The sequence below is a fragment of the Polaribacter sp. genome (assembly GCF_039939415.1).
Classification (GTDB): domain Bacteria; phylum Bacteroidota; class Bacteroidia; order Flavobacteriales; family Flavobacteriaceae; genus Polaribacter.
Genome location: NZ_JBDVJE010000048.1, coordinates 57,672 through 173,014, shown reverse-complemented (window position 1 = coordinate 173,014; position 115,343 = coordinate 57,672). Strand labels below are relative to the sequence as shown.

Sequence of the window (115,343 nt, the reverse complement as noted above, 5' to 3'; positions counted from 1 at the left end):
TATCTGCAATATCATAAGCAGGATGTCCTCCTCTAGCAATTGTACCTGCAACAGGTTTAGAATTAACTGGTTTTCCGTTAACCCCATCTACTCCATTTACATCATAAGGAACAGACACATACATATCTGGCATATATTGTAACTGAGGTTTTCTTTTATCATTACAAGAAATAATACTTGTAAGAGTTACTAAAGCGATAATTAATTTAAAATTCTTCATTATCTATATATTAGTGCTTGTCTACTACATTAATTTCTACAGCTCCTGTTTTTGCCAATAAAGCAGTAACTTCTGCTTCGTTATTATGTACAGGTATTTCCATTAAAAAATGATCATCTGTAGTTCTTGGGTCTGGATTTTCTGCTTCTTTAAAAGGCCATATTTTACTTCTCATGTAAAAAGTAATAACCATAAGGTGAGCTGCAAAAAACACTGTTAATTCAAACATAATTGGCACGAATGCTGGCATATTAGTAAACCAAGAAAAGTTAGGTTTACCACCAATATCTTGTGGCCAATCTTGAATCATCATATAATTAGTCATCCAAATAGCAAATGACAATCCTGTAATTCCGTAAAAGAATGCAGTAATTGCTAATCTAGTTGGTGATAACCCCATTGCTTTGTCTAATCCATGAACTGGAAAAGGACAAAATACTTCCTCTATGTGATGACCTTCTGCTTTAACAGCTTTAACTGCATCTAGCACAACTTCATCATCATTATAAAACGCGTGAATAACTTTTGATGATTCCATAATTATTCTTTATTAGATTTGTCTGATATACCTTCTGCAACAACAATAGCTGGTTTAGTTGGTATACCTTGTTCTCTTCTCTTCTTGTAAAATTCTCCAGAAGATTTTAAAATTGTTTTTACTTCTGCTTGTGCGATAACTGGAAAAGTTCTTGCATACAATAAGAATAGTACAAAGAAGAATCCTATTGTTCCTACAAAAATACCAACATCTACAAATGTAGGCTCAAAACGCCACCAAGTAGAAGGTAAATGACCTTTACTTAATACAATAGCAATAATATCAAAACGCTCAAACCACATACCAATATTAATTGCAATAGAGATAATGAAAGTCCAAATAAAATTTCTTCTAATTTTCTTAAACCATAATAATTGTGGTGTAAAAATATTGAATATTAATAATGACCAGAATGCCCAAGAATATGGACCTGCTTCAGCACCTAAAGATAAATATGTATAATTTTCATAAGGAGAACCTGTATACCATGCAATAAAGAACTCTGTTGCATAAGCAACAGCTACAATACCACCTGTTAAAATAATTACAATATTCATATATTCAATATGCATACGAGTAATGTAATCTTCTAAGTTAGTAACCTTTCTCATTATCCCTAATAAGGTTTGTACCATTGCAAATCCTGAAAAGATTGCTCCAGCTACGAAATAAGGAGGGAAAATTGTAGAGTGCCAACCTGGATTAATTGATGTAGCAAAATCCATAGATACAATTGTGTGTACAGAAAGTACTAATGGTGTTGCTAAACCTGCAAGTACTAAAGATACTTCTTCAAAACGTTGCCAATCTTTTGCTCTACCAGACCAACCAAATGATAATAATGCATAAATCTTCTTTTGAAAAGGTTTTACGGCTCTATCTCTAATCATTGCAAAATCTGGTAATAAACCTGTCCACCAGAAAACTAATGATACAGATAAATATGTAGAAATTGCAAACACATCCCATAATAATGGTGAGTTAAAATTTACCCACAAAGATCCAAATTGGTTTGGCATTGGCAATACCCAATATCCATTCCATGGACGTCCCATGTGAATAATTGGAAATAATCCTGCTTGAAAAACGGCAAAAATTGTCATTGCTTCTGCAGAACGATTAATTGCCATTCTCCATTTTTGACGGAATAATAAAAGTACTGCAGAAATAAGTGTTCCTGCATGACCAATACCAACCCACCATACAAAGTTAGTGATATCCCAAGCCCAACCTATGTTCTTGCTTAATCCCCAAACTCCAATACCAGTTCCTACTGTGTAAAAAATACATCCAAATCCCCAAAGCATTGCTGCTAAAGAAATATAAAATGCTATGTACCAATTCTTATTTGCTTTTCCTTCTATAGGTTTAGCAATATCTTCGGTAATGTCGTGATAACTTTTATCACCTAATACTAAAGGTTCCCTTATGGGTGCTTCGTAATGAGACATATTTTTATTACTTAGTTTTTATTCTTTATTGATTTAAAGTATAATGCAAAACATTAAAACTTTACTATTTGTTACGCTTCGTTTGTATTTTTAACTTTAACTTGATAGATTACATTTGGTTTTGTTTGCAAATAATCTAACACGCCATAAGCTCTTTTATCTTTTACTAATGATGCTACTTTATCTTTTTCGTTATTAATGTCTCCAAAAACCATAGCGCCAGTTGTACATGCTGATGAACAAGCTGTTTCAAACTCATCTGTATTAATAGCTCTACCTTCTTTCTTGGCTTTTAAAATTGTTGCTTGTGTCATTTGAATACACATAGAACATTTTTCCATAACTCCTCTAGAACGAACTACAACATCTGGATTTAAAACCATTTTACCATACTCATTGTTCATATTAAAGTCAAACTCGTTATTATTTGCATAATTAAACCAGTTAAAACGACGAACTCTATATGGACAGTTGTTTGCACAATATCTTGTACCAACACATCTGTTATAAGCCATTTGGTTTTGACCTTGACGACCATGAGATGTAGCTGCAACAGGACAAACAGTCTCACAAGGAGCATGATTACAGTGCTGGCACATCATTGGTTGGAAAGTAACTTCTGGATTTTCTGCTTCAGTTTCTAAAACTTCATATAAGTCTCCTCCACTTAAGCCCATTGCTTTTGCTTCTTCTCTAGTTTCTACTTCAGAAGAATAATATCTATCAATACGCAACCAATGCATATCTCTACCAACTCTAACTTCTTTTTTACCTACAACTGGCACATTATTTTCTGCATGACATGCAACAACACAGGCTCCACAACCTGTACATGATGTTAAGTCTATAGATAAATTAAAATGATGACCAATTTCTCTATTGTGCTCATCCCATAAATCTATAGTATTAGCTTCAACCTCGTTATGATCATAAGAAACAAAAGAAGGCTTATTCCAAGTGTGTTTTGGATCTGCACTACTATTGTACTCTTTTAAAGAAGCTACTTTTAAAATATCATGACGACCTGCAATCGTTTTTTGTACTTGCGTACATGCAAACTTATGAGTTCCAGAAACTTTTTCTATTGTAACTCCGTATTGAATATTATTACCATTTGTATATAATGGATAAGCATTAACACCAACTTGCATTTCTTCTTTTAATCCGAAAGTTTTACCAAAACCAACAGCTAAACCAACAGAACCTTTTGCTTGCCCTGGTTGTATCATTACTGGAACAGTTACAGAAACTCCGTTTACAGTAATTTTTGCATAATCACCATCTATTGCTCCATTATCTTTTACTGGATTTTCGAAACCTAATTCTTTTGCATCAGCAATAGACATTGTTAAGTAGTTATCCCAAGAAGCTCTTGTAATTGGATCAGGAAATTCTTGTAACCAAGGATTGTTAGCCTGTTTACCATCTCCTAAACCTGTTTTAGCATATAAGTTTAATTCAAAACCAGATGCTTTTTTTGCTGAACTTGCTAATTTAGAAGCAACATCAGATATTACAACTGACGTTTCTATAGTTTCTACAACTTCAATAACTTCTTTATTAAAGAAACCGTTATGTAAAGCAGTATTCCAAGAACCACCAACTAAATCATTAGAAGTAGCATAAGATTTTAAATAATCGTAATATTTAGTAGTATCTCCAGACCAATTTAATAAAGTGTCTTGAACTTGACGTGTATTAAATAAAGGTTGAATTGTTGGTTGCATTAAACCATAAGTTACCTCATCAAATTGAGTATCTCCCCAAGACTCTAAGAAATGTGGAGTTGGTAATGCAAAACTAGATGCGTTTACAGTTTCATTATTCTCTGTAGATAATGCAATTGATAACTCTAATTTCTTTAATCCATCAACAAAATCTGATGAATTAGGCAATGAATATATTGGGTCTACATTGTAAGAAATTAATCCTGATATCTTACCAGCTTTCATCTCAGAAACTAATTGAGCAACTTCTGCATCATTTCCTTGACGGATATTTAATGTATTTACAGTGTCAATTATTTCACTATTTAATGCTTTATTAATTTCTAAAGAGACTAATTGAGCATTAACATCATTTAAACCTGTTAAAACAACACCTTTAGAACCAGCTTTCTTTAATTCTTTAGCCATTTTCTTAACCTCTGCGTCTGCAGCAGTTGCTTTAGAAGGAACATTTGCTCCTGTAACAGCATTGTATAAATTTAACAATGCAAATACTTGATCAGAAGGTTTTACAACCACTCTTTTATCAGAATTTGCACCAGTTAAAGACATATTACTTTCAAACTGCACATGGTAAGACATGTGTCCTGTTTCTGGTTTTCTACCGGCAATAAATTGCTTTTCAAAACCTCCATGAAAATCTCCAAGGAAATCTGCACCAAAAGAAACTATCGTTTTTGCTTTATCTAAATGATAATTTGGTAAAGCACGTTTACCATACATTGCTAACATTGCATCTGCAGCTCCAGATTCTGAAATTGCGTCATACACAACATGCTTTGTATTTGGATTTACAGCAATAAATTCTGTTATAATTTTCTCTGTTGATGGACTTGCAATAGATCCTGTTAATAAAACAACAGGCTTATTTGCTTCTTTTAATACACTTAATTTGGCTTTAATTTCCTTATCTGCAACTGCCCAAGAAATAACCTCACCTCCTTTAGTAGGCTCTTTTAAACGTAATTTTTCATCATATAAAGACAAAACAGCAGCTTGTACTCTTGCGCTAGTTGTTCCGTTTGCTTCTTTATTAGGCATAATTTGAATTGGACGCCCTTCTCGTGTTTTAACTAACACATTTGCAAAATCGTATCCATCTGCTATAGATGTTGCATACCAATCTGCAACACCAAGAGTGATATCATCTGGTTTTACAACATAAGGAATAGACTTTCTAACTGGACCTTCACAAGCAGCTAAAGATGCTGCAGCAGTAGTAAATCCAACATATTTTAAAAAGTCTCTACGTGAAGTAGAAGAGTTTTCTAATGTTTCTTTATCACCTAAAAACTGATCTGTTGGAATTTCTTCTACAAATTCGTTTTTACTTAACGTTTCAACAATAGAACTATCTTTTAGTTCCTCAACACTTTGCCAGTATTTTTTGTCTGAAGCCATTTATACTTTTTATTTAATGATTGAAAGATTTAAAAATTTATTAACTCTTAAATCTTTTAATTTTTAATACTCAATTAATAGTGACACTTACCACATTCTTTACCACCTAATTGCGAAATGGTAACCTGATCTACATTGTATTTCTTTGCCAAGTCTTCATGAATTTTCTTGTAGTACTCGTTACCTTTTAAATCCACTTTAGTTTCTTTATGACAATCTATACACCACCCCATTGTTAATGGAGAATATTGATATAATTCATCCATTTCTTCTACAGGTCCATGGCATTTTTGACACTCTAAGCCTGCTACAGTTACGTGTTGTGAGTGATTATAGTAAACAAAGTCTGGTAAATTATGAACTCTAACCCATTTAATTGGTGAAGTTTCTCCTGTATACTCTAAGTTATCAGCATCCCAACCAGCAGCCTTATAAATTTTAGCAATTTCTAAATCTAATTCTTCTTTACCAAGAACAACTCCATCTTCTAATTCTACTACAGTATCATCTGCAACTTCAGAAATATTTTTATGACAATTCATACAAACATTAACAGAAGGTATACCCGATGTTTTACTGTGTTTTGCAGCTGTATGACAGTATTGACAATCTATCTTATTATCTCCTGCGTGTATTTTATGAGAAAAAGCAATTGGTTGAATTGGTTGATAACCTTCATCTACACCAACTTTAAATAAAGTACCAAACAATACATATGCTCCAATTAACATTAGAAATATTGTAGTTAACACTTTTAAGAATGTATTTTTCTTTAAACCTTCCCAAAGTTCATGTAAATCTCTTTTAAAACTTGAACTTTCTCCTGGGGCAGTATTACCTTTTAACTCATTTACCTGCTTCAATAAACTCGCAATCATTAAAAAAGCAACAATAATTGCAGCAGCTAAGACATATATTAACCACCCTGGAGCTTCAGAAGAAGAAGTTTTTACAGCACCTTCTACAATAGCTACTTTCTTTTTAATTTCACCTACAGTTGTATAGTATAAAATATCGTCGACATTTTGATCTGACAATTGTGGAAAAGCAGTCATATTAGAACCTTTGTACTCATCAAAGATTGCGTTTGCTTCTTTATCTCCAGAAGCTCTTAATTCTGCATTGTTTTTAATCCAAGCTTTTAACCAATCATTTTCTCTTCTCTCTTCTACTCCTGCTAAAGCTGGCCCAATAAGTTTCTTATCTAACTTATGACAAGATGCACATAAAGATTTGAACAACTTCTTACCTTCTTTTTGACGAGCTTCATCTACATCTTGAGAAAAAGATGATAAACTGAATGCAAAAATTAAAAGAAAAGTAAAACTTTTTAGAAGTATTGTGGCTAGTCTATTGTGTAATTTTACACTTTTCATATTTAAACTTTGTTAAAATATCTAATATAAAATGATAAAAGTCATTTTTTTCGGTTTGACAAAAGTACTACTTCTTCCTAAAATTTAAAACGCTAAAGGAATGTTAAACTTAATTTATAATAGTTCTAAATAAGCGTATTTTCTAATTTATTACTAAACAAGTCGTTATTTTTGTAGAAAATATTTAATTACATGAACAATAAATCATTTTATGTTACTTTTTTGATTGTTTTATTAGCAACAAATTATGCTGCTTTTTCACAAAACAGCACAAATAAATCTGCAGAAATAAAGAGTATTATCTCTAAAAAAAGAAGTTTTAATAAAGAGTATGGATTTGGTTATAGAATTCAACTTTATAACGGTACAGAGGAACAAGCTAGAAAGTTTAGAGCAAAATTTAATATTGAATTTTCCGAAAGTGTTTCTAAATTGATTTACACTGCACCAGAATGGAAAGTACAAGTTGGTAAATACAAAACGAAACTAGAGGCTGATAAAGACCTAATAAAATTTCAAGAAAAATTTTCTGGAATAATAGTAGTTCCTATGGGTAAATAATTAGTTTTTTTCTACAACTTCTTTTAAAGAAACCGAAACTATTGTATTACCCCAACCTAAATACATATTTATAAATTCGTCTTCATTTTTATTAAAAGTAATTGAAAATGATTCAATACTTTTTTCTGATTCAGTAACTTTTCCTTTAACCCTTAATACATCATCTTTTTTATCATAAGTATAATGACCCCAAACATTTCTTACAGAACTAAGAATTAATGTCCATTCCTTTTCTGCAGGAATTGTAAATAATGTGTAAGTACCTGCTTTTACCATTTTACCAGCAAACAAAGCATCTTTAAAGAAAGTAATTTCTGGAGCTTCATTAGCACCTGTTCTCCAAACACCTTTATCTGAAACAGTTGCCAAAGTAGATAATTCTCTACCTTTTAATTGAGGCCTACCGTATATAACTTTTACAAATTTATTTGAATCTTTCCTATGACTAGGATAAAATGCTGCATCTAGAGGACTCACATCTAATCTTGGAAATTTTTGAGAAAGAGTATTTGTTGTTGATATTAAGGTAAACACAAAAAAAGCAAATGTTATAATAATATTTTTTATAATTTTTAACAACCACAATCTGGATTACAACCTTTACTTTTTTTTGATGGAAAAATAAATTTTTTCACCAGAAAAACAACTGCTAAAGCAACCAATAAATAAGTAACAACCTCTTGCATTAACTTAGTATTTGATAGGTTATAAATGAAGCAACATAAGCCAATAAACCCATTCCAAATAATTGAATTAAAGGCCATTTCCAAGTTTTAGTTTCACGCTTTACAATAGCCAATGTTGCCATACATTGCATTGCAAAAGCATAAAAAACCATTAGAGACATTCCTACAGGGAAATTAAACCTGTTTTTACCTGTCTCTATATTAATTTCTGATCTCATTTTTTCTTTAATAGTAGATGTATCTTCATCATCAGATTCTACACTATAGATTGTTGCTAAGGTACCTACAAAAACTTCTCTTGCTGCTAAAGATGTTATTAAAGCAATACCAATTTTCCAATCATACCCTAAAGGTTTTATTGTTGGCTCTATGGTTTTTCCAAGGATTCCTATATATGATTTTTCTAATTTTGCTGATGCAATTTTTTGTTGCAACTCTACATCAGATAAATTTTGATTTGCAAAGTTTTCAATCGTATTTTTTTCTGCATTTTTAAAAGAAGCTGGCCCATTAGATGCCAAAAACCATAAAATAACAGATAAGGCTAAAATTATTTTTCCGGCTTCTAAAACAAATGATTTCGTTTTTTCTACAACTTCAAAAAACACATTTTTTACAGACGGTAGTTTATAATTTGGCATTTCTACCACAAAAAATGATTTCGTTTTTACTTTTAACGTTTTATGTAAAATATACGCTGCTAAAACTGCAGTTACAAAACCCAAAGCATATAAAGATAACAGCACTAAACCTTGTAAATTTAAAATTCCAAATATTTTTTTATCTGGTATAATTAATGCAATTAATATAGCATAAACAGGCAAACGTGCAGAACATGTTGTAAAAGGTGTAACTAAAATTGTAATTAATCTTTCTTTCCAACTAGATATTGTTCTTGTTGCCATAATTGCAGGAATTGCACATGCTGTTCCAGAAATTAACGGAATAATACTTTTACCATTCATACCAAAACGCCTCATAATCTTATCCATTAAAAACACAACTCTACTCATATAACCTGTTTCTTCTAAAATGGCTATAAATAAAAATAAAATGGCAATTTGTGGAATAAAAATAATTACACCTCCAATACCAGGTATAATTCCTTCTGACAATAAGTCTGTAAGGATGCCTTTTGGTAAATTGCTTCTTGCAAAATCTGATAACTCAGCAAAAGTTGAATCGATAAAATCCATAGGTACAGATGCCCAATCAAAAACAGACTGAAAAATTAATAATAGTAAAAAGATAAAAAAGAAGTATCCAAATATTTTATGAGTAAAAATTCTATCTAACTTACTGCGTAAATCTTTTGCTTTTGTTTTATCTACAATGTATGTTTTCTTAAGAATTTTATTAATTTCTTGATACCTATAAATAGTTTCTTTATGTTGATATTTTTTTAGTTTAGAAACATCTTCTTTAAAGGCAAGTAATTTATTTTTCTCTTCTTTAGTAATTTTTTCTGGATAATTATTTTGAGTAACCATTAGCCATAATTCATACAAAGAATAGTTGGGGCTAATTTCTTTTAATTTTGTAAAATAATCTGGATCTATTTTATGATTAATTCCACACAAAGGAGATGCTTTTGCAGCTACATGACACCTAATAATTGCTGCCTTCACATCATTAATTCCTTCATTTTTTCTTGCACTTATTAGAACCACTTCTGTATTTAATTCTTTTTTTAAAAGTGATAAATCAATAGTAATTCCTTTTCTATTCATTTGATCAACCATATTGATTGCCAAAACTGTTGGAACTTCTAAGTCTTTAATTTGAGAAAAAAGTAATAAATTTCTTTTAAGGTTTTCTACATCTGCAACTACTAAAATAACGTCTGGAGATTCTTTAATATCCTTTTTTAACAAGGTTTTTAAAACTATACTTTCATCTAAAGAAGTAGGGTTAATACTATAAGTACCAGGCAAATCTGTAATTATTGCATTTTGTGTGGAAGACAATTTACTAACACCTTCTTTTTTATCTACAGTAATACCTGGGTAATTTCCTACTTTTTGATTTAATCCTGTAAGTTGATTAAAAAGCGAAGTTTTACCTGTGTTAGGATTCCCTATTAAAGCAACTTTTATATCGTTTTTAGGCATTTAACTTTAACTTTTCAGGATTTGTATTTGAGAAGCAGTTTCTTTTCTAATTGCTAAATGACTTCCGTTTACACAGATATATATTGGATCTTTTAATGGCGCTATTTGCACTAATTGCACCTCTGCACCAGGTAAACAACCCATTTCTAGTAATTTTAAAGGAATAATATCTAATGATTCTTCAGAAATATAACCTATTTCTCCTTTTCGTAAAGTAGCTATTGTGCTCAATTAATTTTATTTGGAGAACAAAGATATGAATTTAGAATCATTCTAAACAACTTATTTAGAAGCATATTCTTCTTTTAACAAAACAACATCGTTTTTTAATTTTTCCATATCTTTTTTATCAGTACCATCATAATACCCACGAATACGTCTTTCTTTATCTACTAAAACAAATTGCTCTGTATGAATAAAGTCGTTTTCATCTCCATTTCCTTCATCTAAAACAGCAAAATAACTTTTTCTAGCTAAGTCATAAATATGCTTTTTACTACCAGTAGTTACATTCCACTTTCCATCAATTACACCTTTTTTATCTGCGTATTTTTTTAATACAGAAACGCTATCTATAACAGGCGTTACAGAATGAGACAAAAACATAATATCATTATCTGTTTTATAATACTCTTGTAATTCACTCATATTATAAGCCATTGCTATACAAATAGTTTGACAACGTGTAAAAAAGAAATCTGCAATGTAAATTTTATCTTTATAATTATTATTGGTAATGAGATTTCCATTTTGATTGATTAAACTAAAATCTGCAATTGTGTGGTTTTTTTTAACATGAACCAAACTTTCATCTACCAATCTTGGGTTAACATCTATAGGATTATAAATTTTAAGACGATTATCTACTTTTAACAAATGATAAAACACAGTTACACCTACAGCAGAAAACACCACTAAGAAAATTAGTGTTGGAATAGACTTTTTAAAGAATTTTAACTCCATAAAACAACTTTTAAAACTACAAATTTACGACTTATAAACCCCTTAAAAAAACAATCAAAAACAAATACTATCTAAAATCTTTGTTAAAATAAAAACGTACCTAAAATTGTACTTTTAATACTCTCTTTAAAAACGTACATTTGCCACTATTTTAATTATGATTTAACGCTGAATGGAAATATTAATAAAAGCATCGCAATTTATTTTAAGTTTATCTTTATTAATTGTTTTGCACGAGTTAGGGCACTTTATCCCTGCAAAATTGTTTAAAACTAGAGTAGAAAAATTCTACTTATTCTTCGATTATAAATTTTCACTTTTTAAGAAAAAAGTAGGAGAAACTGTTTATGGTATTGGTTGGATTCCTTTAGGTGGATATGTAAAAATATCTGGAATGATAGATGAAAGTATGGATACTGAGCAAATGGCTTTACCACCACAACCTTGGGAATTTCGTTCTAAACCTGCGTGGCAACGTTTAATTATTATGCTAGGTGGTGTTTTTGTAAACTTTGTTTTAGGAATTTTTATCTACATCATGTTAATGTATGCTTATGGAGAAAAATTCTTACCTAACGAGAATGTAACAGATGGTGTTTGGGTACAAGATTCTTTAGCTATGAATTTAGGGGTACAGACTGGTGATAAAATTTTAACGATTGATGGAGAGAAAATTAAAAAATTCTCTGAGTTAACCTTAGGGTTTGTAAACGGAAATAATTTTCAAATAGAAAGAAATGGAGAAGTAATAGATAAAGTTATTCCAGAAAATTTTATTTCTCAATTAGTAGATAGAGGTAAAGACGCAGGAGCTGTTTTATTACCTAGATATCCTTTTGTAATTGCTGGTATTTCTGAAGACTCTCCTAATTTAGATTCTGATTTAAAAGCAAAAGATATTGTTGTTGCAATAAATGGAAATGCAATAAATTATTTTGATGAAGCTCAAACTGAATTAGATAAATTTAAAAATCAAGACATTTCTATTACCGTAAAAAGAGGTATAGAAACTAAAGAAATTGCTGTTAAAGTTACTGATAAAGGTAAATTAGGAGTTGGCTTAGGACAATTATCTTTTAAAGATTTAGAAAAATTAGGTTATTATAATTTAGCAAATATTGAATATTCTTTTGCAGAAGCAATTCCTGCAGGGTGGAACAAGTCTGTAAAAACTCTTACAGATTACATGAAGCAATTAAAGAAAATATTTAATCCAAGCACTGGAGCTTATAAAGGTTTAGGTGGTTTTATTTCTATTGGAAGTATTTTTCCTTCTGAATGGAGCGCTCAATCTTTCTGGAACATTACAGCATTTTTATCTATTATGTTAGGTTTTATGAACCTTTTACCAATACCAGCTTTAGATGGTGGACATGTAGTTTTTACCCTTTGGGAAATGATTACTGGTAAAAAGCCTGGAGACAAATTTTTAGAATACGCTCAAGTTGTTGGTTTTATTCTACTAATTGCTTTGTTGCTTTTTGCAAATGGTAACGATATTTTTAGGTTATTTAAGTAAACCTAATTCTTTAAAATAAAAAAAAGCCTCACACTTTGTGAGGCTTTTTTTTTAGATCCTTAAAGAACGATTAACAAAAGAAATCCAAGTATACTGAGTATTACACTTATCACAAGAATAAGCTTTTGTACCTGGAATTAACTTAGCCATTGGGCTTCTTTTCATTCTATTTCTAGAAACAGACTTACACCTTGGACATGCTTTCATAACTGGGAAAAATATTTGTTTAACGGATGCAATTTACTATAAACCAACACAATACAAACAAGTAATTATACCTGTTTAATTATGTAATACTAATTTTTATAATTAATGAAATTTAAATATTAATTTTTTGAATATTTAACAAAAAAAACCATCATCCTAAATTATGAATGATGGCTTTAAGTAAAAAATAATACTTTAATTATCTAAGAATCAACATCTTTTGACTCTATAGTTTCTGTTTTATCATCTAAAGAAATTTCTTTTCCTTTTAAATAATCTGGTAATTGCATACCTGCCATATTAAACATTTCTTGTAATGGTGGTACAGATTTATACATACCAGAAATAAAGTTAGATGTAGATGATTTACCATCTTTTCCTCCACCATTTTCCCAAACAGTAACTTTATCAATTTTAATGTTTTTAATTGCTTCTGCTTGTGTTTTTACTAATTCTGGTAATTTATCAGCAATTAATAATAAGGCTGCATTTTGAGAATCATTACCTGCTGCTTTTACTATTTGATCTAAACCTGCTGCTTGCTTTGTTAATACTTCATACAAACCTTGCGCTTCTGCTTGTGCTTTAAATAAAATTGCATCTGCTTCTCCTTTTGCAATTCTTCTAATGTTTTCTGCTTCTGCTTCTGCATCAATCTCAACTTTACGTTTATCTATTTCTGCTGGTACAATAACATCTGCTACTTGTGATGAACGTTCTCTTTCTGCCCTTGCCAATTCTGCTTCTTTTTCTGCTGCATAAGATTCTTCTAAAGCTTTTGCAGATTGTACTTTTTCTGATGCAATTGCCACTCTTTCTGCTTCTGCTTCTCTTTGTCTACGCAAAGAATCTGAGTTTGCAACCGCAATTTTTGCTGTATTTTCTCCATCTACAGCTTGTGCATTTGCAGCTGCAACTTGTGTTCTTTCATCTTGTACAGCATTTGCTTCTCCAATAGAACCATCTCTATTTTTTTCTGCTACAGATTTTCTTGCTGCGTTAATTGCATGTGCTGCTGCTTCTTTACCTAAAGCTTCAATATAACCAGATTCGTCAACAATATCTGTAATGTTTACGTTGATTAATTTTAAACCAACTTTCTTTAATTCTGATTCTACCGATTTAGAAATATTCGTTAAAAACTTATCTCTATCTGAGTTAATTTCTTCAATATCCATTGATGCAACTACTAAACGTAACTGACCAAAAATGATTTCTTGTGCTAACTCTTGAATTTCATTCTGTCCTAAACCTAATAATCTTTCTGCAGCATTTTGCATAATTCCTGGTTCTGTAGAAACACCAATTGTAAATCTACTTGGAACATTTACACGAATATTTTGTTTAGAAAGTGCGTTTATTAAATTTACTTCAATAGAAATTGGCGTTAAATCTAAAAATTCATAATCTTGAATAACAGGAAAAATAAATGCAGCTCCACCATGAATACATTTAGCAGATTCACCACCACCAACTTTACCATACACTACTAAAATTCTGTCTGAAGGACATCTTTTGTAGCGTTTTATCATGGCAACTATCAATATAAAAATAAAGAGAATTGCAATTCCTATTCCTATTAAACCCGCAAACGGGTTACTTTGTAATATAATAAAATTTAGCATCGTAATTTTTTTAATTTTGAGGTTCTATAATTAATATTCCGTTATTTGTTACTTCAATTACTTTAATAATTGTTCCTTGTTTTAAATCTTCATTGGCGTCTGTTAAAGCTTCTAACTCTCTTAACGCTCCTTGAATCTTTATTTGAATTTTACCTATTTTAGATCTTTTAGCACCTACTGTTAAATAGACTTCACCAATAGAGTTTAAAGCGTTTTTCATTTTTAAAGTTCCACTAGAAGTTAGTTTACTTATGTAGTAAAACATTGCTGCCATAACAGCCATCATAACTAAGCCACATAACAAAGAAATAAAAATGGTTAAAGGTTTAGAGTTTCCTGCATCTATACTTGCAATTCCACTCCAACCAAAAATGGTAAAAAATGCAACTAAGTTTTTTAACGTAAAAAATTGAAACCCTGCTCCTGTATCTGCATCAATTTCTGCATCTATATCACCAATATCATCTGTATCTGCACCAACAAAAGTGCCTATTAAAACAAATAAAAATATTATAGTAGAAATACCTGTAATTACCCAATATGTCTTCTGAAAAGACGACAATTCTTGAAACCATTCCATCATAGCTAATTAGTTTTAAAAAAGTGATTAAATATACCATTTTTTGACTGAATAATTTAACTTATTCTATCAATAAAAAGGAAAACTCTCTTTTAGTAAAATCAACTTTAAAAAGCGCTATTTTGTTAATTTTAACCTTCAATATACAACCTTGTTATTCTAGAAATAAAAATATTGAAGTACTAAATTAATTTTGAGTTTCTACTATAAGTAGCAAAAACAACTAAATTGTTACACCTTTTTTTAAAATAAAAAAGTCTTGATATATTTTTATATCAAGACTTTTCAATTTATTAAAGTATTTCTTAGCTAAAAACCATAACGCAATCCAAATAACACATTACTTGGTGGCATTGGCACAAAACCAGATTCTATATAATCTGCATTAAAGATATTATTTGCTGTAATTGTAAAGTTGATTTTATTTATAGCGATAATAATAGAAGCATCCCAAACATTATAACTTGTACCCACAGTTCTTTCTGCATGTTTGTAAATAATATTCTGACGAACATTTTTAAATAATTTACTTGTAAAACGCGTAATAAATTGATGTTTTAAGGTGTTTAAAGAATAACGAGATAAATCTTTATTCTGGTCTAAAATATCATCATCTAAAAAATTATAACTAAAAGATAATGTTTGCTTGTAATCACTTATAGTAAAATGATAATCAGCATTCAATTCAAAACCTTTTGTGTTTACTTCTGCAATATTAGTTGCTTCATACTTTGTTGCAGTTTCATCTGATCTTACAAAATCTATTAAGTTGGTTGCATTTCTATTAAAAATTGCTACAGAAGTTGTAAATCTTTCAGAATCATATTTTAAACCAATTTCTTGCGCAAAGGCTTCTTCTGGATTTAAATCAGGATTACCAGTTGTACTGCTATCATTGTAATATAAATCTGTATAAGTTGGTATTCTGTAAGTAACTCCTAAATTACCATATGCTTTTAAATTATCTGAGATTTGATACCCTATATCTAAACCTGGAAATGCATGAAATTTAAAGTCTGAAAAGTACGTAACTGCAACTCCTGGAGTAATATCTAACTTATCATCAGCTAGTTTAAAACGATGTTCTAAAAACAAATTTGCCATTGTTCTGTTTCTGTTTCCTAAGTTATTACTACTGATAAAAACTCGAGAAATATCTACACCAAAACCAGTAATACCTAAATTAGATGTGTAAGCAGCATTGGTTTCTACACCTACTTTATTGGTAATGTGCAAGTTTCTATAAAAACTAGGATCTTCTCTTTTTAATTGAAAAATATCTTGACCTCTTTTCCAGTAAATTCTAGGTGTAATCTTTAAGTTTTCTTTTTTAAATGTTGATGAAACTCCAACTAAACTACTTTGAGTTTCTTCATACTCATTAAATCCCCAAGAAGTTGGTGTGTAAAAATTTTGAGCCCCAAATTTTTTATCGAAAAAAGTAGCTAATACTTCTATAGGTTGTTTTGCTTTATTAAAAACAGCTTTTAATAAATAATTATAGTTTTTATAATCAGAATTTTCACGATAACCATCAGAAGTTAATGCACCAACATGCGCAATAATTGATGAATTTTCAAACTCTTTACCAACAGTTACAGAACCGTTTAATTGCCCAAAAGAACCAGCTTCTACATTTAATGAGGTAGTTGTTTCTAACTTCTTTTTAGTTACAATATTGATGGCTCCAGTAAATGCATTTTGACCAAAAACTCTTGCTGCAGGGCCTTTAATAATTTCTATTCTTTCTATGACTTCTATTGGTAAAGCCGCATTTAAAGTATGATGACCTGTTTGTGCATCATCCATTTTTACACCATCAATTAAAAGTAATGTTTGATCGAAACCACCTCCTCTAATATATAAATCTGCTTGACTACCTGCAGTTCCTCTTCTTCTAACATCTACACCTGCAACTTGTTGTAATAAATCGGCAACGTTTGTTGCTGCACTATTTTTTATATTTGTTGATGTGATAACGTTGATGGTTCTAGAATTTTCTTTGAACGGTAAATCTATTCTAGAAGAAGTAATAATAACTTCTTTTAAAGTATCTCTTTTTACTGAGTTTTCTTGTGCTTTTACCTGAAAAGCAGTTAATAATAAACTAACTATTAAAGTAATTTTAATTTTCATAAATAGTGATTTAATTAGACTGCAAAAGTCGTAACTTTATAACCGCTTAAAATAGTCCGGTTTACAAATGTCAGATAGTCCACTTTTATCAATAATTCAGAAAAATATCAATTTTGATAAATCTAAAACACAAGCTATTTACATTCAGGGCTCTCAAGCTTTTGTAACCTTGTTTCAACGAAATATCATTCTAGAAAAAACAAAATTACCTGGCACAAGAGCTCTTGCAAAAACATTACAAATTCACAGAAATACTGCTGTAGCTATTTACGATGAGTTAGCATCACAAGGTTGGGTGGTTATTAAACCTAATAGCGGAACTTTTGTATCTACTAGAAAAGTAGGATTCACTAATAAAAACAGAAAAATTGAATTTAATAATAACCAAAGTTTAGCAAAAACTACTGGTTTCGAATTTCAAAAATCTTTTCATTTAGCATCTACTGTACAATTAACAAAAACTAAATATTCTGTTAATGATGGTAAACCAGATTTGCGTTTGCACCCAGTAAACCAATTTACAAGATGGTATAGTGCAGCTATGAAACGTAAAACCTTAATTAAAAAATGGAACAGACCTCAAGAAGCATCACTCTCTATGTTTCAAACACAACTGTGTAATTATTTGAATGCCACAAGAGGATTATATGTAAGCCCAAAAAACTTAATTAGTACCAGAAGTACAGAAATGAGTTTGTACATTGTTTCTCAACTTTTAATTCAAAAAAATGATGTTGTTTTAGTTGGTGATTTAAGCAATTACGCCTCTAATATGATATTTCAGCAAGTAGGAGCTCAACTCATTACAGTTCCTGTTGATGATGAAGGTTTAGATATTGATTTTATCAGAAAAAATTTCATCAAAAATAGTATTAGATGCGTTTATATTTGTGCACATAGAGATTACCCAACCACAGTTACCTTAAGCGAAAAACGCAGAACAGCATTATTAAAACTTGCCAAAGAATTTGGTTTTGCCATTATTGAAGATGATTTTGATTATGATTTTCAGTTTGATAATTCTCCTGTTTTACCAATGATAAATTCTGATGAAAATGGAATGGTCATTTATCTAGGTAAATTGGGGCAATCTTTGTTTCCTAGTTTCCAAACCGGATTTGTAATTGCGCCAGAAAATTTAATTCAAGAAGCAAAAAATTATTTGTATTTATTAGATGAACAAGGAGATTTAATTCAGCAGCAAATGTTATCAGAATTAATAAATGAAGGAGAAATTCATCGCTTGATGAAAAAAAATATCGTTATTTATAAAAAAAGAAGAGATTACTTAAACCAATTATTATTAAAGCATTTTGGTAAAATTGCAGCATGGAAAATTCCTGAAGGTGGTTTGGCAATTTGGTTAACATTCACCCCAACAATACCTTTAGTTAAACTGGCAGAGCAAGCAGAAAAAAACGATTTATTTTTACCCAAAACTATTTTATATCAGAATAAAATTACTTGTGCAATTCGCTTCGGTTTTGGACACTTAAATGAAGAAGAAATCGAAATTGTTATTCATAAATTAAAAAATGCTTATAAAAACCTATCATTAAGTTAGACTAATATTCACTTAACGATTTTAACAGATTAAGATATTAACAACTGTCTTTTGCCTGCTATTTTTTGATACTTTTATAGCATGTTTGCACTTGTAGATTGTAATAATTTTTATGCTTCTTGCGAGCGAGTTTTTAACCCAAACTTGCAAAATAAACCTGTTGCTATTTTAAGCAATAATGATGGTTGTGTTATTTCTATGAGTGATGAAGCTAAGAAATTACAATTACCTTTTGGAGCGCCAATTTTTAAATGGGATGCATTTTGTAAAACAAATAATATTACGGTTTTATCTTCAAATTATCCTTTATATGGAGATATGAGTGCAAGAGTAATGAATATTCTGTCAGATTTTTCGCCAGATATAGAAATGTATTCTATTGATGAATCTTTTTTACAATTAAATGGTTTTGAAAATTATGATTTAACAGAATATGCAACCAAAATGAGAAGTCGAATTTTAAAATGGACAGGCATACCAACTTGTGTAGGAATTGCACCAACTAAAGCACTGAGTAAAGTTGCTAACAAAATTGCGCGTTCTAACCTAAAACAATCAAAAGGAATTTGCGTAATTGATTGTGAAGAAAACAGAATTAAAGCCTTAAAATGGACCAAAATTGGTAATGTTTGGGGAATTGGAAGTCGTTTAAAAAAACGTTTACAAGCCAAAGGTTGTGTAACTGCGTATGATTTTACACAATTACCAAGCGATTGGGTTTTAAAGAATTTTTCTATTATAGAATGGCGTTTGCAAAAAGATTTACAAGGCATTTCTAAAATTCCGTTAGAAGAAGTTTCATCAAAAAAGATGATTGCAACCACAAGAAGTTTCGAATACACATATTCTGATATTGACAATCTAAAAGAACGAATTTCTACGTTTGCAGCAAGTTGTGCAGAAAAATTACGAAATCAAGAATCGAGTTGTCATATGTTAATTGTGCAACTTTCTAGCGATCGTCATCAAAAAGATTTAGCACAACATAGAGAAAGTAAAACAGTGGTTTTTTCGTATCCAACAGATTCTACTTTAACAATTTCTAAAGCTGCAGTAGAAGCTGTAAAGAGTATTTTTAAACCCGGAATTAAATACAAAAGAGCAGGAGTTATTGTATCTGGTTTGGTACCCAATGATAATTTTCAGTTGAACTTATTTTCTGAAGAAAACCCTAAACACAAACCTTTAATGTCTGCAATTGATCATTTAAATCGTAAATTTAAAGCAGACAAAATTAAATTGGGTAATCAAGATTTAAAACGTACTTGGAAAATGCGTCAAGAGCGATTATCACCAAAATTTACAACCAACATTAACGATGTTTTAATTGTAAAAGCTATAAAATAGCCTGAAACTTTTTTATTCTTTTATTTAAAGAAAAGTTTTACTTTGCAAAGTATTATGAATACATCTAAAAATCTTACATTTTTTACGCCAAAAGCTTCATCAGGAAATGGTGCTATTTTTGTAGATACAGGAATTTCAGCTGGATTTCCATCACCTGCAGACGATTTTAGAGAAACACGTATTTCTTTAGATGATGAGTTAATTCATAACAAAGACGCTACGTTTTTTGCTAAAGTAAAAGGACAATCTATGATTAATGCTGGTTTAGATGATAACGATTTATTGGTTATTGATAGAAGCTTAGAACCAGAAAACAATAAAATTGCTGTTTGTTTTTTAGATGGAGAATTTACTGTAAAGCGTTTACGCGTAGAAAAAAACGAAGTTTGGTTACAACCAGAAAATCCTAATTATCCAATTATAAACATTACAGAAGATAACGATTTTGTAATTTGGGGAATTGTAACAAGTGTTATTAAAAAAGTTTAGATATTAAATATAAATATTACATAAAATAGATAAAAATCAGAAATTAATTCTTCTGATTTTTTTTGTTGTAAAATGATTAAAATTATCATTTTTAAATACTTTATTATTGTTTTTCGATAATTTTTATATATTTGTAAAAATATTTAAAGAAAAAAACATGAAATTTAAAAACGTATTGTATTTAGTAATCTTATCTATAATGTTAAGTGGTTGTGCAGGAGCAAAAATAAGAAACATCCTTAAAGTGGGAGAAGTTACTCAGAAAAACTATAAAGTAACATTTCCGTTTGAATATACTAAAACAGGACATATTCTTTTAAAAGTAACAATTAAAGGAGAAGTTTACGATTTCATTTTAGATACAGGGGCTACTAATATTATTTCTAATGAATTAGCAGATAAGTTAAAGGTTGTTACTGCAGGTTCATCTGATATTGCTGATATTAATAATAAGTCAGCGAATTTAGCATATGTAAAATTAGATGATATTGAAATTGGTGGAATAAATTTTAAAGGAACTATAGGTTCTATATTAGATCTTAAAAAAGGAGATTTAGCTTGTTTAGAAGTAGATGGACTAATAGGTTCTAACCTAATGAGGCATGCAGTTTGGGATTTTGATTTTCAAAACAAAATGATAACCATTACTGATAACGAAGAAACACTAAATATACCATCAGATTATTCTGAATCAAAAATATTTGTAGGTGATGCGTATCAAGTATCAATTATTACAAAAGTAAATGGAGAAAAAGTATTAAATAATGTAATAGACCTAGGAAATCCTGGTAATACTCATTTGAGCTATAAAGTTTTTAACGAACAAAAAGAATCAAAAAAAATTAACAAATCTATTAGAGGTTCTGGTGGTTCTGGTTTTGGAGCTTTTGGAAAAAGTGCAAAAATGAGAAAATCACATTTGGCTAGAATTGAAAGTTTTAAAATAGGCGATTATGATATAAACGATGCTATTGTTATAGTAAAGGATCTAGACAATAATATAGGATTAGAATTTCTTAAAAATTATAGAGTTATTTTTAACTGGAAAACAAAAAGTCTTAAACTGATTAAACAAAGTAAAAGAGAAAAAAATGAAGGAGTCGCTTTTGGTTTTAACCCTACATTTGAAAAAAACAAACTCTTTGTTGACTATATATATGATGATATTGATGCCTCCAAATTTTTAAAATACAGAGATCAAATTCTAAGTATAAATAAAATAAATTATTCCCACGTAACTCAAGAACAATGGTGTAAAATTGTACAAAATGGTCTTTTCAACGATTTAGAAACGGATAAAATAGAAATAAAGGTATTAAGAAATGGTAAAGAACTTAAATTCATTTTAGAAAAAGTAAAATTACTGTAACGCTCTTAAGTTTATTTAATAAATTTAGAAAAAATAAAACTTTATGAAAAAAATTATTTACATCTGTGCAAAGTCTTTCTTTTACATGTTTAGTACTTTCTTTTTGTTTGTATTTTTATTTTCAATTTTATCATTAATTGAACAGTATCGATTATTTGACGCTCCTTTTGTAGATATTTTAGAGAATGACGTAAATGGTTTTAATGCCAAAATGAGTATTCCATTTATAAAAGGAGTTGTTAAATATCAGTTTTCATATACCATTATTTTTATGTGGCTTTGGTTGTTGTTTTATTCAATATATTTTTATGTGTTAAAAGAATTTTTTAAAATTTTTATAGAAGATGAATTGTTTACAACAAAGTCTTTAAATAAACTTAAAATATTCTTTAGACTAAATTTTATTCCAATAATTTTAAATACTGGTATTATAATTATGGGTTGGATCGAAAATGAAAAGGGTAGTTTTGAAGAAGAATATTTTTATCTTTTTATTCACTCTTGTATAGCACTTATAATTTATACATATATCGATATTTTTAAGAAAGGACAAAGACTACAGGAAGAAAACGATTTAACAATATAATATGCCAATCATAGTAAACTTAGACGTAATGCTTGCCAAACGCAAAATGCGTAGTAAAGAGCTGGCAGAAATTATTGGTATTACAACAGCAAATTTATCTGTTCTAAAATCGGGTAAAGCAAAGGCAATCCGTTTTACAACTTTAGAAGCTATTTGTAAAGCTTTAGAATGTCAACCTTCGGATATTTTAGAATATCAACAAGATTAAAACACAAAAACCCCGAATTTTCATTCGGAGTTTTTGCAAAATATAAGTTTTCTATTACGCTTAAACTAACAAATATTATCTATTCATAGGTTTGTCTAAATTCATAAACATAAAATCTGCACTTGTATTTTCTTCACCCAATAGATATTTACTAAAATGATCTGCTCTTAACCAAAAAGAATATTCTGTCATATTACCAAAACCATGTCTTTGACCTGGCATTACCATAAATTTAAAACGTTTATTTGCTTTAATTAATTCGTTTGCCATTCTAATAGTTCCAGCAGGATTTACGTTGTTATCCATATCTCCGTGAATCAACATTAAATGTCCTTTTAAGTTTTTTGCCAAAGATTGATTTACATCAATTTTATATTTATGAGTAATTTTTCCTTTTGCATCAATTTCTTCTTTTACTCCATGATGTGTTTCACTCCACCAAGAATTGTAAACTGTATTATCATGATTTCCTGCAGATGAAACTGCCGCTTTAAAGAAATCTGGATACACTAACATTGCAGCTGTAGACATAAATCCACCACCTGAATGACCGTAAATTCCTACTTTTTCAATGTTGATAAACTTATGTTTATTTGCCAATTGCTGTGCCACGTATTTTTTATCTGCTAAACCATAATCGCGTAAATTACCATAACCATAATTATGATACCATTTAGATCTGTCTGGATGCCCACCTCTGTTTCCTAATGTAATTACAATAAAACCAACTTGTGCCATTCTATCAACTCTATCCATTCTAAAAGAAAAATATTTATTTACAGCTTCTGTTTGTGGTCCAGGATAAACGTATTCTAAAAGCGGATATACTTTGGTAGAATCCAAATCAAAAGGCTTGTACATTACACCATAAATATCTGTAATTCCATCATCTGCTTTTACCTTAAAAGGTTCTGGAAATTTATATCCTGATGCAAATAATTGCGATAAATCTGCTGTTTCTAAATCCATAACTTTTCTTCCATTAGCGTCTCTAACTTCCGATTTTGGTACAGTATTTACTCTAGAAAAATTACTAATAAAATATTTATTAGAATCAGACATACTAGTTCTAGTTGTAAAATTTCCTTTATTTAAAGTACGTAATCCACTACCATTTAAATTTATTTTATACATATGTGCATAATAAGGGTCTTGCTCTTTATTAACGCCGTTTGCGGTAAAATATAAAGTTCTTGTTTTTTCATCTAAACCTTCAAAATTATCTACATGATAATTACCATCTGTAACTTGGTTTTTTAAATTTCCTTCAGCATCATACAAGTAAAAATGTGCCCAACCATCTCTTTCTGCCCAGTGCAATATTTCTGTTTCATTATTAAATAAAACCAAAGGTCTAGATTCTATATACGTATTAAAACGCTCTTCAATTAAGGTTTTATATTTACCTGTATTAATATCAGCAACATTAATATCTAACTTTTTTCTGTCTCTAGAAATTACACTAAAATATACTTTTCCTTTTTTTGATAAAAGTAAGGTTGGTTTAAAATCATCATCTCTACTAGATTGTTTTCTTGGAGCTCTAAAAACAGAAATACTTTGTTGTTTAAGTGTATCTAAAGGAACTTTAATATGTGTTTTTGTAGGAATGTCAAAAATTAATAATTCTGATTTGTAATATTCTTGTTCACCTGGCATATGGTATTTATAGGTTTCTAAAGTAGGTCTTTTTTTACCTGTAGAATTTATTACCCATAAATCTTTAATATGCCTAGAATCTGATTTTTGAAAAACAAACTTTTTAGAATCGTGAGACCATGTTCCCCAAACTCCTTTTCTATCATCTTTCTTTTTCTCTTTATCTACATTATCTTGTCCTCTACCTCCCCAAGTGTAACCGTAATTTTCTTCTCCGTCTTTTGTCCATTGGTTTTCTACAACTGTGGTATCTTTTTGATCTTTAACAAACTTTTTAAAGTTCATTTTATCCATCCAATAGATATTATGATTTTTGCCATATAATACAATTGAACTATCAGGAGCAATATTTGCCCATTTTTTCCAAGGTTCTTTTTCTTTCTTTTTAGTATCGATAATTGTTAACCCATTTCCACCTAATTTATATTCTAGGTAGTAGGTTTTTTTCTCCATTTTTGGCTTTTTCTTTTTTGCTTTTTTGGTTGATGTAGAATCTTTTTTTACTTCCTTTTTATCCTCTTTCTTTTTATCAACAACCTCAACTTCTTCAGTTGCTGTAACTCTAAAACGAATGGCATTTTCAGCTTTATTAAATTTAAAACTTAAACGTGGTAAGTGTTTAGCATCATAAGGGTCTTTGGTTATTTGTGTTAACCATTTTGCCATTTTAACATTATCAAAAAGAGGTTTTTTTGTTTTTTTATCTACATCTACCAAGTAATAATTAGACCCTTCTGAAGTTTTATAAGAATACCAAAAACGATTTCCTTTTTTTAACCAATGAGGATTTACACTGGTAGAGTGCACCATTTTTGCTAAATTTTTAGGCGAATATTTAGCTGCAGCTCTGTAATTGGGTTTGGGAGTTTCTTGCGCAGTAATTATTGTTGTTGACAATAAAAATACAAAAAACAAGATGAAATTTTTCATTTGTAGTGTTTGATTAGATTTTAATGAACTCTAAAGTTCATTAAAACAATTTACACTACAAATTTTTTAAGAAGAGTTTGTTAAAATTTTAACAGTTACCCATTAATTTAGGTTTCTTTTTTCTATAAAAAACCGTTTTAATAATAGTGAACATTCGTTTTCTAAAATGCCTGCTACTACTTTTGTCTTTGGATGTAAAGTAGTCTTTAAATTTTTAAAACCTCTTTCTGGTTCTGATGCTCCATAAACAATTTTACCAATTTGTGTCCAGTAACTTGCCCCTGCACACATTTGGCAAGGCTCTAATGTTACATACAACACACAATCTTTTAAATACTTACCACCTAAAAAATCTGCTGCTGCAGTAAATGCTTGCATTTCTGCATGTGCAGTTACATCATTTAACGTTTCTGTTAAATTGTGTGCTCTTGCAATAATCTGGTCTTTAAAAACAATTATTGCTCCAACAGGAACCTCACCTTTATCAAAAGCAAATTCTGCTTCTTGATAAGCTTTTCTCATAAAATAAACATCGTCAAAAGGAGTAATCATACACAGCTTTTTATGACAAATATACATGAAGTTTTAATAAAAAAATCATCAATAAAAACTAAAGAATAGTAAATTATTGATGATTTTAGACGCTATAGATTATTCTATATTAATTAATTTCAATCATACCTACAACTTCATAAGCTCTTGTTCCGTTTATTTGTATTTTTTCATACAAAATATTATTGAATTCGTAAAAACGTTCTTTATTAATCGTTACTTTTTCTGCTCCAGAAGGTAATTGATATATAATAGTACCTACTTCAGGATTTACAACCTCATAACTATTATTTATTTGAATATAAAAAACACCCTTATATGTGTAAAATCTTCTATTATTATAATTTATAGTTCTAAAACCTACTGGTAATCTACTTATTCTTAGCCCAACTCTTGGAACTATTGGTAAATATCTTCCACCATTTAATTCATAAAAACTATTGTTTGCATAATATACATTTCTATTATTATTTTTAATAATTTTAGTAGCTTTAGGTAAACTTCGTATCGTAGTTACTTTTCTTTTTTGATTCTTATAAACAACATTGGTTCTTTTAATTGTTTTTACTTTGTTATTTTTTTTAGAAGTTTTTGTTATTTTTTTAGTTGAATTGTTTGTTCTTTTTTGAGAATATCCATCTGTTGATAAGCCAATAATAACAGCTACAACTAACATTGTTTTAATCATTGCTTTCATAATTTTTTGTCTTTTGTTTGTTCATTAATATGACCTTTAAAAAGATATTTAGTTTAATTATTATTTCTATTTTAACATTTTATTAATAAAATACCATCTTAAATTGTATTTTTACAATATGTCAAAAAACTTGTTAGAAAACATATCAAATCCAGAAGATTTACGAAAACTAAACCCTAGTCAACTACCCCAATTGGCAAAGGAGTTACGTGAATTTATTATAGATATTATTGCCACAAAAGAAGGACATTTAGGTGCCAGTTTAGGAGTTATAGAATTAACAATTGCATTGCATTATTTATTTGATACTCCAAATGATTTATTAGTTTGGGATGTTGGTCATCAAGCATATGGACATAAAATTTTAACCGGTAGAAAAGACATTTTTCATACCAATAGGCAATTTGGTGGAATTGCTGGTTTTCCTTCAAGAAAAGAAAGCAAATTTGATGCTTTTGGAGTTGGACACTCATCAACTTCTATTTCTGCTGCATTAGGAATGGCAATTGCAGCTAACCTAAAAAATGAAACAGAAAAACATCATATTGCTGTAATTGGAGATGCTTCTATTGCTAGTGGAATGGCTTTTGAAGCACTAAACCATGCAGGAGTATCAAATGCAAATTTACTTATCATTTTAAACGATAATGCCATTGGAATTGACCCTTCAGTTGGAGCTTTAAAAGAATATTTAACAAAGGTTAAAACAGACAAAAGATTAGCTGTTCAAAATAATATTATAAAAGCTTTAAATTTTGATTATTCAGGTCCAATTAATGGTCATGATTTACCAAAAGTATTAGAAGAGTTAGAACGATTAAAATCTGTAAAAGGACCAAAATTCTTGCATGTAATTACTACTAAAGGTAAAGGCCTACAACAAGCAGAAGAAGACCAAGTAACCTATCATGCTCCTGGAAAATTTGATAAAATTTCTGGAAAAAGAAAAAAAAGAGAGAAAAGTTTATACACCAAATATCAAGATGTTTTTGGACAAACCATTGTAGAATTAGCTTCTAAGAATAATAAGATTGTTGGTATTACACCTGCAATGTTAACAGGAAGTTCCTTAAAATTGATGTTAGAAAAATTTCCAAAAAGAACTTTTGATGTTGGTATAGCAGAACAGCATGCTGTAACGCTTGCTGCAGGTATGGCAACGCAAGGTTTAATTCCGTATTGTAATATTTATTCTACATTTTTACAACGTGCCTACGATCAAGTTATTCATGATGTAGCTTTACAAAACTTACCAGTAATTTTTTGTTTAGACAGAGCTGGTTTGGTTGGAGAAGATGGGGCAACACACCATGGTGTTTTTGATTTAGCTTTTTTAAGATGCATACCAAACCTAATTATTTTTGCTCCTAGAAATGAAATTGAACTACGCAACATTTTATATACAGCTCAATTGGATTTAAAACAACCAATTGCAATTCGTTACCCAAGAGGAACAGGAACTATTATAGATTGGAAACAACCTTTTAAAAAAATAGATACTGGAACTGGTATTTGCTTAAAAAAAGGACATAAAATAGCAATTCTATCTATAGGTACAATAGCAAAAAATGTATCTGAAGCATTAAATTTAATTGAGAATTCATCTAATTATTCTCATTATGATATGCGTTTTGTAAGCCCTTTAGATGAAAAATTATTACATACAATTTTCGAAAAACATACACTTATTTTTACAGTAGAAGATGGCACCATAAAAGGTGGTTTTGGAACTGCTATTTTAGAATTTGCTTCACAAAATAAATATCTGAACAAAATTAAAATTTTAGGTGTCCCTGATAAATTTATTGAACATGGAAGTGTTTTTAGACTTCATTTAAAACTAGGTTTAGACGCTTATAGTTTAGCAAATCATTTTAAATTATTAATATAAAAAAAGACGCTAAAAAGCGTCTTTTTTATTTGTAACATCTTTCTTAAAAGCTATTCTATTATAATTTTATTAGAAGATTTTTTATTGTTTTCATCAAGCAAATTAACAATGTAAACTCCAGCCGTTAAACTTACGGAAATTTCTTGTTTTTCATTAGAATTGAAATCTAAATTAGAATTATATACTTGTTTTCCATTAATATTAAAAATCCTCATTTTTGATTTTCCTAAAGTATTTTTGGCAAAAATGGTAAAACTACCATCAGAAATTGTTGGATAAACTGTAAAAGCTTTTTTATCTGATAAAACATTGTCTATTGATGCTACAGCAGTATTTATTGATCTTATTGCCCATCCAAATGAATTTGCTCCCGGATCCGAAACTAATTTAAATCTAATCACAATTGTTTCTCCAACAGAAAAATCCTTATCTGTTAATATTATATTCTGAGTTTTAAATAAAGCATCACTTGCAGAAGCTGCTCCTCCTTTATTAAACTCAGTCAACCATTCTGGAAATCTCCTGGCATCATATTTATCAAGTGTTTTCCATGTTTTTAAGTCTGTAGAAGCTTCTATTATTACGTAATCATAAAACTTTGTAATGTCTGCTAAACTATCCGTATAAGGTTCTACTATTGCTAAGTCTTCATAAAAGAAATTTTTATTACCCTCAGAAATAGTTAGTGGTTTCTTTAAAACAGCAGTATAAGTTTTATTATTTTCATAAGGATGATCCATATTATTTAATACATTACCCGAAACTTGTCCATCTAAATCATCCACCTTGAAACCTGAATCATAAACAAATACATCTGTATCCTTAAAATCAGAAATAGTGATGTTTGAATCTGAATTTTCAAAATCAATAACTACAAAATCTTGATTTTTTATTGATGTTTGTAAATTATTTGTTTCGTCAAAAACTTGAACCCCTAACTTGTGATACCCTTCAGATAATTCATTAGTTTCATATGTGTATGTTAAATCTGAACTAAAATCTTGAATGATTTCAGCTTGCTCAATATCATCAATAAAAAATTTGATTTTACTAACATTATCTGTAGGTACTTTATAACTTACAATTATCTTTCTACTATCAATTCCTTTTTGTTTTGTAGTTACTTCTGCAAATGTTAAATAAGCTGGTAAAATATAAGAATTTAATTCAGGTATAGTAGCGGACCAAATACCTCTACCATGAGTAGCAATTACGACTTGATCGTTTACAACTTTCATATCATAAACAGCTACTGAAGGGAATTCTGTAACCAAACTCCACCTCAAACCTGCCGTTGATGTTTCAAAAATACCAATATCCGTACCTACCCAAATAACTCTTTCATCAAAAGGCATTTCTAAAATACTGTGCACTGCAACATCAGGGAATCCACTCTTTTGATTATTGGAAATACCTGAAATATCTGTCCAACTTTCACCCAAATTTTCTGTCTTTAAAACCTTGGCAGCTCCTTGTGAAGAAAAAAGTACATAGGCTCTATTCTTATCTATATGTGAAGTTCCCAACCCTGAAATATAATAATTATGTCCTCCTTCAGGGCTAGTAAAGGTATTAGTCTTTGAAAATGTTTCACCATTATCTTTAGAAACAAACAAGGAATAACTCCCTGATTCAGTCATTGCTGCTCCAGCCCATATGACGTTAGGATCTGCTGTTGATACTTTTACATTTAAAGCACTTACTGCTCCTGGAGTAAAACCACTTGTAATAGGTGTTAAATTCCATGTTTCAGCGAAATTAGTTGAGCGCCAAACACCACTACTTGAAATCGCAAAAACCACATTTGGGTTGTTATCTGCATTAGCTATTTTTGTGTAAAATGGAGATTTTGAACTATCACTAGACTCAGAAAAATTTGCTAATGCTCCACTAAAATTAACATATCTTGCAATATAATTAGTTTGAGAAGTAACTATGAAATCTTGTGGTTTATTATAATGCCAGATAGCCTCAAAACCATCTCCTCCTAAAACATCTATATAATCTTTATTTTTGTCAGCATTATTGTCTAAAGCTATCCAAGAACCATTATCTTGCGCACCAGCTAAGTAATTATCTTCTCCATTTTGTTTTGCTGCACCATAAAACTGTGTGCTATTCTTCCCTTTTACTGCATTAGTCCAATTTCCTGCATTAGCACCAGGATTCTGGTTCATTGTTGTGCTATATACACCTCCATCATTTGCTAATAAAATTCTAAATTCTTGATTAGACCCTAAATTTGAAAATAACCCATGTTGATCAACGTGTACGTCTGAATTAATTTGAACTTCATCATATCCAGAAGCTATTGAAGTAAATGTAAACTTATCTCCATTAATAGTTACTTTAAATATTGCTACACCACCAACATAAAAAACATTAGCATTATAAGGGTGTCCCATAATAACATTGTTATACCACCCTTGCCCTGTCAGCAAATTTGCATCTGAAGCACTTCCTTCTGTACCTAAACTTGTAAAAGTAACCCCTTTATCTCTTGAAACATAAAAATCTGAATTAACTCCTACGGTTGCATTCTCAGAACTAAAAACACTTAAAAAAACAGTATTTGGATCTGCAAGAGAAACTGAAGTTTCAAATCTACTGTGATTTGAATTATAATCAAGCTTATCAAAAACAAGTGTCCATGTTAACCCACCATCAATACTTTTAACAATTCCTATACCATTTACAGAACCATATTGAATATTGAAGTTTGATGGATCCGCATCCAAATCCTGAACTGCGTTTGAAGAAACATACCTAGGAGACCAATTAACTCCTCCATCTGTTGTTAAATAAATTCCTGTTGTTGTACCTATAACTACATGATTTTTATCAGCTGGGTTTATGATAATTCTCCCAATACTTCCAAATGTAGTTGTACTTGTTAAATGCTGCCAAGTAGTTCCCCCATCTATTGTTTTGAAAACCCCAGCACCTCCCACTGCGTCAAGGCTTCCAAAAGGTTCTCCTGTACCTACATACAAAGTATTTGGGTCTGTTTCACTAATTACTATTGTCGAAGTTGATAAATTAGGTATTTTAAAATCTGTAAGGTTAGACCATGTTAATCCATCATCCTCAGTTAACCAAACACCTCCCCCTACAGAACCAACGTACCATCTATTTTTGTTGTTAGGATCAATTGCAATTCCCCTTGATCTACCTGGCACATTAAAAGGCCCTCTTTCTGTAAAAACAGAAACAATTGAAACTGTAGATGATTTTTTAGCAAATAAGGCTTGTTTTGCTTTGTTATATTCTGTTATCAAATACCCTTTTTCATAGGTGTTATTTTCGGCACCTAATCTTTTTCTAATTTGATTTTGATAGTCTGCTATATGTTCAATACCCTTTTTATCTTTTTTTATCGTTTTCTTTGCTTCAATTTTTTTTAAAGTAATCGTTTTATCGTTTTGCTGACATGAAACAAAAACAAAAAGTATAAATATTATTAATAATAGTGAGTAATTTTTCTTCATCTTGTATTTTTATTATTTTATTTTTATTATAATATAATCATTTCTGACTTCTTTCTCTTTAGATAAGTCATTATCAGTTTTTTCAATAATTCCTTTATGTACAAAACATCTTAAGCTTTCGTTGTCATACCATTCTATTTTGACTCCAACAAAGATACCTTCTTTTTTTACTTCTTTTGTTTTAACATCTATAACTTTGTATTTAAAAATAGTTGGTAAATTACCATCAACTTTATATTCTAAAACTAAAAGTAACGTCTTTTCTTGGTTATAAACTTTTTTTATTACTTTCTCTTCTTGAAAAGTTACAAGTTTTTCTTCTTCTTGATTTTTTTTGTGCATAGTTTTAGCTTTACAAAAGAAAAATAAACTTGAGAATATTAATAATAATATTAATTGCGTAAGTTTTCTTAACATGTATTTTTTTATTTATGGTACTTTATCTAAAATATGACTTAAACTCTAAAAAATGAGAAAAATCTGTCAAAAATAATGTTAATTTATCATTATTATATTATATTTCCTGTTAATTTTTTATGTAGTCTTATTGCGTAACTATCTGACATTCTTGAAACATAGCTACAAACTTGCATGATTCTATCGTATAAATTAGTTGTATTTGTTTTGTACTCATCTGGTAATAAGTTTAAAACCAATTTATCGTAATTTGATGGAGTTTCATCAAATTTATTGTTCAAAGCAGTAACAAAAACATCTAACAAATCTGCTATAATTCTATAACCAGCAACTTCTTTTTCTACAACTTCTTTGCTTTGATAAATTTTATCAACACTAATTTTAATGATATCGTTTATTTGTGCCTCATATTTACATTTATCTAATAAAGATTTTTCGAAAGCTCCATTTAAAATAGCTTCTTCATTATCCAAGAAAATATCTACAGCTTCATTTATTAACACACCTATTGCTAAAGCTCGTAAATAGCTTACTCTATCTTTTTTGTGTTTAAGTGAATGATATTTTTTACTATCAATAGTATCTTTTACCAATTTAATCATGTATTCTAAAGCAAATTCCTCTTCTATTAAACCTAGATTAATACCATCTTCAAAATCAATAATTGTGTAACAAATATCATCTGCTGCTTCTACTAAATAAGCTAAAGGATGTCTATAAAACGAGACTGCTGAAGTAGATTTTTGCTTCATTCCTAAATCATCTACAACATCTAAAAACTCACTTTTTTCAGATTGAAAAAAGCCATACTTTTTATCTACAATATGGTTTGTTGGTTTCTTTGGGAGACTTTCTTTTGGATACTTTAAAAATGCACCTAAAGTTGCATAACTTAAACGTAAACCTCCAGACACACCATCTCTTGTTTCTGTAAGAATTTTAAAGCCATTTGCATTTCCTTCAAAATCTACTAAATCTTGATATTCTTTTTCTGTTAATTGCTCTTTGTACTTAGAACCTTTACCTGTTTTAAAATACTCTCCAATTGCTTTTTCTCCAGAATGTCCAAAAGGCGGATTCCCAATATCATGCATAACAGATGCTGCAGCAACAATGGCTCCAAAATCGTTAAAAGTATAACCTAATTCTTGTAAATTTAAATGACGTTCTAACAACACTTTTCCTACTCTTCTTCCTAAAGTTCTACCTACAACAGAAACTTCTAAACTGTGTGTTAAACGTGTATGAACAAAATCTGTTTCTGATAATGGAATTACCTGTGTTTTGTCTTGTAAACTTCTAAATGCTGATGAAAATATAATTCTGTCAAAATCTACATCAAAACCTAAACGTGTTTCATCTTGTGATGCTCTAAGGCGTTTTTTTGTATCGCCAAAGCGTTTTAAAGAAAGGAGTTGTTCCCAGTTCATTGTTCTTTTATTTATTACCGTTTTCTAAGATTACATCTTTTTCTGAATATAACAATTCTGCAACCTGTATTAATTTTTTTATTAAATCATTTACATTTACGTTATCATTTACTAATGATGATGCCATATTTATAGTGATTAAATTTTTTCTTATCAATCTATCAATAGATTTATTGTCTTTTTGCAAAGCGATTTTAGCCTCTTTCTTTAATTTCATTAATTGTTTAAAGTATTCTTCTTTTTCTTCATTTTTACGAAACAAATAAATAACCCTGAGTACTTTAACAACTTTTTTTCTAAACTTGTTGTATTCTTTTTTTATTTCATGATTATCAGACTCTAAAAACAGCGTTACATTTTTTTCTAACTCTCTTGTATCTTTAATAATTTCAACCATTCTTCTATTGGCTAATTTTAATTCTGATAATCTATCACTTTGTTTTTTTGTTAGCTTAAGATCTTGCTGACCTCTGGTTACATAACTAATAATTTCACCATAAATATTCTTAACCTTACTGTAATATAATTCTTCTACATCTACCTCTATTTGAATCTCTGATTTTTTTATTATTTTTTTAATCTTTATATCAGATTTAATGTCATCTCTATGAATATTTAAAGCATGAGCAATAATTTCGAAAATTGCATTTTTAAATAAATATTTAGATTCATTTAAAACAGAAGAAATTAATGATCCTGGAAATTCTAAAACTGCTTCATTTAAATATTTTGGCACATCTATTCCTTTATTTTCATCTTCTTTATAAAGTTTTAATAAGAATTTTTCTAATTTGCTGATAAATGGAATCATTATTAGAACTCCTAACACATTAAAAATTGTATGAAACAAAGCAAGTTTTAATGTAAAATCTGTTTCTGAAAAATCTAAAAATTCTGATAAATAGTTTACAAAATTTGCTAATGGAAATATAAACACTAAAGCAATTAAACCTGTAGAAAAGTTAAATATTAAATGTGCAACTGCCAATCTTTTTCCTGCTGCATTAGAACTTAAAGAACCTAAAACAGCAGTAATTGTAGTTCCAACATTTGCACCAATTGCAAGTGCTAAAGCATTTTGATATTCTATTTGTCCTGCCGCAAGAGCAGTTAAAATTAAAGCTAAAGTGGCACTACTAGATTGTAAAATTGTGGTTATAACAATTCCTAATCCTGCATAAATAATGACTCCTAAAAACCCAGAAACTGCAAATTGAGTTAAATCTATATAATCTTTAAAAAAGTCGAAACCTTCTTTCATGTAATGAATACCGAGAAAGAAGAAACCTAAACCCGCTAAAACATTTCCTATTCCTTTAAAAGTAACATTCTTTTTAAAAGAAAAAATAAGTCCGAAAATTAACATTGGCATTGCCAAAGCAGAAATTTTAATTTTTAACCCAAAACCAGCTACTAACCAAGCAGTTGCAGTGGTACCAATATTTGCACCAAAAATTAAACCTAAACCTCCTGAAAGACTTATTAAACCTGCACTAATAAACGAAATTGTAATTACAGAAACTAACGAACTAGATTGTACTAAAGCTGTAACCAAAGCTCCTGCACTAATACTTTTATATAATTTATTAGTAGCATTTTTTAAAAAATTCTGTAAAGGTCCTTTTGTAAAAACCTTAAAACCTTCTTCTAACATAATCATACCAAAAAGCAACACAGCAACACCTGCTGCTATTGTTTTAAAATTTGGATTGAAAAAAAGAATTATAGCGAGTATAACTAAGAAAGAAGTAAATAGAATTTTTTTAATCATCTTAAAATCGCAACTATGTTTTACAAAGATTATGTAAACATAAAGATATTATTTATAAATAAAAAAGAGAAGTATTTCTACTTCTCTTTTTATTAACTTTAAATTTAAATTAAGAATAAACTCCCCAATTTCTTTTTATAAACCATTTTGGTTTCCATTTAATGAATTTTGAAGGTTCAAAATGAACGTCAGTTAATTCTATTTTTACAATTTGTATTGGTAAAATAGAAAGGTTATGTCTTCCTTCTGGTCCATCTAAAACTAAAAAATGGTATCGTTGAGATTTATCTCTAAACCTTCTACTTGGTCCATAATCAAATGGAACACACCTTCTAGTTAAAACTCCTTTTTTTACTGAATTAAATGTCATGTTTACAACTAATTTACTATTAATTGCTTCTTTAAATATTTTATTATTCATATTTATAAAAATTAGCTTATCAACAATTTATATTTTATGTGTTAATAAGATTTTAACTCTAAAAATCCCACTCATAACAGGCGTTTTAAAATTATAAGTTGTTTATATAAACATTTAACTTGGTAAGAAGAATCTAGTTTTGTACTTTTGAAGTAACAAAATGGAGTTGAGGTTAACTCTTCTTCTCTGTTTTATAATATAATTGGGGTCGGATCCAAAAAATATTAAAAAAACCAAGGGGCGATATTTATATTTCCCTTTTTTTATGCCTCGTTTTTACTACCTCAGCAATTTTATTTTAAGATATTAATAATAAAGAGAAGCACAAAAGACTTCTCTTTATCACTTTTAATTTATTAATTTATCCTTCACAAGAAGCGCATTCTTTCTTTTGTTTAAATTTTTGTGCAGCATTCATACTATGTTGATAATACATAGATTTTACACCTAATTTCCAAGCATTTACATATACTGCATTTACATCTTTAATTGGCATATCTGGATGTACCATAATATTTATAGACTGCCCTTGATCTATATGATTTTGTCTATTTGCTGCTTGATATACAATTACATTTTGATCTATTTCTGAATAGGTTTTAAACACTTCTTTTTCTGCGTCAGTTAAACAGTCTAAATGTAATACAGAACCATCATTATCTCTAATACTTTTCCAAATATGTGATGTATTAAATCCTTTTTCTTCTAATAATTTTTCTAAAATCGGATTTTTAATTGTTGTTTTTATCTTCGCAATATCTTTTACATAAATATTAGACCAAATTGGCTCAATACCTTGAGAAACTTGTCCTAAAATAAATGCTGATGAAGTTGTAGGTGCAATTGCATTTAACGTTGTATTACGTCTTCCATAACCTTTTAAGATTGCTGGTTCTCCATACAATTTAGCCATTTCTTCAGATGCTTTATAAGATTTCTCTTTTATCACCTTAAAAATTTCACTATTTAAAGAATACGCTTCTGCACTATCAAAACCTAACATTTTAGATTGTAATAAAGAATGCCATCCTAAAGCTCCTAAACCTAAAGCTCTGTTATCTTTTGCAAAATTATACGCTTTTTCCATAAATCTAAATGTAAACTGATCGTCTCTATTTGGCGAATCTTTATACACTTCTAATTTGGTAATAAACTCTTGCATTACTGCATCTAAAAAGTATGTAAGTGTTTCTACTGCATCTGTATCTTTCCACTTATCATAGTGTAATAAGTTTACAGATGATAAACAACACACAAAAGACCAATCATCATTAGAAGGTAACATAATTTCTGTACAAAGATTACTTGCATAAATTTCAAGATTTTTGTCTTTGTAAACATCTACTGTTCCATTATTTGCATTGTCTCTAAAAAGAATATATGGATACCCAATTTCTCCTCTTCTTTGTAATATTTTTGCCCAAATATTTCTTTTATCTACATCACCATCAATCATTTCTTGCATCCAATCATTACCAACTGTAACTCCGTGCGTTAATTCTTGAATTGGGTTTCCTTCTGTACCTATTTCTAAAAACTCTTTAATATCTGGATGATCTACAGGTAAATATGGAGAAAAACGACCACGTCTTACAGAACCCTGACTTACTACATCAACCATTTTTTCAAACAATTGCATTATATGAACAGAACCAGATGATGAACCATTATTTTTTACATCTGCTCCTCTTTCACGTAATTTACCAAAGTAACCAGAAGTTCCACCTCCTAGTTTAGACATCATACCAACTTCTGATTGTGAGAATAAAATATCTCCCATATCATCTGCTACATGAGATCCAAAACAACTAATTGGTAAACCTCTTTTTTTACCAAAGTTAGACCAAATTGGCGATGCTAAAGAAAAATAACCAGCTGCCATGTATTTGTAAAACTTATCAGAAAAACCATCAATTTTTAAAATACGCTCTGCATTATCTGCAATTTCACGAATTCTTTCTTCTGGGGTTGTGTTTCCTGTTAAATAACCCGATTCTAAAAATTTACGACTATTTTCTGTTAGCCATGTTATTTCGGGTTCGTTTTTGTTTTTTAATATTTCTTTTCTAGCGTTGTTTCTTGCTTGAATTAGTTGCTCGTGCTCAGTAAGTTGTTCAGTGGTTTTTGTGGTGTTTTGGTTCATAGTTTAAAATAGGTCGTCGCTTGTTATACTTTTAGTTCTTTTACTGTAGTTAATAGATCTTTTAACGAAGAAATCTCCGTGTTTGGTTCCAATTATTTCATCATCAAACCAATCTGTTTCTGCTACCAACGCTTCATCAACATCAAATACTTTTGGTATACCAATGCTTTCTAAAGAGTTGTTAAATCGGTTTTTAATAAATTCTTTTATTACTTTTTTAGGTAGAAAATCTAGTTCTCCGCTTTCAAAAATCCAATCGATAATTTTGCTTTCAGAAACATATGCCTCTTTACAAGTTTCTTGCACTAATAGGCTATGGTCTTCATCAAACCATTCTGGATTTTCGTCTTTTATAATTTTGATTAAGTCAATACCAAAATCTCCATGAATTTGCTCTTCTTTAGAAGTTGCTTCAACCACATTTGATATCCCTTTTAAAACATTTTTATGCTTATTAAAAGCCATAATAATTAAAAACTGAGAAAATAGAGATACGTGTTCTATAAATAGAGAAAACAGTATGATAGATTCTGAAAACTCTTTATTGTCTTCACTTTTCACATTTTTTAAAGCGCCTTCTAAATAATTAACACGCCTCATTATTACTGGGTTTTTCTTTAAGTTTTTAAACTCGTTATTTAGCCCTAAAACTTCTAATAAATGAGAGTATGCATCATGATGACGAACTTCACTTTCTGCAAAAGTAGCACCTACAGAACCTATTTCTGGTTTTGGCATTTTTTTATAAATATCTCCCCAAAAAGTTTTTACTGCAACTTCTATTTGAGAAATTGCTAACATGGTATTTTTAATAGCATTTTTTTCTACATCTGTAAGTGTTGCTTTAAAATCTTGAATATCGCTTGTGTAATTAAACTCTGTATGAATCCAATACGAGTGTCTAATTGCATCTACATACTCGTTTAAAGCAGGATAATCATAAGGTTTTAAATTCAACCTTTTTTCAAAAATATTTAACTTTCTACTTCTCGTTTGTTCATCTCTATATAAAATATATGCCTTTGCAACATCATGAAAAGGACTATCCATTAATTTGTATTCTACAATATCTTGTACTTGCTCTACTGTAGGAACATAATGAGGCTCATTTAATTTTCTTTCTAATAAAGTTCCGTTTACAATATTAGTTATTGCAATTGCATCTTTTCTACTACCATTATTAACAGAAAGCATTGCTTTTTCAATGGCATTTGTGATTTTATCTAACTCGAAAGTACTAGTTTCTGAATCTCTTTTAATGATTTGAGTAATTTCCACAGTGATTTGATGTTATTTGAAGGTTAATTATTCGTAGAAAACGAACATTACAAAGATTGCTTTTTTTGTTCCAAAATGAAAGTCATACTTATTCACAAATCCCTTAAAGTTTTTAACATATTTGTCAATTTCGTTTTTTTAAGCTTAAAAAATTAGTTTTTTAATAATTTGATTACCAATTAATTACTATTACAAAATCGCTACAACTACTATTTTTACTGACATTCTTAAAACACACTTTAAAAAAACTTGTTTTAGAGATTATTTATTCTTTTTTAAATTTAAAAAAATAGCTTTTTTAAGCTTCTTTTTAAACAAAACCTTATAATTACGGCTAATTTTGTAAAACCAAACATTTATAATCTTATATTTGTAGTATTATTAACAATTTATTATTTATTAAAGTGAAAAACGGAACAGTAAAATTCTTCAACGAGTCTAAAGGATTTGGATTTGTAACTGAAGATGATTCAAAAACGGAGTACTTTGTACACGTATCTGGATTAATTGACGAAATTAGAGAAGGTGATGCAGTAGAATTTGACCTTAAAGAAGGTAGAAAAGGTTTAAACGCAGTAGACGTTAGAGTTATCTAAATAAAAATTTTTAGATCATTTACTAAGAACAAGTCGCTTAAAATATTTTAAGCGACTTTTTTTTGCCTTATTTTTGCAGAAACTTTTTTTTAATGAAAATTACATTTGCTAAAACCGTTAAAATTGCTATTATATCTGTTTATATAATTTTTTTAGCAGGTTCTGTTGTTAGAATGACTGGTTCTGGAATGGGTTGTCCTGATTGGCCAAAATGTTTTGGTTACTACATTCCGCCAACTTCTGAAGAACAAATTACCTGGAAACCAGATACTGAATTTAAAAAAGGCTTTATTATTATTAAGGATGAAGTTTTATTTGTTGCAGAAAAAGACATTAAAACAACTACTACTTTTAATAAAAGTAATTGGGAAAACTACACAAAACACGATTACGCAAAGTTTAATAAATACCATACCTGGACAGAATATATTAATAGGCTTTCTTCAGTAATAGCAGGTTTTGTTTTCTTATTTTTAATTTATGGAGCAGCAAAATTTTGGAAAAAAGATAAAAGGATTCCAATATTAGCTTTTAGCGCTTTCTTTTTAATGTTGGTTGAAGCTTGGTTAGGAAAAACAGTTGTAGACACCAATTTAAAACCCACAATTATTACCATTCATATGGTTATTGGCTTACTTATAATTGCACTTTTATTACAACTAAATTTTGTGATTTCTGAAAGAAAAAAGATTTTTAAATACAATACTATTTTTAACAAATTACTAATTGTTTCTGTTCTTTTTTCTTTAATACAAATTGCAATGGGAACACAGGTAAGACAATTTATAGACGAACAAGTAAAACTATTTGGTTTCGAAAATAAAGACTATAGCTTAATGAATCCTAGTTTTAAATTCTACTTTCATAGATCATTTACAATTGCAATTGTTTTAGTAAACTTTGCTTTGTTTTATTTAAATCAAATAAAAAACTTAGGATACAAACTCTTAAATTGGGTTGTCTTATTAATCTTTATAGAAACAATTACTGGTATTTTAATGTATTATGCAGAGTTTCCTTTAGGAACCCAAGCAATACATTTATTATCTGGAGCTATTTTATTTGGATTGCAGTTTTATTTATGGTTACAGAGCAAGAAAAAAATTGATAGTATTCAGTAGAGCATACAATGTTTTTTCTTAACTTCTTAAAAATTACTAGAAGTTACAAATCTTTCAACTCTTAAACTTAATTTTTAAGGATGCGCATTTACCCAAACTTCACCATCAGAAAAATATTCTTTTTTCCAGATAGGTACAGTTTCTTTTAAAGTATCAATTGCAAATTCACAAGCCTCAAAAGCAGCTTTTCTGTGCTTTGAAGAAGTTGTAATAATTACAGGAATAGCACCAACTTGCAACATGCCTTCTGCATGATGAATGGCTATTTTTTTAATATCAAATTTTTCTAAAGCTAAATCTGCAATCTTTTGCATTTCTTTAATTGCCATTGGTTTGTAGGTAGAAAAATCTAATTGTTTTACCTCTTTTCCTTTAGTATCATTTCTTACAGTACCTACAAAAGCAGAAATACCACCACAAGAATCATCTTCTACAAAATTGTAACATTCTTGTAAATTTAATTTTTCTGATGTAATTTTTATCGAAGTTCTTTGCATTGTTCAACAAAAATAACAATTCAAAATGTATCTTTGCTATCAATTTTTTAATACTTCATAAAAATGAAAAACATCTTTAGATTCGTAAGTTTATTAGAAGGGATTTCTTATCTATTACTTTTATTTATTGCAACTCCTATTAAATATTTACAAGACAACCCTGAATATGTAAAAATGTTAGGAATGCCTCATGGAATTCTTTTTATGTTATATGTAGTTTTAGCTTTTATGATTAAAAAAGAAATGAATTGGAACAATAAAACTTTAGGAATAGTTTTAGTTTGCTCTATTATCCCTTTTGGAACTTTCTATGTTGATAAAAAATATTTAAGATAATATTTTACCCACCAGAAACTGGTGGAATAATTGCAACAACATCCCCTTCTTTTAAAATAATTTCATCTGAAGCATATTCTTCATTAACAGCAATTGCATAAGAACCTATGTTTTCTAATTGAGGATATTTTTCTTTTAGTAAACTTTTAAAACTGAGAACAGAAAAAACATCTGGAGTCACTAATTCTAAATTAGAAGTTGCTACCAAATCTGTAGTAATTCCAAAAAAAAGTACGTTAATTTTCATTTTTCAAAATTAATTAAACATACTTAATCTAAACAATAAACCATCATTTTTAATTCCTGCATGAAAAGATTTTACATAATCTACTCTTAGAAAACGCCATTTACCAAAACCAATATTACCTAACCCAATAGAATATTCTGAATACGGTTTCTTATCTGCCATTAATAAGGTTTTTGCACCACCTACTAAATGAAAATTTAATTTACTTATCAACGGAATTTTACCTAAAATTGCTCCTCTAAAATTATGCTCTATATGTGCTTCTGCATATTTATCATTTGTATAAAATTTATAATATTCTAACAATCCAAAACTATTTAACTGGCTATCTAAAGGAAAATCTAACTGGTTTCCATTTGCTTGTAATTTATCCATAAAAGCTATATCTTTCTTTTTCAAAAACATTCCTCCTTTTATGTTGTAAGATAGATTTCCGTAATTCCCTGCATTTATATCTTGCCTTAAACTTGCAATAAATAAATCTGAATTTAATTCAGAATTTGAAGCTCCAAATCTTTTAGTATAATTAACATTTAACGTTGGAAACTTATCATTTCCAATATTAAACTTACTATCAGGATAAGACAAATACTTTTGTCCGAAAATAAAAGTTGCTCCTACATTTAATGCTGCAATTTTATGTTCTGAAAAAGCAGCATTTACAAAATCTGCTGTATTTAATGGATTGTTAGATGTGTAAGGTTCTGTATTATTTTGTTTTGCAAAAGAATAATTTGTAGTATTAAATAATGGTTTTCTATTTGCATATTCTAAAGAAGAAGAAAAATAAATTCCGTTTTTAATTTCTTCAGAAAAACTAATTCTGGCAAAACCTTTTTCGTAAATTTTTAAATGATTTCTTCTATAGAACAAAGATGTAATTGTATTGTTTAAATCCATAATTGGATTGCTACTATTAAATTGAGCTGTTGTAATACCACCAGAAATTGACATTTTTGGTCTAGAAATATTATTCCATTTTTTAGTAAAGAAAAAAGTAGGTCTAACGCGTTTATCAGAAAAACCATAATTTGCTCTTACACCTGTATTCCACCATTTTCCTTTTTCGTTCTGTCTTTTAAAATAACTAAAACCTAAAGAAGTATTAAAACCTTGTACAGTATTAAAACCAAAATTCCCTAGTAAACCATTGTAAGAAAAAGACCATTTTTCATAAGAATTTCTATAGGTATAACCAGTAATTGGAGAAAGTAAGCCAAACTTATTTTGTTTTTTATTTACAGAATCTAAATACTTTTTAGACTTACGAACTACCTTAATACTGTCTTTAATTTTATAATCTTTTATTTCTTCTATTGTTAGTGGTACTGGCCTTAGTTTATTCCAATAAACAGTATCTTTTTCTGTTGCTTTTTCTTCAAAAGTTAACACTTCATTTGTAAAAGTTTTTTCGGTATAATTTGGTGAAAAATCGTATTTAGAATAGGCAGAAGAAAAGCGTCCATCAAACTTAAAACCAAAAGCATTTACCTTAAAATCTATACTCTGGCTTATTAAAACCCAAGCATCAATAATTTCTGAATAATTAAAACCCTGTTTTAAATACAGAACATCTACCACAGGTATATTTACTTGTGCACCAGTTACAGAAACATCTGCTCCATAAATTGCCCAATCATCTTCTACCACATAAATAGAGCCATTAAAAACTCTATCGTTTTTTCTTTTAGGAATTAATTTTATTTTATTGATGAGTTTTCCGTTTTTATCATAAAAAGTACCTTCTAATTTGTATTTATAATAACTAAAAGCGTTTGTAGAAATTGGCGAAACCAAATCGTTCCCAAACTCTACACTATTTTCATATAAATTAATATTTGCATCTTCTGCTCTATTAAAACTTATGCCATTATCTGTACCAGAAACTTTAGAAGCAATAATTTTTTCTTTAAACTTTTTAGGTTTTTTTTGAAACTTAATTTCAGAAACTGTTTCAGAAAGATAAATAATTCCACTTCTTGTAGAATCTAAACCACCACCAAAATCGCCCATAGTTTGCCCCATAAACTTCTCTGGAGCATCTTTAATTTTATACAACCCTCTACTATAAAATTTGGCTGTATATTTTGCAAACTTATCAGTATTCTTGTCTTTATTTGCAATTACATTTCTAATAATTCTATTTGCAGGATTATCTTTTGTAGAAATAGAAATCTCATCTAACTGCACATTTTCTTCTTCTAAAGAGACATCTAATTGAAAAGGGAAAGAGGTAATATTTACATTCTTTTTTAATGTTTTATAACCTAAAATTTGAAAAACAAGAGTATGATTTCCTTTTTTAGAAAGGTTTAAAATATAATCTCCATTATCATTAGATGTTGTACCTGTAACTGTTTTATCTAAATAAACACTTACAAATGATAAAGGGGTATTTTTTGTGTCAGTAATTTTTCCTTTTACCTGTGCTAAAATAGACGATGTTATAAAAAGAAATAATAGAAAAGTAATTTTTTTCATAGGTTAGTTTTGGTAGATAGATGCAAACATAAAGTTTATGTTACAATCAAATCTTTAAAATTTGTTAAACAACGTTTAATAGTTTCTTAAATTTTAAATAAAAAAATAAAGCCTAAAGAGCTCTAAACTTAATTTATTACAAAAAAATTAATGCTTTTATCAATCCAAATAGAATATAAAAATAAATTTAATTTTATCGAGTATTAATAATAATTTAAAGCATTTAAAAGTAATAATATATCATTAACATTTTCAACGAAAAGCCTATATTTGTTTGTTATAATCATTGCAAACAACAATTTATGAGCGATTCTAGAAAAAGACACGAAGCATTATTATATCACGCAAAACCAAAACCAGGAAAAATTGAAGTAATTCCTACAAAAAAATATGCAACACAGCACGATTTAGCATTAGCATATTCTCCTGGAGTTGCAGAACCTTGTTTAGAAATTGCTAAAGATAAAAATAACGCCTACAAGTACACTTCTAAAGGAAACTTAGTTGCTGTAATTTCTAACGGAACTGCTGTTTTAGGTTTAGGTGATATTGGTCCTGAAGCCTCAAAACCAGTAATGGAAGGAAAAGGATTGCTTTTTAAAATATTTGCTGATATTGATGTTTTTGATATAGAAGTAGATACTACTGATGTTGATAAATTTATAGATACAGTTAAAGCCATAGCTCCTACTTTTGGAGGAATTAATTTAGAAGACATTAAAGCTCCAGAAGCTTTTGAAATAGAAAGACGTTTAAAAGAAGAATTAGACATTCCTGTAATGCATGATGACCAACATGGAACTGCTATAATTTCTGCAGCTGCATTAAAAAATGCTATCGATATTACAGAAAAAGACATTAGCAAAGTAAGCATTGTTGTAAACGGAGCTGGAGCTGCTGCAATTTCTTGTACTCGTTTATACCTAAAATTAGGTGTAAAAAGAGAAAACGTTGTAATGTGCGACAGTAAAGGTGTCATTAGAAAAGATAGAGGAAACCTAACTTCACAAAAAGCAGAATTTGCAACAGATAAAGATTTAAACACTTTAGATGATGCAATGGTTAATGCCGATGTTTTTATTGGTTTATCTATGGGGAATGTAGTTTCTCCAGAAATGCTTTTAACGATGGCTAAAGATCCAATTGTTTTTGCAATGGCTAACCCTGTTGCAGAAATAGAATACGATTTAGCAGTTGCCACAAGAAAAGATATTATTATGGCTACAGGTAGATCAGACCATCCTAACCAAGTAAATAATGTACTTGGTTTTCCTTTTATTTTTAGAGGCGCTTTAGATGTTAGAGCTACCAAAATTAATGAAGAAATGAAAATGGCTGCTGTACATGCATTAGCAGACTTAGCAAAACAAACTGTTCCAGAACAAGTAAACCTTGTTTACGATGAGGTAAGTTTAGCTTATGGTAGAGATTATATTATTCCAAAACCATTTGACCCTAGATTAATTTACGAAATTCCTCCTGCAATTGCAAAAGCTGCAATGGATTCTGGAGTTGCATTAGAACCAATTGAAAATTGGGAAAAATATCGTGAACAATTAATGGAAAGATCTGGTTCTGGAAGCAAAGAAATTAGACTTTTACACAATAGAGCAAAAAGTAATAAAAAACGAATTGTATTTGCAGAAGCAGATCATTTAGACGTTTTAAAAGCTGCACAAAGAGTTTTTGAAGAGAAAATTGGAGTGCCAATTTTATTAGGAAGAAAAGATGTTATTTTAGAATTGATGGAAGAAATTGGTTTTTCTGGAGATGTTACAATAATTGACCCAAAAACCGACGAAGAAACTGAACGTAAAGAACGTTTTGCAGAAACTTACTGGAAAACCAGAAGACGCAAAGGGCGCACCTTAACTGAGGCAAACAAATTAATGAGAGAACGTAATTATTTTGCAGCAATGTTGGTTAATGAAGGTGAAGCAGATGCTTTAATTACTGGGTATTCTAGACCATACCCAACTGTTGTAAAACCTATTTTAGAACTTATTGAAAAAGATAAAGGAATTACAAAAATTGCAGCAAGTAACTTAATGCTAACTAAACAAGGTCCTCTATTTTTAGCAGACACAACCATTAACGAAAATCCTTCTGCAAAAGATTTAGTTAAAATTGCACAAATGACTGCTAATTTTGTTAAAATGTTTGGTATGAAACCAAATATGGCAATGGTATCTTTTTCAAATTTTGGTTCATCAAACTCAGAAACTTCTAAAAAAATTAGAGAATCTATATCTTATTTACATCGTAATTTTCCAGAAACTGTTGTAGATGGAGAATTACAAGCAGATTTTGCTTTAAACCCAGAATTACTAGCAAAAGAATTTCCTTTCTCTAAACTAAATGGAAAAAAAGTTAATGTTTTAATTTTCCCTAATTTAGAATCGGCAAATATTACATACAAACTATTAAAAGAAGTAAATAAAGCAGAATCTATCGGACCTGTAATATTGGGCTTAAGTAAACCTGTACATATTTTACAACTAGGAGCAAGTGTAGATGAAATGGTAAATATGGCAGCATTAGCAGCTGTAGATGCCCAAGAAAAAGAAAAGAAAAACAACAAATAAAATTTATTACTTTAGAAGCTTAAAAAAATCATTTCATGATTACACAAATTAGAGGAAGATTAATAGAAAAAAATCCAACAGATGTTGTTGTAGATTGTAATGGTGTTGGATATTTACTTCACATTTCTTTAAATACTTTTTCTAGCTTACCAGAGGAAGAAGCTGTTACACTATACACACATTTATCTATTAGAGAAGATGCTCATACACTTTTTGGTTTTATTTCTAAAACTGAAAGAGAAGTTTTTAAACTTTTAATTTCTGTCTCTGGTGTTGGTCCAAGTATTGCCAGAACAATGCTATCTTCTATGACATCAGAAGAAATACAACATGCTATTGCATCAGAAAATGTACCTTTAATACAATCTGTTAAAGGTATAGGTGCCAAAACAGCACAAAGAGTTATCGTAGATTTAAAAGATACAATTTTAAAGACGTTTGATATTGATGAAGTTTCTATATCTACAAGCAATACAAACAAAGATGAAGCGTTATCTGCTTTAGAAGTTTTAGGTTTTAATAAAAAACAAGCAGACAAAGTTATAGCTATGATTTTAAAAGAAAACCCTGATGCTTCTGTAGAAAATTTAATAAAATTATCCTTAAAGAACTTATAATCAATTGAATAATTTTTTAAAAAATATATTTTTATTTTTTGTATTTGCAGGTACTGCAAGCATTGCATCTTATTCGCAAATAAATAATAAAACAGATTCTTTATTTACAAAAAAAGATACTTTAAAACTAAGATACAATTTTAAAAAAGTTCAAACAGGTGGTCTTTTTTTAGATTATCTAGCTAAGAAAGAAATTGTTTTTGACAAAGAATTAAATAAATATGTAATCTTAGAAAAAATAGGTAATTACCAAACAAGAATACCTATCTATCTTACTCCTAAACAATATGCTCAATATCGTTTAAAAAGAGATATGATGCAATACTTTAAAGATAAAGTAAGTGCAACAAATTCTAAGAAAAAAGGAGCAAAAAATGCTCAAAAAGATTTACTACCTACTTACTATGTAAATTCAGAATTTTTTGAAACTATTTTTGGAGGAAGCACAATTAAAGTAACACCTACAGGAAGTTTAAATTTAAAATTAGGGTTTATTTATCAGAATACAGAAAACCCACAATTATCAGAGGAAAATAGAAGTAGTTTTACTTTTGACTTTGACCAACAAATAAATGCAAGTATTAAAGCTAAAGTTGGTGAACGATTAGAGTTTACTGCAAATTACGATACACAATCTACGTTTGATTTTCAGAATTTAGTAAAAATAGATTACACACCAACAGAAGATGATATTTTACAAGGCATAGAAGCAGGTAACATTTCTATGCCTATTAAAAACTCTTTAATTAATGGTGCACAGAGTTTATTTGGTGTAAAAACGCAGTTAAAATTTGGTAACACCAACGTAACTGCTGTTTTTTCTCAGCAAAACTCAGAAAGCAAAACTGTTGTTGCAGAAGGAGGGGCTTCTATTCAAGAATTTGAACTACAAGCTACAGATTATGATAATGACCGTCACTTTTTTTTGGGTCAATATTTTATAGATAATTATGCTAATTCACTTAAAAATTATCCATTAATTAATAGTCAAATTAACATTACAAGAATAGAAGTTTGGATTACAAATAGAAATGCAAGTACAGAAGATTATAGAAGTATTGTTGCACTTGCGGATATTGGAGAATCAGACAGTAATGTATTAGTAAATCAAACAGGAGAAGTACAACCAACAAATCCGCCAACCACAACAGGAGGAAATATTCCATGGAATGAATCTAATAATTTATCTAGTTTATTATCTCCCACAAGTGGAATTCGAAACATTTCTACTATAAACAGTACCTTAATTCAATACAACATGAATGAAGGGGCTGATTATTCAGTATTAGAAAATGCAAGAAAATTAGATCCTAATGAGTTTACCTTAAACTCACAATTAGGTTTTATTTCTTTAAACAGGAGGTTAAATGATGGAGAAGTTTTAGCTGTTGCTTATGAATATACAGTTGCTGGTGGTGTTACAGGAAGTACAGAAAATTCTTTTAAAGTGGGTGAATTTTCGAATGATGGAATTTTAGCTCCACAAACATTAGCTGTAAAATTATTACGAAGTGAAATTCTTACCACAAAAAGAGATAGAGATGTAAATGGAGTTACTACAGAAGAAGCTTTTCCTACATGGCGTTTAATGATGAAAAACGTTTATGCATTAGGCGCATTTCCATTAACACAAGATGGCTTTTTATTTGAAATACAATATAGAGATGATCAAACAGGTATACAATCTAACGTTTTACAAAATGCAAAAACAGGTACAGATACTCCAAACAATCCTGATGATGACATTAATGTAATACCATTAATTCAAATATTAAAGCTAGACCAATTAGATCAAAGTCAATTTAGGTCTCCAGATGGTTTTTTCGATTATGTAGAAGGTATAACTGTTAATTCTCAAAACGGATATGTATTTTTTCCAGAACCAGAGCCTTTTGGTAATGATTTGGTACAAGAAAACACCTCAGATACTGGTTTAGATGAAACTTTAGATGAAACCTATTTATTTAAAGAATTATACTTAAACACAAAAGTTAACATACAAAACAACTTTCAAAATAAAGATAAATATTTCTTAAAAGGATATTTTAAATCAGAAAATTCTGGAGGAATTCCTATTGGCGCATTTAATGTTCCTAGAGGTTCTGTAAAGGTTACTGCCGCAGGCAGACAGTTAGTAGAAGGTGTAGATTATGTTGTAGATTATCAATTAGGTCGTGTACAAATTATAGATCCAGGATTACAATCTTCAGGAACGCCAATAAGTGTTTCAACAGAAAATAATGCAGTATTTAATCAACAAAGAAAAACCTTTATGGGTGTAGATGTTGAGCATAAATTTTCAGACAAATTTATTGTTGGTGCAACAATTTTAAATGTGAATGAAAGACCAATTACTCCAAAAGTTAATTTTGGTTCAGACCCAATAAATAACACAATGTTTGGGGCAAATATAGATTATGCTACAGAAGTACCTTATTTTACAAAATTGGCAAATAAATTACCTTTTGTAGATACAGATGTACCTTCTAACCTATCAGTAAGAGCTGATATGGCATATTTGTTACCAGGAACGCCAAGTGGAATAGATGTAACAGGTGCCGCTACAACTTACATAGATGATTTTGAAGCTTCTCAAATTCCTATCAGTATTTTATCTCCTTTAGATTGGTATGAAGCAAGTACACCAAAATATTTTTCGGGATTTAATGGAGAACAAGATGATTTAACTTACAATTACAAAAGAGGTAAATTAGCTTGGTATAATGTAGATCAAATATTTTATGGAGCAGGAGAAACACCTGCAAGTATTACTGCAGACGAACTTTCTAGAGCAGAAACAAGACAAATTAATTACGGTGAATTATTTCCTAATGTACAATTAGATATTACTCAAAATTCATTAATTAGAACGTTAGATTTAGCATATTTTCCTGCAGAAAGAGGCTCTTATAATTTTGATACAGGTATAAATGTAAATGAAGACGGAACATTTAAAGACCCACAAAATAGATGGGGAGGAATTATGCGCCCATTAACAACTAATAATTTTGACCAGGCTAATGTAGAATATATTCAATTTTGGGTAATGGACCCTTATGAAAACTATTCTATAACTAATGATGAAGGGTTGCCACAGGGAATGACACCTTCTGATGTTTTAAATAACGTTTCAAATCAAGTTGGAGATTTATATATTAACTTAGGAAATGTTTCTGAAGATATCTTAAAAGATAGTCGTAAAATGTATGAAAATGGTTTGCCAGAAACTGGTGGAGATTTAAATACAGACCCAACAACTTGGGGTAAAGTACCAACCAATCCATCAATTATTTATGCTTTTAATGAAGAAGATGAAGCAAGAAATAATCAAGATGTTGGTTTTGATGGTTTATCTGACGTAGATGAATTTGCAAAATATAGTACAACTATTTCTAACTTTAGCAAATTAAATCAAAACGACCCTGCTTCTGATAACTTCCAATTTTTTAGAGGGAATGAATTGGATGCAGTAAATGCATCAATAATTTCTAGGTATAAAAATTACAACAATACAGAAGGAAACTCACCAACATTAAACCAATCTACAGAAACTTATCCAATTTCTTCAACAACTTATCCAGATGTAGAAGACATTAATAAAGATCAAACTATGAATACTGTAGAAAGTTACTACGAGTATAAAATTTCTATGAACAGAAATGATTTGGTGGTTGGTAAAAATTTTATTGTAGACTCTAAAACTACAGATGTAACTTTAGAAAACGGAGGAACTCAAAAAACAACTTGGTATCAATTTAGAGTTCCTGTAAGAAGTGGAACATCTGTTAATGGAATATCAGATTTTAATAGCATTCGTTTTATTAGAATGTTTTTAACCAATTTTAAAATGCCAGTGGTAATTCGTTTTGGTGAAATGGATTTAGTACGTGGTGATTGGAGACGATATACAAAAACTTTAGACGAAACTTTAACAGAGCCAATTGTATTAGATGATGATGAATTAAAAGATTTTGAAGTTGGTGTTGTTAGTATAGAGCAAAATGAAGGTAGTTATATACAACCTCCAGGAATAGAAAGAGAACGTTTGCAAGGTAGTACAACTGTACAGTTACAAAACGAACAATCTGTAACCTTAAAAGTTAACAATTTAGAAGCTAATAAAACAAGAGCAATTTATAAAAATATTAGTATAGATTTAAGGCGTTTTAAAAACTTAAAAATGTTTATGCACCTACAATCTAATGAAGGAGCTTTAGAAATTAATGATGATGATTTTTCTGCCATTGTAAGATTAGGTACAGATTTAGATGATAATTATTATCAAATAGAAATGCCTCTAAAGGTATCAAAAAACGGTACTTCTGCTCTAGATCTTTGGCCAGAAGCAAATAATTTAGATGCTTTTTTAGAAACCTTTGGCCAAGTAAAATTAGACAGAGATAAAGCTGATTTTTCAATAACAGATTTATTTACACCTGAAAACCAAGAAACTACTTACACAATTTCTGTAAAAGGTAACCCAACATTAGCACAATTAAAAACAATTGTATTAGGTATAAAAAACAAAACCACATCACCACAAAGTGGAGAAGTTTGGTTTAACGAGTTACGTTCTGCTGATTTTGATAACAAAGGGGGTTGGGCAGCTGTGGTAAACGCAGATGCTAATTTTGCTGATATTGCAAATATATCTTTATCTGGTAGTATGTCTACTATTGGTTTTGGTAACGTAGAAGAAAGAGTTACACAACGTAGTTTAGACGAAACAAAACAATATGATGTTGCAACAACTGTAAACTTAGGAAAAGTATTAACACCTAAAAAATGGGGAATTCAATTACCAATGAGTTATAGTGTTGGAGAAACTTTTATTGACCCAAAATACGACCCACAATATCAAGATGTAGAAGTAGCAGATGCTTTAGGAGAAAATGATAATAGTGAGTTTTCTAGAGATTATACAAAAAGAACAAGTATTAGTTTTACAAACGTAAAAAAGAATAGAAACCCTAATTCTACAAAAAAACCAAAGTTTTACGATATTGAAAACATAGCAGTTTCTTATGCACATAACAAAGAGTTTCAAAGAAATTATAATATTAAAAAACGTATAAACGAAAGTGTTAGGGCCTCTGCTTCTTACAATTTCAGTTTCGATTCTAAACCTATTGAGCCATTTAAAAACTCATCAGCATTTGAAAGCAAATACTTTAAATTAATTAAAGACATTAACTTTAACCCTATTCCTAAAACATTTGCAATTAATTCTAGTATTAACAGAAATTACAACGAGCAACAATCTAGAAATTTGGTAGATGGTTTAGCCCCACAACCAGAGCTAAAACAACGTAGATTTATGTTTGATTGGGATTATACAATAGGTTTTGATTTAACCAAATCTTTGCAACTAAACTTTAATGCCACTAACAGTTACATTTACGATACTTTTAATAATAATGAAGATGTACAAGTTTTTGATGATTTCTTTAATACAGGGAGAGCAAATCATTATCATCAAAAATTAAACGGAACTTATAATTTACCTATAGATAAAATTCCGTTTTTAAGTTTTATAAAAGCAGATTATGGCTATACAGCAGATTTCGATTGGCAAGCAGCTCCACAAAGTACTATAAACGTAAATGGTGTAGATATTGCCTCTGTTGATTTAATTGGTAATGTCATTCAGAATGCAAATACACACAATATAAATACTACTATTAATTTTGATCGTTTATACAAAGGTTTAGGTTTCGAAAAATTACTATTAACAAAAAAGCAACGTAAAAACTCAAAAGGATTAAAAGGATCTGGGTTACCAAAAGTTCCTGGAAGAGTAAATCAAAAGAAAAAATTATCTATTGGTAAAACTATTTTAAAAGGTACTTATGATATTTTAACATCTGTAAAACAAGGTAAAATTAGTTATTCAGAAAATAACGGACAATTATTACCTGGTTACACAGAAGAAATTGGCTTTTTAGGTGGTGCACCAACTTCTTTTGCTTTTGGTAGTCAAGTAGACATTAGAAACAGAGCTTTAGAAAATGGTTGGTTTGTTACAAGAAACCAAGGAGATGAATATTACAGCAAAACTTTTAGTAAAACACATTATAATAAATTAGACTATACGTTTACACTAAAACCAATCAAAGATTTAAACATTGATGTTAGAGGAAATAAAATTCAAACTAGAGATATTTCTCAACAATTAGATTTAATTGATGGAAGTAATCAATTTGAAGACACACCTTTCTTTGAAAACGGAAACTTTAGTACGAGTTATTCAATGTTTTCTACTGCATTTAAAGATAGTGATGCATTGTTTCAAAACCTAAAAGACTACAGAAGCATAATTTCTAATAGATTGGCTACAGAAAACAGTGTTCCTGCAAGTGGTTTTGGAGAAAATAGTCAACAAGTTTTATTACCAGCATTTATGGCAGCTTATTCTGGTAAAAACCCAGACAAAGTAAGTACAAGTTTGTTTAGAGATATCCCAATTCCAAACTGGACATTGCGTTATAGCGGTTTAATGAAGCATAAATTTTTTAAGAAAAACTTCAGTAATTTTATTGTTTCTCATGGTTACAGATCTTCATATACTGTATCTAGTTTTACAAATAATTTGCAACATGATACTAAAAACCCTTATGCAAATTTAAATGTAGCAGAAAATTATGAACCAGAATTATTAGTTTCTGCAGTTACTTTGGTTGATGAATTTTCACCTCTAATTAAATTAGACATGAAAATGAGAAATTCTTTTTCATTAAGAGGAGAAGTAAAAAGAGACAGAACATTAACAATGAATTTTAACAACAGTACTTTAACAGATATAAAAGGAACAGAATATATTTTCGGAATGGGATATGTTTTTAAAGATGTAAAATTTAATACTCGTTTTACAGGTAAAAAACAAACTTTAAAAGGTGATATTAATTTAAGAGCAGATGTTTCTTTAAGAGACAATTTAACACAAATAAGATCTGTAGATGAAGATAATAATCAAATTAGTGGTGGTCAAAAACTTTTTTCTATTAAATTTACAGCCGATTATAGATTGAGCAGTAATTTAACAGCATCTTTTTATTACAATCATCAAACATCAAAATATGCGATTTCTACCACATTTCCAAGACAAGCGATTAATGGTGGATTTAATATTATTTACAACTTAGGAGGAAATTAAAAAATAAGAATATATAATTAATTACAAATAAAATGAATTTACCATCAGAATTAAAATATACAAAAGACCACGAGTGGATTAAAATTGAAGACAATGTAGCTACAGTTGGTGTTACAGATTTTGCTCAAGGTGAGTTAGGAGACATCGTTTATGTAGATGTAGACACTTTAGACGATACAGTAGAAGAAGGTGAAGTTTTTGGGTCTGTAGAAGCTGTAAAAACTGTTTCAGATTTATTTATGCCTTTAACAGGAGAGGTAATTGAATTCAATGAAGAATTAGAAGACGAACCAGAATTGGTTAACTCAGATCCTTATGGAAAAGGTTGGATGATTAAAATTGAAATATCAGATAGTTCACAAATAGAAAATTTATTAGATGCAGAAGCTTATCAAAAGCTTATTCAAGGATAATCTGTTTATTATTGCAATAGGAATAACCATTGGTATTGCTTATTTGAGTTTAATGCAAGTACCAAAAACTCAATTGTCATTTACAAGTAGTGATAAAGTATACCACCTATTTGCATACTTTACATTAACTATATGTTGGTTATTCTCATTTTATAAAAAAACTTCTTTAAAGTATAAAATAGTTATTACATGTATTATTTATGGCATAATTATTGAGATTCTACAACACACCTTAACAAAGTATAGAACAGGAGATATTTATGATGTTCTTGCAAATACAATAGGAATTATCTTAGGATTGATAGTTTTTAATCTAATTTTAAAAAAAATTAAGGTTAATTCACACTAAGACTTGTATATAAACGAATAATTTAATTAAATTAGCGAACTATTAAAAACTCTTTACAATGGAAATTAAGAAAAACCCAAAATCAAACTTAGAAAATTATAGCAAAATTTTTATGCAAATAGGTCTAGTTCTAGCCTTATTCATAACATATGCTTCAATTGAAAAGAAAACTTACGATAAAGTAATTGGAGATTTAGGTTCTGTAACAATGAATGCTGAAATGGAAGAAGAAACGGTTATTACTGAAAGAGTAGAGCCAGTTAAACCAAAAACACCACCACCACCAGCTCCAGAAAAAATTGAAATTGTAGAAGATGAAAAAGAAGTAGAAGAAACTGTAATTGAATCTACAGAAACAGATGAAACAGAAGCAATTGAAGTTGAAGAAATTGTTGAGATAGAAGAAGTAGAAGACGTTGTTGAGGATGTAAGTTTTATGATTATTGAAGATGTACCTGTATTTCCTGGATGTAAAGGAAACAAAAGTCAATTAAAAGCATGTTTTAGCAAAAAAGTTCAAAAACATTTTTCTAAAAAGTTTGATGCTGATTTGCCAAATGAATTAGGGTTGTCTGCTGGTAGAAAAAGAGTATTTATTGGTTTTAAAATTGACAAAAATGGAAACATTGTTGATGTTAATGCAAGAGCCCCTCACCCAAAGATTAAAACTGAGGTAATTAAAGTAATGAAACAATTACCTAAAATGAAACCTGGTAGACAAAGAGGTAAACCAGTAGGTGTAAAATATAGTATTCCTTTTACTTTAATTGTAGAGTAAAAAGAAAAGAAAAAACAAAAAAACGTTTAGAATTAACATTCTAAACGTTTTTTTTATGAATTTTAATTCATAAAAATAAATTTAATATATTTATGCTATATTAAATTTAAATAAAATAAGGTTATGGCAGTAATGAAGGTTATTGAAGTATTAGCGAATTCTGAAAAAAGTTGGGAAGAAGCTACAAGAAAAGCAGTAAAACAAGCAGCTAAATCTGTAAAAGGAATAAAATCTGTATTTGTACAATCTCAAAGTGCAGTTGTAAATGGAGATAATGTTACAGAATTTAGAGTAAACTTAAAAATTACTTTTGAAGTAAATTAAAAAAATAGAAACTAACAACTACTTATAGCGATTTGATTTTTTAAAAATGAAATCGCTTTTTTTAATCATAAATTATGAAAATCTTACAAATTATAATTATTAGTTTAGTTGCTTTAATTCATGTTTACATTGTTTATTTAGAAATGGTAATTTGGACTTCAAAAAAGTCTATGAAAGCCTTTGGAATAGAAACAAAAGAATTTGCAGAAAAAACAAAGGTAATGGCTGCAAATCAAGGACTTTATAATGGTTTTCTTGCTGCAGGCTTAATTTGGTCTTTAATTATAGAAGAAACTTCTTTTTCTTTGTTCTTTTTATTATGTGTATTAATTGCAGGTATATATGGAGCTTATTCTACAAAGAAAAAAAATATACTTATTATTCAATCTTTACCTGCATTTGTAGGAATTTTGTTACTTTTATAATAATCTTAAAATAAATTTACTGAGTTATACGCTTAACTTCTGTTTAATTTTATTTTGATAAATAGGTTTTGCAACAACCATTCTTTCAATTGTTTTATGGAATATACTTTTCTGAAATTGTGATCTATTAATTCTGAAACAAAATTCATCAAAGTAAGCTTGAATATGCGGCTTACTCACATGAGTTGGTATCGCTCTAAGCCATGATTTAACTTGCATTATCTTATATGTAATTGCTTAAAGTTAGCACCATTATTACTGTAAATTTGCTCAATATTATACTTTTCTTTCAAAGGTTCATAACCTCTCCATTTATCAGTTATTATTTTAGCAGATGTACTTATATGTTCTTTAAAAATTGGTGTTAATGATTTTGCAGAATAATCATTTATGGATTTGATATAAACTCTTTTAACCTTGTTGTCATCTGTTATTTCTACTGCAATTACTGCTTTTTTCTTCTTTGTATCATAACTTCTTCCTTGTTTTCCTTCTTCTTTTCCTCCAACAGTAAATTCATCAACATGAATTAGTTTTTCTAAAGGATATTTTTGACTACTTTTCATCGCTTTACGAACTTTTTGCATAAAATACCAGGCAGTTCCTTGACGAATACTAAAACGTTTACCCATCTGAATACTTGAAGTGCTTTTGCTACTTGTACTCATTTCAAAAGCAACACAAAATGCTTTTTGTAAGCCAAATTTAACTTTATGAAAAAGTGTATTTGCTGTAGCACTTTCTACATGATGAAAAGCGTAACATTCATAGTTATATCCAGATTTTTTACAGCCTTTTGTATGCCCACATTTACTACAAGTAAAACCGTCTTCCCATTTTATTTTAGCTAAATAAGCTTTACAAGCATCATCATTTGGTAGTTCTTTTATAAAGTTTAGGATATCTTGTCCTTCAAATTTTTCCATATTGCTTAATTTAATGGAAATAGATACAGAAATTAAATGACTAACTCAATAAATTTATTCTAAAAAAGAAGACAAAATATTTATATCTATTAACAATGGTGAGTTAATAAACCTACCAAAAAAGAAAAAAAACCTCTATAATTTATTTCAATCTAGATCTAATGAAGTTAAAAACTTTATGAAGACGAATAAGTTAGACAGAAAAAAAGCAAAAGATTTACATAAACTTTTTACTTTTTTTAAACGCCTAGTAGTTTTATAAAACAATAAGAGTTTAACATTTTTTATTGTTTCTCCATTAATAGTATTTTTCTAAAAAACCTTTACTTTTGTAATGAATTTCTAACAAAAACAAAATGGAAAAATACATTGAAAATTTAAAAGAATTAGTTGTACAATACACACCAAAAATATTAGTAGCATTAGCTATTCTAATAATTGGTTTATTTGCTATAAACATTATAGTAAAAACTTCTAAAAAATTAATGAAAAAAAGAGGTGTAGATTTAACACTTCAAAAATTCTTAGGAGATTTAATTAGTTGGTCTCTTAAAATCTTACTATTTATTACAGTAATTGCAAAACTTGGTGTAGAAACTGCATCTTTTGCTGCAATTATTGCTGCTGCAGGTTTAGCAGTTGGTTTAGCACTACAAGGGTCTCTTGCTAATTTTGCAGGTGGAGTATTAATTATGATTTTTAAACCGATTAAACTTGGAGATTTAATTGAAGCTCAAGGTGAAGTTGGTGTAGTAAAAGAAATCGAAATATTTACTACAAAACTTACAGGTTTATCTAACAAAGAAATTATTATTCCTAATGGAACGTTATCTAATGGAAATATTGTTAACTATTCTACAGAAGGAACAAGACGTGTAGATTTAACAATTGGAGTTGATTATGCTGCAGATATTAAGCAAACAAAAGAAGTTTTAATGAATGTTTTAACTTCAAATCCAAAAGTATTAAAGGATCCTGCACCAGCAGTAACAGTTGCTGAGTTAGCAGATAGTTCTGTTAATTTTGCAGTGAGACCTTGGTGTAAAACAGAACATTATTGGGATGTATATTTTGAAGTTACAGAAAATGTAAAATTAGAACTTGATAAAGCAGGAATTGAAATTCCTTATCCACACCAAGTTAATGTTAAAAAATAGGTTTCTTTTTCTTTTCAGGAATAGCAACAAAATCTTTTAAATAAAAAGGTTCAAAATAAGCGACATCTTCGATGTCGTTTTTTTTGTATTTATTAAAAGATAAACTTGCCATTTCTTTTGATGAAGGAAATTTAGCATCTATAAAAATTGCATTTTTATGTTTTATAACTTCTTTACATTTCTGAGCTCCATCACCTAAAAAATAAACTTTGGTATTTTCTAAGTATTCAGAAAATGAATTTTCATCAATCACTTCTGCTTTAATTTCTCTTATTTGTTTATAATTATTATCATAAACAGCAGAATAAACCTCCATTCTTCTTGCATCTAGCATAGAAACTATGATTCCTTTATCAATAGAAATAGAATGCGCTAAAGCTGCTAAAGTTTCAATAGAAATTAAGGGTTTATTAAAAGCAAAACAAAGCCCTTTTGCAGCAGAAACACCTATTCTTAACCCTGTATAAGAACCAGGTCCTTTACTTACTGCAACAGCTTCTATTTCTTCTGTAGAAACATTAGCCTCCTTTAAAATTTCTACTATAAAAGGATGTAAAACTTCTGCATGAGAATAATTACCATTATTCAATTCTTTTATTGCTATAACTTCACCGTCTTTTGCAAGACTTACAGAACAGTTTTTTGTTGCGGTTTCTATGTTAAGGATAAATGCCAACTTGAAATATTTTATACAAATATAAGTGATAGAAAAAAGAAAACCTCGCAAAATTGCGAGGCTTCATTATTAAAATATTTTTTACTTATTCTAAAACTAAATCTCCAGAATAAAATTGCAATACTTTTGTTTTAAAAACATAATCGTATTTAGATCTTATCATTGCAGCCTTAGCATTTACTAAACGATTTCTTACCTGATCAAAATCGAACAAAGTCATAGCTCCAAAATTGTATCTTTCTTTTGCATTTTTAAACGCTTCTTGTTGTGCTTCTAAAGAAATTTTAGCAGCTTCAAATGTTTTTAAAGCAGATTTTACATCTAAAAAGGCTTGTTCTATAGTTTGCTTAAGTGATAACTTTTCACTTTCTAATCTTGTTTCAAAAATCTCTTTATTAATCTTAGATTTTGCTACTCCATTTCTTGTTTGAAAACGATTAAAAATAGGAATACTAATATTAAAACCTAAACCATACCCTAAATTATCATTTAACTGATTAAAGAACGCTGTATTTGGGCCTGTTTTTAAGTTATAACCATAGTTTGTAGATAATCCTGCAGAAGCAGAAACTGTTGGTAAAAAGTAACTTTCAGAAATTTTTATATTTAAATCTGCATTATCAATTGCCAATTTAGCTCGTGCTATTTCTGGCATTCTTTGTACAGATTTATCGAATACCGAATTTGAATTTTTGTATAATAAATCTGAAGAAGGCGTTCCAACATCAATTGAAGCAACATCAAAATTTTCTATTGGTACTTGTATTAATTGAGCTAGATTTAATAATGCAATATCTAATGCGTTTTCTTGAGTAATTACACTTTGTAAATCAGTTGCGGCAGTGGACTGTGTGTTTAAAAGTTCTCCTTTAGCAATTACACCAGAATTAAATCTATCTTCTGCAGCTTTAATCTGCTTTTTACTTATATCATATTGAACTTTAACTGCATTTAAGTTTTCTTTTGCAAATAATATATTTAAGTATCCATTTACTACAAAAAGAGAAATATCGTTTTCGATTTTTTGTAAATCTAACAAACTAGATTCTACACCTAATTGAGCTTGCTTAAAAGTATTTGTGTTTCTGTAACCATTAAAAACAGTATAGCCCGCACTTAAACTAACAGATCCTCCAAAAATACTAGTACTTACTCTGTTTTGAGTTACATAATCAAAACCAGAACCAAAATTTAAATTACCACCTGTAGATGCATTTAAATTTGGTAAAAAATTTCCTTTTGCAATTTCAACATCTTTTTTAGCTAATTCTAAGCTTAATTTATTCTGCTGAATTGAAATATTTTTTTCTAAAGCTTCATTTACACATTCTTTAAGTGTCCATTTTTTTTGTGAAAAAGTAGCAGTTGCAGTAAAAAGAACTGCAAATAGTAAAAGTTTAGTTTTCAAAATCTGTAAATTTTATAATTTCAATAAATTAGTTTCAATGGTTATGCCAAAAGACAGACTCTATTAAAACAATTAATAATCAATTAGTTATACAAAAAAACTATTTGTAATTGTTTTAAAACGAACACTTTTTGCTCAATATTGAACACTTATATCTTTTGATAGTGCTAATAAGACGATTAAAAGTAAAATATGTTACACCATTTTACTCTTATATATATGTTAATTTTTAACTTTCTTTTTATATCTATAAATAACATAAAATAATACCCCGATTAAGAGATAAGGAAAAATCATTAAGTATGTAATTCCGTTATTAACTCCTTCTGCCATAGAAACGTCTCCATTTTCTACAACAGCTTTACACATTGCGCATTGTGAAAACGAAACTTTTGATGTAAAGACCATCAATAAAATAAAGAATGAGATACGTTTTTTACACATAATATGGAGATATCATTAAATAGACAACAACACCAGTAATAGCAACATATAACCATAATGGAAATGTAATTTTGGCTATTTTTTTATGTTGAGGAAAGTTCCCCAACTTTGCTCTCATAAATGTAATTAATACAATTGGTATAATAACTACAGATAAAATAATATGAGTAATTAAAATAAAGTAATAAATATATTTCACGATTCCATCTCCACCAAATGTTGTAGAATCTGATGTCATGTGATAACCAATATATAAAAATAAAAAAACTAGAGAACAACCAATAGCAAAAGTAGTTAGTTGTTCGTGTAATTTTATATTTCCTTTTTTAATTGCTATTACTGCAGCGATTAAAACTGCAGCAGTTAAACCATTTATAGATGCATATATTGGTGGTAAAAAAGTTAATGGCTCTACATTAAAACCTAATTTTCTTAAATTAACACCAAATAAAGCTGCAACAGCCAAAGGAATTACAATTGATAAAATTGTAATAATTTTCTTATATTTTTTTTCTTGCGCTAAACTACTCATTCAACAAAATTTTAATATCTTCTTTTAATTCTTTTATTTGATCTGGAAAAGTTTGCTCTTTTAAAGCTCTGTAGTACATAATTGGGTTTCCAAATTTATCTTTTCTAGATCTAATATTTCCTTCTTTATCAACCAAAGCAAACAAACCTGAATGCTCAAAACCACCATGATCTTCTTCTCCTTTTCCTGCAAATAATTTAAAGCCTTTGTTTGATAAAGCATACACAATTTCTTCTGGTTGACCTGTTAATAAATGCCAATTAGGATGTGTTATTTTATAAACTTTGGCATACTCTTTCATTACTTCTGGAGTATCAATTTCTGGAGTAATGGAAATAGATGCAATTCCGAAGTTTTCATTTCCTTGAAACTCATCTTGAATCGTTAACATCTTTTGATTCATGATTGGGCAAATTGTAGGACAAGTTGTAAAAAAGAATTCTACAACATGTACTTTTCCTTTATAATCTTTATTGGTGATAACTTTACCATCTTGATTTATAAACTCAAAATCTGGTACTTTATTAAAAGTGTATAAACTACTTGTTTTTTTAGAATTTTTATCTACTTTATTTAATCTATTATCCTGAATTAATTCGTCTTTTTCTACTCTAGAATCTATGTTTCTAACAACATAAATACCGAACAAAAGAATAATAAAAGAAACACCTATGTAAGAATATTTTTTACTCATAACCCTACTTCTTTTCTGTCTGCTTTATTTTTGTTTTTATCTTTAAATGATGCATAGTATTCATAATATAAAACTAAAACATCATCTTTTAATTTTCCGTTTAAAACAGATACTGAATTCATATTGTATCCAAAAAGTTTTCCATCTTTACTATCTGCATCATTAACTCTACCTCTTAAGTCTCCATTTTTATCTACTAAATAGACTTTAGAAGTATAAAGATTTTTTAAAGAATCTTTAGCTTTAAAACTGGTATAAAGTGCTTTAATATTTTTTTTAGAACCTTTAATAAAATTCCATTTTACCATATCTGTAAAAGCGCTAATTTCTTTTTTTATCTTTTGAACTTCTTCCTCTTTACCATCAGGATAAATAGCTAATATTTGAAACTTATTATACTTAATAAAATTTTTATAAATCTTTTCATTAAGATTAAAAAAACCTCCTCTATTTTCATCTATATTATTTCCTAAAAAACAAACAATAGAAATATTACCTTTAAATGTTTTGGTTGGGTCTATGGTAGAAATATCTACAATGTTTTTAGTAACAATAGGTAGTTTTGTAAAATTATTTTTTCCTGTAGATAAAATTAAAAAACAGATTAAAGGAAAAATAAATAGTAAAAATAATACAACTCTTTTTTTAGTAAGCTTCATCATTACTTTGTATAAAAAAAGGTGGTTATAAAACCACCTTATCAAATTTTTAAATTACCATTTTACAAGTGGTGCTAGTGTGCTATGTAAATAACCTCCTTCAATTAATATAAGTGTTACTAAATAACAAATTAAAAAAACTGCAGACCAGACTATAGAACGTCTAAACCATTTTTTTTCTCCCTCTAAATGCATAAATGCCCAAGCAATATAATATGCTTTAACTAATGTTAAGATAATAAATATCCAGTTTAAAGGACTAGTTCCTAAAAAACTTGTAAGATGTAAACTTGCAGGTTTAACAATACCTAATGCAACTTCTACAGTAGTTAATGCTGATAAAATACCTAGAACTATCCAAATTCTTTTTGTGTTTGACTCGTGTGCGTGTGCCATTTTAAATCTTATTTTATAATTATACTAAGTAGAAGAATGTAAATACAAATACCCAAACTAAATCTACAAAGTGCCAATATAACCCTACTTTTTCTACCATTTCATAATGTCCTCTACGTTCGTAAGTTCCTAGAACTACGTTAAAGAAAATTATGATATTAATAATGATTCCTGAAAATACGTGAAACCCATGAAACCCTGTAATAAAGAAAAAGAAATCAGCAAAAATTGTATTTCCATATTCGTTTACTTCAAGATTGGCTCCCTCAACAACTAATTTTGTTTTAGCTAATTGTGCTAAACCTTCTTCTCTAGAAAGAATCGTTTTTTGTTTTGTTGCAGGATCTATAAGTTCTGTACGAACTTGAATATCTGAATTCGCTTTATAAGAATCTTGAATTTGAGCAATTGAATAAGTAGAAATAGTTGCTTCTTTTTCAAACCACAATCCGTTTTCTCTTTGGTGTTGCACTCTACCATCTGTTCTTTCTCCTACTACAAAATCAGATAAAGCAATTTGATGACCATCTTTTACAAATTGTAAAATTTTACCATCTGTAGTTTTAACTGCACCATAAGAACCGTTTATAAAGTTTTTCCATTCCCATGCTTGAGAACCAACAAAAATAATTCCAAAAATAATTGTAGCAAACATATACCATGCTACCTTTTTTTGTTTCATTTGATGACCAGCATCAACTGCTAAAACCATTGTTACAGAAGAAACAATAAGAATAAATGTCATTAAAGCCACATAATACATAGGTGCATGTACACCATGTAAACCAGGAAAGTGAGTAAACACCTCATCTGCAATTGGCCATGAATCTATAAATTTAAAACGTGTTAAACCATAAGCGGCTAAAAACCCTGAAAAAGTTAAGGCATCAGAAACGATAAAAAACCACATCATCATTTTACCATAACTTGCTCCAAATGGTTTTATTCCACCACCACTCCAAGTTTCTTTACCATCTGTTGGTATAGCAATATTTGCTCCCATATTATATTCTGTGTTATATTAGTTCTTAGTTAGTTCGCCAAAAATAACTATTTTTCATCACCTAATAAAATAGAAAAAGAAAAATAGATAAATCCATAGTATATCTACAAAGTGCCAAAAGATTGCACCTAGTTCAAACCCTAGCATATTGTTTGAATTGTATTTGTATTTAAAATGATTATAAATAACAACTAAAAGCACTAAAACCCCTGCTAACAGGTGTAATACATGCATAAAAGTAATTCCAATTATAAAAGAAGTAGACACTGTACTTTCTGGTCCTGTAAAAAATAATCCAACACTTTTTAATTGATTAAAACCTACGTATTGTTGCCAAATAAAACCTATACCAAGTAAAAATGTTAGTATAATTAACAATAATGATAATTGTCTTTTATCATTTTTTAAGAATTTCTGTGATAAAAATAAGGTAATACTACTTGCAACAATTAAAAAAGTACTTACATAAAATGCTTGAGGTAAATTAAAAGTTACCCAATCATCTCTTTTCATACTTATAACATATGCACTTGTTAATCCTGCAAAAAACATAACCATACTTATCATGGAAACCCATAACATTGGTTTTGCAGATTTTTTCTTTGCTACTAATAATTCTTCTTGTACTATTTGTTCTTGTACCATTTTAATGTAAAAATTTATCTACTACATATATAACTTGTACCATTGTAATATACAAAACACTAGATAACATTAGTTTTCTAGCATCTATATTTTCTTCACTTTTATGTAATTTAACACCAAAATACAACATATAAAACCCTAATAAAGCAACTATTACTGCTGTTATTGGATGAATATAAAAAGCACCAGATAATTTTAATACAGGTGAGATTGAGACCAATATCATTATTACAGTATAAAAAATAATTTGTTTTACTGCTCCTTTATCTTTTTTACCCATAGGTAGTAAATTAAATCCTGCTTTCTTATACTCTTCATGTTGTAACCAACCAATTGCCCAAAAATGCGGAAACTGCCAGAAGAACTGAATCATAAATAAAAAACCAGCTTCCATACCAAAATTATTAGTAGCTGCAACCCAACCTAACATAAATGGAATTGCTCCAGGAATAGCCCCAACAAAAACAGATAATGGAGTTACAGGTTTTAATGGTGTATAAACACTAGTGTATAAAAATATTGAAATTGCTCCAAACAAAGCCGTCTTTGGGTTAATTGTATATAAAATAGTTAACCCTAATATTGTAAATACTATTGCTAAAGCTAATGCAACATTAACAGACATTCTACCTGTTGGCAAAGGTCTATTTTGTGTACGTTTCATTATTGCATCTGTGTCTTTTTCTATAATTTGATTAAATGCATTTGATGCTCCAACCATAAAAAAACCACCTATTGCTAATAAAATAACAGTAAAATAATTAATTACGTCTATAGCAAGTAAATATCCTGCTACTGAAGAAAACACAACACTTAAAGACAAGCCAACCTTGGTTAGTTGTTTAAAGTCAGAAATAATACTTTGCATAGATATTTTATTATCTGTAATAACTGTTGATTTCAAATTTTATAAAAAAATAGTTTGCAAAGGTATTTGATTATTATGACTTTACCATGTTTTTTATTGGCTTTTGATTTAAATAAAAAACCCACTCAATAAATTGAGTGGGAAAATTGCTATGAAAAAGAAAAAGTGTGGCTTAATAAAAAACCACACTGCAAATATATAGATAATATTTTTTCTTTTTTACTAAATTTATTAAAAATCGAAGTACCAATTAAACAAATCTGCTCTAACACCAACAGAAAACCAAATATTTGTTCCTGATGGATAACTAGTTAAAGGTATTTCTGATGAAAAATCTCTAAAAGATAAACTTGCAAAAAGATTTGTATTATTAGATGGATTGATTAAATAATTGGCTTGTAAATCTGCAATAAAGATATTTGCTGTATTACCTTGTGTAAGTTCTATACCTGTATCTGCTAATCTAGCTTCATAAGTTAAATAGATGTCTCCACCATAACTTATTGCCTGATCATTTAAATCGAAACCTTTTTTTCCATAAATAATTTTTGCACTTCCACTCCATCTATCTTTTTTATATCTTGCTATTGCAATTGCTTCCCAGAAATTTGCACCCCAAAGATGTCCAAGAGGTTGACTATAATTTCCGTAATTTAGAATTGGTGATTTATGTGCAAAAGTATAAGGACGAGCACGATTATATTCTAATTGTAAAAATAAATTTTCAACATTAAAAGCATCAAAGTATTTAGCTCCTATTTGATATGCAAACTTATGTTTCCAATCACTCATATCACTAAAATTACCAAAAGAAAACTCATCAACCATAAATTGAGAATAAAGAGAAATATTATTATTTAGTTTGTACTTTCCTGTTAAACCAATAATTGCGTTTCCTGCATCTTCACCTCTATTAAACTCTAAAGATCTATAAAAAATTATAGGGTTTAAAAAACCTGCATCTATGCCATTTTCTCCAGCAGAAATGGCAGTTTCGAAAAAACCTAAGTTTAATTTATCTGTAATGTTTACACTTAAATAATGAGCTGCAACATATTTTCTTGCATGTTCATTAGGGTCTGACACAGAACTTATAGATGGTTCTGTATTCCACATCCAAATGTTTGTATATTGAAATTTCCACAAATCTACTTTCATTTTTAAATAAGTAGTAGGTGCAGAAACATCAGACAAAATAAATGATCTATACCCATCTCCAATAAAATTCTTACCATTACCAAATTGAAATTGCATATGCTTATTTGGTGTATATGCTAAATATGCTTCTGCCACAGGATAATCGTGAGAATCTGTTCTATGTCCTTTAGATTTTCCTCTACCAGGTACTAAACCTTCAGAGTTTTTAGGTTTAAAGTTTAAAGCCGGATTTGTAATATAACTATTTATATATTCTGCAAATCTTCCTTGACTTTCTGAATAGGTTGTAGAAAATGAAAAATTATTACCAATTTCTCCATTAATATTTACAATTCTAGAGTTGTTAAAAGTGTAGGCTAAATCTGAGTTATCTTTTCCTAATTGAACATCAAACAGCATATCTACTGTAAACCAATAATCATCTTTTTTTACTTGTAATAAATGTTCATTCCAAACTTTATTACCCAACCAAGTTCTTTTATTTGGTTTTAAAAATTTCTTTTTTTCTTCCGTAAGATTATAATGCTTACTTATCTCATTATAACTATATGGCTTAGATGCTGTATGAGTTCCTTTTGCTTTGTGTAAAGCATATTCATAATCCACATAATTTTTATGAGTAAAAGGAATGTTTAATTTACTATTATGTTCTAAAAAGGTAGAATCTGCAATTCTTGTTTTTTCTACAACATCAAATAAACTTTCTTTTTTTACCTCTAATGTTGTATTAGAGTCTGCTTTAAAAGAATTTTGGTCTATAATTGGAAACTTTATTGGAAGCTCGAACTTCATTTCTATAGCATGGTTGTTATAAAAAGCTGGGGTAATTTTTGGAAATATTTTAAAAGCTTCTTTTACTGCTTCTTTAATTTCTTCATAAGGAGTATTTACATAAATTAATTTAAACTCTCCTTCTGCAGTTACTGCAAAAATAGTGTTAGCTGTTCCATTAAAACCTTCATTTTCTACTATTGACGGTGTTTTAAATTCTGAAAAAAAGTGTTTTTTTGTGGTAATATAAAAACACTTTTCTAAAGATTTAATTTCTTTTCCTTTACACACATCAAAAACAGGATATCTTTCTTCTTGTGCAAGTAATATTGATGGAAATAATAAAACTAAAAATATATATTTTTTTATCATTCTATAATTTTATAACAGTGTTATCTGTTAGTTGATATTTTTGATTGCTTTCTTTACAAAATGCAGTTCCGTTTTCGTTAAATTCTAATGTATGTCCAAACTCACTTACCCAACCAATTTGTTTTGATGGATTGCCTACAACAAGTGCATAAGGTAAAACTTCCTTAGTAACTACAGCTCCTGCACCAATAAATGCATACTCTCCAATATTGTTTCCACAAATAATGGTTGCATTAGCACCTATACTGGCTCCTTTTTTAACTATAGTTTTTTGATAATTTGTATTTCTTTTAATGGCACTTCTTGGATTAATTACGTTTGTAAAAACCATAGAAGGCCCCAGAAAAACATCATCTTCACAAATTACTCCTGTATAAATAGATACATTGTTTTGTACTTTAACATTTTTACCTAAAACTACTTTTGGAGAAACCACTACATTCTGACCAATATTACATTGGTCACCAATTACACAATTAGACATAATATGACTAAAATGCCAAATTTTGGTATCTTTTCCAATACTGCAATTAGCATCAATTACTGCTGTTTCATGTGCAAAGTATTCTGGCATAAATTAGTATCCTGAATTTGAGTTTTTTTCTTTGTTTACAATTTCTTTAGATGATGAAGTACCAATTCTATCTACACCTAGTTCAATCATTTTTACAGCAGTTTCGTAATCTCTTACACCTCCTGCTGCTTTTATTTTTAATGGTTTTGAGTTTTCTGCAATTAATTTCATTGTTTCAAACGTAGCTCCATTTGGTAAATTATTTTCTGTTTTAAAAAAACCTGTTGATGATTTTACGAAAACTTTACTTGCGTTTTCTTCTCCAAATTTTGTAAAAACAATGTCTTTAATTAATTGTGAAATTACAACTATTTCTTTATTTGTTAGGGCAGCAACTTCAATTATCCATTTTACAACCTTATTATTGTCTAATGATAATTTAATTCCTTGAATAATTTCGTTTTTTACCAAATCTATTTCACCTCTTTTAAAAGCCTCATAATTAACTACAAAATCTAATTCATCTGCACCTAAATCAATAGCTATTTTAGCTTCTTCTAATTTTTCTGCTGTAGTATAAGTGCCTTCATGAAAACCAATTACAGTTCCTATAAGAATATTTTTACCTGCTTCTAGAAGCATTTTCTTTGCTAAAGGAATATAATTAGCACGAATCATTATTAGTTTATAATCATACAAAATTGCTTCTTTAATTAATTCGATAACTTTTTGTTGATTTTCTTCTTCTGAAAGATTTGCTTGACTTGCTATTTTTAAGTAAGTAGCATCTAAATACTGATTGATTTTCATATTACAAAAGTATGAAATTATAAAAAATTAAAGATAAAAAAACCCAACCTTTTGGTTGGGCAAATTTTTATTCTATCCTAAAGGAAATAGGCAAGTTATACCTAACTTTTACAGTTTTACTATTTTGTTTACCAGGTTTAAATTTAGGCAACTTCTTAATAATTCTATTTGCTTCTTTTTCTAGAGCTTTGTATGCAGTTCTTATTTTAACATCTACAATTTCTCCTTTATTATCTATAACAAATTGTGTTTGAATTTTATGTTTGCCAGAATGCAAACCTAATTCATTGGCTAATTCTATATCAAAATTACGTTGTACAAATTGTTTCATTTTTTTATCAAAACATCTTTTACTATCTTTTTCTGATAAATTTTCACATCCTTTAAAAACGGGTGCATTTTGAATATTTATAAAATCTACTTCGTCTTCTGGTTCTAAATCTTCATCCTCTTTAATTTCTATAAAACTATCCAAATCAATTAATTCTGGTGTTTCTTCTGAGGTATCTATAATTGTCTCAATAATATTGTTATCTCCTTTTTCAATTTTCGCATCAGGAATAAAAACAGTGGTTGTTTTTTTTACTTTTGGAACAGTTTTAGGTTCTTTAGTAAAAATAACTTCTGTAGTAGAATCAAAATAAACAATATCTTTTTTATCTGGTTCTAAAACAGCTACTGTTTTTTGTACGGTTTGGTACTCTAATGTTATGTAAACAATAAAGAGTACTAATACAAGTCCTAACTGGGTAAAAATGTTAGAGAACTTTTCTAATTGTTTGGTTGGTAGTTTTTTTGTGTTTTTCATAATTAGAAAGTTTTAAGTGTTAAAGACTTGTTAAAATCAAAGAGCGTGCCATAAAAAAAACAGCAGCAAATTTCTTTGCTGCTGTTTTTTTTATTTTAAATTACCAAGTATATGTTTCGTTACTGTAATAATCTATATAACTTCCTGTACCATTAGAATTCCAAGTATAAAGTGCTGCTAAAAATGAACTTTCATAAACTTTTAAACTTCCAGAATTATCAGTTCCATTAGATTCTAAAACAATTGTATAATCATCAGACATTAATTCTATTTTTGTTACATCAGCATTTAACCACCATTTAATGGTAGATGATAAGGTATTATCTTCTGAATATATATTTACCACCGCATAACTGCCGTCTTTTAATTGATTCCCATCCATAAATTTACCTGTAAAATCTACACTGCTAACAGAATAAGAAAAGCTATATTTATCTGATGCTTCTGTAATTGTATATTCTACCATAATTCCGTTAGAAGACCATGTATAGGTTTTAGTACTATTTAACAAATTAGATTTTTGTGCAGTTTTTGATACATATTTAGCAGATACTGCATTACTTGGTAGAATAAAAAAAGCAGCAAAAGACGAACTTAAAGTTTTTAATGTTTCGAATTGTGCATTTGCTTGTTGTGCATATTGATTGTTAGAATTTGATAATGTAGAAGGCACAGATAATGCTTGTATATTATCTACAAAATCTTGCATTACTATTTCAGATAATTCTTCTTCTATAATTACTTCATTATCATCATTACTGCTACACGATGACATAATTATTATTGAAAATAATAAAAGTGATGAGAAGATTTTTTTTGTTTTTGTAATTACTTTCTTTTTCATAATTTAAATTTAGTTTATTAATATTTTTTTTGTTGATGTTTTTCTATCTGATAAAACTTTTACCAAGTAAATTCCTTTAGATAAAACTGATGTGCTTAACTTTATTTCTTTTTTATTATTTACTTTTTTAAAAACTACTCTTTTGCCGATTGTATTAAATATTTCTACTTTACCTATTGAAGAATTAAGTGATTTAATACTAATAAATTCAACCGCTGGATTTGGATAAATACTAACTTCAATATCGTCTATAAACAAGTCTTGTAAAGAAAGTACACTAGAGTCTTTTAATTTGATAGAAAAAGTTCCGCTATCAGATTGTATTTGATTTGTTTTACTTGATGAATTTTCAATCCAAATTTTTAAGAAAAATTTTGTACCTACTGTTAAATTATCTAAAGAAATACTAGTACCACAAGCTATTGGCGCTACACTTGTACAGGATGCATAAATGGCAAATTTAAGTACTCCTTCACCTGGAGTTCCTTCAATAGCAAACTCTCCTGTGGTTGGAACTTCTACTGAATACCAAACATCTGTAAGTACAGTGCCTACTGCACAACTTGGATTATTGTTTGCAGTTCCGCTATTAACATCTCCTAATGTTTGTTGTCCAAAAACTAATGGAATTGCATTTGAACAATCATCATTTGCAGGTGCACAATCTGTAGCATAAAATGCTGTAGCATCTTTGTTGCTCCAGTTTGTATTGCTATAAGATGCATCATCTACTTCTATACAAGTTAAATTTATATTTCCTGTTGCGCTAAAGGTGACAGTATTTGTGTTGTTTCCGTTTTTTACAACTAAACTTTCTAAATTATTATCATCTACATCTATCCAAATTAAATTTATGTTTTGTCTTACATCTAATTGTTTTAATTGATTTTCATTTGCTACAAATAATTGTAGTTTCTTATTTGATATTAAATTTATTGAAGTTAGTTGGTTTTTATAACACTGTAAACTTTCTAAATTTTCTAATAAATTAACATCTATTTCTGTTAGTTGATTATCACTAATATTAATATTTTTTAAATTTAGATTTGTTGTGAAATCTATATTCTTTAAATGATTGTTCTCTAAATTTACAATTTCTAATTGCAAATTATTACTTAAATCTACTTGATTAATACTATTGTTTTTTGCATTTAACTCTACTAAACTTTTAAAATTTTGAATTCCTGTTAAGTTTGATATGTTTTTATCATTAACAAGTACTTGTGTTATGTTTTCTATATCAGCAGTTAATACTCTGCCATTTAAAGTTGCATCAGAATCAATGTTTTCATCAATTAAATATTGCTCGAAATTTGTATCTGGAATAGAAGTTATAGGCGATCCAAGTTCATCCACTTGTATAAAATTATCTATAGAAGAACATAAATTAAGTTGATAAACAGCAGCCATGCCTGCATAAGAATTAACATTTTCATCATAAGCTCCATAATTATAAGAACCTACAACCAATGTATTTCCATTTCCTGATAAGCTTACTGATTCTCCAAAATATTGACGTCTATGTCTTCCTTCTAAAAATAATTCACTCTTTGCCCAACCAGAAGCAGATTTAATATAAATGTGTACTTTTCCTCTACCATCTGTTGTGCTGTTTAATTCTTGCCATTTATGTTCTCCTATAACCAATATATTTCCATCATTAGACATACTTATATCTTTACCAAACTCGAATCTGTGGCCGTTATTTGCTCCTGAACTTGTATATGATTTTAAAATAATCTCACTTACCCATAGACTATTATTGTCATCCCAATTAAATAACTCTACACTTCCTGCACTTGTTTGTGAATTAATATCTGAAACCATTAATGTTTTTCCATCATTAGAAAGTTTAACTACACCTCCAAAATTTGCATTAAAATCTGGATTTCCATCAACATCACTTCCCTTTTGTTCCCATTTATTGTTATTGTATTGAAACACTCTAACATGTCCATGGCTACCATTGTTTGTTGTTGCTCCATCATTACCTGTAGCGCCTATTGCAAGCGTTTTTCCATCTCCAGATAAATGTATAGATCCTCCAGAATAATCCCCTGTTGCTTCCCCTAGAATTCTCTCTCCTAAAACCTCCCAAGTATCATTTGCATTGGTATAATTATATACAGTTGTATAACCTTTATGGCCATCATTATTTACGCCTCCAGGATTACCATAAGAACCTACTGCTAAAATATTACCATCATTAGAAAAAGAAATTGATACACCTGTACTAGAACCATAATCACCAATAATTTGATTTCCAAAAGGCACCCAATTATTACCATTTCTTTGATAAACATACACTGCTCCATAATCGCTATTATATAAATTGGGAGCAGAAATAGCCAACAAGCTTCCATTTGCACTTATCTCAACAACACTACCAAAACCACTATAGATATAAGTAGAAGGGTTTAAGATATCTTCACCTATTTGCTCTAAACCATTAATTGTTTTTTCATAAACCATTACCCTTGAAACTGATTTTGTTTGATATTGTCCTGATGCACCAATAGCAATAATATTTCCGTTTTCTGATACACTTACACTATTCCCTAAATAATCATATTGTGCATTACCATAAAGTTCTTCTCCAAAAAGATTGATTTTATTTTTATTATGGTTAAAAATACTTACATAACCATTTTTTCCACTTGTTGCAATAGATGGAGCTCCAACAGCATAAACCTCTCCATTACCAGAAATTGCAACTGCACAACCAAATTCATCTGTATTATCATCACTTTCAAAAGCTAAATTAACTTGCTCCCAATCTGTATTAAATTTTAAAACTCTTGCATTAAATGCTTCTCCAATTACAATAGCATTTCCATTACCAGAAAGTTGCATACTAATTATTTTAGAACTTCCATCTTGAGTAATATTTGCTCCTTTTGACACCCAATTATCAGCTGTAAGCTCAAGTACAGCAACATAATCTGCATTATTGGTTTGAGCAGTACCAATTGCAATTGTATTGCCATTTTCTGCGATACTGACTTTGCTTCCAAAATACCCTAAATTTTCAGTTCCTTTGATTGTATTTCCTAACTGTCCCCAAGTATTTGAATTATATTGATATACTTTTACTTGTCCTTCATAAGAAAATTGATCTATTGAATTAGGATCACTATAATAAGAATCACCAATAATTAAAGTTTTTCCATCAGCTGATAAATCAATTTTTTCATCAAACAATTCATCTCTTACAGCTATATCTTGCCCTATTTGAACCCAGCTATTTGCGTTTAATTCGTAAATTTTTGTTCCTGTTTTACGTGCAATTGCTATTGATGCTCCATCCCCAGAAAGAGACATATCAACAATATCTAAAACATCATCCCATAAAAAATCTTCTCCGACTTTTGCCCAAATTCCATTTTCAAATTGATATACTTGTATGTAAGGGAAATATTGAGGAGCTAAATCTCCATATTTGTCTTCTATGGTTTCTCCTGTATTTAATGTAATACCAATTTGAGAATCGTAAACAGCTAAAGTATTTCCATCTGATGATAACTCTACTTTTTTACCATAAGTGTTAAAAAAGTCTTCTACTCCAATTAAATCTTGCCCTTTTTGTAACCAACTACCAGTTTCGTTTGTATAAACTCTCACTCTACCACTATTAACTCGAGTGGATGTTCCATATCCATACTCACCAATAGCTAAGACTGTTCCGTCATTGGAAAAACTAACTGAGTTCCCAAAATAACTTGTAGATTCTGTAGAAATTATTTTTTCTATTTCTATTGGGTATAATTCATTTGAATTAATATTATATTGAGCTAAACCTATTTGTGAAAATAGTATTGTAACAATAAAAAATAATTTTGTTTTCATAGTTTTTTATTTTAGTATTGGTGTTTTGTCTGCCAAAGCCAAAGCAATTTTTTTATAATCTCTATTTAAAGCTTTTTCTTTTTTATTAAATGCAGCTCCAGGAACATTTATAGCCATTGTGTAATTTTTAAACTTTACTCTTAACTCTCGCTTTTTATCAATCCAAAGAGCAGCATTGCCTAAATTTGGTATCCATTCTGCACTTTTAGAAATCCCTTTTTGTAATTGCCAACTTTCTACCCAAGAAGTGCCATCTTCTAATTTGTCTTTTTCTTCGTAAAAACGAATGCTTCCTACTAAATAGTTGTATTCTTCATCAGACAACTTTACTCTTAGTGTGCACGTTTTGTTTTGTGCATTTCCTTCAATAGTTAAAATTTTATCAACAGAAACATTATATAATTTTGCTAAAATTTCTTTAGAAATATAACTGCAAGGAGAAGCTAAATCAGAAAAATAAATTTTTGTTTTAAAATTTTTACTTACAAAAGAAGTATCGTTAAAATTTGTACCAATTGCCGTTTTTTTATCACCCCAACAATTGATAAATAAAACAATCATCAAACTAAATAATATTGTTTTTTTTATCATAACTCTTTAATTTAAAACCCCATTTTTTTGTAATCGTTGGTATTGATATTTACTGATTTATCAGAAATATTAGTAACCTCTATTGTAATTTTTTTTCCATTTTGTATGGTATTCATCTCTAAAACAAAACCAGAAAAATTAGGGTTATTCATTTTCATACCCAACATTGGCAATGCTTTATTTTGAATAGGAAACTTTTTAGAAACCCAAAACGAAGTACTTCCTTTTTGGTTAGTGTAATTATAATCTACCTTAACTTCTTCACACAAATAGCCTATAATTGTTTTGGTATTTCCTGTTTTTTTGTATTCAAAATCACCTTCTTCTGGGATTTTATCTTCCATATTATATTGGTCTCCCATTTGTTCTATAGAAGTCGATTTTTTAATTTTCATTCCCCCCATATTTATAAACATTGTCATTGCTTTTGGAGTGTTTACAATCAACATTTTTTGACCTTGCATTTCTTTAGTAGTAATAGACATTCCATAAATATCTGGATACTTACCAATTAAAAATTCTATATTTTGAACATCACCTCTTTCATCTATCATTTTAACTTCAATACCTTTATTAAAATTAAAAGTTGATGGAATGTTTACAGTTGGCAAAACTTTTCTTAACATTTCCATTTTTTCATCTTCTGTATGAGCATCAACTGGATTTTTTTCTTTAGTTTTTCTTTCTCTTGTAATGGTATATTCTGGTTCAGTTGTATTTATCATTCCACTAATATTGGCAAGTGTAAATCCTTTATTAAAATCACCTTTTCCTCTTTCAGTTTTAACATTACTAAGTTTCGCCTTTCCAGAGAAGTTAATAATAATATTTTCATCTTTATTAAAGGTAATTGTTACTGTACCACTTGTAAATTTTAATCCTTGTTGAGGAGCACTAACCATTTGATCAAAATTAAACTGACCTTTTACTAAAGCATCATAATCTAATTGCAAACTAACTTCTTCTGGGATTTTAAATGTTTTGTTTTGAAGTTTATTGATATCATCAACATTTTTTAATTTGATAATATATCCATCATGTACATCAGCACCAAAAGTGTCCCAATAACCTATTATTTCAACCTCTTTTCCTCTTTTATTTACTTTTGTTTTAGAAAGATGATTTATATTAATAGCTCCGTATAAAACAGCGTGCATAATTGATGATGACCCATAAGATTTGTTTCTATCATCAATTTTTGATTTTTTATCATTTTTTAGAACTTTTTTAGGTTTTTTGCCATTTAAAGTACTATCAATAACTTTATCTGTTTCCTTATCAATCTTTTCTTCTATTTTTTGTTCTACTTTATTCTGAACTTTCTTTTTTAATCTTTTCCATAATTGAGCATTTGTTGGAGCTATAGTAAAGGTTGATAAAACAAGAAATGTAATAAGCGTTTGGTAGTTGGTTTTTAGCTTCATCTTTTAAGTCTATTTTCTTTTAATGATTCTAAAAGTGAAAGGTTAACGTTTTTTTATTTATTTTTATTTTTTTGTTAACCTTTCACTTTTAGAATCATTAATGAACAAACAGCAACTTGTAATACTTTTAAAAGAATCTGATAAAGAAGCTCTTAAAATGATCTATCTAAAGAACAGAGATTCATTTATCAATTTTGCTAAAAAATTCAATATTTCAAATGATGATATTTTAGATGTATATCAAGATGCAATTATTGCTTTGCAAGAAAAAGCAATAAAAGGTGAATTGGATAATTTAAGCTGCTCAATAAAAACTTTTTTATTTGGTATTGGTAAGTATATGTTATTTGAAAAAGCTAGAAAAAACAATAAGAAAGTTAGTGATTTTCCTTTAGAAAATGAAGACTATAATTATAAAGAAATTAGTACTAATTTTTTAGATGAAGAAACAAATCAGTTACAGGTTTTATTACAAGAAGCTTTTTCTACTCTTGGTAAAAAATGTAAAGAAGTTTTAACATTATTTTACTATCGTGGTTTTACAATTGATGAAATATCTGAGAGGTTAAACTACAAAGATAAAAATGTAGTTAAAAGTCAGAAATCTAGATGTATAAAACAATTAAAAGAACAGATTAAAAAATAAAACTCATGGAAGATTTAGAGTTTGATAAAAATCTAAAAAAAGTAATTACAATTGAAGAACGTAAACAACAGAAAACATATTTACAATCTGTTGAAAGCACTATTAAACCTAAAAAAACAAACTGGTTAATTGCAGCTTCTATTGCTGCTATAATTGGGTTAACTAGTTATTTTACATTGTCAAATAATTCTAAATCTAATCAAGAATTATTTGCAGAAAATTTTACTCCTTATAGAAATATTATAGTTCCTATTGTTAGAGATAAAACAACCTATACACCTAAATTTGAAGCTTTTGCAAATTACGAAAATGGCTCATATAAAAAAGCAATTACATTATTTAATAAATTAACTGCTAAAGATTCTTTAGATACAAACACCTTAAATTTTTACAAAGCAAATGCTTATTTACAAATAGAAAAGCCTAAGGAAGCTATTAAAAATTTATTAAAAATTTCTGATAATGATAAAAAATGGCAAGAAGAACGTTTGTGGTATTTAGCTTTAGCTTCTTTAAAAATAAATGCACCTAAAGATGCCAAAAAGTATTTAACTTATCTAAAAGACAACAATATAAAAGAGTTTAAAATAGCACAAATAGAAAAGTTATTGAAACAACTTCAGTAATTTTTTTCTATAAAAAATCAATAAAGAACCACCTAAAACAAAAATAATCCACCAATAATTAAAAGACGTATTTATTGGACTTACATCTCCAGAAACAATAAAACCAGCCCAATAAAAAGGATGTTTTAAAGTCTTATATTCTGCATTATTTAAGTAATTTAATTTTGCTATTTGTAATGCTTCATTTTTAGACTTTCCTTTTTTTAATTCGTTGTAAAAATCTATCATTATTATAGATGTTTCTTTATCTGGAACACCCCATAAACTTACAACCAAACTTGGCACACCAGCATACGTAAAAGCTCTAGAAACATTTACCAAACCTTCTCCTTTTTTAATTTTCCCAGAACCAGTATTACAAGCACTTAACACCGCTAAATCTGCATTTAAAGATAGATTGTATAACTCTGAAACAAATAATTGATTATCCTTTTCTTTTGAAGAAAAATTTAAACTAGAAAACTCTGGATGTACATTATTAAAAGAAGAGTGCATTGCCAAATGTAACATGCTATAATTAGAAGCATTTTTAAAAAACTTATCTTTATTTGCTTGCGCACCTGTAAACAATTCTGCAGCAAATATATTGGCTATTTTAGTTGCTTCTTTAGAGGCACCTAACAATGCAGTATTATCACTCCTTTTAGGATTTTTGTTATCATATTTTTGATAGATTGGTGCATAAATTCCTAATTTATTTTTTTTAGATTTTTTTGCGTTAATTTGCCCATTTAATAATAATAAAGAAGGGGCATAACTTACTTTTTTGTTTTCAATTAAAAACTTTCCATGAACATCAATTAAAGTCTCCATAGGAATATAATTTAAAACATCATCTTGTATAAAAATTAACTCCTCTTTTTTATCTTCTAATAAATTTACTTGTAACAATAATAGTTGATAAACTTTTTCTGCATAAGTATTATACCCTTTTTTATTAGGTGTTTTTAGCAATTTAATTAATGGTTTTACTGCTTTATTTATTTTAATATTATGACCAACTTTAATAAGTTTTGTGTTGTTTTTTGTGATGATAAAAGCATATAAATTTTCTTCAGAAAAAATATATTTAATCACTTTTTGATTGCTTTTTATTTTCTGTTTTAACTCTTTAAGTTTAAATAATTTTACTTTTTGATTGTAATAAATAGGATAATTTTCTTGATACCACTTTTCTACTTCTTCAATTTCATTACTTACTGTTAGTAGATTTTTTTTATACAAATTTTCTTTATCAACATTATTTTCTTTGTTTAAATACAATTGCTTTTTATAGTAATATAATTCTGACAAAAGTTCGTTTTCTTTTTGCAAAATTGAATCTGGAATGTTTAAAAATTTTCTTTGTTGACTGTTTAAAAATTTATTCCAAATAGATTTAGAACCATTTTCTTCTATAATTTCTATAATTTCATCTTTAGAAATACTTTCATCAAGCAAAGCTATAGATAATAATTGTTCGTGTATTTTTGTTGTTATTATATATTTCTGTTCATTATACCTTAAATGATTAAAATTTTTAGAGAAAATTTCTGAAGCTAATTTTATTATACTATAGGCATTTTTAATTGCTAATTTATCATTAGTCTCTAGATAAAGCATCTTATAATTTACACTAGCATTTATTAAAATATCTAATATACTTTGGCTACCGTAAGCGTTTATTTCATCGTAATTTAACTTCTCAATATCAATAATTTTGGTGGTGTCTCTTTGTGTTTTTTTAAATAACTTTTTATATACATTTTTTAACTCCTTATACTTTTTTTGTTTTAAAAGTAAACCTGCTTTTTTTGCATAAAAATGTAGTAAACTATACTCATCATTATTTACTTTTGCTCCTTTAATATTGGTTTCTAAGAATAAATTTAATTTAGAAATAGAATCGTATTTTATATAATAATCTATTATATGTAATCGATCTTTTAAAGTAAATCTAGACACTTTTTTTACATCAGAAATATTTAAAATTTGATTGCTTATTTTTTTAGATTTATGAGGATAGTTTTCCCTTAATAAACTTGCTTTAAATCTTAAAGCTGCCATTTGATAATTTTTTACAAACTCGTAAAAATAAGAAAGATTGTGAGGGTTATTTTCTCTTTTATTCTTGTCAAAATTATTTACAAAAAACAAAATTTTATTTACGTATTTTAAAGCACCAACTGTATCTTTTTTATAAGCTAACAACTTACCTCTATAATACCAACTACTTAGTTGTGTTCTTCCTTTAAATGTTTCATTAAACCAATTAGAAATATCTTGTTTTTTATTTCTAACCAAACTTTCACTTTTTAATAAATATTGTTCTGCTTTTTTTAGATCTCCATGTTGTAAATACCACATACAAACAGAATTATATGCAATATTTAAGTAACTCATATCTTTATGATTTGGTTTTACTTCCCAAATTTTAATTACTTTTTTATAGCTTTCTAATTCTTTTTGATAATAACCCAAATTATCATAAACTGTAGCTAAAATATGTTCTTGTACTGCTACATCTGAACTAAACTCTCCTTGATAAGCAATATTATTTGCAATTGCTCTTTTACTTAACGCTACTTCTTCTCTTCTATTTCCTTTTCTTCCAATTGCACTCGCTCTTTCATACATTGCTTCAGAAATATATTTATGATATAACCCTAAAGTGTCTTTAAATGATTCTTCTGCTTTTTTTGTATAGTAAATTACGGAGTCTTGTTTGCCTTTTAAACCCCAATATAAATATACTTGTCTGTAAACATGCCCTTTTAAATAACTGTCTTTTTTCGTGAATTTTTGTTGAAGTAATAAAGATTTTTTTAAATAAGGATATGCAGAATCTACTCTTATTTCTGCAACTTCTAAAAGTGCTTTTACAGCATATTTTTTAGCAAGTATTTTTTTATTTTTTAAGCTAGAAGTATCTTTATTAGCTTTTAAATATTTCTTATAAATCGATATTGATTTCTTAAGTGTTTCTTTTTTAGAATATTCTGTGTGATGAAAAAAAATAGAATCTGCTAATTGTAATTTATCTTCTATAATGTTTTCACTTTTTTGAGCACAAAGAATTTGTACAAAAAGAAAAGTAAAAAAATAAGATAACCAACTTTTTTTGAACATCAACAGTTTAATTTTCATACAATTAATTCAAAAATAGTAAATAGTTTTCTATTTATAGTTTTCTGCTACTTTTTCTAACTCATATAATTATTCTGCTGTTATTTTTATAATTCTAATAGTTATTACAATAGCATATTATTTTATCCGAAAAAAGAATTTTTAGTAATGTAGTTTAAGTGTTGCATTTTTTTTATGCTTTGAATATTCTACAAATATTAATAAATAAAAAAGCACCACATAAATGTGGTGCTTTTCGTTTAAATTGATTTACCCCCTACAGTAAATCAACTTATACTTTAATTTTTTTGTAAAAATTTACATTTCCCCCAAAATGCTCTACAAAGGTAAGAAAGACTTTAACTTTTAAAACTCACTTTTGTATAAATGGTTGTAAATACTGTATAAATTGCATAAAAAACCAACTACTTGTACTTTTCTATTAAATTAAAATAATTAGAATGTAAATATTATAGTATTTTTGGTTAAAATCATTTTTATGTTAACATCTGTTATTGTTGATGATGAGCCAAAGGCAATACAAGGCTTATCTTGGGAATTATCTAATTTCAGTAATCAAATTAAAGTTATTGCAACATTTAATGAACCCGAAAAAGCACTAATATATTTAGCAGAAAATGACATTGATTGTCTTTTCTTAGATATTGAAATGCCAACTATGGATGGTTTTCAGTTTTTAAGTAAACTTAAGTCTAGAGATTTTGCTGTAGTAATAACAACAGCATATAATGAGTACGCAATTAAAGCTCTAAAAAATGATGCTATAGATTATCTATTAAAACCAATAGATACAGATGATCTAGAAGAAACTATAAAAAAAATAAATAATTTTAGCTTTAAAACTGTTTACTCTAACAAAATAGAAAAAGTATTATTATCTTTTAATGAAAAGTTAAACAATAAAAAGATAACAATAAATACAGATGGTAGGTTAATATTTTTAGCACCAGAAGAAATTCTCTTTATAGAATCTGATGGAAATTACTCTACAATTTACACTAATGAAAACAAAAAAATTGTGGTTACTAAAAAATTAAAAGAAGTAAATACTTTATTACCACAAGAAGTTTTTTTTAGAATTCATAACTCATACATCATCAATTTAAAAAAAGTAAAAGAATATTATAAAACAGATGGCTACGTGGTTTTAGAACAAAACCATAAAATACCTGTTTCTAGACAAAAGAAAACAGAATTTTTAGATAAACTTTAAGATATGAAGCATAAAATATTCTTAATATTCTTATTTTTTTTCTCTCTTACTTCTTTTAGTCAAGAAACTGAATTAGACCAAAAATTAACTTTTTTAATTAAAAATAAACCAAGCTCTATAAATATTATAGATTCTATTTTTAAAAAACATAGAAAAAATAAAAATTATTTAGAACAAATAATTAAAACCAGTGAAAAAAATAATTATTTTGAAGGTGTTTTTTACGCAAAAAGCGCTTTAGGTAAATATTACAGAGACTTTTCTTTTTTTGATAAAGCGCTTATAGAATATAACCAAGCTTTAAAAATAATTAGACAATTAAATAACATTGAAAATGAGTTAATAACATTAAATAATATTGGCTCTGTTTATAGAAGACAAGATGAAATTATTAATGCTTTAAATTATCACAAAGAAGCATTAGACAAAGCTCTTGGTCTTAAAAATATCGATTTAAATATAGAGAAAATTATTAGTGTTTCACAAAATAGTATTGGTAATATATACAACTCTCTTAAACAATATAATTTGGCACTTGAAGAGTTTAGCAAATCTATTGTTGTTCAAAAAAAAGTAAATAATAAATTAGGCTTAGCTATTAATTATCAAAACATAGGAACAGCTCATGAAGCCCTTAGTAATTTAAATAAAGCGTTAAAAAATTATTCTAAATCTCTAGATTATAACAATCAAATAGATTCTAAAATTGGTAAAATAATTTGTGGTTATAGTATTGCAAGTGTTCTTTTAAAAAAAGGTTATTATCAAAAAGCTTATAAAACAGTAAGTGCTATTCTACCAATAGCAATAAAAGAAAATGACAAATTTTACCTATCTAATACATATAACACATTAGGCCTATCTAATATATATTTAGGTCAGTTTTCTACAGCCAAAAAAAATCTAAATACAGCCTTAGATATCGCAAAAAAACATAATATTCAGACTATCGTTGTAAAAGCAAATGAAAACTTAGCAATTCTTTATGATAAAATAGGAGATCATAAAAAAGCCTATAATCATTTTAAGATTGCAAAAGAAGAAGATTATAAAACATTTAATGCTAAAAACTTAATCTATGTTAGAGATTTAATTACAGAATACAATAGAGAAAGGGCAGAAAATCAAATTAAAGATTTAGCAAAAAAAAATAAAATTTCAGAATTACAAATTAATAGAATTAGAAATTTATGGCTTTTAGCTACTAGTGTTATTGTTTTAATTTTAATTATTACATTTTCTATTTATCGTCAAAAAACACTTAAAAATGAAAAAAGAATTCTTTCTCTTAAACAAGATGCTTTAAGAAGTCAAATGAATCCACATTTTATGTTTAATGCATTAAACTCTATAAAACTTTATATTATAGAGAATGACAAAAAAAAAGCAACTTCTTATCTTAATAAGTTTTCTAAATTAATGCGAAAAATATTAGAAGCTTCCTCTATACAAGAAACTACTTTGGCAGAAGAAATAGAAACAATGAAACTTTATATGAGTATAGAAAATATTCGTTTTTCTAATGAAATTGATTTTCAAATTGAAGTTGATTCTTCTATTAGTTTACAAACAATTAAAATTCCGCCTTTAGTATTACAACCTTTTTTAGAAAACTCTTTGTGGCATGGTTTATCATCTAAAAAAGAGAATAAGAAAATAAAGATTTCTATCAATAAAATTTCATCAGAATTTGTTAAAATTGAAATAGAAGACAATGGTATTGGTAGAACAGCTTCTGCAAAAATTAAGGCAGAAAAATCTATCACTAGAAAATCTATTGGAATTAATCTAACTGTAGATAGATTAATTAATTTTTCTAAAAATTTAAAAAACGATTATTCAATAATATATAAAGATTTAGAAAACGAAAATAAATATGCTTTAGGAACAAAAGTTATAATTAAACTACCTTTATTTTAAGTGTTTTTCTGCCACTTTTTCTAACTCATCATACCAATCTTGTCCAAACTTTCTAATCAAAGCTTGTTTAACAAACTTATAAACTGGCACTTGCAACTCTTTTCCCAAAGTACAAGCATCATCGCATATTTCCCATTTATGGTAATTTACAGCAGCAAATTCGCTATAATCTTTAACTCTTACAGGATATAAATGGCAAGAAACAGGTTTTTTCCAATCTATTTCACCCTGATTGTAAGCTTCTTCAATAGCACAAAGTGCAGTATTTTTTTCATCAAAAATAACATAAGCACAATCTGCTCCATTAATAAGAGGTGTTTCTAATTCTCCCCATTCACTTTTTACCCAAGTTCCTTCTTTTTCAATGACTTCTATACCTTCTTTTCTTAAAAAAGGTTTAACTTTTGGATAAATATCTTCTAAAATTTTTGTTTCTTCTTTGTCTAAAGGAGCTCCAGCTTCACCATCTATACAGCAAGCACCTTTACAAGCAGAAATATTGCAAACAAAATCTTTCTCAATAATATCTTCTGAAACTATCGTTTTTCCTAATTGAAACATACAGCAAAAATAGTATTATTTTTTTCTATAACTTTACGTTTACTTAAACTAAGTTATCTAATATTGCAAAAAATTAAAAAATTATGAATTTTAACCTTAAAGAAATTTTTACAGCCTTTATGGTTCTATTTGCAGTAATAGATATTATTGGAAATATTCCTATCATTATAGATTTAAGAAAGAAAGCTGGTCATATTCAATCTGAAAAAGCTTCTCTTATAGCAGGTTTTATAATGATTATTTTCTTGTTTTTAGGACAAAGTTTATTAGGCTTAATAGGTATTGATGTAAACTCATTTGCTGTTGCAGGGGCTTTTATTTTATTTTTTATTGCTTTAGAAATGATATTAGGAATTACTTTGTATAAAGATAATGATGGTGATGTAAATGCAATTACAGCATCTATATTTCCTTTAGCTTTTCCTTTAATTGCTGGTCCAGGAAGCCTAACAACTTTACTATCTTTAAGAGCAGAATTTTTTATTGAAAACATAATAGTTGCTGTCTTATTAAATGTATTACTAATATATATTGTTCTTAAAACTTCTTCTAAAATAGAACGAATTATTGGTCCTAATGGAATTCAAATAATAAGAAAAATATTTGGTGTAATTTTATTAGCCATTGCTGTTAAATTATTTGCCGCTAATATTAAAATGCTTTTTATTTAATATGAATTTTGATGTTTTAATAATTGGTGGTGGCGTATCTGGTTTACAATGTGCTTTAGTTTTAGGCTCTGCAAAAAACAAACCTTTTGCAAAAGATAAAAACATTGGTATTATTGCACATCAAAAATCATCTCACCTTCAAAATGCATTATTTAATAATGTATTAGGGTTATCTCCTAACACTCTGGGAAAAAATATTTTATTAGAAGGTAAAGAACAACTATCTTCTTTATATCCACATGTAAAACAAATAGAAAATCAAAAAGTTTTATCTGTATTAGATGATATTAATGGTTTCAAAATCAGTACAAACAACGCAGTTTTTTATAGTAAAATTGTTATTGTTGCACTTAATTATTCTAAACCTTTTACAATAGATGGATTAACAAGTTATATAGAACCACATAAAAGAGCAAATCCTACTAAAAACAGAATTCAACTAAAAAACCATAAACAACTCATTAAGAGTGGTTTATACTGTTGCGGAACAATTGCTGGCTTTAGAAGTCAATTTGCTATTGCTGCAGGTAGTGGGGCAAGTATTGCTACAGATATCTTAACTCTTTGGAACGAAAATAAGCCCACCAAAGTTCATGATAAATTATGATTTAAATCATATTTTAGAGCTCTTTAAATTTCTAATTTTATAATCAGAAATCAAATTATTAAGAATTTGATAATTTCTGAGAATATTTTAAAAAAAAGAATACAAAATTCATAAAAGGGTTACAAAATGGAAATTAAAAAAAATCCAAAACAACAATTAGAAAATTACAGTAAAATTTTCTTGCAAATAGGGTTAGTTCTTACGCTATTTATTATTTATACATTAATAGAACATAAAACTTATGAAAAAAACGACCTTCAGAGCTTAGGACAAGCAAATATGGTTGAAGACATGAAGGAAGATATTCCTATTATTGAAATTCAAGAAGTAAAACCACCACCAAAAAACACACCACCACCAGTTGTTGAGCAAATAACGGTTGTTGAAGATGAAAAAGAAATTGAAGAAACTGTAATTGAATCTACAGAGACTGATGAAGACGAAGGTGTAATTATTGATACAGAAGATATCATTGAAATAGAAGAAGCAGAAGAAGTAGAAGAAGACATTCCTTTTATTTTAATTGAGAGAGTACCTGTTTATCCTGGCTGTAAAGGAAATAACACCAAACTTAAAAAATGTTTTACAGAAAAGGTAACAAAATATTTTGGAAGAAAATTTGATGTAAACTTAGCTAATGAGTTAGGTTTAGAACCTGGTAAAAAGAAATTATTTGTTGTTTTTACAATTAATAAAAAAGGGAACATTACAAATGTTAGAGCAAGAGGACCACACCCTAGATTAGAAAAAGAGGTTGTAAAAATTATTAGCTCTTTACCACAAATGACACCAGGAAAACAAAGAGGAAATCCTGTAGGTGTTAGCTATAGTATACCTATTACATTTGAAGTAAGAACCTAAAAAAAAGCCAGCTAAGTTAGCTGGCTTTTTTTTATGAATTTATAAAAATATTACTCTACAGTAACAGATTTTGCTAAATTTCTTGGCTGATCAACATTTTTATCTAATAATACTGCTATATGATAAGATAATAACTGAAAAGGAATTGTTGTTAATAAAGGTGTTAAAGCATCTTCTGTTTCAGGAATTTCAATAACATGATCTGCAATTTCTTTTACAGTTTCATCTCCTTCTGTTACAATGGCAATAATTTTTCCAGATCTAGATTTTATCTCTTGAATATTACTTACCACCTTTTCATAATGACCTTTATTTGTTGCTATTACAAAAATTGGCATATTTTCATCAATTAAAGCAATAGGTCCATGTTTCATTTCTGCAGCAGGATATCCTTCTGCATGAATATAAGATATTTCTTTTAATTTTAACGCTCCTTCTAAAGCAACTGGAAAATTAAAACCTCTACCTAAATACAAACAATTAGGAGCATTTTTATAAACGTCTGCAATTTCTCTAACTTTATCATCTATTTTTAAAAGTGATTCTATTTTTTGTGGTATTAACTGTAATTCTTGCAAATACATTCTATAAGCAGAATTTGATAAAGTCCCTTTTACTTTTGCTAGTTTTAAAGAAATTAATGACAACACTGTAATTTGAGTTGTAAAAGCTTTTGTTGAGGCTACCCCTATTTCTGGTCCAGCATGCGTATAAGCTCCTGCATGAGTTTCTCTTGCTATAGAAGAACCTACAACATTACAAATTCCAAAAACAAATGCACCTTTAGATTTTGCTAATTTTATTGCAGCTAAAGTATCTGCTGTTTCTCCTGATTGAGAAATAGCAATAACAACATCATCTGGTGTAATAATTGGGTTTCTATATCTAAACTCAGAAGCGTATTCTACTTCTACAGGAATTCGAGCCATATCTTCAATTAAATACTCGCCAACTAAACCTGCATGCCAAGATGTACCACAAGCAATAATAATAATTCTTTTAGCATTTAAAAACTTATTTAAATGATCATCTATACCAGACATTTTTATAATACCATCTTTTGGCAACATTCTACCTCTATAAGTATCTATAATTGCTTTAGGCTGTTCATGAATTTCTTTTAACATAAAATGCTCATAACCACCCTTTTCAATTTGATCTAAACTTAGTTTTAGTTGCTGAATATTGGTATCTACAATAGAATCATCTTTTATTTTACGGACTTTAATTCCTTTATTAATTTTAATAATTGCTAATTCTTCATCTTCTAAATAAATAGCATCTTTGGTAAATTCTATAAAAGGTGAAGCATCTGATGCTACAAAAAATTCTTTATTTTTTTTACCAACTCCAATAGCAATAGGACTTCCTAAACGAGCTACTACAAGTTCATTTGGCTTTGTTTTATCAAAAACAGCAATTGCATAAGCTCCAATTACATTATTTAAAGCTAATTGTACAGCTTGTCCAAGTTTACATTTTTCTTGCTTTTTTACTTCTTCTATTAAATTGATTAAAACCTCTGTATCTGTATCACTTTTAAAAGTATAACCTCTAGAAATTAATTCTTTTTTTAGTGTATCATAGTTTTCTATAATTCCATTATGAACTATTACTAAATCTCCAGACTGAGATATATGAGGATGAGAATTAACATCATTTGGCACTCCATGAGTTGCCCAACGTGTATGCCCAATTCCTATATTTCCTTTCTTTCTTTCTTCTTCTTTATTGGTAATATCTTCTAGATCAGAAACTTTTCCTTTTGTTTTAGAAAGCTGAATTTTATTTCCATCAAACATCATTATCCCTGAACTATCATAGCCTCTATACTCTAATCTTTTAAGACCATTTACAACTATTGGATATGCATCTCTAAAACCTATATACCCTGTTATTCCACACATAACAATTATTTTTTTTTAATTCTTTTCCTCTGTATAAGATATTTTTAACTCAACTTTTTTATCACTTGCAGAATGATTAAAAAGTGTAACTGCTTTTGGGTTCCAGTTATAATTTGCATAAACTGTATCTGTAACCGCTTGCATATCTGTTGAGTTAGCTACTTTAAGCCTTAATGTTGGGGAGTAATCTGTTTCTCCACTTAAAATTTGAGAAATATAATCTGTAATTCTAAAAGTATATTTTTCTACTTTATCTTCATCATCTCTTTCTAAGTAACCTCCAAAAAGAGAGGTTCCTTCTGTATAAATATCTTGAATATGACTATAAGATGGATTTGTATTTTCATCACTTTTAAATAAGAAAAGTTGATAAGGCACTGCAGTTGTATCTGAAGATTGATTAATATAAAAAGTTAAAGAAGCATCATTTATTAATAAATTTTTAGCTCTTAATTCTTCAATCTTATCAGCAATTCCATTAGCATCAGTATCAGCTCCAAAAATATTTACTGTTGCTTCACTACCTGCAGCTCCTTGTAAAATTACTTCATCATTTACAGGGTAAATTTTATCTTCCATTTTATAGTTACTAGTAGTTATTCCTAATAAAGGAAAGCTATCGTTTTTATAAATTGTATCTATAACTATCCCTCCTGTAACAACCGAATTTGTATAATAAACTTCTATTGATGGTCTTACAGTACCATTAAAATTAAATGAAATTAAAGACCCTTCATCTCCAGTTGCTTCTAAAATAACTCCTCTAAAATAGTTGTTAAATGCATCTTGAGAATCAAACTCTGCTGACTCATATTTATCTAAAAATAATTCTTTAATCTTATCTTCTTTTAAAGGAACTACAGCAAAAGGTAAAGGAACAGTTGATGCTGTTGATGTATTATAAGTAATTGTATCTTTTGATGATATTGCATTATTACTTAACCATCTTCTAATTACAATTGCTGTATCTGTAGCTTTAGGTATAAACTGAAAATTAACCTCAGTATTTAATTCACTTCCTGTTTTATCAAATACGTTGTTTGTATTATAAGTATTAAACGTTGACGGATTTGCAGGGTTAAGTGTATTTAAATAAGTACTTGTTTCGTAAATGTTTAAATTAAATGCTTTAGATGTATCTCCAATAATAGAGTCTAATTCATAAGCATCACCATCTTCATTTAAAGTTGCTTGATATGGCAATCTTAAAAAAACAGTATCAATTGTTGTAACAACTGTTGTGTCTGAATCATACACATTTGCATCATCTATAACCTGTAGACTTGCACTAATTGCTATTTGAGATATAATAGAAGCCTCTATTTTTTCGTATTCACTAGTAGAATGTACTCCTAACAAATACAAACCTGGATCTAAGATTATGTTTCCAGTAGCAACCTCTGTAATTGGACTGTTTTCTACCACAACATCTACTAGAAAGCTACTAGTAGAAAACTTTGTATTACTAATAATACTAGAACCAATATCTGTAAAATCTTTTTCACAAGAAATAACAACTGTAAACACTAATACTAAAGCAGTAACGTATGCGCTTTTTTTAAAAATTTTCCTCACTTTATAATAAAATTAATTGGCTGGTATTAAATTAGCATAAAATTCTAAATAACTTTCTTTTAAGTTTTCAGTCTGAAATCCTAAAACAGGAATATCTTGTGTTTCTATAAAAGAAGTTAGTTCTTCTGAAATTTCTTCACTACCATGAATAATTCCATCAGAATTTTCGATGGCACTTTTTAATATATTTGTAAAGTTTGGTGTTTTAATTGTTGCTGTTTTCTCTTCACTAATATTATCAAACTTTACTTTATCAACTAAAGTTTCATCTAAGGTACCTTCAAAAGGATTATTATATAAAGAAGTAACTATTTTGCTTTCTGTAAATAAAGGTTCTTCTTTATAAAATTCTTTTAAATATAGAGGTAAAAGAGATGCCATCCATCCATGAACATGAATAATATCTGGTGCCCAATTTAATTTTTTAACTGTTTCTATAACACCTTTTGCAAAGAAAATTGCTCTCTCATCATTATCTTCAAACAAATCACCATCTTCATCTGTAAAAACAGCTTTTCTTTTAAAATACTCTTCATTATCTATAAAATAAACTTGCATTCTTTCTTTAGGTATAGAAGCAACTTTTATAATTAATGGCATGTCCATATCATTAACAACCAGATTCATACCAGATAAACGAATAACTTCGTGTAACTGATGTCTACGTTCATTAATAACGCCAAACCTTGGCATAAAAATTCTTGTTTGTACCCCTTTAGAATGTGCATTTTTTGCAGCATTAAAGGCTGTTGATGATAATTCTGTTTCTGGTAAGTATGGAACTACTTCAGACGAAACAAATAATATTCTCTTGTCCTTCATTAAATCAATCTCTTTTATAAGAAATGCAAAAATACGAATTAATATGCTAATATCGTGTTAAAATGGTAAGTTTGCAGACTTTACTTAATTTCTAAGGATGAAAATATTTAATACAAAACAAGAAATAAAAGCGTTTTTAACATCTATAAAAGAAGAAAATAAATCCATTGGTTTTGTACCAACTATGGGTGCTTTACATGAAGGTCATTTATCTTTAATAAAAAAAGCAATCAAGAAAAACGATATTACAGTAGTCAGCATTTTTGTAAATCCAACTCAGTTTAACAACCAAGAAGATTTAATAAAATACCCTAAAACTTTTGATAATGATAAAAAATTATTAGAAAGTGTTTCTTGCGATGTTTTATTTTTTCCATCAGTAAAAGAAATTTATAATGACAATATTTCTTCAGAAAAATTTGATTTTGATGGTTTAGAACATCAAATGGAAGGTAAATTTAGAGATGGTCATTTCAATGGTGTGGGTACCATTGTAAAAGCATTATTTGAAATTGTAGAACCCAATAAAGCTTATTTTGGTCAAAAAGATTTTCAACAATTACAAATCGTCAAGAAAATGGTAAAAAAACATCGTTTAAATGTAAAAATTAAAGGATGTCCTATTTTTAGAGAAAATGATGGTTTAGCAATGAGTTCTAGAAACACAAGATTATCTAAAGATTACAGAGCTGCTGCTCCATTTATATACAAAATACTTAAAAAAGCACGTAAAAAATTTGGCACAGAAAATGCTATAAATGTAACTGAGTGGGTAGAAAAACAGTTTAAAAAACATCCTATTTTAGATTTAGAATATTTTACGATTGCTGAAGAAAAATCATTAGAAACCATTAAAATCAAAAAATCTAATAAAAAATACAGGGCTTTTATTGCAGTATTTGCAGGAGATATTAGATTGATAGATAACATTCGATTAAAAAATCATTAACCAAAAAAATACTATTTTTGCCATATGTTAGTACAAGTTGTAAAATCTAAAATCCACCGTGTAAAAGTTACAGGTGCAGATTTAAATTATATAGGAAGCATTACCATAGATGAAGATTTAATGGACGCAGCCAACATTATTGAAGGAGAAAGAGTTCAGATTGTAAACAATAATAACGGAGAGCGTTTAGAAACATACGCAATTCCTGGCCCACGTGGTAGTGGAGAAATTACATTAAACGGAGCTGCAGCAAGAAGAGTTGCTGTTAACGACGTTTTAATTCTAATTGTTTATGGATTTATGGATTTTGAAGAAGCCAAAAACTTTAAACCTTCATTAGTTTTTCCTAACGAAAAAGATAATACACTTACATAGGTTTGAATATTAAAAAGATTTTAAAAATTATATTACCTCTCTTTTTGGGAGGTTTTTTAGTTTGGTATTCTATCTCAGGTATTTCTTTAGAAGTTTTAGGTAAATACTTTAAAGAAGCAAAATACAGCTGGATTTTCTTAGGTTTATTTTTTGGTGTTTTAAGCCATTTATCAAGAGCTTACCGTTGGAAATTTATGCTAGAACCAATTGGTTATAAACCAAAATTCACAAACAGTGTTTTAGCAGTTTTAGTAGGCTATTTAGTAAACCTAGCCTTACCAAGAGCTGGAGAAGTTTCTAGAGCAGTAGTTTTAACAAACTACGAAGATGTTCCGTTTGAAAAAGGATTTGGAACCATTGTTGCAGAAAGAATTGCCGATTTAATTATGATGCTTAGCATCATTCTTATTACACTTTTTGTTCAATTCGATTTTATCTATGATCTTTTAATAAAAAACTTTAATCCAACAAAAATTGTTGTTGGTTTAGCTATAGTAATTGCTGGTTTTTACATCTTAACTTCTTTAGTTAAAAAAGCTAAAAAAGGAATTTTATTAAAAATAAAAAACTTTGTTTCTGGTTTAGTAGAAGGTGTTACAAGTATCTTTAAAATGAAAAATAAATGGGCTTTTATTTTTCATACCATATTTATTTGGGCAATGTATGTAGCCATGTTTTGGGCAACAATTCCTGCAATTGAAGGTTTAAACGTTCCTTTTGGCGGAATTTTAATTGGCTTTATTGCTGGCGGATTTTCGATTGCTGCAACTAATGGCGGCATTGGTTTGTACCCAATTGCTGTAGCTGGTGCATTGGCTTTGTTTAATGTTCCTACAGAACCTGCAACCGCTTTTGGTTGGATTATGTGGACCGCACAAACTGCAATGATTATCGTTTTTGGAGGTTTAGCTTTCTTATTTTTACCAATCTATAATAAAAATAAATAGTATTTGGGCGTTCCCTAAAGGTCGCGATTTCATTACTCGCTTTTTTATAAAAATAAAAAGAGCTCAAACATACCATTCAATCGCTAACGCAACTGTTTGCCAACTTTTAGATTCATTTATTTAAGATTATTAAAAAGTATCACTCATAAACTTTGTAACTTTACAACTTTCAAACCTTGCAACTTATATAAAAATGGCTAAAACCAAAACAACTTTTTTCTGTCAGAATTGTGGAACGCAACATGCAAAATGGGTAGGACAATGTGGCGCTTGTAAAGAATGGAACACCATTGTAGAAGAAGTAATACAGAAAGAAGAAAAACGAGTTTGGAAACAATCTACTACTGCAAAACAAACGGTAAATAAACCTTTAAAAATTGTAGATATTCTGTTAAATCCAGAAGAAAGGGTTGTTACCAATAATAATGAATTAGATACAGTTTTAGGTGGTGGTTTGGTAAAAGGTTCTGTAACACTTTTAGGTGGAGAACCAGGTATTGGAAAATCGACTTTACTATTACAAGTTGCTTTAAATATCAGTCAAAAAGTACTGTATGTTTCTGGAGAGGAAAGTCAATCTCAAATAAAAATGAGAGCAGAAAGATTAGAAGCTAACAACTCTAATTGTTTAATTCTTACAGAAACCAACACACAAAATATCTTCAAAAATATTGAAGAAACTGCACCAGAAGTTCTAGTAATAGATTCTATTCAAACATTGCATACAAGCTCTATAGAAGCTTCTCCTGGAAGCATTTCTCAAATTAGAGAAACTGCTGCAGAATTGATAAAATATGCCAAAGAAACTGCAACTCCGGTTTTATTAATTGGGCATATTAATAAAGATGGAAACATTGCTGGACCAAAAATTTTAGAACACATGGTAGATGTTGTTTTACAATTTGAAGGCGATAGAAATCACACATACAGAATTTTAAGGTCTCAAAAAAATAGATTTGGTTCTACCTCAGAATTAGGAATTTACGAAATGCTTTCTAATGGATTAAGAGAAATTTCTAATCCATCAGAAATATTAATTTCAAAGAAAGATGCAGATTTAAGCGGAACTGCAATTGCGAGTACTTTAGAAGGAATTCGCCCATTAATGATAGAAGTTCAAGCCTTGGTTTCTACTGCCGTTTACGGAACACCACAACGTTCTACAACAGGTTATAATTTAAAACGACTAAACATGATTTTAGCAGTTTTAGAAAAAAGAGCAGGTTTTAAATTAGGCGCAAAAGATGTATTTTTAAATATTACAGGAGGCATAAATGTAGATGACCCTGCAATAGATTTAGCGGTTGTTGCTGCAATTTTATCTTCTAATCAAGATGTTGCAATTAACCCTAATGTCTGTTTTGCTGCAGAAGTTGGTTTGGCAGGAGAAATAAGACCTGTTTCTAAAATAGACCAAAGAATTACAGAAGCAGAAAAATTAGGCTACAAAACATTAGTAGCTTCTAAGTACAATAAAATATCCTCTAAAAACCACAAAATAAGATTGGTATTAGTTGGTAAAATTGAAGAAGCTTTTGCTACTTTGTTTGCTTAATTTTTTTATTTGTTTTTACTAGCGTTGCTGTTCATCGTTATTTATATCTAAAATTTCATTTTCCACTCAATTGCTTATTATGAATTTTACTCAAAGTAAGTAAAGCGATAATAGCACCTAATAAAGCGATTCCCATATCTGATTGTGTATCCCAAATATATCCTTGCGTTCCAAGAAAATCATCTGCAGATTCTCCTGATGATATTGCAACCCACCATTCAATTAATTCATAAAAGGCACTAAACCCTAAGCAAAAGGTTATAATTAAAAAATTCTCCCATGCTTTTGAATTGATAATTTTTTTTCTGATAAAAATCTCTCTAGCAATCATTGCAGGAACAAATCCTTGAGCAAAATGACCAACTTTATCGTAATTATTTCTTGCTAAATCAAAGACATCTTTTAATGTATTAAACCAAGGAACTTCTGCATAAGTATAATGACCACCAATCATTAAAATGACTGAATGGATTAGAATTAAATCGTAGACTAGAATTGTTAATGGAAATGATTTTTCTGTTTTCCACAATACAAAAACACCAATTATTGCAGGTACAACTTCTAAGAACCAAGTAAAATAATCAGAAGGATTTATTCCTGACCAAATTAAAAAAGCACAAAATATTATAATCCAAATTTTTCTAAGCATGTGATTATGTATTTCTTTTGGTATGAATGTTTTTCATAGTTATATCAATAGTTAGCAAACAAGTTTAGCCCTGATTGAAACGGCATCCTTTTTTTGTTTTTCTCAAAAAAAGATACAGTGAAAAGCAGGAAATAGCTTCTAAAAACAAAAAAACTCTTATCTTTTAATTTTTCCAGAGGTATTACCACCCATTAAACTTGTAACATTATCTACAGAAACCATATTTACATCACCTTCTACTGTATGTTTTAATGCACAAGCTGCTGTTGCAAAATTTAATGCATCCATATCATTATCATAATGTAATAATCCGTAAATAATACCAGATGCAAAAGCATCTCCTGTACCAACACGATCTATTACATGTGTAATATCTAATCTATCAGCTTTAATAAAATTTTTTCCATTCCACATTTTTCCTTGTATTTGCTGATGAGAAGCACTAATAGATTTTCTAGTTTTCCCTACAACTTTCTCAATTCTTGGAAATTTTTCCATTAATAATTTAGCAGAACTACTAAATCCACCTCCTAATTCTCCAATTCCAAACATTTCATAAATACCACGATTGCTTGTAATAACAATATCTGTATTTTTTACTAATTCTGGCATTACTTCTTGCATGGTTTTTCCATAATTCCACATGTTTTTACGTGAATTGATATCTCCAGAAACGGTAACACCCATTTTCTTTGCCGTTTTTATAGCTTCTAAACAACATTGAGCAGCTCCTTCTGAAATGGCTGGTGTAATACCTGTCCAATGAAACCAATCTGCTCCTTCTAACACTTCTTCCCAATTAACCATTTCTGGTTTTATTAAAGAAAAAGCAGAACCTTCTCTTTCATAAATCACCTCACTAGATCTATGTACAGCTCCTTTTTGCAGAAAATATTTACCTAACATATTATCTCCATAAATAACATCTTTTGTACCTAACCAATGTTTACGTAAAAATTGAGTAGCTGCTTTACCAAGCGCATTATCTGGAAAACGAGTTACGTGAGCTGCTTTCATACCTAAATAACCACAAGAAATTGCAACGTTTGCTTCACCTCCTCCATATACAAGATCAAATGAACTTGCCTGAGAAAACATAGTATATCCTGGTGGTGATAAACGCATCATTACTTCTCCAAATGTTATCAATTTTTTGTCCATATTATTAAGTTTCTAGTTTGTTTTTTATACTTTTTGAAGATATTTAAAAAATACTAAACTTACAATAATTATAGTATCTAAAAAATAAGATAATGTGTATATTAGAGTTATTTATAAGCTGAAAATTATAGATAAAAAAAACCGAACATTTCTGTTCGGTTTTTTTTATCTATTTATATATTAGATTTATTTATTTTTTATTTACAGTTTTTATATACTTATCTAAAGCCATTGTCATAGAAGGTGTTTCTGGTGATGGTGCAGTAATATCACACTTCAAACCAGCTTCTGTAGCTGCTCTTACTGTAGAGTTGCCAAATACAGCAATTCTTGTATTGTTTTGTTTAAATTCAGGGAAATTTTTAAATAAAGAATCTATTCCTGAAGGGCTAAAGAATACTAATACATCATAAAAAACATTTTCTAAATCAGATAAATCACTAACTACTGTTCTGTATAAATCTAATCTAGTCCATTTTACACCTAACTTATCTAACTCAGCAGGAATTAATGGCTTTAATTTATCTGAACTTGGTAATAAAAATTTTTCTGTTTTATGTTTCTTAATTAGCTTCGTTAAATCTGGAAACGTTCTTGTACCAACATAAATTTTACGTTTTCTGTAAACAACATATTTTTGTAAATAATAGGCTACAGCTTCAGATTGACAAAAATATTTCATTGCATCTGGCACTTTAAAACGCATTTCTTCTGCTATTCTAAAGAAATGATCTACAGCATTTCTACTCGTTAAGATTATTGCTGTGAAATTATTTAAGTCTACTTTTTCTCCTCTTACTTCTTTAACAGGTATTCCTTCTACATGAATAAAAGGTCTAAAATCTATCTTAACCCTCTGTTTATCAGATAAATCAAAATAAGGAGATGTTTCTGTCTTAGGTTCTGGCTGAGATACTAAAATCGTTTTCACTTTCATACGCTTTCTTTTTTGTAGTTAAAACATCAGTTTAAACAGTATAAATAGCGGTGCTATTTCGAAGGCGCAAATGTACAAAATAAAATAAAACAACTCATTTAAAATCAGCTTTTTATTGTTTAACACGTGTATTATGAAACGAATAGAGAATAATAACGTTGCAAAATAAATTAAGAAAACCGTATTTAACTGAGAATATTCAATTAAAATAAGACCAATTAATAAAAACAAAGAAACAGAATACAAATAAATTGACTTAGAAAATAAAAAGAATTTTACTTGTTTATTTATTAAAAATAAACTCGAAAACAAGAATTCTAGCAGTCTTTTAATTATAAAATAAGAAAAAACAATACTAAAAATTTTTAAAAAAGTATAAAGACTCCCTTTGAAAGAAATAAAAGAAAATAACAAAATCTTATAGAACAATAACGTTAACACCAAAACAGAATAGAAAAATATAACACTTTTAAATCCATTAAAAAATGAATTATTCTCTTCAACCTCATCTTTAAGAGAAGTAACATTTAAAAAAGAAAAAGCAGTTTGTTGTAACCTTTTTACACTTATTGCCTTTAAAAGAAAAATACAACCTAACAAGACAACCAATAATATGGTTATCCAATTTGTATTAATTACGGTTCTTTCTAATGCTTGCACCTTTTTTGTTTTGCTAAGATTAACACAAAATTAGTAATTAAATAATGTATATTTGCCTACTTACTACATGAAAATTAATTTATGTCAGACGCGTTAGTCATAATTCCTACCTATAACGAAAAAGAAAATATAGAAGCAATCATTAGAATTACTTTTAATCAGGAAAAGAAGTTTCATATTTTAGTGGTTGATGATAATTCTCCTGATGGAACATCTGAAATTGTAGAAAATTTAATTTTAGAATTCCCTAACCAACTTTTTATAGAAAAAAGAATTGGAAAAAATGGTTTAGGTACTGCATATATTCATGGTTTTAAATGGGCAATCCAAAAAAAATATGATTATATCATAGAAATGGATGCCGATTTTTCTCACAACCCAAAAGATTTAATTCGCCTTTATAATGCTTGTAGCAAAGATGAAGGTGATATTTCTGTTGGTTCTAGATACGTTAACAATCAAGTAAATGTGGTAAATTGGGACATGAAAAGGTTGTTACTTTCTTATTTTGCAACCAGATATGTTCGTTTAATTACTAAAATTCCATTATTTGACACCACAGCAGGTTTTGTTTGTTGGAAAAGAAAAGTTTTAGAAACTATTAATTTAGATAAAATTAGATTTGTTGGTTATGCTTTTCAAATTGAAATGAAATTTAAAGCATGGAAACATGGTTTTAATATAAAAGAAGTTTCTGTAATTTTTACAGATAGAACTTTAGGAACTTCTAAAATGGATGGAAAAATTATTTCTGAAGCATTATTTGGAGTTATAAAAATGAAACTAAAAGGGTTGCCTAAAAAATAAATAATAATGAGTCCGATTTCTATTAGAAAAGCAACTCTAGAAGACTTAGATGTTTTATTAGAATTTGAACAAGGTGTAGTTTCAGCAGAAAAACCATTAGATCCTTTTTTAGCTAAAGGACATTTAAACTATTATAATATACCAGAATTAATTACAAGTAATTACACACAATTTTTGGTAGCCATTATAGAAAATGAAGTTGTTGCTTCTGGTTACATTAGAATAGATAATTCTAAAATATATCAAAAAAACCCTTTACATGGTTATGTTGGTTTTATGTTTGTAAAACCAACATTTAGAGGTCAAAAAATAAGTACATTAATCTTAGATTCTTTAAAAAAATGGGCTAAAGAAAAAGAACTAAAAGAATTGAGATTAGATGTGTACAACAACAATATTGAAGCAATAAAAGTTTATGAACGTTTTGGATTTAGTAAAATTTTAGTAAACATGAGAATGGACATTTAAGAAAAACATATGGCAAAATTAACTTTAATAAAAAACGCAAAAATCGTTAACGAAAACAATACTTTTATTGGTGATGTTTTAATTGAAAACGAAATCATTAAAGAGGTTTCTACCAAAATTGAAGCTTCAGAAAATGTTAATATCATAGACGCAACAGGTAAAACTTTAATACCCGGTTTTATAGACGATCAAGTACATTTTAGAGAACCTGGTTTAACCCACAAAGCTAATATTGCTACAGAAAGTAGAGCTGCTGTTGCTGGTGGAATTACTACTTTTATTGAAATGCCAAACACAGTACCTCAAGCTACAACACAAGATTTATTAGAAGATAAATTTAAAATTGCCGCAAACGACTCTTATGCAAACTATTCTTTTATGTTTGGTGGAACCAATGATAATTTAGATGAATTATTAAAAACAGATCCCAAAAAAGTTGCCGGAATTAAATTATTCTTAGGTTCATCTACAGGAAATATGTTGGTTGATAATGAAGCTGTTTTAGAAAAAATATTTTCTTCAACAAAAATGATTATTTCAGTGCATTGTGAAGATGAGGCAACTATCAGAAAAAATACAGAAAAATATAAAGCTGAGTTTGGTGATGATATTCCTGTAAAATATCACCCAATTATCAGAAGTGAAGAAGCTTGTTATTTATCATCCTCTAAAGCAATAGAATTAGCTAAGAAAACTGGAGCTAGATTGCATATTTTTCATTTATCTACAGCAAAAGAAACTGAATTATTTAGAAACGACATTCCTTTAGAAGAAAAACAAATTACTGCAGAAGTTTGTGTGCATCATTTATGGTTTTCTGATAAAGATTATGAAGAAAAAGGAACGCATATAAAATGGAATCCTGCTGTAAAAACAGAAGCAGACAGACAAGGTTTATGGAAAGCTTTATTAGATGATAGAATAGATGTTTTAGCAACCGATCATGCACCACATACTTTAGAAGAAAAAACAAATGTATATACAAAAGCACCAAGTGGTGGTCCTTTAGTACAACATGCAGTTACTGCAATTTTAGAAAAAGTAAAAGAAGGTGTTATTTCAATTGAAAAAGCAGTTGAAAAAATGAGCCATAACCCTGCTAAATTATTTCAAATTGAAAAACGTGGTTTTATCAAAGAAGGATATTATGCAGATTTAGTTTTAATAGATACTAACAAACCTCTAACGGTTTCTAAAGACAATATTTTATATAAATGTGGCTGGTCTCCTTTTGAAGGAACCACTTTTTCATCTACAATATCTCACACATTTGTAAATGGAAATTTAATATATAATAATGGTGTTTTTAATAATAAAATAAAAGGAAAACGTTTAACTTTTAACCGTTAATATGAAAAAAGCAAGCTACCTTTTAGTTTTTATTTTTTTAGTTTCTTGTACTAGTAACACTATTTTTGAGAAACCAAAAGATTTGATTCCTAAAGACACCATGACTATCTTAATACAAGATATGATAATTGCTACTTCTGCAAAATTTGTAAATAACAAAAACCAACAGAAGAAAATTAATTATATGCCTTTTATTTATGATATTTATAAAATTGATAGTCTTCGTTTTAAAACAAGTAATCTTTATTACATAAGTAAGATTGACTTGTATGATGAAATAATAAATGATGCTAAAATACTTATAAATGACAAAAAAGAGTTTTACACAAAAATGAAATCTAAAATAGATTCAATTAGAAAAGATTCTTTAAATATAATAAAAAAGAAGAAAATATTTCGATTAGATTCTATTAAAAAGACTAGTACTAATTACATTAATTACTGTTATTTACCTAAAAAAAGTATAGAGAATAATACTTTCCCTAAGTTAGAAAGAGATTCAATATCAAAACCACTTAAACCTATTCTTAAAAAAGAAATTCTACACAAAAAAGAAATTACTAAAGAAGATTTTTAGAATATTTTGCTGAAGTTTCTTTTATGACTTCATTAATATTCTGAAACTTAAAATTAAGCGCTGTTTCAATTTTTTCTGATGAATATTTAGAAATTGAATGTGCACTTTTTGCAGAATATTTACTTAAAAAAGGTTCTTTTTTTGTAAAAAAAGATACTAAATGAGATATTCTCCAAAATATAGAAGTTTGCCAAGTATTTATTTTTATTGAAGGTCTTTTTTTACCTAAAGCATCTGCTATTAAAAAGAAAATTTCTTTAAATGATTTATTTTCTGAAACTAGAATAAAACGTTCATTTTTAATATCAGAATTCATTAATAAAACCATCGATTTAACCACGTCTTTCACACCAACAAAACCAGTAATTCCTTCTGTATAAAAGTTAAAACCATTATAAACTTGCGTAAATAATTTACCAGATCCAGATTGCCAAAAACCACTACCTAGAATAACTCCAGGGTTTACAATTACAACTTCAATTCCTTCTTGACTTGCTCGCCAAATTTCCATTTCTGCCCCAAATTTGGTTATAGAATACCCACTATTATCTGCTTCTTTATTCCATTCACAGTCTTCATCAATTAAATTTCCATTTAAAGATTCTCCTATAGAAGCAATAGAGCCTACAAAACAAATTTTGCTAACTTTTACATCAATAGAAAGGTTTACAATAATGGCAGTTCCATGAATATTTACTTTTCTCATTTCTCTATAATCTTTCGGATTAAAAGAAATTAAAGCTGCACAATGATAAACTTTATCAACACCAACAAAAGCAGGAATCATAGAAGGAACATCTGTAATATCTGCTTTAAACCATTCTATTTTAGAAATTAGAGAAGCATCATCAGTATAAAAAGAAAAAACTTCTTTTACTTTTTCAATTCTTTTTTTAGAACGATAAATAGCACGAACTTTTTCATCATTTTTAATTAAATGATATAATAAATGTGCGCCAACTAAACCTGTTCCTCCAGTAACTAAAATCATACAACGAATTTAGTATATTTTGCTCGATAAACTTATATTTGCCAACTGATAAACAGAATACAATGAAGAATTTTATTGAAGAATTAAAATGGAGAGGAATGTTGCACGACAGCATGCCAGGAACTGAAGAACATTTACTAGAAGAAATGAGAAGTGCTTATGTTGGTTTTGATCCAACTGCAGATTCTTTACATATTGGTAATTTAGTGCCTATAATGTTGCTTGCACATTATCAAAGATGTGGACACAGACCCATTGCTTTGGTTGGTGGTGCAACTGGTATGATTGGAGATCCTTCAGGAAAATCTGCAGAACGTAATTTGTTAGATGAAAAAACGTTACGTCATAATCAAGAATGTGTAAAAGCACAATTAGGGCACTTTTTAGATTTTACTTCGGATGAAAAAAATGCTGCAATTCTAGTAAATAATTACGATTGGATGAAAGATATTTCGTTCTTAGAATTTATTAGAGATATTGGTAAACACATTACTGTTAACTACATGATGGCTAAAGATTCTGTAAAAAACAGAATTAGCTCAGAATCTAAAGACGGAATGTCTTTTACAGAGTTTACATATCAAATGGTACAAGGGTATGATTTCTTACATTTATTTAGAGAAAATGCAACTACAATTCAAATGGGTGGTTCTGATCAATGGGGAAATATTACTACAGGAACAGAATTAATTAGAAGAATTGGTAATGGAAAAGGATATGCAATTACATGTCCATTAATTACTAAGTCTGACGGTTCTAAATTCGGGAAATCTGAAGGAGGAAATGTTTGGTTAGATGCTAAAAGAACATCTGCTTATAAATTTTACCAATATTGGTTAAATACTTCTGATGAAGATGCAGAAAAGTATATTAAAATCTTTACCTTTTTAGATGAAGCAACAATTAACTCTTTAGTTGAACAACATAAAGAAGCACCTCATGTACGTGTTTTACAAAAGCGTTTAGGAGAAGAAGTTACCACGTTAGTTCATGGAAAAGAAAATTATGAAAAAGCAATTGCAGCTTCTAATATTTTATTTGGAAAATCAAATGCAAATGATTTAAAATCTTTAGACGAACAAACGTTTTTAGATGTTTTTGATGGTGTACCACAAGCAACTGTTACCATTGCAGATATTGAAGAAGGTTTAGATATGATTGGTGCTTTAGCAGCAAAAACTAACTTTTTAAAATCTAATGGAGATGCAAGAAGAGCTTTAAAAGAAAATGCAATTTCTGTAAATAAAGAAAAAGTAAAAGAAGATTTTAAAATTTCTAAAGAAGATTTAATTGCTCATAAATATGTCTTACTACAACGTGGTAAAAAAACGTATTATTTATTAGTAGTAGAATAGAACTAAATTAAATATTATAATAAAGAAAAGAGCTGAATTAATTCAGCTCTTTTCTTTTCTACTGCATTCACAAACTCCCCCAAGCTTGCTTTCAATCATCCTTTTTTGTTAATATTTAACCAGTTTTTATCTGCTTTTGCTTTTAATTGTTCAGCGCCTTCTTTTTGCCACAATTCTAAAGTATTTGTTCCCCAAGAATTGTAAAAAAGGTATAATTTACCTTCTCTAATTTCAAATGTTTTTGGATCAATAGAAACTTTTTCTCCTTTTACACCAATTGCATATGCACAATAACCTCCATAAGCAGGAACATATTTTTTTGGAGACTTTTTAAACGTTTCTAAATGTTCTTTTGATGAAAACTTAAATTTTACTCCATCATAATTTGCAACAAATTTCTTATCTCCTTTTTCTACTTTGTTGTTAAAATAACTAACAACATCATACCCTTCAGCAACAAAACCTTTTTTTAAATTATAATTATCTTGTCCGAAAGCTGAAAATGAAATTAGTATAATTAAAAATCCTATTTTGTTCATCTCTAATTTTTTTTATGTTTTAAATTTTTCCAGTTTTTATCTGCTTTTACTTGTAATTTTGGTGTATTTCCTTCTTGCCAATCTTCTAATTTACTACCAAAAAAAGAGGTATAGAATAAATACAATTTTCCATCTCTAATTTCGTAAGCTTCTCCATCAATATACATTTTTGTGTTTTTTTCGGCAACTGCATATGCGCAATACCCTCCATATTGTGGAACATATTTCTTAGGGCTTTCTGTAAATATTTTTAAATGTTTTTCTGAAGAAAATCTAAATTTAGCACCATCATAAATTGTTATAAATTTATTGTTTCCCTCTACTGGTTTTTTATCATTAAAATAAGAAACCACATCATAACCTTCTGCTACAAAACCATTTTTAGTGTTGTAATCTATTTGTTGTGCAGATAAAATTGTAGAAAGTCCAAAAAAAAGTAATAAAATAGATTGTTTCATTCGATTGGTTTTAATCCATAGTCGAATAAATTTTTAAGAAATTACAAAGAAAGTTAATATGAAATCAGATTAACAAGATTTTATAAACTCTTTTAAAACGGTAATCAATTCTGAAGCGTTTTCAATGTGACTCATATGACCATCAGGAAAAACAACGAACTCAGAATTTGTATATTTTGCTTCTAGCAATAAAGTTTGGTAATCTAAAATAGGATCTTTCTCACCAATAATTATTATTTTTTTAAAAGAACACTCTTTTAAAAACTGACTTTCATTTACACGGTTTTTCATCCCTTCGTTAGCTGCAATATACCCTTGAACAGAAGTTTGTAAAGCTTCATTTTTAACCACTTCAATTTCATCTTTAAATTTTAATAAATTATCTTGATGAAACAAATTAGAAACTGACATTTTTACCATCGCTTCAAAATTATTTTGTACCATTTCATTTGCTCTTTTTCTTAAATTTTTACGCTCTTCAGAATCATTATTAGAAGTAGAATTAAGCAAGCACAATCCCTTTATTTTAGAAGGATTCATTTTGGCAAAAGCTAAAGAAATATATCCTCCTAAAGAATGGCCAACCAAAATATATTTACGAATTCTCAAATGTTTTAAAACACCTTCAATAGTTTCTGCAAACAAACCCATAGAATGTACATAACCCAAACAATCTGATTTTCCATGACCTAATAAATCAATTGTAATTACCCTATTTCTTTTAATTAATTCAGGTGTAATTTTTTTCCACATTTTAGAATTTTCTAAAAAACCATGAATTAATACCACAGTAGTTCCTTTTCCTTGATCAGAATAAGAAATTTGTGCATTTTTAAAGGTGAAAGAATTTTGCATGCAGCAAAAATATGTATCTTTAAGTCTTTAAAATAATTTTTCAAAAATGAAATTTATAAAAGCATTTATTTTAACATTCTTGTTTACTACAACAAGTTTTTTTGCTCAAATTGAAGAACAAGTTTTAGACAATTTAGTAAAAGAAACACTCACAACTTTTGATGTTCCTGGTATTTCTGTAGGTATTTTAAAAGACGGAAAAATTGTGTATGCAAAAGGTCATGGAGTTCGTTCTTTAACCAATAAAAAGAACATGAATGAAAATACTTTAGTTGGTATTGCATCAAACAGTAAAGGTTTTACATGTTTTGCTTTAGCTATGATGATTGATGAAGGCAAGCTAGATTGGGATGATAAAGTAAGAAAACACATTCCGGAATTTCAATTATATGATGCTTGGGTAACACAAGAATTTACTGTAAGAGATTTGGTTACTCATAGAAGTGGAATGGGTTTAGGCGCAGGAGATTTAATGTTTTTTCCTGAAGGTAATGATTTTAAGGTTGCTGATGTTATTAAAAACGTAAAACACCTAAAACCAGAAACATCTTTTAGAAGTAAATTTGCATATAATAACAATATGTTTATTATTGCTGGTGAGGTTTTAAAACGTGTAAGTGGTCTTTCTTGGGAAGAATTTATTGAAACTAAAATTCTAAAACCTGTTGGAATGAACAACAGTAAAGCATCTTACAACAGAGTTACAAACCACAAAAATATTATTGATGCACATACAAGAGCAGAAGGAAAAGTAATTCAGATTCCTCATGATTGGAGCGAAACTGCAAATCCTGCAGGTGGAATTATGAGTAACGTAAATGACATGCTTACTTGGGCTAATTTTTTAATGAATGATGCTGTTACCAAAGAAGGAAAACGTTTGTTAAGCAAACAACAATTTCATGAGCTTTGGCAATTACAAACACCTTTAAAAGTTAGAAAAAACGATAGTTATAATTCTAATTTTAGAGGTTATGGATTGGGTTGGTTTTTAACAGATGTAAAAGGTGGTTATAAACAAGTATATCACACAGGTGGTTTATTGGGTACTGTAACACAGTTTACGATGATTCCTGATTTAGATTTGGCAATTGTTGTTTTGACTAATCAAATGAATGGAAGTGCTTTTAGCACTATTACAAATACTATAAAAGATAGTTATTTAGGTTATAAAAATAGAAATTGGCTAAAAAGATATGGTACAAATAATAGCAATTATTTAAAATATAATGATAGCTTAAAGGTAGCTGTTTACAACAAAGTTAAAATTGCTAAAAAAGATAAGAGTTTGCCAAAACCAAATCAAATTATTGGTACTTATAAAGACAATTGGTTTGGAAATATTACCATTTCTAATGATGGAAATTCTTACCGTATAAAATGCGAACGTTCTTCTAAATTAGTTGGGCAATTGTTACCTTATAATCAAACAACCTATGTTGCAAAATGGGATAATAGAAGTTTTGATGCAGATGTTTTTGTACAGTTTTCTTTTGATGAAAAAGGAAAAGCAATTAGTGCAACAATGAAACACATAGCGCCTATTACAGATTTTAGTTTCGATTTTGGCGATTTAAACCTTAAAAAGCAATAATATTTTGATTAAAACAAAAGATATTTGGATTGCAGGTTTTGCTCTTTTTTCACTCTTTTTTGGAGCAGGAAATTTAATTTTACCTCCATCTTTAGGCGCTAAATCTGGTGCAGATTGGTGGATAGTTGTTTTAGGATTTGTTCTAACAGCAGTAACCATTCCTATTTTGGCAATTTTTGCGCACGCAAAATTACAAGGAACTTTGTATGATTTTGGCAAAAAAGTTTCGCCAATTTTTAGTACAGCATATTGTATGCTTATTTATGCAATTGCAATCGCAATTCCATCACCAAGAACAGCAGCTGTTACACATGAAATGGCAATTCACCCCTTTTTTGAAACACCGCCAATTTTAACCAGTATTATTTATTTTATAGTGGTTTTTATATTTGCCATAAATCGTAATAAAATTATCAGTTTAATTGGTAAATTTTTAACACCAATTATTGTTTTAATTCTATTTATAATTATTGGAGTTTCCATTTTTACAACCTCAGGAACCGTAAATCCATCAACATTTACAACACCTTTTGTAGATGGTATTTTAGAAGGCTATCAAACCTTTGATGCTATTGGAGGTGTAGTTGTTGGTGCTGTAATTATTATCTCTTTAAACTTAAAAGGTGATGACAGTTTTGAAGAAAGAAAAAAACTAATTACCAAAGCAGGAATTATTGCTGGTGCTGGTTTGCTATTAATTTATGGTGGATTAATTTTAAGTGGTTCTTTATTTTCATCAACTTTTGCAGAAAATGCATCAAGAACCGATGTTTTAACAAGTTTAAGCACACAAACCTTAGGGAATTTAGGAACCACATTTTTAAGTATTTTGGTTGCTTTAGCATGTTTTACAACTGCTGTTGGTATTGTAACCGGAACCGCAGATTATGTAAAAGGAATTTGCAAAGATTCTAAACAAGCATTTATTATTACAGCAGCAATTGCTTGTATAATTGGTGTAATTGTGGGTAGTTATCAAGTCGATTTTATAATTACTTTAGCTGTACCAGCATTAATGTTTCTATATCCAATTACAATTGTATTGATTTTACTAAATATTGTACCCAATAAATATGCTTCTAAATTGGTTTTTAGAAGTGTTGTTTTAGTGACTTTTGTTTTTAGTATAACAGATTTTTTAGGTTTTATAATTCCTAGAGAAAACTTAACAGGAATTAAAAACATCATTCCTTTAGCAAACCAGAGTTTGGGTTGGGTTTTACCTGCTTTAATGGTTTTTGTTGGATTGAATTTGAGGAAGATTCGCTAACGTTACTTTTAATAAAAATTATGTTTTTAATAACATGAATTTTCTAATAGGAAGCATTAAATAATAAAATCGAAACAAGTATTTTTTTTATACATTCTAGGTTATAGTTTTTTTAAATCAATTAAATTTGTATTTTTAAACTTAAAATAAGTGGAAGAACAAGGTTACATAGAAATCAGGGTTACAAATAGAGATAATTCTCTGACCCCTAAAGATGTTGATATAAATGAAGTTAAAGATTTTATATCAGACATTGAAACTTTCTTGTATCCTAACCGAAAAGAAAAAAAGAATAGACCCCACATCTCATATGATATTGAAGAAGGTTCTGCAAAGCACAAGTTTTTTTTACCTATTACAGCAGTGATTCTTTTTAATGGTCTAACTAGTGAAATAAAAAACAGGAATAACTTAGATTTTTTAGACTATAAAAGACAGTCTATTATTGATAAATTTCAAAAAAGAGCGTATAAAGAAGGTTATAGAATTGAGTTTAATAATTCCCTTTCTAAAGTTTCTACTTTGGTAATTGACGAGTCAACAGACTTTGAAATGATTGCTCCTTTATATTTTGAAAGTGAGTTCTATTTGTATGGAGAAATTTATCAAGAGGGTGGGAAAAACCCAAACATACATATCAGCACTAATAAATATGGAAATATAACTGTTTCTGCAACAAAGGAACAAATTGCAAGTGGAGATAAAAAAACTTATAAAGCATATGGTATTAAGGTCCGAGGTAAAAAAAACCTATCGGATAAAAGTTTATCTGATTTAGTTCTTTTAGATTTTATACAATACAAACCTATTTTTAATAAATCTCTTCTAGATAAAGTTATCGATAAAGCTTCTGAAAATTTAGATAAGATAAAAAATGTAGATGTTTGGTTAAATAATATAAAAGCAGAAGGTCTATGAACGGAATAAAGAGTGTTCTTTTAGATTGTTCCTTTTGTATACGTTTACTTAAAAGAGATGATGAATTCCATGAGAATTGTGTTGAATATTTTAAGTATTTTACAGATAACAATATAGAAATGTATCTTTCTACAATCGTAGTTAGTGAATATTCTGTTGGTGATGATGCAGAGAATTTGCTATCCTTGAATTCCTTTAGGTTGTTAGAATTTGATTATTTAGATGCAAAGTTTTCTGGTCAATTTTTAGCTTTACTTAAAGACATTGGTAAGTTCGGAGATTTTGGAGAGAGAAAGGTTGTTATAAATGATATAAAACTTTTTGCTCAAATTCATAATAGAGAAATTGATGCTTATATAACTAAAGACAGGAAATCTTTTAAAAAAATGATTGAACCTTTAAAAGATGAGTTCAATTTAAAGTTTGAAGTTATTGATTTAACTATTCCCTTAAGTTCTAAGTTAGGACTACTGTTTTAAGCTACGTCTACCAAAATTAAATTTAGTAACAAACTATTTTTAACGATAAGTTTCCATCAACTTTTACGACCAAGCCAAAACAAAACAACAAAATGGCAGTTCAAGACATTATAAAATATTCTTTTAAAGATATTTTTTCGGTAAGCACAGTAGCCTTTGAAAAAGCATGTACTATAGATCATTCTGTGCAACAAAATGCCTATGCTATTTATTGGATTCAAGAAGGAACAGGAACTTATAATATCGATTTTGAAAGTTATACGTTTACAGATAATGTGTTATTTTTCTTATCACTAGGGCAAGTTTTTACGGTAGATTCAGAGCAAATTAAAACAGCCTACAAACTAACTTTTGTTAGAGATTTTTATTGCATACAAACCCATGATGCAGAAGTAGCTTGTAACGGAATTTTATTCAACAATATTTATGATACTCCGTTTGTAAAACCTTGTGCAAAAGAAACTGCAAAACTCAATTTTATTCTAGAAAGTCTTATTGAAGAATTTCAACAAAATGAAACTGCACAATACGATATGTTGCAATCGTATTTAAAGCAATTTATTATTAATGCAGTACGTGTTAAGAAAGAAAATCATGTTATAAAAGAAGATACAGAAACACGTTTGTTTAAAGATTTTAGTTTGTTGGTAGAACAGAATTTTAAAACTATGCACACCGTAACAGACTACGCAAATAGATTAGGCCTTTCGCCAAAATCGATTACCAAACACTTTCAGAAATTGGGTGCAAAAACGCCATCAGAATTTATTAAAAACCGTATTTTACTAGAAGCAAAACGCTTGTTAATTTACACAGATAAAACCGTTAAAGAAATTGCTTTCGATCTTGGTTTTAACGATCCTGCCTATTTTACGCGTTTCTTTACCAAAGCAATTTCAAAATCTCCATTGCAATTTAAAAAAGAGTATTAATCTCTTTATTTTTCTACAATTAACGTTTCGTATTTGGGCGTGCCCTTTCAGGTCAGGCTTTCGCAACTCGCTTTTTAAAGTTTTATCAAACTTTAAAAGAGCTCAAACAACTTGCTCTATCCTTCACGCGTGCATTTTTGCCAACTATTTATCCTTGTCCAAACAGTAAGAACTTTTGTCCATTTTTAGAGGTATATGTTGGTTGCATCTTTGCAGTGTAATTAAAACATAAAAAAATGGAAATACAAATAAATCAAACAGAATATACAAATGTTATAGAAAATAATAGCACTGTTTTATTAGACTTTTATACAGATTGGTGTGGACCATGTAGAACATTATTACCTACAATACACAAATTAGCAGATGAGTTAAAAGACAATATAACCATCAAAAAAATAAATGTGGATAACAACCAAGAATTAGCAGCAAAATTTGGAATTAGAAACATACCTACATTGGTTTTTATAAAAGATGGTAAAGCAGTAGAAAAACACACAGGTTTAATTACCGAAAGAAATTTAAGAAGTAAAATAGACAGATTAAAATAAACAAAAAGTCCTTGTCCAATTCAAAGGAACTTTTGTCCAATTTTTAGAGTCACAATCAGTTGCATCTTTGCAGTATCAAACAATAAGAACTAAAAAACAACAATTATGAAAACAATAGAAAACACACAATGTCCAAACTGTTGGGGTTATCAAACTTATGATGAACAAAAACCAGAACAACAAATTTGTACTTGCAAATAACAACTTGTCATTTCGACTGTAATGGAGAAATCTAAATTTACTAATAGAGATTTTTCGACTACGCTCAAAATGACAACTTAAAAACAATTTTAAACACAATAATTAATAATAAAATAAATAAGATGCTGAACTAAATTCAGCACAAAGCAAATTATGAGCACATTTAATGTACCAACAAAAAACGAAGTATCAGAAAACAACCAAGCAATTTTTAATCAATTAGAAAAAGGATTAGGTTTTGTACCTAACTTATATGCAGCTCTGGCACATAGTGAAACTGCTTTAAGTAACTTTTTAGCAATTGGTCAAGGAAAAACAAGTTTTTCAGCAAAAGAAAAAGAAGTAATTAACTTAGCAGTAAGTCAAGTAAACGAGTGTGTTTATTGTTTATCTGCACATACAGCAATTGGTAAAATGAATGGTTTTACAGAAGCGCAAATTTTAGAATTAAGAAACGGAAACGCTTATTTTGATGCAAAACTAGATGCATTATCAAAATTTGCAAAATCTGTAGCAATTAATAGAGGTGCAGCAACTAAAGAAGTAATAGAAAACTTTTATGCAGCAGGTTATACAAAAGGAAATTTAGCAGATGCTTTTATATTAATTGGAGAAATTACAATTACAAATTACTTTCATAAAACAACAGATGTTGCTGTAGATTTCCCAGTAGCACAACCATTAGAATTAGCAACAGTATAATAAGATTTCTCGACTTCGCTCGAAATGACAAAAAGTATAATTATAAATTAAAAACATAATAATCATGAAAAAATTAATAGCAATAGTAGTAATCGTATTAGGTTTTGCATTCAATACAAATGCACAAGAAGTAAAAACAGTTTCTTTAGAACAAACAAAAGGAGAATTTACACAGAAACAAATTACGTTGTCTGAAGGAACTTACATTTTTGAAATTGCAAACAACGAAGTTGGCCATAATGTAGGTTTTGTTTTAGCGCCAAAAGCAGATGTAAAAGCACACATTAAAAACGCTTATGTTACTGCACAAGTAGAAAACAATACAAAACAAACGTCTAACAAAGTAGTCTTAAAAAAAGGAGAGTATGTGTATTTCTGTCCTTTAAACCCAACACCACAATACACATTAATAGTTGAATAATTTTTTTAATTCAAATGATTGGGCGAACATTATTGTTCGCCCTTTTTTAGTTTTTACAAACGCCTTTTTCTAATTCTATTTTATTTAAAGTTTGCCAAACTTTATGTGTAAATTCTTTTGGAGAAAAAGTAAATAAAAGCACGGTTTTTTGTGTCTTTTTACAAAAATGACTTTTAATTTTTACATTTAAAGTAATTCGTTTGTTGGTTGCAAAACGATCGTAAGTTTCTACTTTACCTTCATAAAAAGTAACCGATTTTTTTCTTTTAATTTTAGTAACTGTTGCAGTTGCTATTCGTTTGTCAGTTTTATTAGTTACATCAACACTATTTAAACTATTAAAGTATTTTTCTAAATCTAATTCTAATTCACTTGTAGGAATTTTTCTGTTTACATCAATACTCCAAGCATACGTGTAAGACCAAAAAAATGTGTGTTCAGGATGAATCCAACCTTCTGGTGGAAAACGAATATCTCCAACACCAATATAATCCATATCTCTAGCAGGAAAACGCAACACTTCTTGCCCCCAAGTAGTATCTAATTTTATTAAATTGAATTCATTTTTTTGTCCAAAAGTAAAAACGGTGAAAAATAATGCGATAATAAATAATTCTTTTTTCATAGTATTTTAATTTTCTATAAAACTATTTCAACATTCGTAAAAAAGTGTCAAAAAAATGCAAAAGAAGTGTAAACAGTTGTAAATATTGATGAATTTGTTGGTTATTTGTAATTATGAACAACAAAAAGAATCTTTTTTCAATTTTACTTTTAGCTATTGCTGTTATTGGTTTTTTGAATTTTTTACCACAAGATAATGAAGATTTTTCTGAAAAAGTAAAAGTAGCTTTAAGAGAAGTTGGAAATCAATTATTATTAGCAGATAGCGATTCTGTTTCAATTGTTTTACCTGTTAAAAAAATTAGTGATATAAAATTCTCTCTTACATTCGAAACTGAGTTTTCTTTTAAACCAGATGTTTTAGTTTCTAATGTAAAAACTGTTTTTGAAAAAGCATCTTTATCTAAAAACTATAGAGTTGAAGTAATTAGATGTTTAGATAATGAAGTTGGTTTTAGTTATGAAATAAACAAGTTTGAAGAGCAAACCATTATTCCGTGTAAAGGCAGAGATTTACCTAAAAACTGTTATATTATTGAAGTAAAATTTTTAAAAGAAACTTCAAAAAGCAAAAATTGGCTTTTTTACATTTTTATTCCTTTAATTTTAGGTATTGCTTACAGGCGTTTTTATAATAAAGATGAAATTGTAGCAACACAAAAAGAAAAAACTCA

At 28.5% G+C, this 115,343-nt stretch carries 103 protein-coding genes and 1 pseudogene (2 of these 104 cut by a window edge); 46 read left to right on the top strand and 58 right to left on the bottom strand.

The features are described 5' to 3' along the window. From ABJG40_RS07970 to ABJG40_RS07950, 5 genes are all read right to left on the bottom strand, one after another. Positions 1-220, bottom strand: the 5' portion of a protein-coding gene (locus tag ABJG40_RS07970) for a cytochrome c (protein WP_348024053.1). The gene continues 326 nt to the left of window position 1, outside the view; 220 of the gene's 546 nt are visible here — the first part of the coding sequence; it begins with the start codon at positions 218-220; the stop codon falls past the left edge of the window. Positions 221-230: 10 nt separating this feature from the next. Next, the gene (locus ABJG40_RS07965; RefSeq protein ID WP_348024052.1) at positions 231-758 is read right to left on the bottom strand and encodes a DUF3341 domain-containing protein; all 528 of its coding nucleotides are present in this window, start codon (positions 756-758) and stop codon (positions 231-233) included. A 2-nt stretch (positions 759-760) separates the two neighbouring features. Next, positions 761-2,209, bottom strand: coding sequence for an NrfD/PsrC family molybdoenzyme membrane anchor subunit (nrfD, locus tag ABJG40_RS07960; RefSeq protein WP_348024051.1), 1,449 nt, complete (start codon positions 2,207-2,209; stop codon positions 761-763). 71 nt (positions 2,210-2,280) lie between these two features. Continuing rightward, complete coding sequence (locus tag ABJG40_RS07955; RefSeq protein ID WP_348024050.1) at positions 2,281-5,337, bottom strand: TAT-variant-translocated molybdopterin oxidoreductase; 3,057 nt, start codon at positions 5,335-5,337, stop codon at positions 2,281-2,283. 74 nt (positions 5,338-5,411) lie between these two features. Continuing rightward, positions 5,412-6,713 carry a cytochrome c3 family protein gene (locus tag ABJG40_RS07950; protein WP_348024049.1) on the bottom strand — a complete coding sequence of 434 codons (1,302 nt, stop codon included), beginning with the start codon at positions 6,711-6,713 and terminating at the stop codon, positions 5,412-5,414. 192 nt (positions 6,714-6,905) lie between these two features. On the opposite strand from ABJG40_RS07950, the gene ABJG40_RS07945 reads away from it, so the two are divergent. Then, positions 6,906-7,274: an SPOR domain-containing protein gene (locus tag ABJG40_RS07945; protein WP_348024048.1), complete on the top strand. Its 369-nt coding sequence runs from the start codon at positions 6,906-6,908 to the stop codon at positions 7,272-7,274. On the opposite strand, the gene ABJG40_RS07940 is transcribed toward ABJG40_RS07945, so the two are convergent. The 4 genes from ABJG40_RS07940 to ABJG40_RS07925 form a co-directional block, all read right to left on the bottom strand. Further along, positions 7,275-7,808, bottom strand: coding sequence for a DUF2911 domain-containing protein (locus ABJG40_RS07940; RefSeq protein WP_348024047.1), 534 nt, complete (start codon positions 7,806-7,808; stop codon positions 7,275-7,277). A gap of 151 nt (positions 7,809-7,959) precedes the next feature. Continuing rightward, positions 7,960-10,071, bottom strand: coding sequence for a ferrous iron transport protein B (gene feoB, locus ABJG40_RS07935; protein ID WP_348024046.1), 2,112 nt, complete (start codon positions 10,069-10,071; stop codon positions 7,960-7,962). A gap of 6 nt (positions 10,072-10,077) precedes the next feature. Further along, a complete protein-coding gene (locus ABJG40_RS07930) occupies positions 10,078-10,302 on the bottom strand; it encodes a FeoA family protein (RefSeq protein WP_348024045.1) in 225 nt (74 codons plus the stop codon). Positions 10,303-10,353: 51 nt separating this feature from the next. After that, entirely contained in the window at positions 10,354-11,034 is a 681-nt protein-coding gene (locus ABJG40_RS07925) for an SCO family protein (protein ID WP_348024044.1), read from the bottom strand. A gap of 172 nt (positions 11,035-11,206) precedes the next feature. On the opposite strand from ABJG40_RS07925, the gene rseP reads away from it, so the two are divergent. Continuing rightward, positions 11,207-12,553: an RIP metalloprotease RseP gene (rseP, locus tag ABJG40_RS07920; protein ID WP_348024043.1), complete on the top strand. Its 1,347-nt coding sequence runs from the start codon at positions 11,207-11,209 to the stop codon at positions 12,551-12,553. A 51-nt stretch (positions 12,554-12,604) separates the two neighbouring features. Here the strand turns inward: rseP and ABJG40_RS07915 are convergent, their stop codons facing one another. The 4 genes from ABJG40_RS07915 to ABJG40_RS07900 form a co-directional block, all read right to left on the bottom strand. Further along, entirely contained in the window at positions 12,605-12,760 is a 156-nt protein-coding gene (locus ABJG40_RS07915) for a hypothetical protein (protein ID WP_348024042.1), read from the bottom strand. Between the two features lie 203 nt (positions 12,761-12,963). Beyond that, complete coding sequence (locus ABJG40_RS07910; RefSeq protein WP_348024041.1) at positions 12,964-14,385, bottom strand: SPFH domain-containing protein; 1,422 nt, start codon at positions 14,383-14,385, stop codon at positions 12,964-12,966. Between the two features lie 10 nt (positions 14,386-14,395). After that, a complete protein-coding gene (locus ABJG40_RS07905) occupies positions 14,396-14,968 on the bottom strand; it encodes a hypothetical protein (RefSeq protein ID WP_348024040.1) in 573 nt (190 codons plus the stop codon). A 306-nt stretch (positions 14,969-15,274) separates the two neighbouring features. Beyond that, complete coding sequence (locus ABJG40_RS07900; protein ID WP_348024039.1) at positions 15,275-17,101, bottom strand: TonB-dependent receptor; 1,827 nt, start codon at positions 17,099-17,101, stop codon at positions 15,275-15,277. Positions 17,102-17,168: 67 nt separating this feature from the next. Here ABJG40_RS07900 and ABJG40_RS07895 point away from each other — a divergent pair, with 67 nt between their 5' ends. From ABJG40_RS07895 to ABJG40_RS07870, 6 genes are all read left to right on the top strand, one after another. After that, entirely contained in the window at positions 17,169-18,665 is a 1,497-nt protein-coding gene (locus tag ABJG40_RS07895) for a PLP-dependent aminotransferase family protein (RefSeq protein ID WP_348024038.1), read from the top strand. An 81-nt stretch (positions 18,666-18,746) separates the two neighbouring features. Next, positions 18,747-20,012 (top strand): Y-family DNA polymerase, encoded by a 1,266-nt coding sequence (locus ABJG40_RS07890; protein ID WP_348024037.1) that lies wholly within the window; start codon positions 18,747-18,749, stop codon positions 20,010-20,012. A gap of 54 nt (positions 20,013-20,066) precedes the next feature. Beyond that, positions 20,067-20,501 (top strand): translesion error-prone DNA polymerase V autoproteolytic subunit, encoded by a 435-nt coding sequence (gene umuD / locus ABJG40_RS07885; RefSeq protein ID WP_348024036.1) that lies wholly within the window; start codon positions 20,067-20,069, stop codon positions 20,499-20,501. Between the two features lie 157 nt (positions 20,502-20,658). Further along, on the top strand, positions 20,659-21,870 hold the full coding sequence (locus ABJG40_RS07880; RefSeq protein ID WP_348024035.1) for a retropepsin-like aspartic protease: 1,212 nt from the start codon (positions 20,659-20,661) through the stop codon (positions 21,868-21,870). A 43-nt stretch (positions 21,871-21,913) separates the two neighbouring features. Next, complete coding sequence (locus ABJG40_RS07875; RefSeq protein ID WP_348024034.1) at positions 21,914-22,456, top strand: DUF2975 domain-containing protein; 543 nt, start codon at positions 21,914-21,916, stop codon at positions 22,454-22,456. A 1-nt stretch (position 22,457) separates the two neighbouring features. Continuing rightward, complete coding sequence (locus ABJG40_RS07870; protein ID WP_348024033.1) at positions 22,458-22,664, top strand: helix-turn-helix transcriptional regulator; 207 nt, start codon at positions 22,458-22,460, stop codon at positions 22,662-22,664. Positions 22,665-22,739: 75 nt separating this feature from the next. On the opposite strand, the gene ABJG40_RS07865 is transcribed toward ABJG40_RS07870, so the two are convergent. The 3 genes from ABJG40_RS07865 to ABJG40_RS07855 all read right to left on the bottom strand — a co-directional run bounded on the left by ABJG40_RS07865 (position 22,740) and on the right by ABJG40_RS07855 (position 26,502). Further along, positions 22,740-25,253: a DPP IV N-terminal domain-containing protein gene (locus ABJG40_RS07865; protein WP_348024032.1), complete on the bottom strand. Its 2,514-nt coding sequence runs from the start codon at positions 25,251-25,253 to the stop codon at positions 22,740-22,742. 102 nt (positions 25,254-25,355) lie between these two features. Continuing rightward, positions 25,356-25,805 carry a nucleoside deaminase gene (locus ABJG40_RS07860; protein ID WP_348024031.1) on the bottom strand — a complete coding sequence of 150 codons (450 nt, stop codon included), beginning with the start codon at positions 25,803-25,805 and terminating at the stop codon, positions 25,356-25,358. 109 nt (positions 25,806-25,914) lie between these two features. After that, positions 25,915-26,502 carry a DUF6515 family protein gene (locus tag ABJG40_RS07855; protein WP_348024030.1) on the bottom strand — a complete coding sequence of 196 codons (588 nt, stop codon included), beginning with the start codon at positions 26,500-26,502 and terminating at the stop codon, positions 25,915-25,917. A gap of 118 nt (positions 26,503-26,620) precedes the next feature. Here ABJG40_RS07855 and dxs point away from each other — a divergent pair, with 118 nt between their 5' ends. Then, positions 26,621-28,393 (top strand): 1-deoxy-D-xylulose-5-phosphate synthase, encoded by a 1,773-nt coding sequence (gene dxs / locus ABJG40_RS07850; protein WP_348024029.1) that lies wholly within the window; start codon positions 26,621-26,623, stop codon positions 28,391-28,393. A gap of 50 nt (positions 28,394-28,443) precedes the next feature. On the opposite strand, the gene ABJG40_RS07845 is transcribed toward dxs, so the two are convergent. The 7 genes from ABJG40_RS07845 to ABJG40_RS07815 form a co-directional block, all read right to left on the bottom strand. Then, positions 28,444-31,881: a T9SS type A sorting domain-containing protein gene (locus ABJG40_RS07845; RefSeq protein WP_348024028.1), complete on the bottom strand. Its 3,438-nt coding sequence runs from the start codon at positions 31,879-31,881 to the stop codon at positions 28,444-28,446. A 12-nt stretch (positions 31,882-31,893) separates the two neighbouring features. Then, complete coding sequence (locus ABJG40_RS07840) at positions 31,894-32,223, bottom strand: hypothetical protein (protein ID WP_348024027.1); 330 nt, start codon at positions 32,221-32,223, stop codon at positions 31,894-31,896. 167 nt (positions 32,224-32,390) lie between these two features. Then, the gene (locus tag ABJG40_RS07835) at positions 32,391-33,728 is read right to left on the bottom strand and encodes a deoxyguanosinetriphosphate triphosphohydrolase (RefSeq protein WP_348024026.1); all 1,338 of its coding nucleotides are present in this window, start codon (positions 33,726-33,728) and stop codon (positions 32,391-32,393) included. Between the two features lie 7 nt (positions 33,729-33,735). Further along, complete coding sequence (locus ABJG40_RS07830; RefSeq protein WP_348024025.1) at positions 33,736-35,499, bottom strand: Na/Pi symporter; 1,764 nt, start codon at positions 35,497-35,499, stop codon at positions 33,736-33,738. A gap of 109 nt (positions 35,500-35,608) precedes the next feature. Further along, positions 35,609-35,920, bottom strand: a complete 312-nt coding sequence (locus ABJG40_RS07825; RefSeq protein WP_348024024.1) for a hypothetical protein — start codon at positions 35,918-35,920, stop codon at positions 35,609-35,611. 361 nt (positions 35,921-36,281) lie between these two features. Then, a complete protein-coding gene (locus tag ABJG40_RS07820) occupies positions 36,282-38,063 on the bottom strand; it encodes a ribonucleoside-diphosphate reductase subunit alpha (RefSeq protein ID WP_348024023.1) in 1,782 nt (593 codons plus the stop codon). A 3-nt stretch (positions 38,064-38,066) separates the two neighbouring features. Continuing rightward, on the bottom strand, positions 38,067-39,341 hold the full coding sequence (locus ABJG40_RS07815; RefSeq protein ID WP_348024022.1) for a ribonucleotide-diphosphate reductase subunit beta: 1,275 nt from the start codon (positions 39,339-39,341) through the stop codon (positions 38,067-38,069). Between the two features lie 404 nt (positions 39,342-39,745). Here ABJG40_RS07815 and ABJG40_RS07810 point away from each other — a divergent pair, with 404 nt between their 5' ends. Together ABJG40_RS07810 and ABJG40_RS07805 are read left to right on the top strand one after the other, a co-directional pair. Continuing rightward, positions 39,746-39,937 (top strand): cold shock domain-containing protein, encoded by a 192-nt coding sequence (locus ABJG40_RS07810; protein ID WP_348024021.1) that lies wholly within the window; start codon positions 39,746-39,748, stop codon positions 39,935-39,937. Positions 39,938-40,029: 92 nt separating this feature from the next. Then, complete coding sequence (locus ABJG40_RS07805) at positions 40,030-41,058, top strand: COX15/CtaA family protein (RefSeq protein WP_348024020.1); 1,029 nt, start codon at positions 40,030-40,032, stop codon at positions 41,056-41,058. A 74-nt stretch (positions 41,059-41,132) separates the two neighbouring features. On the opposite strand, the gene ABJG40_RS07800 is transcribed toward ABJG40_RS07805, so the two are convergent. Beyond that, complete coding sequence (locus tag ABJG40_RS07800) at positions 41,133-41,555, bottom strand: molybdenum cofactor biosynthesis protein MoaE (RefSeq protein ID WP_348024019.1); 423 nt, start codon at positions 41,553-41,555, stop codon at positions 41,133-41,135. Between the two features lie 63 nt (positions 41,556-41,618). On the opposite strand from ABJG40_RS07800, the gene ABJG40_RS07795 reads away from it, so the two are divergent. After that, positions 41,619-41,891, top strand: coding sequence for a DUF3817 domain-containing protein (locus ABJG40_RS07795; protein WP_348024018.1), 273 nt, complete (start codon positions 41,619-41,621; stop codon positions 41,889-41,891). A gap of 4 nt (positions 41,892-41,895) precedes the next feature. Here ABJG40_RS07795 and ABJG40_RS07790 read toward each other — a convergent pair whose 3' ends face one another. Beyond that, the gene (locus ABJG40_RS07790) at positions 41,896-42,138 is read right to left on the bottom strand and encodes a MoaD/ThiS family protein (protein ID WP_348024017.1); all 243 of its coding nucleotides are present in this window, start codon (positions 42,136-42,138) and stop codon (positions 41,896-41,898) included. Positions 42,139-42,147: 9 nt separating this feature from the next. Continuing rightward, the gene (locus tag ABJG40_RS07785) at positions 42,148-44,619 is read right to left on the bottom strand and encodes a DUF5686 and carboxypeptidase regulatory-like domain-containing protein (RefSeq protein WP_348024016.1); all 2,472 of its coding nucleotides are present in this window, start codon (positions 44,617-44,619) and stop codon (positions 42,148-42,150) included. Between the two features lie 302 nt (positions 44,620-44,921). Here ABJG40_RS07785 and ABJG40_RS07780 point away from each other — a divergent pair, with 302 nt between their 5' ends. From ABJG40_RS07780 to ABJG40_RS07745, 8 genes are all read left to right on the top strand, one after another. Beyond that, a complete protein-coding gene (locus ABJG40_RS07780) occupies positions 44,922-47,204 on the top strand; it encodes an NADP-dependent malic enzyme (RefSeq protein ID WP_348024015.1) in 2,283 nt (760 codons plus the stop codon). Between the two features lie 35 nt (positions 47,205-47,239). After that, positions 47,240-47,821 carry a Holliday junction branch migration protein RuvA gene (gene ruvA, locus ABJG40_RS07775; protein ID WP_348024014.1) on the top strand — a complete coding sequence of 194 codons (582 nt, stop codon included), beginning with the start codon at positions 47,240-47,242 and terminating at the stop codon, positions 47,819-47,821. 4 nt (positions 47,822-47,825) lie between these two features. Beyond that, the gene (gene sprA / locus ABJG40_RS07770; protein WP_348024013.1) at positions 47,826-54,974 is read left to right on the top strand and encodes a cell surface protein SprA; all 7,149 of its coding nucleotides are present in this window, start codon (positions 47,826-47,828) and stop codon (positions 54,972-54,974) included. 32 nt (positions 54,975-55,006) lie between these two features. After that, entirely contained in the window at positions 55,007-55,387 is a 381-nt protein-coding gene (gene gcvH, locus ABJG40_RS07765) for a glycine cleavage system protein GcvH (protein WP_348024012.1), read from the top strand. Further along, positions 55,353-55,736: a VanZ family protein gene (locus ABJG40_RS07760; RefSeq protein ID WP_348024011.1), complete on the top strand. Its 384-nt coding sequence runs from the start codon at positions 55,353-55,355 to the stop codon at positions 55,734-55,736. The genes gcvH and ABJG40_RS07760 overlap by 35 nt, the downstream gene beginning before the upstream one ends. Before the next feature lie 58 nt (positions 55,737-55,794). Then, complete coding sequence (locus ABJG40_RS07755; RefSeq protein ID WP_348024010.1) at positions 55,795-56,514, top strand: energy transducer TonB; 720 nt, start codon at positions 55,795-55,797, stop codon at positions 56,512-56,514. Positions 56,515-56,637: 123 nt separating this feature from the next. Continuing rightward, a complete protein-coding gene (locus ABJG40_RS07750) occupies positions 56,638-56,838 on the top strand; it encodes a dodecin family protein (protein WP_348024009.1) in 201 nt (66 codons plus the stop codon). A gap of 74 nt (positions 56,839-56,912) precedes the next feature. Beyond that, positions 56,913-57,263: a DUF1304 domain-containing protein gene (locus ABJG40_RS07745; protein WP_348024008.1), complete on the top strand. Its 351-nt coding sequence runs from the start codon at positions 56,913-56,915 to the stop codon at positions 57,261-57,263. Between the two features lie 24 nt (positions 57,264-57,287). Here ABJG40_RS07745 and ABJG40_RS07740 read toward each other — a convergent pair. Then, a pseudogene (locus ABJG40_RS07740) lies at positions 57,288-58,189 on the bottom strand (IS1595 family transposase). Between the two features lie 356 nt (positions 58,190-58,545). Between ABJG40_RS07740 and ABJG40_RS07735 the strand changes: the two are divergent. Further along, the gene (locus ABJG40_RS07735; protein ID WP_348024007.1) at positions 58,546-59,346 is read left to right on the top strand and encodes a mechanosensitive ion channel domain-containing protein; all 801 of its coding nucleotides are present in this window, start codon (positions 58,546-58,548) and stop codon (positions 59,344-59,346) included. Here the strand turns inward: ABJG40_RS07735 and tsaB are convergent. The 18 genes from tsaB to ABJG40_RS07645 all read right to left on the bottom strand — a co-directional run bounded on the left by tsaB (position 59,336) and on the right by ABJG40_RS07645 (position 77,809). Continuing rightward, positions 59,336-60,022, bottom strand: a complete 687-nt coding sequence (tsaB, locus tag ABJG40_RS07730; RefSeq protein WP_348024006.1) for a tRNA (adenosine(37)-N6)-threonylcarbamoyltransferase complex dimerization subunit type 1 TsaB — start codon at positions 60,020-60,022, stop codon at positions 59,336-59,338. The genes ABJG40_RS07735 and tsaB overlap by 11 nt on opposite strands. A gap of 85 nt (positions 60,023-60,107) precedes the next feature. Beyond that, the gene (locus tag ABJG40_RS07725) at positions 60,108-61,430 is read right to left on the bottom strand and encodes a TolC family protein (RefSeq protein ID WP_348024005.1); all 1,323 of its coding nucleotides are present in this window, start codon (positions 61,428-61,430) and stop codon (positions 60,108-60,110) included. A 222-nt stretch (positions 61,431-61,652) separates the two neighbouring features. Next, positions 61,653-61,874, bottom strand: a complete 222-nt coding sequence (locus ABJG40_RS07720; protein WP_348024004.1) for a hypothetical protein — start codon at positions 61,872-61,874, stop codon at positions 61,653-61,655. After that, positions 61,867-62,406, bottom strand: coding sequence for a DUF420 domain-containing protein (locus tag ABJG40_RS07715; protein WP_348024003.1), 540 nt, complete (start codon positions 62,404-62,406; stop codon positions 61,867-61,869). The genes ABJG40_RS07720 and ABJG40_RS07715 overlap by 8 nt, the downstream gene beginning before the upstream one ends. After that, entirely contained in the window at positions 62,399-63,100 is a 702-nt protein-coding gene (locus tag ABJG40_RS07710; RefSeq protein ID WP_348024002.1) for an SCO family protein, read from the bottom strand. The genes ABJG40_RS07715 and ABJG40_RS07710 overlap by 8 nt, the downstream gene beginning before the upstream one ends. Continuing rightward, positions 63,097-63,762, bottom strand: coding sequence for a hypothetical protein (locus ABJG40_RS07705; RefSeq protein WP_348024001.1), 666 nt, complete (start codon positions 63,760-63,762; stop codon positions 63,097-63,099). The genes ABJG40_RS07710 and ABJG40_RS07705 overlap by 4 nt, the downstream gene beginning before the upstream one ends. A 51-nt stretch (positions 63,763-63,813) precedes the next feature. Beyond that, positions 63,814-64,155, bottom strand: coding sequence for a cytochrome C oxidase subunit IV family protein (locus ABJG40_RS07700; protein ID WP_348024000.1), 342 nt, complete (start codon positions 64,153-64,155; stop codon positions 63,814-63,816). Between the two features lie 19 nt (positions 64,156-64,174). After that, the gene (locus ABJG40_RS07695) at positions 64,175-65,158 is read right to left on the bottom strand and encodes a cytochrome c oxidase subunit 3 (RefSeq protein ID WP_348023999.1); all 984 of its coding nucleotides are present in this window, start codon (positions 65,156-65,158) and stop codon (positions 64,175-64,177) included. A 57-nt stretch (positions 65,159-65,215) separates the two neighbouring features. Continuing rightward, positions 65,216-65,803 carry a cytochrome c oxidase subunit 3 gene (locus tag ABJG40_RS07690; protein WP_348023998.1) on the bottom strand — a complete coding sequence of 196 codons (588 nt, stop codon included), beginning with the start codon at positions 65,801-65,803 and terminating at the stop codon, positions 65,216-65,218. Position 65,804: 1 nt separating this feature from the next. Further along, on the bottom strand, positions 65,805-66,707 hold the full coding sequence (gene cyoE, locus ABJG40_RS07685; protein WP_348023997.1) for a heme o synthase: 903 nt from the start codon (positions 66,705-66,707) through the stop codon (positions 65,805-65,807). A gap of 195 nt (positions 66,708-66,902) precedes the next feature. Next, positions 66,903-68,972 carry a gliding motility protein RemB gene (locus ABJG40_RS07680; protein WP_348023996.1) on the bottom strand — a complete coding sequence of 690 codons (2,070 nt, stop codon included), beginning with the start codon at positions 68,970-68,972 and terminating at the stop codon, positions 66,903-66,905. A 1-nt stretch (position 68,973) separates the two neighbouring features. After that, a complete protein-coding gene (locus ABJG40_RS07675; RefSeq protein ID WP_348023995.1) occupies positions 68,974-69,546 on the bottom strand; it encodes an acyltransferase in 573 nt (190 codons plus the stop codon). Positions 69,547-69,549: 3 nt separating this feature from the next. Further along, on the bottom strand, positions 69,550-70,296 hold the full coding sequence (gene deoC, locus ABJG40_RS07670) for a deoxyribose-phosphate aldolase (RefSeq protein WP_348023994.1): 747 nt from the start codon (positions 70,294-70,296) through the stop codon (positions 69,550-69,552). Between the two features lie 67 nt (positions 70,297-70,363). Next, the gene (locus tag ABJG40_RS07665; RefSeq protein WP_348023993.1) at positions 70,364-71,104 is read right to left on the bottom strand and encodes an energy transducer TonB; all 741 of its coding nucleotides are present in this window, start codon (positions 71,102-71,104) and stop codon (positions 70,364-70,366) included. Between the two features lie 100 nt (positions 71,105-71,204). Next, the gene (locus tag ABJG40_RS07660; RefSeq protein WP_348023992.1) at positions 71,205-71,948 is read right to left on the bottom strand and encodes a hypothetical protein; all 744 of its coding nucleotides are present in this window, start codon (positions 71,946-71,948) and stop codon (positions 71,205-71,207) included. A gap of 9 nt (positions 71,949-71,957) precedes the next feature. Beyond that, positions 71,958-75,794: a T9SS type A sorting domain-containing protein gene (locus ABJG40_RS07655; RefSeq protein WP_348023991.1), complete on the bottom strand. Its 3,837-nt coding sequence runs from the start codon at positions 75,792-75,794 to the stop codon at positions 71,958-71,960. 6 nt (positions 75,795-75,800) lie between these two features. Then, positions 75,801-76,385 (bottom strand): hypothetical protein, encoded by a 585-nt coding sequence (locus ABJG40_RS07650; protein WP_348023990.1) that lies wholly within the window; start codon positions 76,383-76,385, stop codon positions 75,801-75,803. Between the two features lie 11 nt (positions 76,386-76,396). Then, entirely contained in the window at positions 76,397-77,809 is a 1,413-nt protein-coding gene (locus tag ABJG40_RS07645) for a hypothetical protein (protein ID WP_348023989.1), read from the bottom strand. A gap of 100 nt (positions 77,810-77,909) precedes the next feature. On the opposite strand from ABJG40_RS07645, the gene ABJG40_RS07640 reads away from it, so the two are divergent. Both ABJG40_RS07640 and ABJG40_RS07635 read left to right on the top strand, forming a co-directional pair. Then, entirely contained in the window at positions 77,910-78,455 is a 546-nt protein-coding gene (locus tag ABJG40_RS07640; RefSeq protein WP_348023988.1) for a sigma-70 family RNA polymerase sigma factor, read from the top strand. 5 nt (positions 78,456-78,460) lie between these two features. Then, positions 78,461-79,081: a hypothetical protein gene (locus ABJG40_RS07635; protein WP_348023987.1), complete on the top strand. Its 621-nt coding sequence runs from the start codon at positions 78,461-78,463 to the stop codon at positions 79,079-79,081. Here ABJG40_RS07635 and ABJG40_RS07630 read toward each other — a convergent pair. Then, the gene (locus tag ABJG40_RS07630; RefSeq protein WP_348023986.1) at positions 79,061-82,189 is read right to left on the bottom strand and encodes a CHAT domain-containing tetratricopeptide repeat protein; all 3,129 of its coding nucleotides are present in this window, start codon (positions 82,187-82,189) and stop codon (positions 79,061-79,063) included. The two genes, ABJG40_RS07635 and ABJG40_RS07630, sit on opposite strands and share 21 nt — an antisense overlap. A 496-nt stretch (positions 82,190-82,685) precedes the next feature. Here ABJG40_RS07630 and ABJG40_RS07625 point away from each other — a divergent pair, with 496 nt between their 5' ends. Both ABJG40_RS07625 and ABJG40_RS07620 read left to right on the top strand, forming a co-directional pair. Further along, on the top strand, positions 82,686-83,420 hold the full coding sequence (locus tag ABJG40_RS07625; protein WP_348023985.1) for a LytTR family DNA-binding domain-containing protein: 735 nt from the start codon (positions 82,686-82,688) through the stop codon (positions 83,418-83,420). A gap of 3 nt (positions 83,421-83,423) precedes the next feature. Further along, positions 83,424-85,340, top strand: a complete 1,917-nt coding sequence (locus ABJG40_RS07620; protein ID WP_348023984.1) for a tetratricopeptide repeat protein — start codon at positions 83,424-83,426, stop codon at positions 85,338-85,340. Here ABJG40_RS07620 and ABJG40_RS07615 read toward each other — a convergent pair. Beyond that, positions 85,332-85,901 (bottom strand): DUF3109 family protein, encoded by a 570-nt coding sequence (locus ABJG40_RS07615; protein ID WP_348023983.1) that lies wholly within the window; start codon positions 85,899-85,901, stop codon positions 85,332-85,334. The genes ABJG40_RS07620 and ABJG40_RS07615 overlap by 9 nt on opposite strands. Before the next feature lie 83 nt (positions 85,902-85,984). On the opposite strand from ABJG40_RS07615, the gene ABJG40_RS07610 reads away from it, so the two are divergent. The 3 genes from ABJG40_RS07610 to ABJG40_RS07600 all read left to right on the top strand — a co-directional run bounded on the left by ABJG40_RS07610 (position 85,985) and on the right by ABJG40_RS07600 (position 88,040). Next, on the top strand, positions 85,985-86,572 hold the full coding sequence (locus ABJG40_RS07610; protein WP_348023982.1) for a MarC family protein: 588 nt from the start codon (positions 85,985-85,987) through the stop codon (positions 86,570-86,572). A 1-nt stretch (position 86,573) separates the two neighbouring features. Continuing rightward, entirely contained in the window at positions 86,574-87,179 is a 606-nt protein-coding gene (locus ABJG40_RS07605; RefSeq protein ID WP_348023981.1) for an NAD(P)/FAD-dependent oxidoreductase, read from the top strand. Between the two features lie 126 nt (positions 87,180-87,305). Next, complete coding sequence (locus tag ABJG40_RS07600; protein ID WP_348023980.1) at positions 87,306-88,040, top strand: energy transducer TonB; 735 nt, start codon at positions 87,306-87,308, stop codon at positions 88,038-88,040. Between the two features lie 50 nt (positions 88,041-88,090). On the opposite strand, the gene glmS is transcribed toward ABJG40_RS07600, so the two are convergent. Genes glmS through ABJG40_RS07585 form a run of 3 tightly spaced genes read right to left on the bottom strand, consistent with a single transcriptional unit; the run spans position 88,091 to position 92,344 of the window. Further along, complete coding sequence (gene glmS / locus ABJG40_RS07595; protein ID WP_348023979.1) at positions 88,091-89,947, bottom strand: glutamine--fructose-6-phosphate transaminase (isomerizing); 1,857 nt, start codon at positions 89,945-89,947, stop codon at positions 88,091-88,093. Positions 89,948-89,962: 15 nt separating this feature from the next. Continuing rightward, complete coding sequence (locus ABJG40_RS07590) at positions 89,963-91,522, bottom strand: DUF4270 family protein (RefSeq protein WP_348023978.1); 1,560 nt, start codon at positions 91,520-91,522, stop codon at positions 89,963-89,965. A 12-nt stretch (positions 91,523-91,534) separates the two neighbouring features. Further along, positions 91,535-92,344 carry a glycogen/starch synthase gene (locus ABJG40_RS07585; protein WP_348023977.1) on the bottom strand — a complete coding sequence of 270 codons (810 nt, stop codon included), beginning with the start codon at positions 92,342-92,344 and terminating at the stop codon, positions 91,535-91,537. A 97-nt stretch (positions 92,345-92,441) separates the two neighbouring features. Here ABJG40_RS07585 and panC point away from each other — a divergent pair, with 97 nt between their 5' ends. From panC to radA, 4 genes are all read left to right on the top strand, one after another. Then, a complete protein-coding gene (gene panC / locus ABJG40_RS07580) occupies positions 92,442-93,293 on the top strand; it encodes a pantoate--beta-alanine ligase (protein ID WP_348023976.1) in 852 nt (283 codons plus the stop codon). Positions 93,294-93,317: 24 nt separating this feature from the next. Beyond that, entirely contained in the window at positions 93,318-93,668 is a 351-nt protein-coding gene (panD, locus tag ABJG40_RS07575) for an aspartate 1-decarboxylase (protein WP_348023975.1), read from the top strand. A 2-nt stretch (positions 93,669-93,670) separates the two neighbouring features. Then, entirely contained in the window at positions 93,671-94,615 is a 945-nt protein-coding gene (locus tag ABJG40_RS07570; RefSeq protein ID WP_348023974.1) for a lysylphosphatidylglycerol synthase transmembrane domain-containing protein, read from the top strand. 193 nt (positions 94,616-94,808) lie between these two features. Beyond that, positions 94,809-96,170, top strand: coding sequence for a DNA repair protein RadA (gene radA, locus ABJG40_RS07565; protein ID WP_348023973.1), 1,362 nt, complete (start codon positions 94,809-94,811; stop codon positions 96,168-96,170). 55 nt (positions 96,171-96,225) lie between these two features. On the opposite strand, the gene ABJG40_RS07560 is transcribed toward radA, so the two are convergent. From ABJG40_RS07560 to ABJG40_RS07550, 3 genes are all read right to left on the bottom strand, one after another. Beyond that, positions 96,226-96,819 (bottom strand): DUF2238 domain-containing protein, encoded by a 594-nt coding sequence (locus ABJG40_RS07560; protein WP_348023972.1) that lies wholly within the window; start codon positions 96,817-96,819, stop codon positions 96,226-96,228. 156 nt (positions 96,820-96,975) lie between these two features. Then, positions 96,976-97,980, bottom strand: a complete 1,005-nt coding sequence (locus tag ABJG40_RS07555; RefSeq protein ID WP_348023971.1) for a sugar kinase — start codon at positions 97,978-97,980, stop codon at positions 96,976-96,978. 190 nt (positions 97,981-98,170) lie between these two features. Further along, positions 98,171-98,917 carry a uroporphyrinogen-III synthase gene (locus tag ABJG40_RS07550; RefSeq protein WP_348023970.1) on the bottom strand — a complete coding sequence of 249 codons (747 nt, stop codon included), beginning with the start codon at positions 98,915-98,917 and terminating at the stop codon, positions 98,171-98,173. A 741-nt stretch (positions 98,918-99,658) separates the two neighbouring features. On the opposite strand from ABJG40_RS07550, the gene ABJG40_RS07545 reads away from it, so the two are divergent. From ABJG40_RS07545 to ABJG40_RS07530, 4 genes are read left to right on the top strand one after another with little or no spacing between them, the layout of a single operon-like run. Next, complete coding sequence (locus tag ABJG40_RS07545; RefSeq protein WP_348023969.1) at positions 99,659-100,384, top strand: polyprenol monophosphomannose synthase; 726 nt, start codon at positions 99,659-99,661, stop codon at positions 100,382-100,384. Positions 100,385-100,390: 6 nt separating this feature from the next. Beyond that, on the top strand, positions 100,391-100,852 hold the full coding sequence (locus ABJG40_RS07540; RefSeq protein ID WP_348023968.1) for a GNAT family N-acetyltransferase: 462 nt from the start codon (positions 100,391-100,393) through the stop codon (positions 100,850-100,852). Between the two features lie 9 nt (positions 100,853-100,861). Next, positions 100,862-102,202, top strand: coding sequence for a dihydroorotase (locus ABJG40_RS07535; RefSeq protein WP_348023967.1), 1,341 nt, complete (start codon positions 100,862-100,864; stop codon positions 102,200-102,202). Between the two features lies 1 nt (position 102,203). Beyond that, positions 102,204-102,779: a DUF4296 domain-containing protein gene (locus ABJG40_RS07530; protein ID WP_348023966.1), complete on the top strand. Its 576-nt coding sequence runs from the start codon at positions 102,204-102,206 to the stop codon at positions 102,777-102,779. Here the strand turns inward: ABJG40_RS07530 and ABJG40_RS07525 are convergent. Continuing rightward, positions 102,763-103,770 (bottom strand): NAD-dependent epimerase/dehydratase family protein, encoded by a 1,008-nt coding sequence (locus ABJG40_RS07525; RefSeq protein ID WP_348023965.1) that lies wholly within the window; start codon positions 103,768-103,770, stop codon positions 102,763-102,765. The two genes, ABJG40_RS07530 and ABJG40_RS07525, sit on opposite strands and share 17 nt — an antisense overlap. Positions 103,771-103,832: 62 nt before the next feature. On the opposite strand from ABJG40_RS07525, the gene tyrS reads away from it, so the two are divergent. After that, positions 103,833-105,125: a tyrosine--tRNA ligase gene (gene tyrS / locus ABJG40_RS07520; protein ID WP_348023964.1), complete on the top strand. Its 1,293-nt coding sequence runs from the start codon at positions 103,833-103,835 to the stop codon at positions 105,123-105,125. Positions 105,126-105,220: 95 nt separating this feature from the next. Here tyrS and ABJG40_RS07515 read toward each other — a convergent pair whose 3' ends face one another. The 3 genes from ABJG40_RS07515 to ABJG40_RS07505 form a co-directional block, all read right to left on the bottom strand. Further along, positions 105,221-105,664, bottom strand: a complete 444-nt coding sequence (locus ABJG40_RS07515; RefSeq protein ID WP_348023963.1) for a YHS domain-containing (seleno)protein — start codon at positions 105,662-105,664, stop codon at positions 105,221-105,223. A 2-nt stretch (positions 105,665-105,666) separates the two neighbouring features. Further along, on the bottom strand, positions 105,667-106,122 hold the full coding sequence (locus ABJG40_RS07510; RefSeq protein WP_348023962.1) for a YHS domain-containing (seleno)protein: 456 nt from the start codon (positions 106,120-106,122) through the stop codon (positions 105,667-105,669). A 69-nt stretch (positions 106,123-106,191) separates the two neighbouring features. Next, positions 106,192-106,977: an alpha/beta hydrolase gene (locus ABJG40_RS07505; RefSeq protein WP_348023961.1), complete on the bottom strand. Its 786-nt coding sequence runs from the start codon at positions 106,975-106,977 to the stop codon at positions 106,192-106,194. 46 nt (positions 106,978-107,023) lie between these two features. Here ABJG40_RS07505 and ABJG40_RS07500 point away from each other — a divergent pair, with 46 nt between their 5' ends. The 8 genes from ABJG40_RS07500 to ABJG40_RS07465 all read left to right on the top strand — a co-directional run bounded on the left by ABJG40_RS07500 (position 107,024) and on the right by ABJG40_RS07465 (position 114,045). Beyond that, positions 107,024-108,571: a serine hydrolase gene (locus ABJG40_RS07500; RefSeq protein WP_348023960.1), complete on the top strand. Its 1,548-nt coding sequence runs from the start codon at positions 107,024-107,026 to the stop codon at positions 108,569-108,571. Positions 108,572-108,575: 4 nt separating this feature from the next. Beyond that, a complete protein-coding gene (gene brnQ / locus ABJG40_RS07495; RefSeq protein WP_348023959.1) occupies positions 108,576-109,841 on the top strand; it encodes a branched-chain amino acid transport system II carrier protein in 1,266 nt (421 codons plus the stop codon). A 150-nt stretch (positions 109,842-109,991) separates the two neighbouring features. After that, positions 109,992-110,759: a hypothetical protein gene (locus ABJG40_RS07490; RefSeq protein ID WP_348023958.1), complete on the top strand. Its 768-nt coding sequence runs from the start codon at positions 109,992-109,994 to the stop codon at positions 110,757-110,759. Further along, a complete protein-coding gene (locus tag ABJG40_RS07485) occupies positions 110,756-111,238 on the top strand; it encodes a hypothetical protein (protein ID WP_348023957.1) in 483 nt (160 codons plus the stop codon). The genes ABJG40_RS07490 and ABJG40_RS07485 overlap by 4 nt, the downstream gene beginning before the upstream one ends. Before the next feature lie 92 nt (positions 111,239-111,330). Next, positions 111,331-112,170, top strand: a complete 840-nt coding sequence (locus tag ABJG40_RS07480; protein ID WP_348023956.1) for a helix-turn-helix domain-containing protein — start codon at positions 111,331-111,333, stop codon at positions 112,168-112,170. Between the two features lie 236 nt (positions 112,171-112,406). After that, positions 112,407-112,721 (top strand): thioredoxin, encoded by a 315-nt coding sequence (trxA, locus tag ABJG40_RS07475; protein ID WP_348023955.1) that lies wholly within the window; start codon positions 112,407-112,409, stop codon positions 112,719-112,721. A 354-nt stretch (positions 112,722-113,075) separates the two neighbouring features. Continuing rightward, entirely contained in the window at positions 113,076-113,624 is a 549-nt protein-coding gene (locus ABJG40_RS07470; protein ID WP_348023954.1) for a carboxymuconolactone decarboxylase family protein, read from the top strand. Between the two features lie 64 nt (positions 113,625-113,688). Further along, on the top strand, positions 113,689-114,045 hold the full coding sequence (locus ABJG40_RS07465; RefSeq protein ID WP_348023953.1) for a cupredoxin domain-containing protein: 357 nt from the start codon (positions 113,689-113,691) through the stop codon (positions 114,043-114,045). A gap of 46 nt (positions 114,046-114,091) precedes the next feature. Here ABJG40_RS07465 and ABJG40_RS07460 read toward each other — a convergent pair whose 3' ends face one another. Continuing rightward, entirely contained in the window at positions 114,092-114,670 is a 579-nt protein-coding gene (locus tag ABJG40_RS07460) for a hypothetical protein (protein ID WP_348023952.1), read from the bottom strand. Positions 114,671-114,783: 113 nt separating this feature from the next. Between ABJG40_RS07460 and ABJG40_RS07455 the strand changes: the two genes are divergently transcribed. Next, positions 114,784-115,343: the 5' portion of a winged helix-turn-helix domain-containing protein gene (locus ABJG40_RS07455; protein ID WP_348023951.1), read on the top strand. 298 nt of this gene lie beyond the right edge of the window; only the first 560 of its 858 coding nucleotides appear in the window; it begins with the start codon at positions 114,784-114,786; the stop codon falls past the right edge of the window.

What these genes read in the sequence shown, in the direction of transcription:
- ABJG40_RS07470 (WP_348023954.1), top strand. Translation starts at nt 113,076, where the DNA reads ATGAGCACATTTAATGTACCAACAAAAAACGAAGTATCAGAAAACAAC.
- ABJG40_RS07550 (WP_348023970.1), bottom strand. Translation starts at nt 98,917, where the DNA reads ATGAAAGTGAAAACGATTTTAGTATCTCAGCCAGAACCTAAGACAGAA.
- ABJG40_RS07630 (WP_348023986.1), bottom strand. Translation starts at nt 82,189, where the DNA reads ATGTTCAAAAAAAGTTGGTTATCTTATTTTTTTACTTTTCTTTTTGTA.
- ABJG40_RS07585 (WP_348023977.1), bottom strand. Translation starts at nt 92,344, where the DNA reads ATGAAGGACAAGAGAATATTATTTGTTTCGTCTGAAGTAGTTCCATAC.
- ABJG40_RS07620 (WP_348023984.1), top strand. Translation starts at nt 83,424, where the DNA reads ATGAAGCATAAAATATTCTTAATATTCTTATTTTTTTTCTCTCTTACT.
- ABJG40_RS07745 (WP_348024008.1), top strand. Translation starts at nt 56,913, where the DNA reads ATGAAAATCTTACAAATTATAATTATTAGTTTAGTTGCTTTAATTCAT.
- ABJG40_RS07515 (WP_348023963.1), bottom strand. Translation starts at nt 105,664, where the DNA reads ATGAACAAAATAGGATTTTTAATTATACTAATTTCATTTTCAGCTTTC.
- ABJG40_RS07870 (WP_348024033.1), top strand. Translation starts at nt 22,458, where the DNA reads ATGCCAATCATAGTAAACTTAGACGTAATGCTTGCCAAACGCAAAATG.
- ABJG40_RS07875 (WP_348024034.1), top strand. Translation starts at nt 21,914, where the DNA reads ATGAAAAAAATTATTTACATCTGTGCAAAGTCTTTCTTTTACATGTTT.
- ABJG40_RS07860 (WP_348024031.1), bottom strand. Translation starts at nt 25,805, where the DNA reads ATGATTACTCCTTTTGACGATGTTTATTTTATGAGAAAAGCTTATCAA.
- ABJG40_RS07700 (WP_348024000.1), bottom strand. Translation starts at nt 64,155, where the DNA reads ATGGCACACGCACACGAGTCAAACACAAAAAGAATTTGGATAGTTCTA.
- ABJG40_RS07530 (WP_348023966.1), top strand. Translation starts at nt 102,204, where the DNA reads ATGAAAAAAGCAAGCTACCTTTTAGTTTTTATTTTTTTAGTTTCTTGT.
- ABJG40_RS07605 (WP_348023981.1), top strand. Translation starts at nt 86,574, where the DNA reads ATGAATTTTGATGTTTTAATAATTGGTGGTGGCGTATCTGGTTTACAA.
- ABJG40_RS07945 (WP_348024048.1), top strand. Translation starts at nt 6,906, where the DNA reads ATGAACAATAAATCATTTTATGTTACTTTTTTGATTGTTTTATTAGCA.
- ABJG40_RS07820 (WP_348024023.1), bottom strand. Translation starts at nt 38,063, where the DNA reads ATGAACCAAAACACCACAAAAACCACTGAACAACTTACTGAGCACGAG.
- rseP (WP_348024043.1), top strand. Translation starts at nt 11,207, where the DNA reads ATGGAAATATTAATAAAAGCATCGCAATTTATTTTAAGTTTATCTTTA.
- ABJG40_RS07660 (WP_348023992.1), bottom strand. Translation starts at nt 71,948, where the DNA reads ATGAAAAAGAAAGTAATTACAAAAACAAAAAAAATCTTCTCATCACTT.
- ABJG40_RS07755 (WP_348024010.1), top strand. Translation starts at nt 55,795, where the DNA reads ATGGAAATTAAGAAAAACCCAAAATCAAACTTAGAAAATTATAGCAAA.
- umuD (WP_348024036.1), top strand. Translation starts at nt 20,067, where the DNA reads ATGAATACATCTAAAAATCTTACATTTTTTACGCCAAAAGCTTCATCA.
- ABJG40_RS07735 (WP_348024007.1), top strand. Translation starts at nt 58,546, where the DNA reads ATGGAAAAATACATTGAAAATTTAAAAGAATTAGTTGTACAATACACA.
- ABJG40_RS07955 (WP_348024050.1), bottom strand. Translation starts at nt 5,337, where the DNA reads ATGGCTTCAGACAAAAAATACTGGCAAAGTGTTGAGGAACTAAAAGAT.
- ABJG40_RS07655 (WP_348023991.1), bottom strand. Translation starts at nt 75,794, where the DNA reads ATGAAAACAAAATTATTTTTTATTGTTACAATACTATTTTCACAAATA.
- ABJG40_RS07710 (WP_348024002.1), bottom strand. Translation starts at nt 63,100, where the DNA reads ATGAGTAAAAAATATTCTTACATAGGTGTTTCTTTTATTATTCTTTTG.
- ABJG40_RS07555 (WP_348023971.1), bottom strand. Translation starts at nt 97,980, where the DNA reads ATGGACAAAAAATTGATAACATTTGGAGAAGTAATGATGCGTTTATCA.
- ABJG40_RS07780 (WP_348024015.1), top strand. Translation starts at nt 44,922, where the DNA reads ATGAGCGATTCTAGAAAAAGACACGAAGCATTATTATATCACGCAAAA.
- ABJG40_RS07890 (WP_348024037.1), top strand. Translation starts at nt 18,747, where the DNA reads ATGTTTGCACTTGTAGATTGTAATAATTTTTATGCTTCTTGCGAGCGA.
- ABJG40_RS07750 (WP_348024009.1), top strand. Translation starts at nt 56,638, where the DNA reads ATGGCAGTAATGAAGGTTATTGAAGTATTAGCGAATTCTGAAAAAAGT.
- ABJG40_RS07915 (WP_348024042.1), bottom strand. Translation starts at nt 12,760, where the DNA reads ATGAAAGCATGTCCAAGGTGTAAGTCTGTTTCTAGAAATAGAATGAAA.
- tyrS (WP_348023964.1), top strand. Translation starts at nt 103,833, where the DNA reads ATGAAGAATTTTATTGAAGAATTAAAATGGAGAGGAATGTTGCACGAC.
- ABJG40_RS07715 (WP_348024003.1), bottom strand. Translation starts at nt 62,406, where the DNA reads ATGAGTAGTTTAGCGCAAGAAAAAAAATATAAGAAAATTATTACAATT.
- ABJG40_RS07800 (WP_348024019.1), bottom strand. Translation starts at nt 41,555, where the DNA reads ATGCAAAGAACTTCGATAAAAATTACATCAGAAAAATTAAATTTACAA.
- ABJG40_RS07835 (WP_348024026.1), bottom strand. Translation starts at nt 33,728, where the DNA reads ATGAACTGGGAACAACTCCTTTCTTTAAAACGCTTTGGCGATACAAAA.
- ABJG40_RS07880 (WP_348024035.1), top strand. Translation starts at nt 20,659, where the DNA reads ATGAAATTTAAAAACGTATTGTATTTAGTAATCTTATCTATAATGTTA.
- ABJG40_RS07720 (WP_348024004.1), bottom strand. Translation starts at nt 61,874, where the DNA reads ATGTGTAAAAAACGTATCTCATTCTTTATTTTATTGATGGTCTTTACA.
- ABJG40_RS07610 (WP_348023982.1), top strand. Translation starts at nt 85,985, where the DNA reads ATGAATTTTAACCTTAAAGAAATTTTTACAGCCTTTATGGTTCTATTT.
- ABJG40_RS07785 (WP_348024016.1), bottom strand. Translation starts at nt 44,619, where the DNA reads ATGAAAAAAATTACTTTTCTATTATTTCTTTTTATAACATCGTCTATT.
- deoC (WP_348023994.1), bottom strand. Translation starts at nt 70,296, where the DNA reads ATGAAAATCAATCAGTATTTAGATGCTACTTACTTAAAAATAGCAAGT.
- ABJG40_RS07690 (WP_348023998.1), bottom strand. Translation starts at nt 65,803, where the DNA reads ATGGTACAAGAACAAATAGTACAAGAAGAATTATTAGTAGCAAAGAAA.
- panC (WP_348023976.1), top strand. Translation starts at nt 92,442, where the DNA reads ATGAAAATATTTAATACAAAACAAGAAATAAAAGCGTTTTTAACATCT.
- ABJG40_RS07795 (WP_348024018.1), top strand. Translation starts at nt 41,619, where the DNA reads ATGAAAAACATCTTTAGATTCGTAAGTTTATTAGAAGGGATTTCTTAT.
- ABJG40_RS07510 (WP_348023962.1), bottom strand. Translation starts at nt 106,122, where the DNA reads ATGAAACAATCTATTTTATTACTTTTTTTTGGACTTTCTACAATTTTA.
- ABJG40_RS07695 (WP_348023999.1), bottom strand. Translation starts at nt 65,158, where the DNA reads ATGGGAGCAAATATTGCTATACCAACAGATGGTAAAGAAACTTGGAGT.
- ABJG40_RS07790 (WP_348024017.1), bottom strand. Translation starts at nt 42,138, where the DNA reads ATGAAAATTAACGTACTTTTTTTTGGAATTACTACAGATTTGGTAGCA.
- ABJG40_RS07665 (WP_348023993.1), bottom strand. Translation starts at nt 71,104, where the DNA reads ATGAAAAACACAAAAAAACTACCAACCAAACAATTAGAAAAGTTCTCT.
- ABJG40_RS07760 (WP_348024011.1), top strand. Translation starts at nt 55,353, where the DNA reads ATGCAGAAGCTTATCAAAAGCTTATTCAAGGATAATCTGTTTATTATT.
- ABJG40_RS07505 (WP_348023961.1), bottom strand. Translation starts at nt 106,977, where the DNA reads ATGCAAAATTCTTTCACCTTTAAAAATGCACAAATTTCTTATTCTGAT.
- ABJG40_RS07600 (WP_348023980.1), top strand. Translation starts at nt 87,306, where the DNA reads ATGGAAATTAAAAAAAATCCAAAACAACAATTAGAAAATTACAGTAAA.
- ABJG40_RS07485 (WP_348023957.1), top strand. Translation starts at nt 110,756, where the DNA reads ATGAACGGAATAAAGAGTGTTCTTTTAGATTGTTCCTTTTGTATACGT.
- gcvH (WP_348024012.1), top strand. Translation starts at nt 55,007, where the DNA reads ATGAATTTACCATCAGAATTAAAATATACAAAAGACCACGAGTGGATT.
- ruvA (WP_348024014.1), top strand. Translation starts at nt 47,240, where the DNA reads ATGATTACACAAATTAGAGGAAGATTAATAGAAAAAAATCCAACAGAT.
- ABJG40_RS07545 (WP_348023969.1), top strand. Translation starts at nt 99,659, where the DNA reads ATGTCAGACGCGTTAGTCATAATTCCTACCTATAACGAAAAAGAAAAT.
- ABJG40_RS07825 (WP_348024024.1), bottom strand. Translation starts at nt 35,920, where the DNA reads ATGAATAATAAAATATTTAAAGAAGCAATTAATAGTAAATTAGTTGTA.
- ABJG40_RS07965 (WP_348024052.1), bottom strand. Translation starts at nt 758, where the DNA reads ATGGAATCATCAAAAGTTATTCACGCGTTTTATAATGATGATGAAGTT.
- ABJG40_RS07650 (WP_348023990.1), bottom strand. Translation starts at nt 76,385, where the DNA reads ATGATAAAAAAAACAATATTATTTAGTTTGATGATTGTTTTATTTATC.
- ABJG40_RS07540 (WP_348023968.1), top strand. Translation starts at nt 100,391, where the DNA reads ATGAGTCCGATTTCTATTAGAAAAGCAACTCTAGAAGACTTAGATGTT.
- ABJG40_RS07950 (WP_348024049.1), bottom strand. Translation starts at nt 6,713, where the DNA reads ATGAAAAGTGTAAAATTACACAATAGACTAGCCACAATACTTCTAAAA.
- ABJG40_RS07675 (WP_348023995.1), bottom strand. Translation starts at nt 69,546, where the DNA reads ATGCCAGAATACTTTGCACATGAAACAGCAGTAATTGATGCTAATTGC.
- ABJG40_RS07905 (WP_348024040.1), bottom strand. Translation starts at nt 14,968, where the DNA reads ATGATGGAATGGTTTCAAGAATTGTCGTCTTTTCAGAAGACATATTGG.
- ABJG40_RS07865 (WP_348024032.1), bottom strand. Translation starts at nt 25,253, where the DNA reads ATGAAAAATTTCATCTTGTTTTTTGTATTTTTATTGTCAACAACAATA.
- ABJG40_RS07900 (WP_348024039.1), bottom strand. Translation starts at nt 17,101, where the DNA reads ATGAAAATTAAAATTACTTTAATAGTTAGTTTATTATTAACTGCTTTT.
- ABJG40_RS07845 (WP_348024028.1), bottom strand. Translation starts at nt 31,881, where the DNA reads ATGAAGAAAAATTACTCACTATTATTAATAATATTTATACTTTTTGTT.
- ABJG40_RS07895 (WP_348024038.1), top strand. Translation starts at nt 17,169, where the DNA reads ATGTCAGATAGTCCACTTTTATCAATAATTCAGAAAAATATCAATTTT.
- ABJG40_RS07925 (WP_348024044.1), bottom strand. Translation starts at nt 11,034, where the DNA reads ATGGAGTTAAAATTCTTTAAAAAGTCTATTCCAACACTAATTTTCTTA.
- ABJG40_RS07640 (WP_348023988.1), top strand. Translation starts at nt 77,910, where the DNA reads ATGAACAAACAGCAACTTGTAATACTTTTAAAAGAATCTGATAAAGAA.
- ABJG40_RS07535 (WP_348023967.1), top strand. Translation starts at nt 100,862, where the DNA reads ATGGCAAAATTAACTTTAATAAAAAACGCAAAAATCGTTAACGAAAAC.
- ABJG40_RS07480 (WP_348023956.1), top strand. Translation starts at nt 111,331, where the DNA reads ATGGCAGTTCAAGACATTATAAAATATTCTTTTAAAGATATTTTTTCG.
- ABJG40_RS07500 (WP_348023960.1), top strand. Translation starts at nt 107,024, where the DNA reads ATGAAATTTATAAAAGCATTTATTTTAACATTCTTGTTTACTACAACA.
- ABJG40_RS07910 (WP_348024041.1), bottom strand. Translation starts at nt 14,385, where the DNA reads ATGCTAAATTTTATTATATTACAAAGTAACCCGTTTGCGGGTTTAATA.
- ABJG40_RS07625 (WP_348023985.1), top strand. Translation starts at nt 82,686, where the DNA reads ATGTTAACATCTGTTATTGTTGATGATGAGCCAAAGGCAATACAAGGC.
- ABJG40_RS07615 (WP_348023983.1), bottom strand. Translation starts at nt 85,901, where the DNA reads ATGTTTCAATTAGGAAAAACGATAGTTTCAGAAGATATTATTGAGAAA.
- dxs (WP_348024029.1), top strand. Translation starts at nt 26,621, where the DNA reads ATGTCAAAAAACTTGTTAGAAAACATATCAAATCCAGAAGATTTACGA.
- panD (WP_348023975.1), top strand. Translation starts at nt 93,318, where the DNA reads ATGTTAGTACAAGTTGTAAAATCTAAAATCCACCGTGTAAAAGTTACA.
- ABJG40_RS07805 (WP_348024020.1), top strand. Translation starts at nt 40,030, where the DNA reads ATGAAAATTACATTTGCTAAAACCGTTAAAATTGCTATTATATCTGTT.
- ABJG40_RS07560 (WP_348023972.1), bottom strand. Translation starts at nt 96,819, where the DNA reads ATGCTTAGAAAAATTTGGATTATAATATTTTGTGCTTTTTTAATTTGG.
- radA (WP_348023973.1), top strand. Translation starts at nt 94,809, where the DNA reads ATGGCTAAAACCAAAACAACTTTTTTCTGTCAGAATTGTGGAACGCAA.
- feoB (WP_348024046.1), bottom strand. Translation starts at nt 10,071, where the DNA reads ATGCCTAAAAACGATATAAAAGTTGCTTTAATAGGGAATCCTAACACA.
- ABJG40_RS07830 (WP_348024025.1), bottom strand. Translation starts at nt 35,499, where the DNA reads ATGATTAAAAAAATTCTATTTACTTCTTTCTTAGTTATACTCGCTATA.
- nrfD (WP_348024051.1), bottom strand. Translation starts at nt 2,209, where the DNA reads ATGTCTCATTACGAAGCACCCATAAGGGAACCTTTAGTATTAGGTGAT.
- ABJG40_RS07465 (WP_348023953.1), top strand. Translation starts at nt 113,689, where the DNA reads ATGAAAAAATTAATAGCAATAGTAGTAATCGTATTAGGTTTTGCATTC.
- ABJG40_RS07840 (WP_348024027.1), bottom strand. Translation starts at nt 32,223, where the DNA reads ATGCACAAAAAAAATCAAGAAGAAGAAAAACTTGTAACTTTTCAAGAA.
- ABJG40_RS07705 (WP_348024001.1), bottom strand. Translation starts at nt 63,762, where the DNA reads ATGATGAAGCTTACTAAAAAAAGAGTTGTATTATTTTTACTATTTATT.
- ABJG40_RS07855 (WP_348024030.1), bottom strand. Translation starts at nt 26,502, where the DNA reads ATGAAAGCAATGATTAAAACAATGTTAGTTGTAGCTGTTATTATTGGC.
- ABJG40_RS07460 (WP_348023952.1), bottom strand. Translation starts at nt 114,670, where the DNA reads ATGAAAAAAGAATTATTTATTATCGCATTATTTTTCACCGTTTTTACT.
- trxA (WP_348023955.1), top strand. Translation starts at nt 112,407, where the DNA reads ATGGAAATACAAATAAATCAAACAGAATATACAAATGTTATAGAAAAT.
- ABJG40_RS07680 (WP_348023996.1), bottom strand. Translation starts at nt 68,972, where the DNA reads ATGATAAAAAAATATATATTTTTAGTTTTATTATTTCCATCAATATTA.
- ABJG40_RS07635 (WP_348023987.1), top strand. Translation starts at nt 78,461, where the DNA reads ATGGAAGATTTAGAGTTTGATAAAAATCTAAAAAAAGTAATTACAATT.
- ABJG40_RS07525 (WP_348023965.1), bottom strand. Translation starts at nt 103,770, where the DNA reads ATGATTTTAGTTACTGGAGGAACAGGTTTAGTTGGCGCACATTTATTA.
- glmS (WP_348023979.1), bottom strand. Translation starts at nt 89,947, where the DNA reads ATGTGTGGAATAACAGGGTATATAGGTTTTAGAGATGCATATCCAATA.
- ABJG40_RS07645 (WP_348023989.1), bottom strand. Translation starts at nt 77,809, where the DNA reads ATGAAGCTAAAAACCAACTACCAAACGCTTATTACATTTCTTGTTTTA.